Source organism: Streptomyces sp. NPDC052109, from assembly GCF_040680195.1.
Classification (GTDB): domain Bacteria; phylum Actinomycetota; class Actinomycetes; order Streptomycetales; family Streptomycetaceae; genus Streptomyces.
In genome coordinates this window covers 1-115,343 of record NZ_JBFAWF010000020.1, presented here as the reverse complement: position 1 = coordinate 115,343, position 115,343 = coordinate 1, and the positions used below count along the sequence as shown (strand labels likewise).

At 71.3% G+C, this 115,343-nt stretch carries 91 protein-coding genes, 1 tRNA gene and 1 rRNA gene (1 of these 93 running past the window's edge); 30 read left to right on the top strand and 63 right to left on the bottom strand.

The window, feature by feature from the left end; all coding sequences use genetic code 11:
- Nucleotides 1–388: the final stretch of a sensor histidine kinase gene (locus AB0L59_RS31845; RefSeq protein ID WP_365590105.1), read on the top strand. Its footprint begins 1,289 nt before the window's first position; the window shows 388 of its 1,677 coding nt (coding positions 1,290–1,677); the start codon falls outside the window, past its left edge; it ends in the stop codon at nt 386–388.
- A complete protein-coding gene (locus AB0L59_RS31840; RefSeq protein WP_365590104.1) occupies nt 385–1,065 on the top strand; it encodes a response regulator in 681 nt (226 codons plus the stop codon). The genes AB0L59_RS31845 and AB0L59_RS31840 overlap by 4 nt, the downstream gene beginning before the upstream one ends.
- Nucleotides 1,066–1,083: 18 nt before the next feature.
- On the opposite strand, the gene AB0L59_RS31835 is transcribed toward AB0L59_RS31840, so the two are convergent.
- From AB0L59_RS31835 to AB0L59_RS31825, 3 genes are all read right to left on the bottom strand, one after another.
- Entirely contained in the window at nt 1,084–2,142 is a 1,059-nt protein-coding gene (locus tag AB0L59_RS31835; RefSeq protein WP_365590103.1) for an ABC transporter substrate-binding protein, read from the bottom strand.
- An 88-nt stretch (nt 2,143–2,230) separates the two neighbouring features.
- Nucleotides 2,231–3,091 carry an ABC transporter permease gene (locus AB0L59_RS31830; RefSeq protein ID WP_365590102.1) on the bottom strand — a complete coding sequence of 287 codons (861 nt, stop codon included), beginning with the start codon at nt 3,089–3,091 and terminating at the stop codon, nt 2,231–2,233.
- Nucleotides 3,081–3,896, bottom strand: coding sequence for an ABC transporter ATP-binding protein (locus tag AB0L59_RS31825; RefSeq protein ID WP_365590101.1), 816 nt, complete (start codon nt 3,894–3,896; stop codon nt 3,081–3,083). Before AB0L59_RS31825 ends, AB0L59_RS31830 begins: the two co-directional genes overlap by 11 nt.
- Nucleotides 3,897–4,054: 158 nt before the next feature.
- On the opposite strand from AB0L59_RS31825, the gene AB0L59_RS31820 reads away from it, so the two are divergent.
- Nucleotides 4,055–4,747, top strand: a complete 693-nt coding sequence (locus tag AB0L59_RS31820; protein WP_365590100.1) for a response regulator — start codon at nt 4,055–4,057, stop codon at nt 4,745–4,747.
- A gap of 17 nt (nt 4,748–4,764) precedes the next feature.
- Here the strand turns inward: AB0L59_RS31820 and AB0L59_RS31815 are convergent, their stop codons facing one another.
- The 6 genes from AB0L59_RS31815 to AB0L59_RS31790 all read right to left on the bottom strand — a co-directional run bounded on the left by AB0L59_RS31815 (nt 4,765) and on the right by AB0L59_RS31790 (nt 11,966).
- Entirely contained in the window at nt 4,765–6,357 is a 1,593-nt protein-coding gene (locus AB0L59_RS31815) for a cation acetate symporter (protein WP_365590099.1), read from the bottom strand.
- Nucleotides 6,354–6,902 (bottom strand): DUF485 domain-containing protein, encoded by a 549-nt coding sequence (locus AB0L59_RS31810; protein WP_365590098.1) that lies wholly within the window; start codon nt 6,900–6,902, stop codon nt 6,354–6,356. Before AB0L59_RS31810 ends, AB0L59_RS31815 begins: the two co-directional genes overlap by 4 nt.
- 69 nt (nt 6,903–6,971) lie before the next feature.
- Complete coding sequence (locus AB0L59_RS31805) at nt 6,972–7,661, bottom strand: response regulator transcription factor (RefSeq protein WP_365590097.1); 690 nt, start codon at nt 7,659–7,661, stop codon at nt 6,972–6,974.
- Complete coding sequence (locus AB0L59_RS31800) at nt 7,658–8,809, bottom strand: histidine kinase (protein ID WP_365590096.1); 1,152 nt, start codon at nt 8,807–8,809, stop codon at nt 7,658–7,660. Before AB0L59_RS31800 ends, AB0L59_RS31805 begins: the two co-directional genes overlap by 4 nt.
- A complete protein-coding gene (locus AB0L59_RS31795; protein ID WP_365590095.1) occupies nt 8,806–9,327 on the bottom strand; it encodes a DUF1453 domain-containing protein in 522 nt (173 codons plus the stop codon). The genes AB0L59_RS31800 and AB0L59_RS31795 overlap by 4 nt, the downstream gene beginning before the upstream one ends.
- Before the next feature lie 515 nt (nt 9,328–9,842).
- Nucleotides 9,843–11,966, bottom strand: a complete 2,124-nt coding sequence (locus AB0L59_RS31790) for a DNA topoisomerase IV subunit B (protein WP_365590094.1) — start codon at nt 11,964–11,966, stop codon at nt 9,843–9,845.
- 440 nt (nt 11,967–12,406) lie between these two features.
- Here AB0L59_RS31790 and AB0L59_RS31785 point away from each other — a divergent pair, with 440 nt between their 5' ends.
- On the top strand, nt 12,407–12,637 hold the full coding sequence (locus tag AB0L59_RS31785) for a hypothetical protein (protein ID WP_365590093.1): 231 nt from the start codon (nt 12,407–12,409) through the stop codon (nt 12,635–12,637).
- A 110-nt stretch (nt 12,638–12,747) separates the two neighbouring features.
- Here AB0L59_RS31785 and AB0L59_RS31780 read toward each other — a convergent pair whose 3' ends face one another.
- The 7 genes from AB0L59_RS31780 to AB0L59_RS31750 all read right to left on the bottom strand — a co-directional run bounded on the left by AB0L59_RS31780 (nt 12,748) and on the right by AB0L59_RS31750 (nt 24,716).
- The gene (locus AB0L59_RS31780; protein WP_365590092.1) at nt 12,748–13,608 is read right to left on the bottom strand and encodes a serine protease; all 861 of its coding nucleotides are present in this window, start codon (nt 13,606–13,608) and stop codon (nt 12,748–12,750) included.
- Between the two features lie 121 nt (nt 13,609–13,729).
- Complete coding sequence (locus tag AB0L59_RS31775) at nt 13,730–15,274, bottom strand: RNA polymerase sigma factor (protein WP_365590091.1); 1,545 nt, start codon at nt 15,272–15,274, stop codon at nt 13,730–13,732.
- A 437-nt stretch (nt 15,275–15,711) separates the two neighbouring features.
- The gene (locus AB0L59_RS31770; protein ID WP_365590090.1) at nt 15,712–16,599 is read right to left on the bottom strand and encodes a FadR/GntR family transcriptional regulator; all 888 of its coding nucleotides are present in this window, start codon (nt 16,597–16,599) and stop codon (nt 15,712–15,714) included.
- A 160-nt stretch (nt 16,600–16,759) separates the two neighbouring features.
- Nucleotides 16,760–19,303 (bottom strand): ATP-binding cassette domain-containing protein, encoded by a 2,544-nt coding sequence (locus AB0L59_RS31765; protein ID WP_365590089.1) that lies wholly within the window; start codon nt 19,301–19,303, stop codon nt 16,760–16,762.
- Between the two features lie 165 nt (nt 19,304–19,468).
- On the bottom strand, nt 19,469–20,227 hold the full coding sequence (locus AB0L59_RS31760) for an NUDIX hydrolase (protein WP_365590088.1): 759 nt from the start codon (nt 20,225–20,227) through the stop codon (nt 19,469–19,471).
- Nucleotides 20,228–20,358: 131 nt separating this feature from the next.
- On the bottom strand, nt 20,359–22,533 hold the full coding sequence (locus AB0L59_RS31755; protein ID WP_365590087.1) for a glycogen debranching N-terminal domain-containing protein: 2,175 nt from the start codon (nt 22,531–22,533) through the stop codon (nt 20,359–20,361).
- A 449-nt stretch (nt 22,534–22,982) separates the two neighbouring features.
- Entirely contained in the window at nt 22,983–24,716 is a 1,734-nt protein-coding gene (locus AB0L59_RS31750; RefSeq protein WP_365590086.1) for a DUF4192 family protein, read from the bottom strand.
- A 142-nt stretch (nt 24,717–24,858) separates the two neighbouring features.
- Between AB0L59_RS31750 and AB0L59_RS31745 the strand changes: the two genes are divergently transcribed.
- Nucleotides 24,859–27,024, top strand: coding sequence for a RecQ family ATP-dependent DNA helicase (locus tag AB0L59_RS31745; RefSeq protein ID WP_365590085.1), 2,166 nt, complete (start codon nt 24,859–24,861; stop codon nt 27,022–27,024).
- A gap of 264 nt (nt 27,025–27,288) precedes the next feature.
- Nucleotides 27,289–27,909, top strand: coding sequence for a hypothetical protein (locus AB0L59_RS31740; RefSeq protein ID WP_365590084.1), 621 nt, complete (start codon nt 27,289–27,291; stop codon nt 27,907–27,909).
- A gap of 475 nt (nt 27,910–28,384) precedes the next feature.
- Here AB0L59_RS31740 and AB0L59_RS31735 read toward each other — a convergent pair whose 3' ends face one another.
- The 3 genes from AB0L59_RS31735 to AB0L59_RS31725 all read right to left on the bottom strand — a co-directional run bounded on the left by AB0L59_RS31735 (nt 28,385) and on the right by AB0L59_RS31725 (nt 30,492).
- The gene (locus AB0L59_RS31735; RefSeq protein WP_365590083.1) at nt 28,385–29,017 is read right to left on the bottom strand and encodes a hypothetical protein; all 633 of its coding nucleotides are present in this window, start codon (nt 29,015–29,017) and stop codon (nt 28,385–28,387) included.
- Between the two features lie 68 nt (nt 29,018–29,085).
- Entirely contained in the window at nt 29,086–29,787 is a 702-nt protein-coding gene (locus tag AB0L59_RS31730; RefSeq protein WP_365590082.1) for a ribonuclease HII, read from the bottom strand.
- A gap of 81 nt (nt 29,788–29,868) precedes the next feature.
- Nucleotides 29,869–30,492 (bottom strand): TetR/AcrR family transcriptional regulator, encoded by a 624-nt coding sequence (locus AB0L59_RS31725; protein WP_365590081.1) that lies wholly within the window; start codon nt 30,490–30,492, stop codon nt 29,869–29,871.
- 185 nt (nt 30,493–30,677) lie between these two features.
- On the opposite strand from AB0L59_RS31725, the gene AB0L59_RS31720 reads away from it, so the two are divergent.
- The gene (locus AB0L59_RS31720; protein ID WP_365590080.1) at nt 30,678–32,225 is read left to right on the top strand and encodes an MFS transporter; all 1,548 of its coding nucleotides are present in this window, start codon (nt 30,678–30,680) and stop codon (nt 32,223–32,225) included.
- Between the two features lie 375 nt (nt 32,226–32,600).
- Here the strand turns inward: AB0L59_RS31720 and AB0L59_RS31715 are convergent, their stop codons facing one another.
- The 3 genes from AB0L59_RS31715 to AB0L59_RS31705 all read right to left on the bottom strand — a co-directional run bounded on the left by AB0L59_RS31715 (nt 32,601) and on the right by AB0L59_RS31705 (nt 34,936).
- Nucleotides 32,601–33,506 (bottom strand): ADP-ribosylglycohydrolase family protein, encoded by a 906-nt coding sequence (locus AB0L59_RS31715; RefSeq protein WP_365590079.1) that lies wholly within the window; start codon nt 33,504–33,506, stop codon nt 32,601–32,603.
- A 13-nt stretch (nt 33,507–33,519) separates the two neighbouring features.
- Entirely contained in the window at nt 33,520–34,179 is a 660-nt protein-coding gene (locus AB0L59_RS31710) for a histidine phosphatase family protein (RefSeq protein ID WP_365590078.1), read from the bottom strand.
- A gap of 151 nt (nt 34,180–34,330) precedes the next feature.
- Nucleotides 34,331–34,936 (bottom strand): YdbC family protein, encoded by a 606-nt coding sequence (locus AB0L59_RS31705; RefSeq protein WP_365590077.1) that lies wholly within the window; start codon nt 34,934–34,936, stop codon nt 34,331–34,333.
- Between the two features lie 152 nt (nt 34,937–35,088).
- On the opposite strand from AB0L59_RS31705, the gene AB0L59_RS31700 reads away from it, so the two are divergent.
- The gene (locus AB0L59_RS31700) at nt 35,089–35,616 is read left to right on the top strand and encodes a TerD family protein (RefSeq protein WP_365590076.1); all 528 of its coding nucleotides are present in this window, start codon (nt 35,089–35,091) and stop codon (nt 35,614–35,616) included.
- Nucleotides 35,617–35,700: 84 nt separating this feature from the next.
- Here AB0L59_RS31700 and AB0L59_RS31695 read toward each other — a convergent pair whose 3' ends face one another.
- Together AB0L59_RS31695 and nrdR are read right to left on the bottom strand one after the other, a co-directional pair.
- Nucleotides 35,701–38,598, bottom strand: coding sequence for a vitamin B12-dependent ribonucleotide reductase (locus AB0L59_RS31695; RefSeq protein WP_365590075.1), 2,898 nt, complete (start codon nt 38,596–38,598; stop codon nt 35,701–35,703).
- A gap of 163 nt (nt 38,599–38,761) precedes the next feature.
- The gene (nrdR, locus tag AB0L59_RS31690) at nt 38,762–39,313 is read right to left on the bottom strand and encodes a transcriptional regulator NrdR (RefSeq protein WP_365590074.1); all 552 of its coding nucleotides are present in this window, start codon (nt 39,311–39,313) and stop codon (nt 38,762–38,764) included.
- A gap of 566 nt (nt 39,314–39,879) precedes the next feature.
- On the opposite strand from nrdR, the gene lexA reads away from it, so the two are divergent.
- Nucleotides 39,880–40,659: a transcriptional repressor LexA gene (lexA, locus tag AB0L59_RS31685; RefSeq protein ID WP_365590073.1), complete on the top strand. Its 780-nt coding sequence runs from the start codon at nt 39,880–39,882 to the stop codon at nt 40,657–40,659.
- A gap of 148 nt (nt 40,660–40,807) precedes the next feature.
- On the opposite strand, the gene AB0L59_RS31680 is transcribed toward lexA, so the two are convergent.
- The 4 genes from AB0L59_RS31680 to AB0L59_RS31665 form a co-directional block, all read right to left on the bottom strand.
- Nucleotides 40,808–42,799, bottom strand: a complete 1,992-nt coding sequence (locus tag AB0L59_RS31680; protein WP_365590072.1) for an ATP-dependent DNA helicase — start codon at nt 42,797–42,799, stop codon at nt 40,808–40,810.
- Nucleotides 42,800–43,049: 250 nt separating this feature from the next.
- Complete coding sequence (locus AB0L59_RS31675; protein WP_365590071.1) at nt 43,050–43,847, bottom strand: GNAT family N-acetyltransferase; 798 nt, start codon at nt 43,845–43,847, stop codon at nt 43,050–43,052.
- Between the two features lie 68 nt (nt 43,848–43,915).
- Nucleotides 43,916–45,868, bottom strand: a complete 1,953-nt coding sequence (locus tag AB0L59_RS31670) for an IucA/IucC family protein (RefSeq protein ID WP_365590070.1) — start codon at nt 45,866–45,868, stop codon at nt 43,916–43,918.
- A 284-nt stretch (nt 45,869–46,152) separates the two neighbouring features.
- The gene (locus AB0L59_RS31665; protein WP_365590069.1) at nt 46,153–47,589 is read right to left on the bottom strand and encodes a diaminobutyrate--2-oxoglutarate transaminase family protein; all 1,437 of its coding nucleotides are present in this window, start codon (nt 47,587–47,589) and stop codon (nt 46,153–46,155) included.
- Nucleotides 47,590–47,990: 401 nt separating this feature from the next.
- Between AB0L59_RS31665 and AB0L59_RS31660 the strand changes: the two genes are divergently transcribed.
- Nucleotides 47,991–49,214 (top strand): hypothetical protein, encoded by a 1,224-nt coding sequence (locus AB0L59_RS31660; protein WP_365590068.1) that lies wholly within the window; start codon nt 47,991–47,993, stop codon nt 49,212–49,214.
- Between the two features lie 63 nt (nt 49,215–49,277).
- On the opposite strand, the gene hflX is transcribed toward AB0L59_RS31660, so the two are convergent.
- The 6 genes from hflX to miaA all read right to left on the bottom strand — a co-directional run bounded on the left by hflX (nt 49,278) and on the right by miaA (nt 58,165).
- Entirely contained in the window at nt 49,278–50,768 is a 1,491-nt protein-coding gene (gene hflX / locus AB0L59_RS31655; RefSeq protein ID WP_365590067.1) for a GTPase HflX, read from the bottom strand.
- A 158-nt stretch (nt 50,769–50,926) separates the two neighbouring features.
- On the bottom strand, nt 50,927–52,537 hold the full coding sequence (locus AB0L59_RS31650) for a M1 family metallopeptidase (RefSeq protein ID WP_365590066.1): 1,611 nt from the start codon (nt 52,535–52,537) through the stop codon (nt 50,927–50,929).
- A gap of 261 nt (nt 52,538–52,798) precedes the next feature.
- Entirely contained in the window at nt 52,799–55,069 is a 2,271-nt protein-coding gene (locus AB0L59_RS31645) for an HD domain-containing protein (RefSeq protein WP_365590065.1), read from the bottom strand.
- A 285-nt stretch (nt 55,070–55,354) separates the two neighbouring features.
- On the bottom strand, nt 55,355–56,224 hold the full coding sequence (gene dapF / locus AB0L59_RS31640; protein ID WP_365590064.1) for a diaminopimelate epimerase: 870 nt from the start codon (nt 56,222–56,224) through the stop codon (nt 55,355–55,357).
- A 163-nt stretch (nt 56,225–56,387) separates the two neighbouring features.
- Nucleotides 56,388–56,885 (bottom strand): hypothetical protein, encoded by a 498-nt coding sequence (locus AB0L59_RS31635; RefSeq protein ID WP_365590148.1) that lies wholly within the window; start codon nt 56,883–56,885, stop codon nt 56,388–56,390.
- 341 nt (nt 56,886–57,226) lie between these two features.
- On the bottom strand, nt 57,227–58,165 hold the full coding sequence (gene miaA / locus AB0L59_RS31630) for a tRNA (adenosine(37)-N6)-dimethylallyltransferase MiaA (RefSeq protein WP_365590063.1): 939 nt from the start codon (nt 58,163–58,165) through the stop codon (nt 57,227–57,229).
- Between the two features lie 184 nt (nt 58,166–58,349).
- Between miaA and AB0L59_RS31625 the strand changes: the two genes are divergently transcribed.
- Together AB0L59_RS31625 and AB0L59_RS31620 are read left to right on the top strand one after the other, a co-directional pair.
- Entirely contained in the window at nt 58,350–58,643 is a 294-nt protein-coding gene (locus tag AB0L59_RS31625; RefSeq protein WP_365590062.1) for a hypothetical protein, read from the top strand.
- A 24-nt stretch (nt 58,644–58,667) separates the two neighbouring features.
- Nucleotides 58,668–58,952, top strand: a complete 285-nt coding sequence (locus tag AB0L59_RS31620; protein WP_365590061.1) for an antitoxin — start codon at nt 58,668–58,670, stop codon at nt 58,950–58,952.
- A 119-nt stretch (nt 58,953–59,071) separates the two neighbouring features.
- Here AB0L59_RS31620 and AB0L59_RS31615 read toward each other — a convergent pair whose 3' ends face one another.
- Nucleotides 59,072–59,785: a class III extradiol dioxygenase subunit B-like domain-containing protein gene (locus AB0L59_RS31615; RefSeq protein ID WP_365590060.1), complete on the bottom strand. Its 714-nt coding sequence runs from the start codon at nt 59,783–59,785 to the stop codon at nt 59,072–59,074.
- A 482-nt stretch (nt 59,786–60,267) separates the two neighbouring features.
- Nucleotides 60,268–61,797: a tRNA (N6-isopentenyl adenosine(37)-C2)-methylthiotransferase MiaB gene (gene miaB, locus AB0L59_RS31610; RefSeq protein WP_365590059.1), complete on the bottom strand. Its 1,530-nt coding sequence runs from the start codon at nt 61,795–61,797 to the stop codon at nt 60,268–60,270.
- Nucleotides 61,798–61,909: 112 nt separating this feature from the next.
- Between miaB and AB0L59_RS31605 the strand changes: the two genes are divergently transcribed.
- Nucleotides 61,910–62,335: an SRPBCC family protein gene (locus tag AB0L59_RS31605; RefSeq protein WP_365590058.1), complete on the top strand. Its 426-nt coding sequence runs from the start codon at nt 61,910–61,912 to the stop codon at nt 62,333–62,335.
- A 49-nt stretch (nt 62,336–62,384) separates the two neighbouring features.
- On the opposite strand, the gene AB0L59_RS31600 is transcribed toward AB0L59_RS31605, so the two are convergent.
- The 3 genes from AB0L59_RS31600 to AB0L59_RS31590 all read right to left on the bottom strand — a co-directional run bounded on the left by AB0L59_RS31600 (nt 62,385) and on the right by AB0L59_RS31590 (nt 65,214).
- A complete protein-coding gene (locus tag AB0L59_RS31600; protein WP_365590057.1) occupies nt 62,385–62,663 on the bottom strand; it encodes a hypothetical protein in 279 nt (92 codons plus the stop codon).
- A gap of 374 nt (nt 62,664–63,037) precedes the next feature.
- The gene (locus AB0L59_RS31595; protein ID WP_365590056.1) at nt 63,038–63,787 is read right to left on the bottom strand and encodes a PP2C family serine/threonine-protein phosphatase; all 750 of its coding nucleotides are present in this window, start codon (nt 63,785–63,787) and stop codon (nt 63,038–63,040) included.
- 95 nt (nt 63,788–63,882) lie between these two features.
- Nucleotides 63,883–65,214, bottom strand: a complete 1,332-nt coding sequence (locus tag AB0L59_RS31590) for a cytochrome P450 (protein WP_365590055.1) — start codon at nt 65,212–65,214, stop codon at nt 63,883–63,885.
- A 216-nt stretch (nt 65,215–65,430) separates the two neighbouring features.
- On the opposite strand from AB0L59_RS31590, the gene AB0L59_RS31585 reads away from it, so the two are divergent.
- From AB0L59_RS31585 to AB0L59_RS31575, 3 genes are all read left to right on the top strand, one after another.
- A complete protein-coding gene (locus tag AB0L59_RS31585) occupies nt 65,431–65,790 on the top strand; it encodes a DUF6204 family protein (RefSeq protein WP_365590054.1) in 360 nt (119 codons plus the stop codon).
- A gap of 113 nt (nt 65,791–65,903) precedes the next feature.
- Nucleotides 65,904–66,347, top strand: a complete 444-nt coding sequence (locus tag AB0L59_RS31580; protein ID WP_365590053.1) for a MarR family transcriptional regulator — start codon at nt 65,904–65,906, stop codon at nt 66,345–66,347.
- Between the two features lie 471 nt (nt 66,348–66,818).
- Complete coding sequence (locus AB0L59_RS31575; RefSeq protein ID WP_365590052.1) at nt 66,819–68,273, top strand: hypothetical protein; 1,455 nt, start codon at nt 66,819–66,821, stop codon at nt 68,271–68,273.
- On the opposite strand, the gene AB0L59_RS31570 is transcribed toward AB0L59_RS31575, so the two are convergent.
- A complete protein-coding gene (locus tag AB0L59_RS31570; RefSeq protein ID WP_365590051.1) occupies nt 68,270–68,674 on the bottom strand; it encodes a hypothetical protein in 405 nt (134 codons plus the stop codon). The two genes, AB0L59_RS31575 and AB0L59_RS31570, sit on opposite strands and share 4 nt — an antisense overlap.
- A 106-nt stretch (nt 68,675–68,780) precedes the next feature.
- Here AB0L59_RS31570 and AB0L59_RS31565 point away from each other — a divergent pair, with 106 nt between their 5' ends.
- On the top strand, nt 68,781–69,779 hold the full coding sequence (locus tag AB0L59_RS31565) for a TAXI family TRAP transporter solute-binding subunit (protein ID WP_365590050.1): 999 nt from the start codon (nt 68,781–68,783) through the stop codon (nt 69,777–69,779).
- A 527-nt stretch (nt 69,780–70,306) separates the two neighbouring features.
- On the opposite strand, the gene AB0L59_RS31560 is transcribed toward AB0L59_RS31565, so the two are convergent.
- Together AB0L59_RS31560 and AB0L59_RS31555 are read right to left on the bottom strand one after the other, a co-directional pair.
- Complete coding sequence (locus AB0L59_RS31560) at nt 70,307–71,710, bottom strand: HAMP domain-containing sensor histidine kinase (protein ID WP_365590049.1); 1,404 nt, start codon at nt 71,708–71,710, stop codon at nt 70,307–70,309.
- 9 nt (nt 71,711–71,719) lie between these two features.
- Nucleotides 71,720–72,406 carry a response regulator transcription factor gene (locus AB0L59_RS31555; RefSeq protein ID WP_365590048.1) on the bottom strand — a complete coding sequence of 229 codons (687 nt, stop codon included), beginning with the start codon at nt 72,404–72,406 and terminating at the stop codon, nt 71,720–71,722.
- A 289-nt stretch (nt 72,407–72,695) separates the two neighbouring features.
- Between AB0L59_RS31555 and AB0L59_RS31550 the strand changes: the two genes are divergently transcribed.
- The 8 genes from AB0L59_RS31550 to AB0L59_RS31515 all read left to right on the top strand — a co-directional run bounded on the left by AB0L59_RS31550 (nt 72,696) and on the right by AB0L59_RS31515 (nt 79,038).
- Nucleotides 72,696–73,472, top strand: coding sequence for an amino acid ABC transporter ATP-binding protein (locus AB0L59_RS31550; RefSeq protein WP_365590047.1), 777 nt, complete (start codon nt 72,696–72,698; stop codon nt 73,470–73,472).
- A 75-nt stretch (nt 73,473–73,547) separates the two neighbouring features.
- On the top strand, nt 73,548–74,384 hold the full coding sequence (locus AB0L59_RS31545; protein WP_365590046.1) for a glutamate ABC transporter substrate-binding protein: 837 nt from the start codon (nt 73,548–73,550) through the stop codon (nt 74,382–74,384).
- A 76-nt stretch (nt 74,385–74,460) separates the two neighbouring features.
- Nucleotides 74,461–75,126 (top strand): amino acid ABC transporter permease, encoded by a 666-nt coding sequence (locus AB0L59_RS31540; RefSeq protein ID WP_365590045.1) that lies wholly within the window; start codon nt 74,461–74,463, stop codon nt 75,124–75,126.
- Nucleotides 75,123–76,082, top strand: a complete 960-nt coding sequence (locus tag AB0L59_RS31535; protein WP_365590044.1) for an amino acid ABC transporter permease — start codon at nt 75,123–75,125, stop codon at nt 76,080–76,082. The genes AB0L59_RS31540 and AB0L59_RS31535 overlap by 4 nt, the downstream gene beginning before the upstream one ends.
- 176 nt (nt 76,083–76,258) lie before the next feature.
- The gene (locus tag AB0L59_RS31530; RefSeq protein ID WP_365590043.1) at nt 76,259–77,863 is read left to right on the top strand and encodes an FAD-dependent monooxygenase; all 1,605 of its coding nucleotides are present in this window, start codon (nt 76,259–76,261) and stop codon (nt 77,861–77,863) included.
- Nucleotides 77,864–77,940: 77 nt separating this feature from the next.
- Nucleotides 77,941–78,027, top strand: coding sequence for a putative leader peptide (locus tag AB0L59_RS31525; RefSeq protein WP_313960178.1), 87 nt, complete (start codon nt 77,941–77,943; stop codon nt 78,025–78,027).
- 67 nt (nt 78,028–78,094) lie between these two features.
- Nucleotides 78,095–78,628, top strand: coding sequence for a cysteine dioxygenase (locus AB0L59_RS31520; RefSeq protein WP_365590042.1), 534 nt, complete (start codon nt 78,095–78,097; stop codon nt 78,626–78,628).
- The gene (locus AB0L59_RS31515) at nt 78,625–79,038 is read left to right on the top strand and encodes a rhodanese-like domain-containing protein (RefSeq protein WP_365590041.1); all 414 of its coding nucleotides are present in this window, start codon (nt 78,625–78,627) and stop codon (nt 79,036–79,038) included. The genes AB0L59_RS31520 and AB0L59_RS31515 overlap by 4 nt, the downstream gene beginning before the upstream one ends.
- Before the next feature lie 93 nt (nt 79,039–79,131).
- Here the strand turns inward: AB0L59_RS31515 and AB0L59_RS31510 are convergent, their stop codons facing one another.
- The 5 genes from AB0L59_RS31510 to AB0L59_RS31490 all read right to left on the bottom strand — a co-directional run bounded on the left by AB0L59_RS31510 (nt 79,132) and on the right by AB0L59_RS31490 (nt 86,142).
- Nucleotides 79,132–81,660, bottom strand: a complete 2,529-nt coding sequence (locus AB0L59_RS31510) for an FtsX-like permease family protein (protein ID WP_365590040.1) — start codon at nt 81,658–81,660, stop codon at nt 79,132–79,134.
- Between the two features lie 198 nt (nt 81,661–81,858).
- Nucleotides 81,859–82,710 carry a recombination regulator RecX gene (gene recX / locus AB0L59_RS31505; RefSeq protein WP_365590039.1) on the bottom strand — a complete coding sequence of 284 codons (852 nt, stop codon included), beginning with the start codon at nt 82,708–82,710 and terminating at the stop codon, nt 81,859–81,861.
- Nucleotides 82,711–82,712: 2 nt separating this feature from the next.
- A complete protein-coding gene (gene recA / locus AB0L59_RS31500) occupies nt 82,713–83,840 on the bottom strand; it encodes a recombinase RecA (RefSeq protein ID WP_365590038.1) in 1,128 nt (375 codons plus the stop codon).
- Nucleotides 83,841–84,585: 745 nt separating this feature from the next.
- Entirely contained in the window at nt 84,586–85,833 is a 1,248-nt protein-coding gene (locus AB0L59_RS31495; RefSeq protein WP_365590037.1) for an AI-2E family transporter, read from the bottom strand.
- 114 nt (nt 85,834–85,947) lie between these two features.
- Nucleotides 85,948–86,142 (bottom strand): DUF3046 domain-containing protein, encoded by a 195-nt coding sequence (locus AB0L59_RS31490; protein ID WP_365590036.1) that lies wholly within the window; start codon nt 86,140–86,142, stop codon nt 85,948–85,950.
- Nucleotides 86,143–86,222: 80 nt separating this feature from the next.
- On the opposite strand from AB0L59_RS31490, the gene AB0L59_RS31485 reads away from it, so the two are divergent.
- On the top strand, nt 86,223–87,167 hold the full coding sequence (locus AB0L59_RS31485) for a hypothetical protein (protein ID WP_365590035.1): 945 nt from the start codon (nt 86,223–86,225) through the stop codon (nt 87,165–87,167).
- Between the two features lie 27 nt (nt 87,168–87,194).
- On the opposite strand, the gene AB0L59_RS31480 is transcribed toward AB0L59_RS31485, so the two are convergent.
- Genes AB0L59_RS31480 through AB0L59_RS31470 form a run of 3 tightly spaced genes read right to left on the bottom strand, consistent with a single transcriptional unit; the run spans nt 87,195 to nt 89,262 of the window.
- Nucleotides 87,195–87,503: an AzlD domain-containing protein gene (locus tag AB0L59_RS31480; RefSeq protein WP_365590034.1), complete on the bottom strand. Its 309-nt coding sequence runs from the start codon at nt 87,501–87,503 to the stop codon at nt 87,195–87,197.
- Nucleotides 87,500–88,312, bottom strand: a complete 813-nt coding sequence (locus AB0L59_RS31475) for an AzlC family ABC transporter permease (RefSeq protein WP_365590033.1) — start codon at nt 88,310–88,312, stop codon at nt 87,500–87,502. The genes AB0L59_RS31480 and AB0L59_RS31475 overlap by 4 nt, the downstream gene beginning before the upstream one ends.
- 23 nt (nt 88,313–88,335) lie before the next feature.
- Nucleotides 88,336–89,262, bottom strand: coding sequence for an AraC family transcriptional regulator (locus AB0L59_RS31470; protein ID WP_365590032.1), 927 nt, complete (start codon nt 89,260–89,262; stop codon nt 88,336–88,338).
- A 106-nt stretch (nt 89,263–89,368) separates the two neighbouring features.
- Between AB0L59_RS31470 and AB0L59_RS31465 the strand changes: the two genes are divergently transcribed.
- The 3 genes from AB0L59_RS31465 (at nt 89,369) to AB0L59_RS31455 (ending at nt 96,192) form a co-directional block, all read left to right on the top strand.
- Nucleotides 89,369–94,339 (top strand): ATP-dependent helicase, encoded by a 4,971-nt coding sequence (locus tag AB0L59_RS31465; protein ID WP_365590031.1) that lies wholly within the window; start codon nt 89,369–89,371, stop codon nt 94,337–94,339.
- A gap of 45 nt (nt 94,340–94,384) precedes the next feature.
- Nucleotides 94,385–95,230 carry a DNA-formamidopyrimidine glycosylase family protein gene (locus tag AB0L59_RS31460; RefSeq protein ID WP_365590030.1) on the top strand — a complete coding sequence of 282 codons (846 nt, stop codon included), beginning with the start codon at nt 94,385–94,387 and terminating at the stop codon, nt 95,228–95,230.
- Nucleotides 95,231–95,427: 197 nt separating this feature from the next.
- Nucleotides 95,428–96,192: an SDR family NAD(P)-dependent oxidoreductase gene (locus tag AB0L59_RS31455; protein ID WP_365590029.1), complete on the top strand. Its 765-nt coding sequence runs from the start codon at nt 95,428–95,430 to the stop codon at nt 96,190–96,192.
- On the opposite strand, the gene AB0L59_RS31450 is transcribed toward AB0L59_RS31455, so the two are convergent.
- The 10 genes from AB0L59_RS31450 to AB0L59_RS31405 form a co-directional block, all read right to left on the bottom strand.
- Complete coding sequence (locus AB0L59_RS31450) at nt 96,140–96,418, bottom strand: hypothetical protein (RefSeq protein ID WP_365590028.1); 279 nt, start codon at nt 96,416–96,418, stop codon at nt 96,140–96,142. The two genes, AB0L59_RS31455 and AB0L59_RS31450, sit on opposite strands and share 53 nt — an antisense overlap.
- 250 nt (nt 96,419–96,668) lie before the next feature.
- The gene (locus AB0L59_RS31445; protein ID WP_365590027.1) at nt 96,669–97,139 is read right to left on the bottom strand and encodes a DNA starvation/stationary phase protection protein; all 471 of its coding nucleotides are present in this window, start codon (nt 97,137–97,139) and stop codon (nt 96,669–96,671) included.
- A 182-nt stretch (nt 97,140–97,321) separates the two neighbouring features.
- Nucleotides 97,322–97,696 (bottom strand): helix-turn-helix transcriptional regulator, encoded by a 375-nt coding sequence (locus AB0L59_RS31440; protein ID WP_365590026.1) that lies wholly within the window; start codon nt 97,694–97,696, stop codon nt 97,322–97,324.
- A 109-nt stretch (nt 97,697–97,805) separates the two neighbouring features.
- Nucleotides 97,806–98,351: a CinA family protein gene (locus AB0L59_RS31435; RefSeq protein WP_365590025.1), complete on the bottom strand. Its 546-nt coding sequence runs from the start codon at nt 98,349–98,351 to the stop codon at nt 97,806–97,808.
- The gene (gene pgsA, locus AB0L59_RS31430) at nt 98,348–99,106 is read right to left on the bottom strand and encodes a CDP-diacylglycerol--glycerol-3-phosphate 3-phosphatidyltransferase (RefSeq protein WP_365590024.1); all 759 of its coding nucleotides are present in this window, start codon (nt 99,104–99,106) and stop codon (nt 98,348–98,350) included. Before pgsA ends, AB0L59_RS31435 begins: the two co-directional genes overlap by 4 nt.
- Complete coding sequence (gene rimO, locus AB0L59_RS31425) at nt 99,103–100,575, bottom strand: 30S ribosomal protein S12 methylthiotransferase RimO (RefSeq protein ID WP_365590023.1); 1,473 nt, start codon at nt 100,573–100,575, stop codon at nt 99,103–99,105. The genes pgsA and rimO overlap by 4 nt, the downstream gene beginning before the upstream one ends.
- A 94-nt stretch (nt 100,576–100,669) precedes the next feature.
- Nucleotides 100,670–101,515: a RodZ domain-containing protein gene (locus AB0L59_RS31420; protein ID WP_365590022.1), complete on the bottom strand. Its 846-nt coding sequence runs from the start codon at nt 101,513–101,515 to the stop codon at nt 100,670–100,672.
- 278 nt (nt 101,516–101,793) lie between these two features.
- Entirely contained in the window at nt 101,794–104,532 is a 2,739-nt protein-coding gene (locus AB0L59_RS31415; RefSeq protein WP_365590021.1) for a DNA translocase FtsK, read from the bottom strand.
- Nucleotides 104,533–104,656: 124 nt separating this feature from the next.
- Nucleotides 104,657–105,337, bottom strand: a complete 681-nt coding sequence (locus AB0L59_RS31410) for a response regulator (RefSeq protein ID WP_365590020.1) — start codon at nt 105,335–105,337, stop codon at nt 104,657–104,659.
- A 297-nt stretch (nt 105,338–105,634) separates the two neighbouring features.
- On the bottom strand, nt 105,635–111,094 hold the full coding sequence (locus AB0L59_RS31405) for a HAMP domain-containing protein (RefSeq protein ID WP_365590019.1): 5,460 nt from the start codon (nt 111,092–111,094) through the stop codon (nt 105,635–105,637).
- A 409-nt stretch (nt 111,095–111,503) separates the two neighbouring features.
- Here AB0L59_RS31405 and AB0L59_RS31400 point away from each other — a divergent pair, with 409 nt between their 5' ends.
- Nucleotides 111,504–114,263 carry a SpoIIE family protein phosphatase gene (locus AB0L59_RS31400; protein ID WP_365590018.1) on the top strand — a complete coding sequence of 920 codons (2,760 nt, stop codon included), beginning with the start codon at nt 111,504–111,506 and terminating at the stop codon, nt 114,261–114,263.
- Nucleotides 114,264–114,319: 56 nt separating this feature from the next.
- Here the strand turns inward: AB0L59_RS31400 and AB0L59_RS31395 are convergent.
- From AB0L59_RS31395 to rrf, 3 genes are all read right to left on the bottom strand, one after another.
- Nucleotides 114,320–114,392: transfer RNA gene (locus AB0L59_RS31395), tRNA-Thr, on the bottom strand.
- 84 nt (nt 114,393–114,476) lie between these two features.
- Entirely contained in the window at nt 114,477–115,139 is a 663-nt protein-coding gene (locus AB0L59_RS31390; protein ID WP_365590147.1) for a DegT/DnrJ/EryC1/StrS family aminotransferase, read from the bottom strand.
- A 116-nt stretch (nt 115,140–115,255) separates the two neighbouring features.
- Nucleotides 115,256–115,343, bottom strand: a 5S ribosomal RNA gene (gene rrf / locus AB0L59_RS31385); the annotation flags it as partial.

Sequence of the window (115,343 nt, the reverse complement as noted above, 5' to 3'; positions counted from 1 at the left end):
CGTGGGCAACCTGGTGGACAACGCCCTCGACGCGGTCGCCGGCACCCCGCACGCGCGCGTGGAGGCCGAGTTGCGCACCGAAGGCCGTACCGTCGTCCTCAGAGTGCGCGACACGGGCCCCGGAATCCCGGCCGACCAGCGGGAGCTGATCTTCACCGAGGGCTGGTCCACCAAGAAACCGCCCGCGCACGGGAAGCGGGGCATCGGGCTCTCTCTGGTGCGCCGGCTCGCCGAACGCCAGGGCGGGCGCGCGACCGTGGGCGCCGCGGACGGCGGCGGCGCGGAGTTCACCGTGGTCCTGCCGGAGGCGCTGACCGAACCGGAACTGGAACCCGCGGTGCCCGGTCAGGCCGCCGAGACCGCTGCCGTCGCCGAGGAGGCGCGATGATCGAGGTCCTGGTCGTGGACGACGACGCCCGCGTCGCCCGGGTGAACGCCGCGTACGTGGAGAAGATGCCGGGTTTCCGTGTGGCGGGCGAGGCGCACAGCGCGGCCGAGGCGCTACGGCAGGTGGAGACGCTGCCGCGGCTGGACCTGGTGCTCATGGACCACTATCTGCCCGACGACACCGGTCTCGCGGTCGTCCGGGAGATGCGCCGGCGCGGCCACCAGACCGACGTGATCATGGTGACGGCGGCGCGGGACGTGTCGACCGTCCAGGCCGCGATGCGGCAGGGTGCCCTGCAGTACCTGGTGAAGCCGTTCGCCTTCGCCGGTCTGCGCGCCAAGCTGCAGGCGTACGCCGCGCTCCGGCGCACCCTGGACGGCGGCGGCGAGGCCGAACAGGCGGAGGTGGACCGCATCTTCGGCGCCCTGTCCGCGCCGTCGGAGCCGGAGCTGCCCAAGGGACATTCCCCCACGACGGCCGACCTGGTGCGCCGGGCGCTGACGGACGCCGAAGGGCCGCTGTCCGCCCAGGAGATCGCCGAGCGGACGGGGGTGAGCCGGCAGACGGCCCAGCGGTACCTCAAGCTCCTGGAACGCACCGGACGGGCGCGGCTCACCCTCAAGTACGGCGACGCGGGCCGCCCGGAACACCGTTACGTGTGGGCGACCCGCGGCTGAGCGCGTTTCACGCGGCGGTCACCTGACCGCCTCGACGAACTCGGTCGTGTACGTCTTGCCCAGGTCGACCTTGGCGTTCTTGATGTTGGGGTTGAACGACTTGAGGACCTTCTCGACGGTCTCGGGGCCGCCCTGGGGCATCACGCCGTCGTCGGTGAACATCGGCAGGGTGCTCTTGATGGACTGCGCGTAGAGCGCCTTGTTGCCCTGCGAGTAGTCCGCGGGCATCTTGGCGGCGATCTCGTCGGCGCTGTGGGTGGACATCCACTTGAGCGTCTTGACGAATGCGTTGACCAACTTCTGGACGGTGTCCTTGTGTCCGTTGACCCAGTCCGTCTGCATGTACAGACTTGACGACGGGTACGGGCCGCCCAGCGCCTTCTGAGATCCCTCGGGGGTGCGCATGTCGAGGAGGACCTGGCCCGCCTTCTTGTCCAGGATCGTGGCGACGGTCGGATCCGTCGTCATACCCGCGTCGATGGAGCCCTGCTGCAGCGCGGAGATGAAGGTGGGTCCCGCGCCGACGGCGACCGGGGTGACATCGCTGACCTTCAGACCGTTCTTGACCGCCAGGTACTTGGTGAGGAAATCGGTCGAGGAACCGAGGCCGGTGATACCGAGCTTCCTGCCCTTGAAGTCCTTCGGTGAGGTGATGTCCTTCGCCTGCTTGGCCGAGACGACCTCCACCTCGCCGGGCGCGTGCGAGAACTGCACCACGGACTCCACCGACTTGCCCTTCGCCTGCAGGTCGAGAGTGTGGTCGTAGAAGCCGACGGCACCCTGGACCTGGCCGGAGACGAGCGCTGTCTCGGCCTGGACACCGGCGGGCTCGCTGAGGAGTTCCACGTCGAGGCCCTCGGAGTCGAAGTAGCCGAGCCGCTGGGTCAGCATGGCCGGCAGGTAGATGACCTTGTCCAGGCCACCGACCATGATCTTGACCTTCGTACCCTTGCCGTCGCCCTTGCCGCCGGCGCCGGCGGAGGTGCTGCTGGCCGCGTCGTTGGCGCAGGCAGTGAGCGAGGAGACGGCCAGCAGGCCGGAGACGGCGAGTGAGACGTATCTGGTGGTCTTGCGCATGACGATTCACGTCCTTGTGAGAGGGCGGTGCGGGGGAAGGTGCGGTCTTGGAGGGCTGGGCCTCGGGGCTGCGCTCGGTGGGCCGGGCTCAGCCGGAGTGCGCCGGCTTCCACCGGAAGATGCGGCGCTCGGCGAAGGTCAGCAGGCCCTCGGCGGCGAGGGCGACGACGGCGAGGATGACCATCGCGGCGTAGACGCCTGCGGCGTTGAAGGTGCCCTGAGACGCGGCGACGAGCAGTCCGATGCCCTTGGTCGCACCGATGTACTCGCCGACGATGGCGCCGATGAGGGCGAAGCCGAAGCTGACGTGGAGGCTGGTGAAGATCCAGGAGGTCGCCGACGGGATGACCACCTGAAGCGTCACCCTGCGATTGCTCGCGCCGAGGATCCGGGCGTTGGCGACGAGGTTGCCGTCGACTTCACGGGCGCCCTGGAAGGCGTTGAAGAACACCGGGAAGAACACCAGCACCACGGCCGACGCGACCTTGGAGGCGGGGCCCAGGCCGAACCAGATCAGGAAGATCGGGGCCAGGACGATCCTGGGGATGGAGTTGAGCACCTTGACGTACGGACCGAGGACGTCGGCGAGGAAGGCGATCCGCCCCAGAGCGATACCGAAGAGCACACCGGCGACGACCCCGATGATCCAGCCGAGCAGCGCCTCCTGCAGCGTGGCCCAGATCTGCTCGCCCAGCGAGCCCTGTGCCGTTCCGTGCATCACCCAGGTCCAGATCTGGTCCCAGATCTGCGACGGCATCGAGAAGTTGAACGGGTCGATGATCTTGGCGCGGGACAGTCCCTCCCACAGGCCGAGAACGGCCACCAGCAGCAGCACGCGCACGGCGGCGACGAGGGCCTTGCGGCGGCGGGCGGCCTGGGCACGGGTCTGCGCGCGGTCGGGAACCTTGGCGGTGTCGACCACCGGGGTGCTGAGGACCTCAGGCGACACGGGCGGCACCCCTCTCGCGGGTGATGCGGACCTCTTCGCCGAGGGACTGCCAGATCTCGCGGTAGATCTCGATGAACCGCGGCTCCAGGCGCACCGACTCCACCTTGCGCGGCCGGGGCAGGTCGATGTCGAAGACCTGCTTCACGGTCGCGGGTCCGGCGGTCATCACGACGACCTTGTCGGCGAGCGCGATGGACTCCTCCAGGTCGTGGGTGACGAACACGACGGAGGCGCCCGTGCCCTCCCACAGCTCCAGCAGCTCGTCCGACATCAGGGCCCGGGTCTGCACGTCCAGCGCCGAGAACGGCTCGTCCATCAGCAGGATCTCGGGATCGTTGACGAACGTGGCGGCAAGGGCGACACGCTTGCGCTGACCGCCGGACAGCTGGTGCGGGTATCGGTCCTCGAAGGCGGCGAGGCCGACGCGGGCCAGCCACTCATGTGCCTTCTCCTTGGCCTCGGCCTTCGGTACGCCCCGGAAGCGCGGGCCGGCCATGACGTTGGACAGCACCGTGCGCCAGGGGAAGGTGGCGTCCTGCTGGAAGACGAAGCCGACCTTGTCACCGACGCCGTCGACCGGCTCGCCGGCCACCAGCACCTCACCCTCGGTGGGCTCCTCCAGGCCGCTGACCAGAGTGAGCGTGGTGGACTTGCCGCAGCCTGTCGGGCCTACGACGGCCACGAACTCGCCGCGCCCGACGGTGAGGTCCAGACCGCGCACGGCTGTGTGCAGGCCCCCTGACGGGGTTCTGAAGGTCTTGCTCGCGCCCCGCAACTCGATGGCGGGGCTGGTGTGTGCGCTCATGGCCCGGGACGGTAGGTGTGGCTCCGGCCACAGCAGGAGTCTTGTGAGCACAAGCCGTTCTTTTGCTCGCAAGAGCCTGTTGTGCTCATTTTGCTCGCGCTACAACTGCGGAGCCGAAACACGGGCTTAACGCTCGTCGGCCTTGAAGGAGAGGCCTGATGATTGACGTCCTGGTCGTGGACGACGACTTCCGCGTCGCGGAGATAAACGCCAAGTACGTGGGAAAGGTTCCCGGCTTCCGGGTGGCCGCCCGCGCGCACAGTGCCGCCCAGGCCTTGGCCGTAGTCGAACGCGGCACGATCGACCTCGTCCTGCTCGACCACTACCTGCCGGACCAGACCGGTCTCGATCTCGTCCATCGCATGCGGGAGCAGGGCCACGGCACCGACGTCATCATGATCACCGCGGCCAGCGATGTGACGACCGTCCAGCAGGCGATGCGCCTGGGCGCCCTGCACTATCTGGTCAAACCCTTCACCTTCGCCGCCCTGCGCACCCGCCTGGACTCCTACGCCGCCCTGCGTCGCACGGTGGACCGGGTAGGGGGCCGGGGCGTGACGGGCCAGGAGCAGGTCGACCGGATCTTCGGAGCGCTGCGGACGGCCCCCGCACCGTCCGCGCCCGGCCTGCCGAGCGGCCACTCGGAGCCCACGACCGATCTGATCTGCGGCGTCCTGCACGGCGCCGACCAGCCGCTGTCGGCGCACGAGGTGGCCGCCCGGACCGGCCTGAGCCGCTCCACGGCCCAGCGTTATCTGCGCCACCTGGAACAGGTGGGCAGGCTCCGGCTCTCCCTGAAGTACGGCGACACCGGCCGGCCGGAACACCGGTACGCCTGGGTGGCGCCGTAGCGAACACCGCGGGTGCGCTACACGGCCCCGGCGCCGGTCAGCGCCCGTACCTCGGTCTCGGCGTACTTGGCCTCGTCCGCGACGTCGCCGGACGTGACCGTGCCGAGCCAGCCGGCGACGAAGCCGAGCGGGATGGAGACGATGCCCGGGTTCTGCAACGGGAAATACTGGAAGTCGACGTCCGGGAACAGCGAGGCCGGGCTGCCGGACACCACCGGGGAGAGCAGCACGAGTCCCAGCGCCGGGATCAGTCCGCCGTATACGGCCCACACCGCGCCGCGGGTGGTGAAGCCACGCCAGAACAGCGAGTACAGCAGCACCGGAAGGTTGGCCGACGCGGCGACGGCGAAGGCGAGGCCGACGAGGAAGGCGACGTTGAGGTCGCGGGCCAGCAGACCGAGCGCGATCGCCACGGCACCGATACCGACCGCCGCCCATCGCGCCACGGACACCTCGCTGCGCACCTTGCCGCGCGAGCGCCGCAGCGAGGCGTACAGGTCGTGCGCCACCGACGCGGAGGAGGCGAGCGTGATGCCGGCGACCACGGCGAGGATCGTGGCGAAGGCCACGGCGGCGACGACCGAGAACAGGACCGTGCCCCCGGTGGAGCCCGCGCCGCCGCCCAGGTCGAGGGCGAGCAGCGGCACCGCCGTGTTCCCGGCCGCGTTGGAACCTCGCACCGCGTCCGGGCCCACCACCGCCGCCGCCCCGAAGCCGAGGACGATCGTCATCAGATAGAAGCCGCCGATCAGCCCGATGGACCACACCACGGAACGGCGGGCGGCCCGGGCGGTGGGCACCGTGTAGAAGCGGGACAGGATGTGCGGCAGTCCCGCCGTGCCCAGCACCAGCGCGAGTCCCAGGCTGATGAAGTCGAGGCGGGCGGTCCATGTGCCGCCGTACTTCAGGCCCGGCGCCAGGAACGCCCTTCCGTGACCGCTGCGGTCCGCGGCCGTGACCAGCAGCCGGTCGATGTCTCCGTGAAAGCGCAGCAGGAGGAGCACGGTCAGGGCGATCGTGCCGCTCAGCAGCAGCACCGCCTTGACGATCTGGATCCAGGTCGTGGCCCGCATGCCTCCCAACGACACATAGATCACCATGAGCGCCCCGACCCCGATGACCGCCCAGGCCTGGTCCACTCCGCTCGTCCGCCCCAGCAGCAGCGCCACCAAGCTGCCCGCGCCGACCATTTGCGCCACCAGATACAGAACGGACACCGTGACCGAGGAGGTTCCCGCGGCGATCCGCACCGGCCGCTCGCTCATCCGGGCGGCCACCACGTCGGCCAGGGTGAACCGCCCGCAGTTGCGCACCAGTTCGGCCACCAGGAACAGCACGACCAGCCAGGCCACGAGGAAGCCCACGACATAGAGCATCCCGTCGTACCCGTACAACGCGATGAGCCCGGTGACCCCGAGGAAGGAGGCGGCCGACATGTAGTCACCCGCGATGGCAAAACCATTCTCCATGGGAGAGAACAGCCGTCCTCCGGCGTAGAACTCCTCCGCCGAACCGTGCCGGCGTCGGCTCACCCACGTGGTGATCCCGAGGGTGACGGCCACGAAACCGCTGAACAGCAGCAGCGCCAGCCTCTGATGGTCACCGGTCACGAGGCACCTCCCCGCGTCCCCCGGGCCAGTTCCTGGGTGTCCCAGCGCAGTTCCAGCGCCGCCCGGTCCCGGCGCAGCCGCGCATGCCGGGCGTAGGCCCAGGTGAGCAGGAACGTCGTGAGGAACTGTCCGAGCCCTGCCAGCATGGCCACGTTCACCGCTCCCGCCACGGGCCGGGCCATGAGTCCCGGCGCTGTCGTGGCGGTGACCACATAACCCACATACCAAGTGAGGAAGACGGCGACCCCGGGCACCACGAACCGCCGGTACCTGGAGCGCACCTCCTGGAAGGCCGCGCTGGCCTGCACCTCGACGTAGACGTCGCGGGCACGGGCCGCCGTTCCGCTTCGCTCTCCGCGAGCGGGCGGCACCGCCGCGGCCGGCGCACCGGTGCCGTCCAGCTCGCCCCAGCCGGAGGCCAGGGCGTCGTACCAAGGGTCCTCGTACGTCATGTCGCGGGACGGCGCGTCGTGGTCTTCCTGGTTCTGGGCCGAACGCTCGGAACCGTCCCCGGCTCCGCGGGCACGACCGTTGCTTGACTGCATGCCCAAGGATGGACAGATCGGGAAGATCCCTGACTCTTCTTCCCCCGGCTCTTCACCCCATCAGGTGATTCACTGTGTGGGCGGCCGCACCAGTCCCTTGCTGTAGGCGTAACGCACCGCCTGCGCCCGGTCCTTGCTGCCCGTCTTGGAGAAGAGATTGTTGATGTGTGTCTTCACGGTCGCGGTCGACACATGCAGCCTGCGGGCGATCTCCTGATTGCTGAGCCCCTCGGCGATCAGCAGCAGCACCTCGGTCTCCCGCGCGGTCAGTCCGTCGGGCGGCGCCTGGGCGGTCGCCGGCGGGCCGGGTTCGGGCTGCGAGAGCCGCTCCAGCAACCGTCGCTGAACGCTCGGTGACAGACCCGCTTCCCCCGACAGCACGCTCTGCACGGCACGCACGATCTCGTCCCCGCCCGCGTCCTTGGTCAGATAGCCCCGGGCGCCGGCGCGCAGCGCGGGGAACAGCGACTCGTCGTCCGCGTACGTGGTGAGGACCACGACCTGGGTCGCCGGGTACTGCGCCCGGATCCGCCGGGTGGCCTCCACTCCGTCACAGCGGGGCATCCTGAGGTCCATCAGGACGACGTCCGGGGCCAGTTCCCCGACCAGCTGCACTGCCTCCTCGCCGTCTCCCGCGGCACCCACGACCTCCACCCCGGGGAGCAGCCCGAGCAGCATCACGATGCCCTCCCGGACCACGGTCTGGTCGTCGGCCACCACCACCCGTGCGGGCTTCCTCGCCTCCTCCGTCTCCGTCATACAGGCACCTTCAACGTCACCACGAAACCCTCCTCGTCCGGCCCCGCGTCCAGCGAGCCGCCCAGCAGCTCGGCACGCTCGCGCATGCCCAGCAGACCGTACCCGCCTCCGGAGCCCGTGAGTTCGCCCGGCCGACCGCCCGAGTCCCGTACGTCCAGTGTCACTTCGTGCGCGCTGTAGCCGAGTCGCAGCTGCACCTTGGCGCCGTGGGCGTGCTTGCGGACGTTCGTCAGCGCCTCCTGGGCGACCCGGCGTACGGCCTGGGAAGCCTCTGCCGGCAGTGGTCTGCGCTCACCCGTCACGGTGATCTCGGCACCGTCGGCCTCGCTGACGAGTTCGCTCAGGAAGTCCTCCAACGGGGTCAGCTCACCCCTCAGAGCGGACAGGGCCTGCCGGGTCTCGGCGAGTCCGTCGCGCGCCATGCCCCGGGCGGCCACCACCCGCTCCAGGATGCGCTCGCGGTCCGCGCCGTTCTCGATCAGCAGCCGGGCCGCCTCCAGGTGCACCAGCTGTGCCGAGAGGCTGTGGGCCAGGACGTCGTGGATCTCCCGTGCGATGCGCGCTCGCTCGGCCAGCGCGGCGGACTCGGCCTCGGCCGCCCGGGCGGCGCGCTCCTGGGCGAGGAGCCGCTGCGCGCTGCCACGGGCCTCGGCGTCCAGCCGGAGTACATAGCCGGCGAGGGCCATGCCGGCCACGGTGGCGGCCGTGGTCAACCAGACGTCGTTGTTGAACGCGGAGTACGAGGCCAGCCCGACCGACGCCACAGGTACTGCCGCTCCGAGCGGGAGCCGCTCCAGGGCGCTGATTCCGCAGCCGCACCAGAGCACCAGGGCCGGCGCTCTGAAACCGGTCGCCTCGGCGGCGACGGCGATCCCCAGGAGGACGGCGATGAGCGCGAGGGAGGGCATCAGCCGGTGCTGGTAGGTGGTCCGGAAGAAGGCCCACGAGACGAGAGCGGCGAGGAGGACTCCCGACGCTGCCGCGAATCCGCTCCAGATGCCGACATGCCTCTGGCTGAAGGCGCTCCACAACAGCAGCGCGAGCACGAGCACCCGCACCGCCCAGGCGAGCATGCGCCGGGGCCGGGAGATTCCCGTACGGCCGAGCGCCTCCCGCGACGGCCAGCGTGTCCAGGCGTTCTCGGTCACGCGCGCTCCCTCCTGACCGACCGCATTCCGTCACCGTACGCCGGGGCGGGACGGTTCGCGGTGCCCAAGGACTGGGCCCGCCAGACCAGGATCCCGCCTCGGACCAGCAAGGTGCCGGCGAGGCCCAGCATCAGAGCGGAACTGTCCTGGTGCAGCCCGAGCGCGACGCCGCAGCCGTAAACACCGATGCGCAGGGCTATGCCCAAAGCCCATACGGCGCCGCTTGCCCTGGTGCTCTTGGTCCACACGACACCGTCCGGAGCCGTCCACAGGCGAGTCGTCCAGGCCCAGCCGGCACCCGTGGCCAGACCGATCAGCAGCTCCACCGCGAGCAGCACCGCGGATTCCGCCCGGTGGTGGACATCGAGGATGCCCGGCTCGCGCAACGCGACGACGGCGAGGATCACGGGGAGCAGCCACCAGCGCCGGTCCGTGTTGATCGCGCGGGCGCGGAACTGCCGCGCGATCACTATGGCGGCGACGGCCACGATCACCAGCGCGTTGACGAGCCCGGACATCAAAGCCTCCGTGAGCGAGAAGTGGTGCCGGCAGCGAGTGCTGCCGACATCTTCGAAGCTACGGAAAAGCGCAGGTCGAGGGATCGGAGCCGGGGTGGATCACGGGTGGAATCCCGGAGCGGTCCGTCTCCACCCACGGGTGTAGAGCCCTCGGAGGGAGACCCTGGCCGGGGTGGCGGACGCACTCGGTCGGAGCGGCTCCTTCGGCCCGACGAAACCGGCGTGCTTCACCGGGGCGCCGTCCGCATCGGGACGGCACCGCATTCCGACCACTGCACCCGGCACCCGGCACCCGGCACCCGGCGATGAAACGCATGCCGCGACCGCACCCGAGTCGGCATCTGCCGGCCCCGGCCCGGTCGAAGGGTGACCGATCGTCCGGCCGGCGAAGGATGGCCGAGGGCCACCTCCGCCGGTCAGCAGGCGATCATTCCTGTGCCCGTCCCGCCTCGCTCGGCCCGGCCTCGCCCGCCGTCCTCCGGCAATCCCCCGGCGGCCGAGACCCGGCGCAGCGGCTACGCGTCGATGCGCGACCGGTCCAGCGTCGCAGCCGAGCCGGAGATGAACTCCTTGCGAGGCGCCACGTCGTTGCCCATCAGCAAGTCGAAGACCTGCTCGGCGGCCTCGAGGTCGGACAGGTTGATCCTGCGCAGGGTGCGGTGGCGCGGGTCCATCGTGGTCTCCGCCAACTGGTCGGCGTCCATCTCGCCCAGACCCTTGTAGCGCTGGATGGAGTCCTTGTACCGGATGCCCTTGCTCTGGAACTCCATGAGCTTGTCGCGCAACTCGCGGTCCGAGTACGTGTAGACGTACTTGTCCTGGCCCTTCTTCGGCTGGACGATCTCGACGCGGTGCAGCGGTGGCACGGCGGCGAAGACCCGGCCGGCCTCGACCATCGGCCGCATGTAGCGCTGGAACAGCGTGAGCAGCAGGCAGCGGATGTGGGACCCGTCCACATCGGCGTCGGTCATCATGATGATCTTGCCGTAGCGGGCCTGGTCGATGTCGAACGTACGGCCCGAGCCCGCTCCTATGACCTGGATGATCGCACCGCACTCGGCGTTCTTGAGCATGTCGGTCACCGACGACCGCTGCACGTTGAGGATCTTGCCGCGGATCGGCAGCAGAGCCTGGAACTCGGAGTTCCGCGCGAGCTTGGCCGTACCGAGCGCGGAGTCTCCCTCGACGATGAACAGCTCGCTGCGGTCGACGTCGTCGCTGCGGCAGTCGGCGAGCTTCGCCGGCAGGGACGAGGACTCCAGAGCGGTCTTCCGGCGCTGGGCGTCCTTGTGCTGGCGGGCCGCGACGCGCGTGCGGGCGGCGGCCACGACCTTCTCCATGACGACCCGGGCCTGCGCCGCGGCATCCCGCTTCGTGCTGGTCAGGAACGCCTTCAGCTCCTTGGTGACCACGTTGTTCACGATGCGGCGGGCCGCCGAGGTGCCCAGCACCTCCTTGGTCTGGCCCTCGAACTGTGGCTCGGCCAGGCGCACGGTCACGACGGCGGTGAGGCCCTCGAGGGCGTCGTCCTTGACGATGTTGTCCTCGGCGACCCGCAGGAGCTTCTTGGCGCGCAGCACGTCGTTGAACACGCCCGTCACGGCCTGTTCGAAGCCCGAGACGTGGGTGCCGCCCTTGGGGGTGGCGATGATGTTCACGAAAGACCGGACGGTGGTGTCGTACCCGGTGCCCCAGCGCATCGCGACATCCACGCCCAGCTCACGGGTGACCTCGGTGGGGGTCATCTGCCCGTGCTCGTCCAGGACGGGGACCGTCTCCTTGAAGGTGCCCTTGCCGGAGAAACGGAGGACATCGCAGACCGGCTTGTCGCTCGCCAGGTACTCGCAGAACTCGCTGATGCCTCCGTCGAAGCGGAAGGACTCCTCGCCCTTGCTGCCGCCCTCGCCGAGGCCGAACTCGTCGCGGACCACGATGGTCAGCCCCGGCACCAGGAAGGCCGTCTGGCGGGCTCGCTGGTGGAGGGTCTCCAGGGAGAGCTTGGCGTCCTTGAGGAAGATCTGCCGATCGGCCCAGTAGCGCACGCGCGTGCCGGTGCGGGTCTTGGGGACCTTCTTGGTCTTGCGCAGGCCGCTCTTGGCCTCGAACTTCGCGTCGGCTCCGTCGGCCGCGAAGGCTCCGGGCACCCCACGCCGGAAGCTGATGGCGTGCGTGTGGCCGCCGCGGTCCACCTCGACGTCGAGACGGGCGGAGAGGGCGTTGACCACAGAGGCGCCGACGCCGTGCAGACCGCCGGAGGCGGCATACGAGCCGCCGCCGAACTTGCCGCCGGCGTGGAGCTTGGTCATGACGACCTCGACGCCGGACAGGCCGGTCCTGGGCTCCACGTCCACGGGGATGCCGCGGCCGTTGTCGCGCACCTCCACGGAGCCGTCGTCGTGGAGGATCACCTCGATGCGGTCGCAGACGCCCGCGAGGGCCTCGTCCACCGAGTTGTCGATGATCTCCCACAGGCAGTGCATCAGACCGCGGCTGTCGGTCGAGCCGATGTACATACCCGGGCGCTTGCGCACGGCCTCGAGGCCCTCGAGGACGAGCAGGTGCCGCGCGGTGTAGTTGGAACCGTCCCGGTCTGCTCCTGCCAGCAGCGCTGTGGACGGCACGGACGTATCGGCGGTCACGCGGTTCGCTCCTCGCTGAATTTCAGTTGGCCCCCTACTGGGTAAGGGGCGGCTTCGGTCGCCGCTCAGAGGGTACCGAGGCCTGGTAGAGCCGGTGTAACGCCACCCTCGTCGGGAACTCAGACTAGTCCAGGCTCGCATAGGTGTTCGATCGCTCGATGGAGTGAAGTACATATCACGTTCCCTTGGAGGCATGAACCATTTAGGCTCCGGGCACGTCCTCATGAACAACAGGCAACCCGGCCTGGAGGACCTAGACACAACACTGCGCGAAACCGTAAGCACCACAAGAGACGCACTACGGCACATTCGCCGCCAACCGGCAGCAGACAGCCGCCCCGGAAGATTTTTTTCGAGGAAATGCCACGAGCGGGAACGTTTTCGGGCTGGTTGGATGTTGACCCTGGTACGACAGCTCGTCGAGCTAGAGAAGAGGCGACGTGACTACTGTTCTGACCCCCGCGAGCCCGCTGACGGCCGCCGATCGCTGCGACCGCTGCGGCGCCCAGGCATACCTGCGCGTCGTCCTGCTGAGCGGCGGAGAACTGCTCTTCTGCGGCCACCACGGCCGCAAGTTCGAGCCGGAACTCAAGAAGATCGCCGCTGAGATACAGGACGAGACGGAGCGGCTGACGTCCGTTCCGAACACCGCTTCCGACGAAGAGCGCTGAATCTCGCACCCACGACGAGCCAGCCCGGCACAGGCCGGTGAACGGGCGGCCGCTCCCTCCCAAGGAGCGGCCGCCCGTCGTGCGTGCTCATCTTCGCCGTACGAGGCGCCTCAGGAGCGCCTGTGGGGTCTCTTCCGGCCCCCCGGGGCCGCCTCCAGGGCCCGTACGGCTTCGGAGACACGCGTGTACACGCCAGGGCTGCCCGGTCTGCCGCAGCCGCTCCCCCAGGACACGAGCCCGATCAGCCGCCCCGCTGCCACCAACGGGCCGCCGCTGTCCCCCTGGCACGCGTCAGGGCCGCCGGCGGTCTCGCCCGCACAGAGCATGCTGCGGGCCTGGTAGGTGCCGTCAGGGCCGCCCGGGTACGCGCGGGAGCAGGACTCGTCCGGAAGTACGCGCAGGCGTGCGGCATGCAGCCTGCGCGCATAGGCACCCCCACCGGTGACGTCTCCCCAGCCGGAGACCAGGGCCTGCGTGCCCGGCGTGTAGGCCGGGTCGCCCGGGCCCGCCATGTCGATGACCGCACTCCGTGGCAGCGACTGGGCGAGGGTGAGTACGGCGAAGTCGCCGGCGTTGGTCTCGCTGTCGTACCCGGGATTGATCCGGACGTCGCGTACGGCGATCTCCTGGCCCTCTCCCGACAGCAGGTCGGTGCGGCCGGCGATGACCCGGAAGTCGCGCAGACGGTTCGCCGGCGCCCCGAGGACGTCCTCGGCCAGGCAGTGGGCCGCGGTGAGCACCGCTGTCGGTGCGACCGCCACGCCGCCGCAGAACTGGCCCGCCCGCGTACCCCCGAACCGGTCACGGCTGGACAGCGCGACCGTCCATGGGGCCTGCGAGACCTCTATGGGAAAGCCCCCGACCACCACGCTGCCGGCGGCCGCCGGAGGCGCGCTCACCATGGGTATGACGGTCGTCGTGGCCGCCAGGGCAAGCGGCCGGATCAGTGCCCGGACAATGGAACAACGCATGCAAGGTCCTCACTCTCGGTGGTACCGGAACACCCAGAGTGATCCACTGCAGGTACGCGCGCAGCACGAAGGCCCGGCACCCCTGAGGGGGCACCGGGCCTTCGCGTCGTACGACCGCGATCTAGTCGAGGTAGTCGCGCAGCACCTGGGAACGCGACGGGTGGCGCAGCTTCGACATGGTCTTGGACTCGATCTGACGGATGCGCTCACGCGTCACGCCGTACACCTTGCCGATCTCGTCGAGGGTCTTCGGCTGACCGTCGGTGAGACCGAACCGCATGGAGACGACGCCGGCCTCGCGCTCGGACAGGGTGTCCAGAACGGAGTGCAGCTGCTCCTGCAGGAGCGTGAAGCTGACGGCGTCGGCGGGGACGACGGCCTCGGAGTCCTCGATGAGGTCACCGAACTCGCTGTCCCCGTCCTCACCCAGCGGGGTGTGAAGAGAGATGGGCTCGCGGCCGTACTTCTGGACCTCGATGACCTTCTCGGGGGTCATGTCGAGCTCCTTGGCCAGCTCCTCCGGGGTGGGCTCGCGGCCCAGGTCCTGGAGCATCTGACGCTGCACGCGCGCGAGCTTGTTGATGACCTCGACCATGTGCACCGGGATGCGGATGGTGCGGGCCTGGTCGGCCATGGCGCGGGTGATGGCCTGACGGATCCACCAGGTGGCGTACGTGGAGAACTTGTAGCCCTTGGTGTAGTCGAACTTCTCGACCGCGCGGATCAGACCGAGGTTGCCCTCCTGGATGAGGTCCAGGAAGAGCATGCCGCGGCCGGTGTAGCGCTTGGCCAGGGAGACCACCAGCCGGAGGTTGGCCTCCAGCAGGTGGTTCTTGGCGCGGCGGCCGTCCTCGGCGATGATCTCCAGCTCGCGCTTCAGCTTCGGCGCCAGCTTGTCGGCGTTGGCCAGCTTGTCCTCGGCGAACAGACCCGCCTCGATGCGCTTGGCCAGCTCGACCTCCTGCTCGGCGTTGAGCAGGGGGACCTTGCCGATCTGCTTCAGGTAGTCCTTGACCGGGTCGGCAGTGGCGCCGGCCGCGGCGACCTGCTGCGCGGGCGCGTCGTCCTCGTCCTCGTCGGACAGGACGAAGCCCGCGTTCTCGGCGACCTCGGGCTCCTCGGCGACCTTGGTGTCCTCGAGAACCTCGTCCTCGAGAAGCTCGACGTCGTCCTTCTTGGCCGTGGTCTTCTTGGCGGCCGTCTTCTTCGCGACGGCCTTCTTGGCGGGGGCCGCCTTCTTGGCGGTCGCCTTCTTGAGGGCGGCCTTCTTGGCGGGTGCGGCTTCCTCGGCGGAATCGGCTGCGGCCGGAGCGGTGGGCACCGCAGGGGCGGCCGTGGTGGCGGTGGCCTTCCTGGTCGTCACCGTCTTCGCCGCGACCGTCTTGGTGGCGGTGCGCTTGGCCGGACTCTTCGCTGCGACGCTCTTGCGGGTGCGCTTGGGCTCTGCGGCACTGACCATCAGCGTCACACCCTCTTCCTCAAGAATCTGGTTGAGGCTGCGCAGTACGTTCTTCCACTGAGTGGCCGGAATCTGGTCAGCTTCGAAGGCCCGACGCACATCGTCGCCGGCGATCTGCCCCTCAGCCTTTCCCCGCTCAATGAGCGCCATGACAGAGACGGACTCGGCGATCTCCGGCGGGAGCGTACGGGATGTGCTGGCCGACACGAACAACCTCTCGGAACGTTGGAAAACGGCTTCCGGCACCGTCCACTGCGGACAGGAGCCGACCACCGGCCTGGGGATGGGCCGACGGCGCGGGCGGGGGCCGGGAAGATGCACAGCGCCTGTGATGGCGTCCGTATTCCCTCCGCGGCTATCACCTCTTAGGTCATCGCGCTGTCTCCACGAGCGTTACGCCCAATCTGCGTGGCCCGAGTCACACCCCGTAAGCGGTCAAAAGCGATCAGATACGGACAGAGGAGATCGCCGTTGTTGCCATGTCCGGTCGTGCGCGTGACCCCGGCAGCACATCGCACCGCTGGACCCTGCCGGACCGCACAGGGTCCGGCAGGGTCCAGCGGCGGCCGGCAACGAGCCCGGCGCCGCCACGAGCACCACGAGGACGCCGCACACCGGCGACCGCACTGCCCTGACCCGGCGGGTCAGTGCTCGCGCGGGGCGGGTACCACGCGCTCGACCTCGGGGTGGACCGTGAGCAGTTGACGCATGGCCGTCTCGGCCGCCGTGCCGTCGCCGGTGCCGAGCGCGTCGACGATCCGCGCGTGTTGTGCGAGCGACGCCTCGTTGGGCCGGTCACAACCGGTGACCGGGCCGCCCGAGACCTGGAGGGCCGCCGAGACGATCCCGGACAGGTGCTCCAGCATGCGGTTGCCGGCGATCTGGATGAGGAGCCCGTGGAACTCGTTGTCGGCGCGCGAGTACGTCAGCGCGTCGCCCTGGGCCATGGCGTGGCTCATGATCTCGACCATGTCGCTGAGGCGCTGCTGCACCTCCTCACGTCCGTGGCCGGCGGCGAGGCGGGCGGCGAGCGGCTCGATGGTCCAGCGCAGCTCGCTCAGCTCGCGGCGCTGGTCGTCGCGCTGGGGCCCGAAGGCCCGCCACTCGATGATGTCGGGGTCGAGCAGGTTCCAGTCGCTGACGGGACGCACGCGCGTGCCGACGTTCGGGCGGGCGCTGACCAGGCCCTTGGCCTCGAGGACACGGAGGGACTCGCGGACGACGGTACGGGAGACCTCGAAGCGCTGGCCGATCTCCTCGGGCACCAGCGGGCGGTCCGCGCCCAGGTCTCCGGAGACGATCATCTGACCCAGCTGTTGGACGAGTTGGCCGTGCAGTCCGCGTCCGCGGCTGCCCGCGGCGCGCCGGCCGACGCGGCCCAGTTCGGGATCCGCGCCTTCCCAGGAGGGCGCTCCGACGCGGTCGGCGACCTGCGGCTCTGCGTAGGGATAGCGGTCGAGTTCGCCCGGGCCGACCAGACCGGAGTCGGTGGAGCGGGCGGCGGTCATCATGGTGTGCGCAAGGGTACTCACGGATCCTTTGTCGGCGCCGCCTCCAACTCCCTTGAGGTCTTTGGTGAAAAGCACACGAAAGGGTGATCGCTCACCCCGTCGCAATTGACGCCTTATCGGAAAGAAATGGGCTTTCCACGGGGAGTTGTGCACACGGCGGGATCGGAAGTGCGCTCACGCGTCACCGGAAGCGCGTGCGCCGCATCGAGGCCAGATACCCGCACAGCAGCGCGGAGAGCGACAACGCCATTGCGCAGCCCACGGGTTGGGCGAGCACACGCGCCATCCCGAGCAGGTAGCGCTCGCCCCCGAAGGGCCATTGCAGCAGCAAGACCTCCCGCATCCGCCCGGGGAACCCGGCGGACACGCGCAGGGCCGGTCCCTGCATCGCCTTGTGCACGAGGGGGACGACGACCACGGGAACGGCGAGGACGGCGGCCAGACCACCGGTGGTGGACCGGAACACACCGGCCGCCAGCACTCCGGCCCAGGCACAGCCGAGGATCAGACCGAACCAACTCACGCTCAGCGAAAGCCAGTCCGCGGGAACCTGTGTCAGCTCCCGTCCGTAGACGACGTAGAGCGCTTCGGCGTCGCAGCCCAGGGTGAGAAAGGCCAGCATCGCCGCGGTGACGCCGGAGACGACCAGTTTCGCGGTGAGCAGCCCCAGTCGGAGGGGCACGCCGCCGCGGTCCGCCGCGAGGGCGGGGTGGCGGAACTCGTCCCCGAAGGCCAGCGCGCCGAGCAGCCCGGCCGCCAGCGCCGCGGGCGGCAGCGGCAGCTCCCGCGGCCACGCGGCGAACAGCCGCGCCTGCGGGGTGTGCCCGATCCTGGCCAGCAGTACGGCGGTGAGCACGGACACCACAAGGACGGCACCACAGGTGAGGAAGCCGACGCCGATTCCGGCGGCGCGCCGGATCTCGTAGCGCAGGGGGCGCAGGGGGCTGGGGGCGGGGCGGACGGAGATGGGGGGCGGGAGGGGGGACGGGGCGTCCGGGGGACACGCGCGGGCGGGCTGGGCGGCGCGGGCGGCCTGCGCTGGACGGCCGCCGGGGTTCCTGGCGCCGGGGAGGTGGGTACGCAGGGCGGAGATGCCCGTTTCCGGGGTGCTCGTGCTGCCGGTCTGCGGTTTCTGGGCCGCCGGGACCACATCGCGCCCGGCGGTCGGTTCGACTGCGGCGGGCCGGGCGCCGTCGCTCTCCTCGAGCGCCTCGGCGGCAGCCGCGCCTGCGTCTTCGCGGGGCACGATCTGATCGCCGGACCCGGCCTCGTCGGACGCCGTCCCGCTGCTTCCCGAGGCGGCGCCGGCCGGCGCCGCGCCCTCGGCCGGTACACGAGGGCCGGCCTCCGTGTGGTGGGTCACCGGCCCGTCATCGGGCACCTCTCCGGGCGACGGCTGCTCACCGCTCAAGGGCCGCGCCCGCTCCCCCGCCGAGACACCGGACGCAACCCGCTGCGGCGCCGAGATGGCCGGTGCCGTACGCTCCAGGCGCTCCGCCGAGAAGCCGAACGGCGTGGCGCCCCGCTGCCTCCCCGGGGGATCCGACGCGGCGCCACCCGCCTCCGCCGACGAGAGGCCGGACGCCACTGCGGCCGGCTCCGGCGCGGACGAACCGAACGCCGCCGCACCGGACTCCTCCGTCGCCCGGCCGACCACGGAGCCACCCGGCACCGATGCCGCCACTCCGAACACCGAGGCGTCCGGCTCCGCCACCGCCGGGCCGCCCCCCGCCGTCTCCGGCTCCGCGGGCGCCGAGCCGGTCACGACGGCTCCCCGCTCCACCGGCTCGTTCGCCGCCGCGGCGCTCTCCTGCGCCGAGGAGGCACCACCGGATCCGACACCGGCTCCTGGCCCCATGTCGCCGATCTCGTCCGCGAGTTGGTGGATGAGAATGCCATGGCGGAAGGCCGTCTCACCGACGTCGGCGGTCGTGGAGCCATACACCGACAGACGATTGCCCTCCTCGCGCACGACCTCGACGGAGCGGCGCCCGGTACGGGCCTCCTTGGCGAGCAGGGTCGCGAGGCGGGCCGCGTGCGGGCTGCGTACGGCCACCCGCGGGCGCAGCCGGGTACGGGCGAACTCCTGGGCCTCCTGGTCGGCCACGAGCCGTCCACTGTCGAGCGTGACGACCCGGTCGGCCGTGCGTGCGGCCTCCTTGGGGTCGGCGGTGGTGAGGAGCACCGTGCCGCCCTGGCCGGCGTGGGCTCGCAGCATGCCGTGCAGCCACTGCGCCTCACGGGCGGAGAGACCGCCGGCGGGTTCGTCCAGGACGAGTGTGTGCGGGTCGGGCAGCAGGGCGCAGGCCAGGCCGAGTCTGCGGTCCGCTGCCCGCGAGAGCGTGCCGAGGCACTCCTCGCCGAGGCCGACCAGGCCGACGACTTCCAGGACTTCGTCGGCCCGTCGCGCGGGAACTCCCGAGGCCGCGCAGAGCATGCGCAGATGACCGCGGACCGAGCGGGCCGGATGCCCCGGAACGTCGCCGAGGAGCACGCCGACTTCTCGCGAGGGATGAGGGATCCGGTGCAACGGCCGCCCCGTGAAGTAGGTGATGCCACGCCCCCGTTGAAGCTCGAGCATGAGTCTGAGCACGGTCGTCTTGCCCGCGCCGGCGCCTCCGAGGAGCACGGTGACATGTCCCGCGCGCGCTTCGAAGGAGACGTCGTCGACGGCGGGCGGGTGCGCCTTGCGGGGGTTGCTGGTCAGTCCGAAGGCCTGGATCACTTGCAGCAAGATAGCGCGACATGTCCGGTTTTTCGTGTATCGCCCTGCTCACTACCACACGCGGCGCGCATCGACCCGGCTTGTGTCCGCCGTTCGGCGGAACGGGGCTCGGGGCACGCGGTCGGCCCGGCCGATCACATGCGCCGAGCCGACCGCATGTACGTCTCAGACCTCGGGGCGCAGCATCGGAGGGTTCAGCAACGTGGCGCCGCCGGCCCGGAAGAGCTGCGCCGGCCGGCCTCCCTGGCGCGTGGTGGTGCCTCCCGTGGGGACGAGGAATCCGGGGGTTCCGGTGACCTTGCGGTGGAAGTTGCGCGGGTCGAGGGCGACTCCCCACACCGCCTCGTACACCCGGCGCAGCTCACCGACGGTGAACTCGCTCGGGCAGAACGCGGTGGCCAGCGACGAGTACTCGATCTTGGACCGGGCCCGCTCGACCCCGTCGGCGAGGATCTGGGCGTGGTCGAAGGCGAGCGGTGCCGCGGGCTCGCCGTCGCGGCCGTAGCCGCCCTGCTGGAGCAGTTCCTCGACGGGCGCCCAGCGCGCGTTGCTCGCGTCGCCTCCCGCGCGGGGGGCGGGCAGGTCGGGCGCGAGCGCGAGGTGCGCGACGCTCACCACACGCATGCGCGGGTCCCGCTTGGGGTCCCCGTAGGTGGCGAGCTGTTCGAGGTGGGCTCCATTGTCCTGGGCCGGGGCCGAGGGGTCGTGTGCGCACAGTCCGGTCTCCTCGGCGAGCTCGCGCGCCGCCGCCTGGGAGAGGTCCTCGTCTGCCCGTACAAAACCGCCGGGCAACGCCCAGCGCCCTTGGAACGGCGGCTCGCCCCTGCGGACCGCCAGCGCGCACAGGGCATGGCGGCGCACGGTCAGCACGACCAGGTCCACGGTGACAGCGAAGGGCGGAAAGGCTGACGGGTCGTAGGGCATGCGGCGATCATAGTCGTCTGCCTGACGATAAACACTCCCTTCCTCGGCTGCATCGGTGGTGGTTCCGCTTCGTTCGGGTACGGGGGCGCACAACCGGCTCCTGTTCTTCGTTCCGGTGGCGTCGTACGAGGTCACACTCCCAGTTGCAGGCCGTCCGCCGCCTCCTCGACCATGGCGAGCCCCAGCCGGCTGATCCGCACGGAGAACGGGGCGCCGGCGACACGCAGCCCGGTCAGGCCGAGCTCGCCGAGCGGTGCGCTCCGCACGGGGCGCAGGGTGACCGTTCCGGCAGGGGTGTCGGGACGGATGCCCGCGAGCGAGGTGAGCATCATGACCACAGAAGCCGCTGCGGTGGCGGCAGGCCGGCAGGCCGCGGGGTGCGGGAGGGGTGCGCTCCCGCTGGAACGCTGCTCGCCGGCGAACATCTCCGGCAGCCGGTGGCCGAAGTACTCCCCCGCTTCCAGCACTCCCCTCAGCAGGCCGCCGGACTCCTTCTCATAGCCGGCGGCCGCCAGTCCGGCGACGGCCAGAGCGGTGTCGTGAACCCGGACGGCCCCGGTCCGGTGGCCGAACGGGTTGTGCCCCGCCTCCCTGGCACCGAGACCGCGCAGCCCCCAGCCCGCGTCCATGGCGGGAGTGCCGAGCAGCCGGGCGAGGTGGTCGGTCTGTACGGGGTCGAGCAGACCCGGGGCGAGCCGGCCCGAGCCGAGCAGGCCGGTGTCGAGGAGGTGCACGACGGGGGAGCCGAGATACGGCACCGGCCGGCCGTCCGGTGCCAGGGCCGCGGCCGGGCGCCCGCCGCCGCGGTCCTCGACCCAGAAATCGGCCCGGAAGGCAGCCTGCAGGGCCTGGGCCCACTGCCGTAAGCCGGCGCCTCCGGGCCGGTCGAAGGCGTCGAGGAGATCGGCGCCGAGCAGGGCCGCCCGGTACGCGTGGGCCTGCGTCTCGCAGCGGGCCGGGCCCCCGGGCTGGGGGTCGCGGAGGTAGGGGCCGTCCCCTGCGGCGGTCCGCAGCCAGCCGAGGCAGCGTTCCGCCGCGGGGAGCAGTTCCCTCGTCTCCTGTTCGGGAAGTCCCCAGCGGCGGGCCTCGGCGAGCAGGACGGGGAAGAGCAGCGTGGCCTCCGTGCCGGTGCAGCCGGGTGGCAGGTGCGGGCCTGCGTCCCGCCTGGGCCCGGGGATCATTCCGATCCGTGGGCTCGGGTCCCGGAGCTGGGTGCGCGCCAGGGTGCGCAGTGTTCCCGCGGCGAGCCGGGTGCCGAGCGGCAGGGCCATGCGGGCCGCGGCCAGGGCCTCGGCGGGGGCCATTCCGCAGCGCCAGGGCGCGCCCGCCGCGAGGTGGGTGTCGGAGGGGTGGGCGGGATCGCGCAGGAGCAGGGCCTGGAGGTCGGCGACCGCCACGTGCAGGAGCGGCGCCACCCGGGGGTCGTCGCCCGTCGCCCGTGCCGGAGCGAACGGGCCGCCCGTGGCATGTCCCGCCGGCCGCAGCGGGCCCGCGCCGTCGAGCCGCACTCTCAGTTCCACGGCTGTCGTACCGTTCGGCGGCAGTTCGAGTTCCCAGCGCAGCAGTCCCGCGGACGCGAGGGCGTCGGAGGGCGGCGGGTCGGCGATGACGGACGCCGCGGCACCGGCCGTGGCCCAGCGCAGGCCCGAGTCGTGGACGGTGGCGGGGGCTTCGGGGCCCGCTCTGCCGGAGGCGATGGCGCCGAGTTCGGCGAGGTCCGTGCCGAGGGCGACCTCGAGGGGCAGCCTCAAGGGCCGTGCGGCGGCGTTGCGGAGCGTGATCCGTTCTGTGCCGTCCGCGCGGCGAGTCCGCTCGACCACGACATCGGGATCGGGGCCCGCTGATGGGGAGGCGCGTAGTGTTCCGACGAAGCGGGCACTGTCGGCGCCGGTCATTCTGGCCTGCACCGGCACGGGGTCGCGGCCGGCCACGCGGACCTGGCACCGCGAGAGCAGGCGCCTGCCGCCACGGTAGAACCCGTCCAGTCCACGGCCGGCCAACTGCCCCTCCCCGGAGATGACAAGACCGGGAAGGGCGACGCAGATCAAGGCGGTGTGCGTGGGAGGCAGCTCGGGTCCGGGCCGGCCGCCCTGCGGCGTGCGCACCGGTGGAGCGGCGGGCCTGCGGCCCGTGGCCGGCGGTTTGTCCCGGCCCTTCGACGGGTTCGGGTGAAAGCCCCTGGGGGACGGCAGGGCACCGCTGGTCCCCGGTGCGATGGCAGCGGCACTGTCTGGCGACCGTTCGGGCCTGTCCCAGGGCGGACGTTCGTTGTCGACGGTGGAGGGCGGAGTCGGCTGCTGGTGCATGGGGTGGCTTCCTCTGCGCTCGCGGCGCCCCCGACGGACTGGGCGATCGGTGGGACGCCCCGAAGGACAAGGGTCGTACGGCGGCAGGGCCCGTCCGGGTGTTCCGCCACTCAGGTGAACGGAGGTGGGCTCGTCCGGGTCACGGCTCACCTCGGGGAAGCCGACCGAATGGCGGCCGGACCCGAGGGCGGTGGGGCCGGCTGCGAGCCGGTGCCACCAACGGCCGCGTGGCGGGCGCCCGCCTGTGCCACGAGCAGGTGGGCGTGCGCAGTGGTCCCTGCCGGTCAGGCGGCTGAGAAGAGTGCCGTCGCAGCGGCGGCGACAACGACTCGCACGGAACCGGTTCCTGCGCAGTCTCCAGGGGCGCACGCCACATCCCCTGGTTTCCGCCGAGGGGCCACATGCCTTCCCCGGCGGGACCTGCTCGACCAGGCGTCCACCCAGGGCGCTCACCCCTCCCCCTCGGGCTTGCGATGGTCGCTTCCAGCTGGGGCCGCGCTGGTCGTGGGGCCACCCGGCTCCGCAGCACGCGCCCGCCTGCCGCCGAAGCCACGGCTGCCCGGGCGCGAGGGCTCGGCTGCCGAGGGCTCCGAAGGCGAGCCGGCCGGCCTGCGCCGTCCGCCCGGGGCCCGCGCCGCGCGAGGGGTATCGCCTGCATCGGCGGCTCGTGATCGGCGCCGTCGGCGCGTGCTCTCCACACGTCCCGCTTCAGGGCCCTGGTCGTCGGTTCGCGTCTGCGCGCCGGGCCCGGGGCACTGGTCCTCCGCCCCCACGTGCTGCGCGCCCGGACTCGCGTTTTCGGCTGACGGTAGCTCGGACAGGGGCGCCTTCTTCTCGGCGTGCGGCTGTGCGCCGGCCTCCGGCCGCGTACGTCCCGTGCGATCCCTGGGCTCCGCACGGTCCCTGAGGGCTGTGCGATCCGTGAGGTCCTGGTCTTGGCGGTCCGTGAGGTTCCGGTCCTTAGGGGCCGTGAGGTCCCTGCGGTGCGCAGCTGCCTCCGCGGAGTCCCCCCGGTCGGCACGCAGGCATCGGCGGATCGCCTCCGGGTCGAGGCCTTCGTTGCAGGCCTGGTGGAGAAGTCGGGCGAACAGATAGTCGGGGTCCGCCCCCAGGGCCATGGCCAGCGCCTCGCGGGCCTCCACCTCGTCACCTGCCGACCAGGCCACCCAACCGGCCAGGGTCAGCGGGGCCGCGGCGTGCTCGCCGTAGGGTCCGACGCAGCGGCGGGCCAGGGCACGCCAGAGCCGGAGGGCGGGCCCCGCCTCGTCGCCCTCCATCCAGGCGGCCGCACGGTCGCGGGTGGTGCGGTCCTGGAGCCCGAGGATCAGCGCCGCCGCCTCGTCATGTGCGAGCAGGCCGTCGTCACGCACGTCCGCCGGTTGCGTTCCGGACACCGGTGCGGCTGCGGCGAAGCGGCGGATGATCCGCTCGGCGAGGTCCAGCGTTTCCTGCGCCACCTTCGCGCGGGACGCCTCGTCGAGAATGCGGGGCACCAGGGTCATCCCGGCCGCGTCCAGGGCGACCTCCTGTTCCAGGGTCGCGGCCGTCTCCCAGGGCTGCATCCGGGCGCGCAACTCCCTGAGGGTGCCGCGCACTTGGACGCCGGCGTAGGTGGCCGCCGCCGCCAGCACGGATGTGCCGGGAAGACCCATCGGCGCACCGTCCTCCGGACAGCAACCCTCGTACGGGCAGCAGTACGACCAGTAACGGCCGTCGGAGATGCACAGCGCCTCGATCACCGGCACGTCCAGGTCGCCGCACTGGGTGCGCAACAGGTGGACCAGCTGCTCGAGCCGCCGTTTGACGTCGCGACCGGTCTCTCCCGGGGCCGGTTCCTGGCACACGTAGGCAACCATCTGCTCGGGCCGGGCGCCCCGCCGCTCGCTGCCGGACACCAGTCCCCGGGCCAGTTGGCGTGCGGCCGCCTCCCAGTCCTCCCGGTGGGCGGGGATGCCGAGCCGGGCCCGGCCGCCGAACCTGCCCCGGCCTTCGCGGTCGTGCAGGGCCACCAGCACCATGCTGTCCTCCGGGCGGTAGCCGAGGAGGTAGGGAAGGGCGTCGGCCAGCTCGGCGGGCGTGCGTAGCGTGATCTGTGTGTCGTGCGCGGACGGGCCGGTGGACGGCTCCTGCCCCGCCATGTCGCTGTTTTCGAATGGTCCGGTGGTTTCGCTGTGATGCGTCATGCGCAGACGATCTCGCGGATCCCGAGGTTCCGCTTGAGCCTGTGGATAAGTCGAATCAGGGACACGACAAGGCCCTCGCGGCTGTCCACAGACACCGCCCGGGCCCGCCCGTCTGTCGGTCCCGTCCTGTTGTATGGAACGCATGGAGCACACGAGCAACGCGGATCTCCGGGCGCAGGCGGACGCCGTCCTCGCCCGGCTCGTCGGGGATGCCACGGGCGCGGCCCGGCTGCGCGAGGACCAGTGGAGGGCGATCGAGGCGCTGGTCGCAGAGCGGCGGCGGGCCCTGGTCGTCCAGCGGACGGGCTGGGGCAAGTCCGCGGTGTACTTCGTGGCGACGTCGTTGCTGCGGGCCGGAGGAAGCGGACCCACGGTGATCGTCTCGCCCCTGCTCGCGCTCATGCGCAATCAGGTGGAGGCCGCGGCCCGGGCCGGTATCCACGCCCGTACCATCAACTCCGCCAACACCGAGGAGTGGGAGGCCGTCCAAGCCGAGATCGCGGCCGGCGAGCTCGATGTCCTGCTCGTCAGCCCGGAGCGGCTGAACAACCCGGACTTCCGCGATCAGGTCCTGCCCAAGCTGTCAGCGGCGACCGGCCTGCTGGTCGTGGACGAGGCCCACTGCATCTCCGACTGGGGTCACGACTTCCGCCCCGACTACCGGCGGCTGCGGACCATGCTCGGCGATCTCCCGCCCGGTGTCCCCGTGCTGGCCACCACGGCAACGGCCAATGCCCGTGTGACCGCCGACGTCGCCGAGCAGCTGGGCACCGGGGGCACCACGGACGCCCTGGTGCTGCGGGGGCCGCTGGACCGGGAGAGCCTCAGCCTCGGTGTGCTGCGGCTACCGGATGCCGCGCACCGCATGGCCTGGCTCGCCGACCATCTCGACGACCTGCCGGGCTCCGGCATCGTCTACACGCTCACCGTCGCCGCCGCCGAGGAGGTCACCGCGTTCCTGCGACAGCGCGGGCACACCGTCGCCTCCTACACCGGCAAGACGGAGAACGCCGATCGCCAACAGGCCGAGGACGATCTGCTCGCCAACCGGGTCAAGGCGCTGGTCGCCACCTCCGCGCTCGGCATGGGCTTCGACAAGCCGGATCTCGGCTTCGTGGTCCACCTCGGCTCCCCCTCCTCCCCCATCGCCTATTACCAGCAGGTCGGCCGGGCCGGCCGCGGGGTCGAGCACGCCGAGGTCCTGCTGCTGCCGGGCAAGGAGGACGAGGCGATCTGGGAGTACTTCGCATCGCTCGCCTTCCCTTCCGAGGAGTTGGTCCGGCGCACGCTCGACGTTCTCGCCCGCGCGGACGGCCCCCTGTCGCTGCCCGCGCTGGAGCCCTTGGTCGAACTGCGCCGCTCCCGGCTGGAGACGATGCTGAAGGTCCTCGACGTGGACGGAGCGGTCCACCGCGTCAAGGGCGGCTGGATCGCCACCGGGCAGCCCTGGTCGTACGACACCGAGCGGTACGACTGGGTGGCCCGGCAGCGCGCGGCCGAGCAGGACGCGATGCGCGCCTATGCGTCCACCGCCGAGTGCCGGATGGAGTTCCTGCAGCGCCAGCTGGACGACGAGGGTGCCAAGCCCTGCGGACGCTGCGACAACTGCGCCGGTCCGCGCTTCACCGCCGACACGTCCACGGCGGCGGTGGACGCCGCGCGAAGCGACCTGGGCCGTGCGGGCGTCGAAGTGGAGCCCCGGCGCATGTGGCCGACCGGTCTGCCGGCCATCGGCATCGAGTTCAAGGGACGCATTCCGGCCGGTGAGCAGGCCTCGGCGGGACGGGCTCTGGGTCGTCTGTCGGATATCGGCTGGGGCAACCGACTGCGTCCGCTCCTCGCGCCCCAGGCGCCGGACACCGCGGTGCCGGACGACGTGGCCCGAGCCGTCGTGGGGGTCTTGGCCGACTGGGCGAAGGGGCCCGACGGATGGGCCTCCGGTGCATCCGGCGCCCAGGCCCGGCCGGTGGGCGTCGTCACCGTCGCCTCGCGGACCCGGCCCCTGCTCATCCATTCCCTGGGCTCCCGGATCGCCGAGATCGGCCGGCTGCCGCTGCTCGGCTCCGTGGAGTACGCCGAGGACGTGCCCCGGGTCCCGCGCAGCAACAGCGCGCAGCGGCTGAAGGCGCTCGACGGCGCGCTGACGGTGCCGCCCGCCCTCGCGTCGGTGCTCACGGCCGCGGGCGGCCCGGTGTTGCTCGTCGACGACTTCACGGAGACGGGCTGGACCCTCGCCGTCGCGGCGCGTCTGCTGAGAAAGTCCGGCGCGCGGGCGGTGTTGCCGCTGGTCCTGGCCGTGCAGGGCTGACCGCGCGCCCGGCCGCGGGAGCCGCATGGGACCGGCCCGACGCCCGGGGAGTCATCGGGCTAACCTTTGGGTAGGGATATAAGCCACACACCACTAGATAACAGTCGGTGGCCCCAATTGCTCGTTGCCGCATCCAAGTTCGGCAGGAAGAATTGAGGTCCGCTCCCCGCACGGCTCGTCCGTTCCGGTTGGGCTCTGCTGCGGCGCGCGGTCCCTCGAATCCGACCTCGCCCGCAGTGTGGGCGCGTAGCCGAAGGGAGGAACGTGACCTTCGGATTCGCCTCGTCCTCGGCGGCCTCGTTGTCGACCTCTGCGTCCGCCGTTTCCGCCAGTCGTCTGCTCGAGCCGGCCGAATGGGCCGCCGCCGGAATCCCTCTCCTGCGCAACCCACGCGAGGTCGTCAGCGGGCTGCACACCCGCCATCGACCGAAGCTCTCCACCGCGATCGTGGCAGTGCTCGATCCGGACGAGCGGCTGTGCGCCAGCGCGTCGTTCATACGCCGTCCGGCCCCGGCCGACGGCTGGATGTACCGCAACGCGCTCCTCGCGCAACTGCGCCGGGTCATTCCGCACGACCTGCGGCGCCGAACCCCGGTACGCACGGCGATCCTGATCTACTGCCGTGAGGGCGACGCGCGTTGGACCGAGGAGGACGGCGCCTGGATGTGGGGCCTGCGTGACGCCTGCACGCTGCACGGGCTGCGCTGCGGCGCGTACATCACGCTGACCCACGACGGCTGGCACGTGCTCGGAGAGGGCCGCAGCGGACGCCGTCCCAGTGCCGATTCCGCGCCGGAGCCCTTCGCGACGTCCGAGGCGCCGCCACCGGCACCGCGCACCGGCGGCCCGGTCTCCGAGGTCCTTCGCCGCGCGGCGGCTCGCTGAGGTCCTGCGCTGCGTGGCGGCTCGCTGAGAGCCGCGTCGGCACGTCGGACCTCACGACGCCGTCATCCACACCATCGACGGCCCACCCGAAGGGCGAGCCGATCGCCCACCGCTGGGCAGCAGGGACCCGCGCGAGGCCCGTGCTGTGCAAAGGAACGTGACGGCAGCGCAGACCACGCCGAGGGGCGGACGGCACCTGAGCCCCGGCCGGGCGGCGGTACGAGGTCCACTCCAAGCCCGGCCGCGCCGGCGTCGCTCAAGGACCGGCCTCGACAGGCAAAGCCGAGTCGGCCGGCATCCGGCTTCCGCCCGGCGGCCACGGGCCCCGCCCGGCGTCCTGGCTCAGTGCCCTTGGAACGCCGCCCCACCAGCGGCGGGACTGCAGATCATCCGGGCATGCCACAGGCCACGCCGTGCGGATACCGCCGGAGCGGGTCCTTCGTCATCCCCGGTGACCCGAGGCGACGGACGTGACTCAGACGCCGGCGCCCAGCACCGAGTTGATCTGCTGCGGGTCGCCGCAGACGATCAGCAGGGCACCGGCCCGGGCGTGGGCCAGCGGGAGGGCCGAGGCGGCAGCGGAGGCGGGGCCTCCGTTGACGGCCACGACAACCACGGGTCGGGACGCGGCGCGGGAGGCGATGGCCGCGTCGGTGTAGAAGACGTCGTCACCGGCGTCGTGCTGCGCCCAGTAGGAGGCTTCGCCGAAGGACAGCTCGTGTTCCGCCCACGGGTGCTGGGACCCGGTGGTGATCACGAGCACGTCGCCGGGGGCACGACCCGAGTCCAGTAGCAGGTCCACCGCCTCCTCGGCGGCGTCGAGCGCGCCCTCGGCCGAGGCGGGGATCAGCTGGATCTGCGGGGTTGCCGCCGTGGCGGCGGGAGCGGCCGGGCCCGATGGGACCGGCTTGGCCGGAGCCACGTCACGCGGGGCGCGCTGCACCGGAGGCGCGGGCCGCGGAGGGCCCGGACGACCGGGGCGGGACGGAGCCGCGGGGCGGGGGCCGGGTACGGGGCGGGGGGTCGGCGCGGTACGGCCGCTGGCCGGCGTGGCGCGGGGACCCTGGGCACTCTCGTGAATCTGAGGCTCCTCGGGAATGAGAGGCATGAGCTGATATTTATCAAACATTGGTGCGGCGCGGGTGACCGGGTGGCACATCAGTGCGAGCGGAACCGTCAGAAATCGAAGCCGAGCTGACCCTCGATCTCCGGAACGCCTCCGTCCACCCAGCTACGGACCTTCTTGAGGTGCCGCCACTGAGGCAACGCATCAAGATACGCCCATGACAAGCGGTGGTGCGGGGTGGGCCCCCACTCCTCCAGTGCGGCCTTGTGCACGGGCGACGGATACCCGGCGTTGTCCGCAAAACCGAAGTCTGCATGGTCGATACCCAGTTCGGCCATCATTTTGTCGCGCTGAACCTTGGCTATCACCGACGCCGCAGCGACGGCCACGCACGACCGATCGCCCTTGATCACCGTGCGCACCCTCCAGGGAGCGCCGAGATAGTCGTGCTTCCCGTCGAGGATCACGGCGTCGGGGCGGACCGGCAAAGCCTCCAGGGCGCGGGCCGCGGCGAGCCGCAGGGCAGCCGTCATCCCCAGGTCGTCGATCTCCTCGGGAGAAGCATGCCCCAGTGCGTAGGCCGTCACCCATGCCTGCAGGACCGGGGCAAGTTCCGTCCGCCGCTTGATCGTCAGCAGCTTGGAGTCGGTCAGTCCGTCGGGCGGGCGACGAAGACCGGTGATCGCGGCACAGACGGTGACTGGCCCGGCCCAGGCGCCGCGCCCCACCTCGTCGACACCGGCAATGACCTTGGCTCCGGTCGTGGCGCGGAGGGAGCGCTCGACGGTGTGAGTAGGCGGTTCGTACGGCATGGCGCCCTTAGCCTACGCCGCCGGGATCGTCGGCCGACACCCTGGTCGGCCGGCCGTCGCGCAGGTCGCGGACGTGCGGGATCAGTTTCCGCAGGGGCGCAGCAGCGGGAGCATCAACCGGTCGATCATCTCTTCGAGCTCCCGATCGCTCCATTCGCTCGCGCACACCTTCGAGCGGTACATCATCATGGCCGGGATGACGTCGAAGACATAACCGTTGGCCGCGTCCGAACGAACCTCTCCCCGCTCCATTCCTCGGGTGATGACATCACACAGGAGCCTGACGGTCGGCTCCACCACCCCGCCGACGATCACGTCCTGGAAGCGCTCAGCCTGGATCTGGTCGCACTCGTGAATCACTGAACGCAGCGCCAAACCCGGGGGTGAGAACATGATCTGCCGCACCTGCCGGCACAGGGCGAGGAGGTCCTCGCGCACACTGCCGAGATCCGGAGCCCTCTCCACCCGGGGCAGCCCGGCCACCAGCGCGTCCGCGACGAGGTCCTCCTTGGAGGGCCAGCGGCGATACACCGCGGCCTTGCCGGTCTGGGCGCCGGCCGCGACCCCTTCCATGGTCAGCCCTTTCCAGCCGACCTCACCGAGCTGTTCCAGCGCGGCCTCCAGGATCGCGCGCTCCAGCACCACGCCGCGCCGACGTGGGGAAGCCGCCCGAGCGGGAGCAGCCGTCCAGCGCGAGGTAACCATCTGTGTCTCTCCAACATGCAACGGAAGCGGGGATTCCGGGGCGGATGACGCCACGCCTCAGCAACAGGGGGACGCGAGGCGGGGCGCGGGATTAAGTGAACGCTTGCGTTCACTGTGGGGGACTCACTACCGTGAGGGTGACAGTGAACGCCAGCGTTCACTAACGCCTTTACGGGGGACCCATAGTGACGACCTCTCAGCTGCTTCAGGAACCAAAACCGGGCGTGGCCCGCCGGGACGGGCATCCCGGCATCGCACTCGCCGTCATCGCGGCCTGCCAACTCATGGTGGTACTGGACGCGACGATTGTGAACATCGCGCTCCCACACATTCAAGACGCACTCAAGTTCAGCACCACGGACCTGACTTGGGTGGTCAGCGCCTACACGCTCACCTTCGGCGGCCTGCTGCTGCTCGGCGCACGGGCCGGTGACGTCCTCGGCCGTCGCCGGGTGTTCATGACCGGCATCCTGCTGTTCACGTTCGCCTCGCTGCTGGGCGGTCTTGCCCAGGAACCCTGGCAGTTGCTGGCGGCACGAGCCGTGCAGGGCGTCGGCGGCGCGATCGCCTCGCCCACGTCGCTGGCACTGATCACCACGACGTTCCCCGAAGGCCCGGAACGCAACCGGGCCTTCGGTGTGTTCGCCGCCGTGTCCGCGGGCGGCGGCGCCATCGGTCTGCTGACGGGCGGCATGCTCACCGACTGGCTGGACTGGCGGTGGGTGCTGTTCGTCAACGTGCCCATAGGCGTGCTGATCGCGGCGCTCGCACCGCTGTACATCAGCGAGTCCGAGCGGCATCCGGGGCGCTTCGACATCACCGGCGCGCTCACGTCGACGGCGGGCATGGCCTCGCTGGTGTACGGGTTCATCCGCGCCTCGGAGAACGGCTGGCGGGACGGCCTCACCCTCGGCTCGTTCGGCGCGGCCGTGGTGCTGCTGCTCGCCTTCCTCCTCATCGAGACCCGGGCGAAGGAGCCGATCACGCCGCTCAGGATGTTCGCGGACCGCAACCGCTGGGGCACGTACGTGATCATGCTGGCACTGTCCGCGGCGATGTTCGGCATGTTCTTCTACATCGTGCTGTTCGTGCAGGACGTACTCGGCTACAGCGCCATCAAGGCCGGTGTCGCCTTCCTCCCCGTGACGGTCGCGATCGCGGTCGGTGCGGGCCTGTCGCAGTCCTTGCTGCCGAAGCTCGGTCCGAAGCCGTTCATGATGGTCGGCTCGGCGCTCGTGGTGGTCGGTCTGGTGTGGCAGACCTTCATCCGGCCGGACAGCTCCTACCTCGGCGGGGTGCTCGGGCCGATGCTGGTGTTCGGCTTCGGCATGGGCCTGAACTTTGTGACGGCCACGGTCACGGCGGTGTCCGGCGTGGCGCAGCACGAGGCGGGTGCGGCTTCCGGGCTCCTCAACGCCACGCAGCAGGTGGGCGGTTCGCTCGGACTGTCCATCCTGACGACCGTGTTCGGCTCGGCCGCCAAGGACGAGGCCAAGAGGCAGCTGCCGAAGTTCCTCGCCGACAGCTCGCCGCAACAGCAGGCCCACTTCGCCAAGACGCACCAGTTGCCCGCGCCCTGGGGGCACGAGGTGCTCGCCCACGGCATCTCCACCGCCTTCGTGCCGGCTGCCGCGATGGCCGCCGTCGCGTTCCTCACCGCCACCCTGGTGATCAGGGTGCGCAAGAGCGATCTCGATTCCCTCGCGGGCGTGGCAGGGCCGGGCATCGGCTGACCCGGGCCGAGCCGCGGGGAGCTGCGGCCGGCCGGACCGCCGCCGGTGGGTGGCATGCGCATGCGGCGGTCCGGCCGACCGCACCCCGGTCACGGGCCCACACAAGACCGGGGACACCAGCACCAGAACCAGCGCCGCGTATGCCATCTCCGCACCTCCCCCGGCAGTCGCTCCGCCGCTCTCCGGGTGTCCGCCGGTACTGCTGCCCGAAGCCGCGGCACACCGCGGATGTGAGAGGAACGGACGGCGGTCACGGAGAGTTCCCGGCGGGTACGGAGAGTCTCGAAGCGGCCGGATCCACGTCCGCGCGTCCTGGCGCGAGCCGCTGGACGGGATGAGGGGACGGAGGAGTCCGGGTACGGGTCGTCGGACCTGTCAGAGCCCCGTGGGCACCCAGTCCGGCAGCGCTTCGGCGCGCTCCGCCCACTCGGTGGGCGGAGCGCCCGCCTTGCCGGAGCCGAGCACACCGCCCACGATCGCGCAGGTCGTGTCCACGTCGCCGCCGACCCCGGCCGTGGTCCAGAAAGCCGCCTCGTAGTCCCCGAGGCTCCGTGCGGCGGACCACAGGGCGAACGGAACGGTGTCGTGGGCAGTCGTGCGGCGGCCACATCCCAGCACCGCCGCGACGGTGCCCGCGTCGCCGTAGTCGAGCATGTCCCTGGCGCGCCGGAGTCCCTGGCCGACGGCGCTCTTCGGCACCAGCGCGATCACGCCGTCGAGGAGCGCCTCGGGGGTGGGCGGCCCGCCCGGCGAGCCCGCCAGCGCCGCCGCGGCGGCCACGGCCATGGCGCCGACCACAGCCTCCCTGTGCTGGTGGGTGGGGTAGGCCGAGATCTCCGCCTGGTGGGTCGCCTGCTCCGGATCGTCCGCGTACCAGGCGCCCAGGGGCGCGATCCGCATCGCCGCTCCGTTGCCCCAGGACCCTCGTCCGTCGAACAGCCCGGCGGCCAGCCCGCGCCAGTCCTCGCCCTCTCGGACGAGTCTCAGCAGGCGGTTGACCGCGGGGCCGTAGCCCCGGTCGAAGTCGTGGTGCTCGGCGAAGGAACGGGCCAGCGCGTCCTGGTCGATGCGGTGGTGCTCGGCGAGGACGGCGACCACGGAGCAGGCCATCTCGGTGTCGTCCGTCCACTGCCACGGCCCCGCGGGCAGCTCGCGTCGCTTCAGCAGGGGGTAGTTCGCCGGAACGAAGAACTGGGAGCCCAGGGCGTCCCCCAAGGCCAGTCCGCGCAGGCTGGCCAGGGCGCGCTCCAGTCGCCCGGAGGAAGAACAGTCAGCGGTCATCGCTCTGCCAACTCTATCCGTTCGCCCAGTACGGCACCGGCTTGCGCCAGCGCTCGAAGGGCCGGTCGAGGGTGTACTTGCCGTCCTCTCCGAGGACGAGCATCCGCATCTCCGCGTTCCCCGGATTCGACAGCGACTCGAATTCCGCGACCGTCCAGTGGAACCAGCGCATGCAGAACAGCCGCATCGCGAGCCCGTGCGTCACCAGGAGGACGTTCGGCGGATGATCCGGTGCCTCGAAGCTGCGGAACAGGCTCTCCAGGAAGCCACCGACCCGGTCGTACACGTCGGCCCCGGACTCACCCTGCGGGAACCGGAAGAAGAAGTGGCCGTAGGCGTCGCGGTAGGTCTTCTGCAGGCGCACGTCCTCGCGGTCCTGCCAGTTGCCCCAGTCCTGTTCGCGCAGCCTGGGTTCCTCCCGGACACGTATCCGGTCGGGGTCGAGATGGAAGGCGCGGAGCGTCTCGTGTGTCCGGCGGTACGGAGAGACGTACACACTCACGCGTTCACGGCCGAAGATTTCCCGGAGCCCTTTTCCGGTCTCCTCGGCCTGCATCCAGCCGCGCTCGGTCAGCGCGAGAGCGTGGTCCGGCTCCCGCTCGTACACGGAGTCGTCGACGTTGCCCGTGGACTCGCCGTGCCGGACAAGGACGATGCGCCGTGGTCGTGCCATGCCAAAACCCTAGATGGAGCGGGGGAAAGTCGAGCACTCGTACGGGCCCCATACGGCGTAAGTCACATGAATCCCGCGTGCCGGGCCGGTGCCGGAGGCGCTGTGCGACGCCCCGGAGTGGTGAGTTTGAACTTCAAACTCGGATGTGGCCTCAGACCGTCCAGGACGGCTCGAGCTCCACGATGTCACCGGAGAGGGCCGCCACGTCGGCCTCGGTCCGTGCGCGCAGCGCCAGGCGTTCCACACGCTCGGTACGGTACTTGCCGTGCTCCGCCGCCGACCGCCACATCGACAGGATGAGGAACTCCTGCTCGGGCGCCTCGGCGAACATCCCGCGGATCATGCCCGGCGAACCGGCCATCGCCGGATTCCAGACCTTCTCCTGCATGAGAGTGAAGTGCTCGACGCGTTCCTCGTGGATCCGGCACAGCGCCACCCGGATCAGGTCGGCGTCGGTGAACCGCGGCTCGAAGCCGGTCTTCACATCGAAGCGGTACTCGAAGAGCTTGACCTGGGCGTCCTTGAACGTGCCGGACTGGGCGGAGGCCAGGCGGTCGTGCGAGCGGGCCATGAAGGAGTCGTAGAAGGCGCGGCTCTCCCAGAAGGTGAAGACGTGCGCCACCCCCGACCGCCGTCGGCTCCAGCCTCCGCCCTGCCCCCGAAATCCCGGCTCCCCCGGAAGCCCCGCCCATTTCCGCTGCCCCCGCTCGAACCCGCGGCGGTCCACCACGGTGCAGCGAATCCACTTGACCAGCACCGCGCCATCGTAAGGCCACCCGGCGTGGCGTAGGTCACGCTCCGGCTGAGATCACCCGAGCATGCGCCCCCGCGCGCATGGCACGATGGACAAGGAAGCCTGACTCCAGGGGAGTTGGGGCCGGGGCAGACACCGGTGGAAGGGGGAAGCTGTTGACCGGCTTCAGCAAGGGACTCCGCAAGGTCGAGGTCGGGCTCAAGTGGGATCCCAGCCCGACGGGGCGGCCGCCCACCGATCTCGACCTCGTTGCCGCGACGTTCGTCTCGGGCGACGCGTACGGGACGCCGGCCTATGTGGTGCACTTCGACAGCCGTTCACCGGACGGCACGATCTTCCTCAACCGGGACAGCACGGACGGCAGGGGCTTCGGCTGGGACGAGGTCATGACGCTGGAGCTGGAGCGGCTCGACGGCCGGTACGCGCGCGTGGTGGTCGGTGTCGTCATCCAACAGCGCTTCGGGCACAAGACGTTCGTCAATGTGCTGAATCCGGCCATGCGCGTCCGCGAGGGCTACACCGTGCTGGCCGAGGACGAGTTCGGGTCGGTGCTGGGGGCGACGGCGGCCACGATCGCCGAGTTCGTACGCGACGAGTCCGGGGAGTGGCTTTTCCGTCCCGGCGTCCACGGCTTCGAGGAGGATCCGGCCACCTTCACCCGGATCATGGGCAGGGCCCAGTAGAAGCCACGGACCCAGAAGACGCGACAGGTAAGGGGCGCCGGCCTGAGCCGGCGCCCCTTACCTCACTTCAGGAACCGCGCGTCGTCAGCTGCAGCCGCTGGTCGAGCCGCAGCCCTCGCAGATGTAGCAGGAACCGGCCCGCTGCATCTTCGTACCGCAGGAGAAGCACAGCGGGGCGTCGGCCTGGATGCCCAGCTGCATCTCCACCAGCTCAGCGCTGGTGTGGGCCTGCTTGGGGGCGGGCTTGGCCGCCTCGGACTCGGACTTCGGCGTGGCGACCGCCTTCAGCTCCTGGGCGCGCGGCGCGGACTGGGCCAGGCCCTCGACGTCGACCTCGTCGTCGGCCGGCTCGTAGGAACCGGTCTCCAGGTGCCGCTGACGCTCCTCGGCGGAGTGGATGCCGAGCGCGGAGCGGGTCTCGAAGGGCAGGAAGTCCAGCGCCAGGCGGCGGAAGATGTAGTCGACGATCGACTGCGCCATCCGCACGTCCGGGTCGTCCGTCATGCCGGCCGGCTCGAAGCGCATGTTGGTGAACTTCGAGACGTACGTCTCCAGCGGCACGCCGTACTGCAGACCGACGGAGACCGCGATGGAGAAGGCGTCCATCATGCCCGCGAGAGTCGAGCCCTGCTTGGACATCTTCAGGAAGACCTCGCCGAGACCGTCGTCCGGGTAGGAGTTGGCGGTCATGTAGCCCTCGGCACCGCCGACGGTGAAGGAGGTGGTGATGCCGGGACGGCCCTTGGGGAGGCGCTTGCGGACCGGGCGGTACTCGACGACCTTCTCGACCGTCTCACGGATGGTGGCCTCGGCCTTCTCCGTGACCTCGGCCTTCTCCTTCTCCTTGGTCTTGGCGGAGAGCGGCTGGCCGACCTTGCAGTTGTCGCGGTAGATCGCGAGAGCCTTGACGCCCAGCTTCCAGGCCTCGAAGTAGATCTCCTCGACCTCTTCGACGGTCGCCGTCTCCGGCATGTTGACCGTCTTGGAGATCGCGCCGGAGATCCACGGCTGGATCGCGGCCATCATGCGGACGTGGCCCATCGGGGAGATGGCGCGCTCGCCCATGGCGCAGTCGAACACCTCGTAGTGCTCCTGCTTCAGCCCGGGGGCGTCGATCACATTGCCGTGCTCGGCGATGTGGGCGACGATCGCCTCGATCTGCTCCTCCTGGTACCCCAGGCGGCGCAGGGCCTGCGGGACGGTGCCGTTGACGATCTGCATCGAGCCGCCGCCGACGAGCTTCTTGAACTTCACGAGCGCCAGGTCGGGCTCGACACCGGTGGTGTCGCAGGACATCGCGAGACCGATGGTGCCGGTCGGCGCGAGAACGGATGCCTGGGAGTTACGGAAACCGTTCTTCTCACCGAGACGGACGACGTCCTGCCAGGCCTCCGTGGCGGCGGCCCACACCGGGGTGTCCAGGTCGTCCATGCGGACGGCCCTGCCGTTGGCCTCGGAGTGCTGCGCCATGACGCGCTTGTGGGCGTCGGCGTTGCGGGCGTAGCCGTCGTAGGTGCCGACGACCGCGGCCAGTTCTGCGGAGCGGCGGTAGGCCGTGCCCGTCATCAGGGAGGTGATGGCACCGGCCAGGGCGCGGCCGCCGTCGGAGTCGTAGGCGTGGCCGGTGGCCATCAGCAGGGCGCCGAGGTTGGCGTAGCCGATGCCGAGCTGGCGGAACGCGCGCGTGTTCTCGCCGATCTTCTGGGTCGGGAAGTCCGCGAAGCAGATCGAGATGTCCATCGCGGTGATGACCAGCTCGACGACCTTCTGGAAGCGCTCGGTCTCGAAGGACTGGTTGCCCTTGCCGTCGTCCTTCAGGAACTTCATCAGGTTCAGCGAGGCCAGGTTGCAGGACGTGTTGTCCAGGTGCATGTACTCGCTGCACGGGTTCGACGCGGTGATCCGGCCGGACTCGGGGCAGGTGTGCCAGTTGTTGATGGTGTCGTCGTACTGGATGCCGGGGTCGGCGCAGGCCCAGGCAGCCTCGGCGATCTTGCGGAACAGCGCCTTCGCGTCGACCTCCTCGATGACCTCACCGGTCATCCGGGCGCGCAGGCCGAACCGGCCGCCGTCCTCGACCGCCTTCATGAACTCGTCGTTCACACGCACCGAGTTGTTGGCGTTCTGGTACTGGACGGAGGTGATGTCGTCGCCGCCCAGGTCCATGTCGAAGCCCGCGTCGCGCAGGACGCGGATCTTCTCCTCCTCCTTGACCTTGGTCTCGATGAAGTCCTCGATGTCGGGGTGGTCGACGTCGAGCACGACCATCTTGGCGGCGCGGCGGGTGGCACCACCGGACTTGATGGTGCCGGCGGAAGCGTCGGCGCCGCGCATGAAGGAGACCGGACCGGAGGCGTTGCCGCCGGAGGACAGCAGCTCCTTGGAGGAGCGGATGCGCGAGAGGTTCAGGCCGGCACCGGAGCCGCCCTTGAAGATCATGCCCTCTTCCTTGTACCAGTCGAGGATCGACTCCATGGAGTCGTCGACGGACAGGATGAAGCAGGCGGAGACCTGCTGGGGCTGCGCGGTGCCCACGTTGAACCAGACGGGGCTGTTGAAGCTGAAGATCTGGTGCAAGAGGGCGTAGGCCAGCTCGTGCTCGAAGATCTCGGCGTCGGCGGGCGAGGCGAAGTACTTGTGGTCCTCGCCGGCCTTCCGGTACGTCTTCACGATGCGGTCGATCAGCTGCTTGAGGCTGGTCTCGCGCTGCGGGGTGCCGACGGCACCGCGGAAGTACTTGCTGGTGACGATGTTGACCGCGTTCACCGACCAGAAGTCGGGGAACTCGACGCCACGCTGCTCGAAGTTGACCGAGCCGTCGCGCCAGTTGGTCATGACGACGTCCCGGCGCTCCCAGCTCACCTCGTCGTACGGGTGTACGCCGGGGGTGGTGTGGATGCGCTCGATGTGCAGTCCCTTGTTCCCCGCCTTGCCGCTCTTGGCTCGGGAACCTCGTGCCGGACCGCTCGCCGTCTCTGTCATGCCGCCTCCCTCTACGGGCAAAAACGCCCTGAAGTGCCCCGTTTGTTCCGTGGCACGGTGTTCTGTCTGGTGTTGCGGGCACCCTCAGCTGCCGCCCGCAACGGGTCTTCGGTCGCCGCCGTCCGGCCGGAACCCGGCTCTCCTCCGGTCTCCGGCCCGCCGGTCAGTCGGCGGCGTGAGCGGGCACGGGGACCTCGGTGGTCCCGCCGGGCCCGTGATCGTCTTCCTGGCTCCCCGTTCCCGCGTCTTCCTCGTCCGCGGCGGGGCCCCGCGTCGCCTGCCTCAGCTCCGCGATGGCGGCCTCGAAGTCCTCGAGCGAGTCGAACGCCCGGTAGACGGAGGCGAATCGCAGATAGGCGACGAGGTCGAGCTCCTGCAACGGGCCGAGTATGGCCAGCCCCACGTCGTGGGTGGTCAGCTCGGCGCTTCCGGTGGCCCGCACCGCCTCCTCGACCCGCTGGCCGAGCTGGGCGAGTGCGTCCTCGGTGACAGGCCGCCCCTGGCATGCCTTGCGCACGCCGTTGATGACCTTGGTACGACTGAAAGGCTCGGTGACTCCGGACCGCTTGACCACCATGAGCGAGCACGTCTCCACCGTCGTGAAACGACGGGAGCAGTCGGGGCACTGGCGGCGCCGGCGGATCGACGTGCCGTCGTCGGTCGTACGACTGTCGACCACGCGGCTGTCGGGGTGCCTGCAGAAGGGGCAGTGCATGATCTCCAACCCTCCTCACAGCAGACTCAATAACCTCGCCAGACTTATGGGCCCCGCGAAGCAGCCCTAAGCATAGGCGATCGCCGGGCCGGGTCAGACCCGGGGGACCACAACTTGTGGGCTGCTGTAGCCATCCAACCACTAGATGTGGGGATTGGCTCATACACCGAGGCAGAGTCGCGTGTCGCAGGGGAACGGCTGTGGAGCTCGGACGCGCATGCGGTCGCCCAGGGACACGCGGGCACAGAGCGGTGCCACTGTGGCGCTTACGGGGATACCGTGGGCGCCGCACGGAGGACGCGTGGGACTCCGGCGGAGAAGGGATCCGGGTCCCGGACGAGCGGGTTCCGGATGGCAGACTGAGGTGGCGGCCCACAAGGTCGGCAACCTCAGCGGTGAAGAGTACAACAATGGGCGCTTTTGTCGGCCAGGTGGCGCGTCAGCTATACACCTACCCACATGATCGCGTCGGGTGAATCGCACTTTTTCACTCGAACGTGTGTTTGGCGCAACCTTTCGAAAGCAACTACCGTTGTCCAGCAGGGAGACCATCGAGAGGGGCCGACGTGACCACCACCGCAGACAGCGCCACCATCACTGCCCAGGACCGCTCCCAGGGCCGAGTCGAGCCGGTACACGTGATGAACGAAAGCACGAATCCGGAGGGGCACAAGCGCTCCCTGCCGGGCCGACCTCCAGGAATCCGGGCGGACAGCTCCGGACTCACCGACCGCCAGCGCCGCGTGATCGAAGTCATCCGTGACTCGGTACAGCGGCGCGGCTATCCGCCATCGATGCGGGAGATCGGCCAGGCCGTCGGCCTCTCGAGCACGTCCTCCGTCGCGCATCAGCTGATGGCGCTCGAGCGCAAGGGCTTTCTGCGCCGCGACCCGCACCGTCCCCGCGCATACGAGGTGCGCGGCTCGGACCAGGCCGTGACCGTGCAGCCCACGGACACCGCCGGCAAGCCCGCCGCGTCGTACGTCCCGTTGGTCGGCCGTATCGCAGCCGGTGGCCCCATCCTCGCGGAGGAGTCCGTCGAGGACGTCTTCCCCCTCCCCCGCCAGCTCGTCGGTGACGGTGAACTCTTCGTCCTCAAGGTCGTCGGCGACTCCATGATCGAGGCCGCGATCTGCGACGGCGACTGGGTCACCGTGCGCCGCCAGCCGGTCGCCGAGAACGGCGACATCGTGGCGGCCATGCTCGACGGCGAGGCCACCGTCAAGCGCTTCAAGCGCGAGGACGGCCACGTCTGGCTTCTCCCGCACAACGCGGCCTACGAGCCCATCCCCGGCGACGACGCCACCATCCTGGGCAAGGTCGTCGCGGTGCTGCGGCGCGTGTGACGCCTGCGGCGGGTGGGCCGTACGGCTGCTCGCTCCCTGACCGGGCCCCGGAACCCCTGCGCCGGTTCCGGGGCCCTGCCGTGTGCGGGGCCGGTGCCCGCCGCTCTTCATATCCGGGGGCCCCACCGGCGCCGGTCGGGCCCTCCGATCACTTCGCCTCGGCCGGCTGCGCTTCCACGGTCTTCGCCGCCGCGTCGATCGCGGCGAGCGACTTGCGGACCTGGTTTCGGTCCGTGGTGTACCAGAAGTCCGGCAGTGACGCCTTGAGATAGCCGCCGTACCGTGCGGTGGCCAGCCGCTGGTCCAGTACGGCGACCACGCCCCGGTCCCCCGAGGCACGGACGAGCCGGCCGGCGCCCTGGGCCATGAGCAGGGCCGCGTGCGTGGCGGCCACCGCCATGAAGCCGTTGCCGCCGGCGTCCTCCACCGCCTTCTGCCGGGCGCTCATCAACGGATCGTCGGGACGGGGGAACGGGATCTTGTCCATGACGACCAGCTGACAGCTGGGGCCGGGGACGTCGACCCCCTGCCACAAAGACAGGGTGCCGAACAGGCAGGTCTTCGGGTCGGCCGCGAAGTTCTTGATCAGCTCGCCGAGCGTCTCCTCGCCCTGCAGCAGGATCGGGAACTCGGGGATCCGGGAGCGCAGCTCCTCCGCAGCGAGCTGCGCGGCCCGCATCGACGAGAACAGCCCGAGGGTGCGGCCGCCGGCCGCCTGGATCAGTTCGGTGAGCTCGTCGAGCATGTCGGAACGCTCACCGTCGCGCGCGGGGCGTGACAGATGCTTGGCGACGTACAGGATGCCCTGCCTGCGGTAGTCGAAGGGCGAGCCGACGTCGACACCCTTCCATTTCGGCAGCTCCTCGCCCTCCGCTCCCTCCGGGCCGAGGCCCAGGGAGGCGCCGACGCCGTTGAAGTCGCCGCCCAGCTTGAGGGTCGCGGAGGTCAGCACGACCGCGCGGTCGGCGAAGAGCTTCTCCCTGAGCAGCCCCGAGACCGACATGGGGGCGACCCTCAGGGAGGCGCCGAAGCGGTCGTGCCGCTCGTACCAGACGACGTCCCACTCCGAGCCGGTCAGGACCCGTTCCGCCACGTCGTGCACCGTCTCCACCGAGGCCAGCGCCTGCTTGCGCACCGCGTCCTCGTCCTGCACCGACTTGTCGCGCGTCGCCCCGATCGCGGAGACGACCGTGCGCGCGGCATCCCGCAGGGCCATCAGGGCGTAGCCGAGGTCCTCCGGGATCTCCTCCAGGCGGCCCGGCAGGGCCAGCTCCATCAGCCGTTCGAAGCCCTCGGCGGCGGTCTGGAGCTGGTCGGCGGCCTTTTCGTTGACGAGTTTGGCGGCGCGGCGCACAGCGCGATTGACCTGGCCTGGTGTGAGTTCGCCGGTCGCGACGCCGGTGACCCGGGAGACGAGCTCGTGGGCCTCGTCCACGATCAGCACCTCGTGCTGGGGCAGCACCGGCGCGCCCTCGATGGCGTCGATGGCGAGCAGGGCGTGGTTCGTGACCACGACCTCGGCGAGCTTGGCGCGCTCGCGGGCCATCTCCGCGAAGCACTCGGCGCCGTACGCGCACTTCGACGCGCCCAGGCATTCCCGTGAGGACACCGAGACCTGCGCCCAGGCGCGGTCCGACACGCCGGGCGTGAGATCGTCGCGGTCACCCGTCTCGGTCTCGTCCGACCAGTCCCGCAGCCGCAGGAGGTCCTGGCCCAGCTTGCTGGTGGGGGCGGCGGCCTCGAACTGGTCGAAGAGGCCGTCCTCCTCGTCCTGCGGCATGCCCTCGTGCAGGCGGTGCAGGCAGAGGTAGTTCGAGCGGCCCTTGAGCATCGCGAACTCCGGGCGGCGGCGCAGCAGCGGGTGCAGGGCGTCGACCGTCCGCGGCAGATCGCGCTCCACGAGCTGGCGCTGCAGCGCGAGGGTGGCTGTCGCGACGACCACCCGCTCCCCCTGCGCGAGCGCCGGCACGAGGTAGCCGAGCGACTTTCCGGTGCCTGTGCCGGCCTGGACCAGCAGATGGGATCCGTCGTCGATCGCCTCGGCGACCGCTTCGGCCATGGTCACCTGGCCGGGGCGCTCCGTGCCGCCCACAGCGGTGACGGCGGCATGCAGGAGTTCGGGGAGTGAGGGCTTCGTCATAGCCCGACCACCCTACGGCCCGGCACTGACAAACGGGCGATCAAGGCGGGGGCGGAGGGCGGGATCACGGCCGGGCTCCTGGGGTGGGGATGAGGGCAGCGGATGGCGGACGGGGTGACGCAGCCGGGCGCGAGAGCGGTGACGTGCGGTGTCCGCGCGCCGGCTCGCCGCGCTCGCGGATCTCCCGGAACGAGCGGGAACTCGGTCGACCGCCGGTTCGTACTTTCTGTGAGAACGCGATCGCATGGAGCTACAGGACATCGCGCAGGACCCGGTCCCGCATCATGAGCGCGGCCCGCTTGCCGGGCAGGTCGACCTCGTCCGCGAACCGGAAGCCGGCGCTCAGGAACGCCGCGACGGAGGGGGTGTTGCGAATGTCGGGTTCCGCCACGACCCGTGCGCACGCGGGGCGCCGGTCCAGAATCAGGTCGGCCACGGCTCGGAGCAGGGCGGATCCCAGCCCCCGCCCTCGATCCGCGGCCCCGCCGACGAGGAGATGGATCCCGGTGTCGTGGGGGCGGGCCGGGAAGTGCCGGGCCAGGGGATCAAGATCGGCCCGGTAGATCTCCCAGTAGCTCATAGGTGTGCCCTCCAGGACGCCGAGACACGGCACACTGCGACCGTCGCCGTCGAGTTGAGCGCGCAGGTGGTCCTCCGTCCGGTTCGGAGGCCCGTCCAGCTGCCAGAACTGCGCGACGGCGGGGTCGCTCATCCAGCGGTGGATGAGCGGAAGGTCCTCTTGGACGCGCACGGGAAGAAGCTGGAAGGAGCCGACGGGGGTGACCAGCGGACCCCAGGTGTGGAGTTGGTCCAGGAGGTAGGCCGTTCCCCCGCCGAAGAGTGCGCGGAAGTCGGCGGGCAGATGCAGGTCCAGCGTGTCCTCACACTCCCCGTCGTCGTCCTCGATGGCGAACCCGGTGAACGGGGCGCCGCGGGTCGCGCCGGCCGCTCGGGGGCCCGCGGGGTGACGGTGGACGGGGGTGCCTGTGCGGACGGGGGCGCCCGGACGGGCGGGGCTTGAGCCGGCGTTCGCGTCGGTGGGAGGCACGGTGCGCTCCTCTCAGGAGACGAGGTGGGTCATGTTCCTCGGGTGTGCGGGAGGACAGGGCGATTCGCTCAGGAATGAAGGGGGTTGGCGATGGTGACGTAGACCGACTGGGTGTCGACCGGGCCGACGAGCTCGTCGAGGCCGTGCAGCCGGGTCAGCAGGTTGGCCTTGCACCGCAGGACGGGTGAGTCGAGCAGGCGGCGGGGCAGGGTGGTGCGCAGTGGGGTGGGCCCTGTGGTGACGTCGGTGAGGAAGCGGCGGAAGGCCGCGAGGAGCAGACGCTCGTCGGCCAGACGCTGGGAACCGAACGCGCCGATGAGGCCGAACACGTTGTTGACGGCCAGGTAGTACGCGAAGCGTTCGTCGGTGACATCGTCGGAGACGAAGGTGTCGCTGCGTTCACCGATGCCGGGCAGCCGGGCATCCAGTTCGGCCCGCCGGGACTCGCGGAAGTAGTAGCCCTGGTTGTCGCGGTAGCGGCCGCCGACGGGCCAGCCGTCGTCGTCGAGCAGGAGCAGGGTGTTCTGCTGGTGGGCTTCCAGGGCGATGCCGACCTCGCTGTCCAGCCAGAGCACGGGCCGGACGACCTGCTCCAGGTAGCGGAGGAACCACTCCGCGGCAACGGCTCGGACGGGTCGGCCGGTGTGTGCGGCGAGCCGCGCCACGAGCCGGGCCAGCCGGGATCGCATGGGCCAGGCGGTCTGCTGGGCCGAGGAGTTGCCGCGGCATTCCGGGGCGGGCCGGGGCGAGACGAGTCCGGCGACGCAGCCGATGTCGTCGGTCGAGGCGAACGGATTGTGCCTGATCATCACGTCGAGTCCGGGCACGGGCAGGCCGTCCGCGTCGTCGGCGGCGAGCCAGGCCGGGTCGCGGACGATGTCGAAGCGGGGATGTACGGCCTGCCATTGCTTGAACAGGCCGGTGCGCAGCAACCGGTGCACCTCGACACCGCGATGGAGTTCCTTGCGCAGGTTCTCGCGGCGGGAGTTGGTGATGCGCAGCCCCAGCGACAGCTTCAGCATCGCCCGGGCACCGGACCGGTGGACGGTGCGTACGGAGGAGGTGGGATGCCAGGCGGGGCCGAGCGGGCCGAGGTCGCGCAGGAGGCCGGAGTCGAGCAGGGCGGCGACCGGTTCTCGGTACCGCAGCTCGCGGGCCTGCCATGGGTGCAGGGGAAGGGCGGCGTAGCCGTCGGGCAGAGGGAGGTCGGTCTCGGCGAGGCGCAGGGTGAGCTGGTCGGCGGGCAGGGGACGGCCGCGCTCGGTCCAGGCTGAATCGGTGGCGAGAAGGGAGGGGGCGACAGCCATCCAGTGCAGGGGAAAGGAGCCGCGCAGCTCTGGTGAGTACCGGCGGGTCTCGGCCTCGGTCAGGCCTTCCCGGCTCTTGGGCGTCGGGTGCAGGGGATGTCCGAGAAGGAGAGCCTGCTCGGCGGAGAGGAACAGATCGGGTCCGTCGGCGGGGTGCGCGCGGCGGTCGCGGATGAAGGCGGTGGTGCGGCGGAGGGAGTCGGCCACCCTGGCCGCGAGATCGCCGTCGTCACCGTGGTCGGCGTCGGGTTCATGGGCGCGGGAGGCGCCGTCCGTCTCACCGGACCTCTCCCGGACCAGCAGCGCTGCCAAGGTGACGGCGTCGACGGCGGGGGCGGCCTCGGGGGCGTCGGCCAGGCGTGGTGGACCGAAGCGGTGCAGACCCGTGGGCGACCAGTAACGGACCGGCACGAGCAGAGAGGTGCCGCTGGCGGGAAGCGGGATGCGGAGGGTGCCGCCGGCGGGTGCGGCGAGGTCGGTCTCGCGTACCCGGCACCGCAGCAGGTTCTCCACGGCGGCGGCCTGCGCCGCGGTGCGCGGGTCGGGGTGTTCCAGCAGGTCGGCGCCGGGCTCGGTCACTCGGGTGAGGTCCGCGATGCGCCTCTTCTGCTGGGGAACCGACTCGGCGAGCGGTACGGGAGAGGCCGGGGTGCCGGGGTCTCCCTGTTCGTCGGGAGCGCCGGAGCTGCCGTCGGGGGTGGGGGTGGCGTTCATGACGGCTCCTGGTGGCTGGCTGGGGCGGTGCGGGGACTCGTGCTGTCGCCGGGGATCGCCGCTCCCGCATGGTCGGCAATCGCTTCGCCGGCCACGGCGGTTGGTGGCTGCGTCACTGGGGCGGGTCGGCCGGGAGACGGGGCGTGAGAGAGAGGGCGCGAGTGTGTCATGGGAGGCCGATTCCGGCCCGAAGGTCCTTGAAAGGGGGCTCAGTTGAGATGTGGACGGCAACGGACTCGAAGGCCGGCGCCGGGTTCAGGGGTCGGGTGGTGTGGGCGTGGGGCTCAGCCCGCGCGCCGGCCGGGGCCGTGGTGTCGGCCGCGGTGCGGGCCGTGCTCCCCGTGGGTGCGGGCCACCGCTGCCACCGCGTCCGTCAGGCGGTCCAGCACGGCAGCCGCCTGCTCGTCGCTGATCGTGAGCGGGGGGAGCAGGCGCACCACGGCCGAGTGACGGCCGCCGAGTTCGACGATCAGACCTCGCTGGAGGCACTCCCGTTGAACGGCCGCGGCGAGTTCGGGCGCGGCCGGGTGGGGGGTGCGCGCGGGCTCCGGACCGGTGGGCGAGGCGTGCTGGTCGCCGGGGTCGGCTCCGGCGCCTTCCGGGTCCACCATTTCGACGCCGATCATCAGTCCGCGCCCCCGTACCTCCCCAACGCAGGCGAAGGCGTCGGTGAGTTCCCCGAGTTGGCGCAGCATGCGGGAGCCGAGGGCGGCGGCACGTTCGGCGAGGCCGTTCTCCCGGACGTAGGTGAGGGTCGCGGTGCCGGCGGCCATGGCGAGCTGGTTGCCGCGGAAGGTTCCCGCGTGGGCGCCCGGTTGCCAGACGTCGAGATCGTCACGGTAGACGATCACGGCGAGCGGGAGGCTGCCGCCGATGGCCTTGGACAGGACCATGACGTCGGGGGTGACACCGCTGTGGTCGACGGCCCAGAAGGCGCCCGTACGGCCGACCCCGGTCTGGACCTCGTCGGCGATCAGCAGGACCGAACGGTCCGCTGTGATCCGCCGCATGCGGCGCAGCCAGTCGTCCGGCCCGGGGAGCACCCCGCCCTCGCCCTGGACGGGTTCGAGGATCATCCCGGCGGGCAGCGGCACACCCGATTTGGGGTCGTCGAGGAGGGACTCGGTCCAGCGGGCGGCGAGTTCGGCGCCTCGCGGCCCGCCGATGCCGAAGGGACAGCGGTAGTCCTGTGGATAGGGCAGGCGGGCGACCTGGACGTCACGGGCACCGCCGGAGGCGGCCAGGGCGCCCGCGGTCATGCCGTGGTAGGCGCCGGTGAAGGCGAGGATGCCGGTGCGGCCGGTCGCGGCCCGGACCAGTTTGAGGGCGGCCTCGACGGCGTCGGTGCCTGCCGGTCCGCAGAACTGGACCCGGGCACGGTCGGCGAGCCCGGGCGGGAGGGTGCGGAACAGCTCGGTGATGAAGGCGTCCTTGACCGGGGTCGCCAGGTCGAGGACGGAGAGAGGAGCACCGGAGTCGAGGACCCGGCGGATGGCTTCCAGCACGACCGGATGGTTGTGGCCGAGGGCGAGGGTGCCGGCGCCGGAGAGACAGTCCAGATAACGGCGGCCATCGGCACCCTCGATGGTGAGCCCCCGCGCCCGCACCGGGACGATGGGCAGGGCCCGGGCGTAGGTGCGGGCGGAGGATTCACGCGCCGACTGGCGTCTGAGGATCCCCTCGTGCACGGCACGCGCTTCCCCGTGCCTGCCCTCAGCCATCGACTCCGTAACGGCCACGGCTCGCTGTCCTCCCCGCTGCTCAGAGGCGAGATGATCCGCGGGGAGCCGCGTACAGGCAGCTGACCCCCCACCGCTACAACCACGGACCGGTCGACGGGTTACGGGTTGACGCAAGATCGTTGCCAGAAGCGGAGGAACTCCGGTGTGAGGAGGGGGATGACGCCGAGTGGCCGTCACATCGGGCCGTTCGTGGATGGTTGGCCAGGTCAGACGGCTTGTAGCCGAACCGTTGCCGTTCCATCGGAAGTCCCCCACAGCGAGCGCATAGTGTGTGATGCCGTTCCGATACGGTCGTGAGACCGGCGTGAACTCCTCGCGAGTTCCCGGCCGGTGACAGGACCGAAGCGCCGAGTACCTTCACCGCAGGGGGATTCACCAGCATGCGATCCATACGGCCGTCGTTCACCGTTCGGCGAGGCAGGGGCCCTCGCCGTGGCTCCCCCGCAGTGGCGGCGGTCGCCCTCGCCTCGGCGCTGGCGCTGACCGCCACCGCCTGCAACGGCGACGACACCGCCGACGGCAAGCCGACCGCCTCCGCGACCGTGGCCGGCACCGGCGACGGAAAGCTCAGGATCCCGGACGACGTGAAGCAGAAGCTCAAGCAGCACGGGATCGACATCGACAAGTGGAAGAACGGCGCCTGGAGGAACTGGAACAAGAAGGACTGGCTGCGCCAGGCCGACGAGTTCATCAACCCGATCATCAAGGGCCTGTGGGACCCGGACCGGATGCGCCACGCCAACGACCCGAACAAGGGTGTCAACGACAACGACATCTCCGGTGACCAGGGCGTGACGGACCCGACCCCGCAGCCGGTGAAGGCGCAGGCCGTGGCGCCGCCGTACCACACCGACGCGGCCCCCTTCGGCAAGCTGTTCTTCGACTCCCCCGAGGGCCACATGGTGTGCTCCGGCACGGTCGTGGAGGACCCGGCGCACCCGGGCAAGTCCGACCTGGTCTGGACGGCTGGGCACTGTGTGCACGCCGGCAAGAACGGCGGCTGGTACCGCAACATGGCCTTCGTGCCGTCGTACAACAACTCCGGCAAGCCGGCGGCCCAGCTCCAGAACGCCAGCAGGTCCGAGATCGCCCCGTACGGGGTCTGGTGGGCCGACGCTGCGCAGACCTCGCAGCAGTGGATCGACCAGGGCGGTGAGACCGGCGGCAACGGTGCCTCGTACGACTACGCGGTGATCCATGTGACGCCGGAGCAGGGCGCCGGCGGCAAGTCGCTGGAGGAGACGGTCGGCGGGGCGATGCCGGTGAACTTCAACGCCCCCGCGGTGCCGAAGGTCAGCAGCATCACCGCGTCCGGCTACCCGGAGGCGGCTCCGTTCGACGGTCAGCTGCTCTACCAGTGCAAGGACAAGCCGGGCCGGCTGTCTCTCAACAACTCGGACCCGACGATGTACCGGATCGGCTGCACGATGACCGCGGGGTCCTCCGGTGGTGGCTGGGTGGAGACGGGCGCGGACGGCAAGCCGGCTCTGGTGTCCAACACGTCCATCGGTCCGGTGACGTCGGGGTGGCTCGCCGGTCCTCGGCTGGGGTCCGTGGCCAAGGGTGTGTACGAGTCGGTCAGCAAGAAGTTCGCCGGGCAGTAAGGGTCCGGAGCGTGTGAAGGCCCGCCCCCTCAAAGGGAGCGGGCCTTCACCATGTCTCGTCCGTCAGGCCGCGGAGACCGGCGTGTACGGCGCCAGGTCCGCCGCCAGCTCCTCGTGCACCCTGACCTTGAGCAGGGTGCCCTCCGCAGTGTGCTCCTCGGAGATCACCTCGCCCTCGGTGTGGGCGCGGGCGACGAGCTTGCCGTGCGTATACGGCACGAGGACCTCGATCTCGACCGACGGGCGCGGCAGGTCGTTGTCGATCAGGGCCAGCAGTTCCTGGATGCCTTGTCCCGTGCGGGCCGAAACGGCGATCGAGCGCTTCTCGACCCGGAGCAGCCGTTGGAGGACCAGCGGGTCGGCCGCGTCGGCCTTGTTGATCACGACGATCTCGGGCACGTCGGTGGCGCCGACGTCCCGGATCACCTCGCGCACGGCCGCGAGCTGCTCCTCCGGCACGGGGTGCGAGCCGTCCACCACGTGCAGGATGAGGTCGGAGTCGCCGACCTCCTCCATGGTGGAGCGGAACGCCTCGACCAGGTGGTGCGGCAGGTGCCGAACGAAGCCGACGGTGTCCGCCAGCGTGTAGAGCCGGCCGCTCGGGGTCTCCGCCCGGCGGACGGTCGGGTCCAGGGTCGCGAACAGGGCGTTCTCGACCAGGACGCCGGCCCCCGTGAGGCGGTTGAGCAGGGAGGACTTTCCGGCGTTGGTGTAGCCCGCGATGGCGACGGACGGCACCTTGTTGCGCCGGCGCTCCTGGCGCTTGATCTCGCGGCCGGTCTTCATGTCCGCGATCTCCCGGCGCATCTTGGCCATCTTCTCGCGGATCCGGCGCCGGTCCGTCTCGATCTTGGTCTCACCGGGGCCTCGCGTGGCGAGGCCGCCGCGACCGCCACCCATCTGGCGGGACAGCGACTGGCCCCAGCCTCGCAGCCTGGGCAGCATGTACTGCATCTGCGCGAGCGCGACCTGCGCCTTGCCCTCCCGGGACTTGGCGTGCTGGGCGAAGATGTCCAGGATCAGGGCCGTACGGTCGATGACCTTGACCTTGACGACGTCCTCCAGCTGGATCAGCTGGCCCGGGCTCAGCTCACCGTCGCAGATGACCGTGTCCGCGCCCGTCTCGAGGACGATGTCGCGCAGCTCGGCGGCCTTGCCGGAGCCGATGTAGGTGGCCGCGTCCGGCTTGTCACGGCGCTGGATGACGCCGTCGAGCACGAGCGCGCCCGCGGTCTCGGCGAGGGCGGCCAGCTCCGCGAGGGAGTTGTCCGCGTCCTGCGCGGTGCCGGTGGTCCACACCCCGACGAGCACGACCCGCTCCAGGCGGAGCTGGCGGTACTCGACCTCGGTGACGTCCTCCAGCTCGGTGGACAGGCCCACCACGCGGCGCAGGGCCGCACGCTCGGAGCGGTCGAACTGCTCGCCGTCCCGCTCGCCGTCGATCTCGTGGCTCCAGGCGACGTCCTCTTCCATCAGGGCATCGGCCCGAAGACCCTCGGGATAGGCGTGCGCGAGGCGCTTGGTGTCCTGGGAAGGGGAAGAAGAGGAGGTCATTGGATCCTTAACGTCGATGGGATGCCGTTGCGGCGTCGGTGCGGCGGTCCTGCTGGACCGGTCATGAAGTCAACGCACGAGTCCCCCGGGAGATTCCCGTACCCCGTTCCGCGCCGACCTGAAGATGGTCGCACGAGGCGACCCGTCTCGTCACCGTGTTATCGCGCGCCCCGCGACCCCGCTGTCCCGGCCTTGTGTGCGCCCTGGAGCCCCGCGAGCCCGGCCTTGTGCGCGCCCTTCGATCCCTCGGAAGCGCCCGCCTCGGCAGGTGACAGCTGCTTCCAGTCCGGGTGGCCGGGCATCGGCGGGGTCTTCTCGCCGTACAGCCAGGCCTTGAGGAAGCCGCTCAGGTCACGGCCTGCGATCGTCGAGGCCAGCTTGACGAAGTCGGCCGTGGTGGCGGTGGAGTCCCGGTGTTCGCGGACCCAGAGCCGCTCCAGCCGCTCGAAGGCCGGCCGGCCGATCTCCTGGCGCAGGGCGTAGAGGACGAGCGCGGCACCGTCGTAGACGTTCGGCCGGAAGATGCTGATCTTCTGGCCGGGGGCGGGCGCCTTGGGCCGGGCGGGCGGGCCGCCCGCCTCGCGCCAGCGGTCGGAGGAGCCGTAGGCGGCCTTCATCCGCTCCACCATGGGCTCGTGCGCGGTCTCCTCGGCGTACAGCTCCTCGTACCAGGTGGCGTGGCCCTCGTTCAGCCAGACGTCGGACCAGGTGCGGGGGCTGACGCTGTCGCCGAACCACTGGTGGGACAGCTCGTGCACCATGATCGACTCGACGTACCACTTGGGGTAGGCGGCATCGGTGAACAGGTTCTTCTCGAAGAGCGAGAGGGTCTGTGTCTCGAGTTCGAAGCCGGTGGACGCCTGTGCCATGAGCACGCCATAGGTCTCGAACGGGAACTTCCCGACCTTGCTCTCCATCCAGGCGATCTGGTCGGGCGTCTTGGCGAGCCAGGGTGCGAGGGCCTTGCGGGCGGCGGCGGGCACGACGTCACGCACCGGCAGCCCCTCGGGGCCCTCGCGGCGGACGACGGCCGAGCGGCCGATGGACACCTGGGCCAGTTCGGTGGCCATGGGGTGCTGGGTGCGGTAGGTCCAGGTGGTGGTGCGGCCCACCCGGTCCGCTCCGGCGGGCAGGCCGTTGGCGACGACCGTGTAGTCGTTCGGGGCCGTGACGTGGAAGGTGAACATCGCCTTGTCGGACGGGTGGTCGTTGCACGGGAAGACCAGGTGGGCGGCGTCGGCCTGGTTCGCCATGGCCAGGCCGTCGGAGGTGCGCACCCAGCCGCCGTCCTGGCCCCTGGAGGCGACGGGATCGCTGGTGTGCTTGACCGTGATCCGGGTCCAGTTGCCCTCGGAGAGGGGGTGGTCCGGGGTGACGACCAGGTCCTCGCCGGCGCTGGTGAAGCCCGCGGGATGCCCGTCGACCTCGACGGACTGCACGGTGCCGTGGGCGAAGTCGAGGTTGATCCGGTCCAGGTCGGCGGTGGTCCAGGCGTCGATGGTGGTGACGGCCTGGAGCGGCTTGTCGTTGCTGCCGGGATAGGTGAAGGACAGGTCGTACGACGCCACGTCGTAGCCCGGGTTGCCCAGGTAGGGAAAGAGCCGGTCGCCGACGCCGAGGGGCTCGGGCGGAGCCGCGGCGGCCAGGAGACAGACGGAGACGGCGGAGGCGAGCAGCGCCGCCTTCCGGTGCCGGGAGATCCGGGGCCTGGTGCCGGAGTGGGTCCTGGAGTTCGAGCGGGCGCGGGGGGTGACGAAGGTGAGCAGCATGCGTCACCGCTACCAGTGCGTTCCCGCGCCGTGAGGGCGACGCGCGCCCGTCCCACCCGAACGGGTTCCGTCCCGAGGGCCTTCTGCTCCACGTTCGGCGACCGTCTGATAGAGCCGACGGACCCCTGGACCGCCGGCCTCGCACCGGCCACGCCGTCAAAGGACCGGCGTTGCCTGGCCGCCCGGACTCGGCACCGCTCGACCACAGGGCGACGGCCCCCGGTCACGGATGGGCGACCTCCCGGTCACCCTCGATGACGCTCATGAGCCCGGCACCTGATGCTGGGCGCGGGACACGTCGTAGACGCCCGGGACGTCCCGCATGGCGCGCATCAGGGCCGGAAGGCGCGCCGCGTCGGGGAGTTGGAGGGTGTACGTGTGCCGGACCCGCTGCTGGCTCGGCGGTTCGACGGTGGCGGAGACGATGTCGACTCCTGCCGAGGAGATCGCCTCGGTGAGGTCGGCGAGCAGATGGGGGCGGCCGAACGATTCAGCGACCAGGGTGACCCGGCACTCGGTGGTGTCCCCCCAGCGCACGCCGATCTCCGCGCGCCCCCGGCCCGTCATGTGCGCCACCGCGGCGCACTCCACGCGGTGCACCGTCACCACTCCCCCGCGCACCGCGAAGCCGGTGATCTCGTCCGGCGGCACGGGCGTACAGCACCCGGCGAGCCGTACGGCGGCCCCCGGCCGGTCCGCGAGGACGTCGGCACGGCGGGAGCGGGATGCCCGGGCGACCTCGACGCCGGGAGTCGCTTCCGCCGGACGGGAGGCGGCGGCGCTCGGGGCGGGATCCGCCCGGCGCCCCGCGGCCTCGGGTTCCGCGCGTGTGCCGCTCATCCCGTCCGCGTCGGAGCCGCCGCCGGGGTGGGTCGCCAGCCAGCGCTGAATGGCGATGCGGGCGGCCGGGGTGTGGGCGTGCTCCAGCCATTCGCGGGAGGGCTCGGAAGCGGGGTCCTGGCCCATGAGGAGCTGGACGGTGTCGCCGTCCTGCAGGACGGTGCTCAAGGTGGCCAGACGGCCGTTGACGCGGGCGCCGATGCAGGCGTGGGCGTCCTCGCCGTACTGGGCGTAGGCGGCGTCCACGCAGGTGGCACCCTCGGGCAGGCCGAGGGCGCCGCCGTCGGGTCGGAAGACGGTGATCTCGCGGTCCTGGGCGAGGTCCTCGCGCAGGGTGGACCAGAAGGTGTCGGGATCGGGCGCGGCCCGCTGCCAGTCGAGGAGACGGGAGAGCCAGCCGGGGCGGGTGGGGTCGACGCGCTCGCCGTCGGCGGGGGCGTCGGATGCGGGGGCGTCGGAGGCGGGTGCGTAGGGGTTGCCGAGGGCGATGACGCCGGCCTCGGCGACCTTGTGCATCTGGTGGGTGCGGATGAGGACTTCGACGACCTGGGCGGCGATGGGGGTTCCCCCGGGCGAGTCGGTTCGCGTCTGGGGGCGGGCGACTGCGGTGTGCAGCGACTGGTACAGGTTGAACTTCGGTACGGCGATGAAGTCCTTGAACTCCGAGACGACCGGCGTCATGCAGGTGTGCAGTTCGCCGAGGACCCCGTAGCAGTCGGCGTCCTCGTTCACCAGCACGAGCAGGCGGCCGAAGTCGGTGCCGCGCAGCCGGCCGCGTTTGCGGGCCACTCGGTGGACGGAGACGAAGTGCCGGGGGCGGATGAGGACTTCGGCCGGGATGCCGGCCTCGCGCAGCACTCCGCGCATCTCGTCGGCGACCTCGGCGAGCGGGTCGTCGGGGCGGGCGGCGTTCTCGGCGATGAGCTCGCGGGTGCGCTCGTACTCCTCGGGGTGGAGGATGGCGAAGACCAGGTCCTCCATCTCGGTCTTCAGGGCCTGCACGCCGAGGCGTTCGGCGAGCGGGATGAGGACGTCACGGGTGACCCTGGCGATCCGCGCCTGTTTCTCCGGGCGCATGACGCCGAGCGTGCGCATGTTGTGCAGGCGGTCGGCGAGTTTGATCGACATCACACGCACGTCGCTGCCGGTGGCGACGAGCATCTTGCGGAAGGTCTCGGGCTCGGCGGCGGCCCCGTAGTCGACCTTCTCCAGTTTCGTCACCCCGTCGACGAGATAACGAACCTCCTCGCCGAACTGTTCCCGCACCTGGTCGAGTGTCACATCGGTGTCCTCGACGGTGTCGTGGAGCAGGGACGCCGTCAACGTCGTTGTCTCGGCGCCGAGTTCGGCGAGAATCAGGGTCACGGCGAGCGGATGCGTGATGTACGGCTCACCGCTCTTGCGCATCTGGCCGCGGTGCGAGGACTCCGCGAGGACGTAGGCGCGGCGCAGCGGGTCGAGGTTCGCGTCCGGGTGGTGGGCGCGGTGCGCCTCCACGACGTGGCTGATCGCGTCGGGCAACTTGCCGCGGACGGCGGGGCCGAGCAGCGCGGCCCGGCCGAGCCTGCGCAGGTCGATCCGGGGCCGGGACTTCCTGCGGTCCGCCCTGGGCACCGCGGGGGCGGTGGCCGCCGCGGACGCCGTGGGCGCTACCGGGCCAGGGGTCGCAGGGTTCGTGGCCTCCGCACTCATGGGCAACCTCCGGCTCGTGGACCGGCGGACGGGGCCCCAGGGCGTACGCGGCTCAGGGAAGGCGACGTTCCCCCGTCCGTGCCGGTGCTTGATGCTATCGAGCCCACCACGTACGACCGACCGCCTCTCGGCGAGCGTGAAACGGATCACCCATTCGAGCGACGCAAAAGAGGTTTAGGTTTTGCGCCACATGCCTCGAGGGGTGTCCTCGGCCGCGAGTGCCTTCCGTACCGGAAACCGCTGATCCGGGGGCTGACGGGGCGGCGCCCTCCTGGTGTCGCCGGGTCAGCCGAGCGCGTTTTCCAGCCATTCTGCGTCGATCTCGCCCTCGGCGACGATCACGGCCGGCCCGGTCATCTCGATCTGGCCGTCGGGCCGTTCGGTGATGACGAGCCGCCCGCCGGGCAGGTCGACGGTGTACGTGGCGGGGGTGCCGGTGACGGCCGGGTCGGCGCCGTCGCGCCGGGCGGCGGCCACGGCGACGGCGCACGCGCCGGTGCCGCACGAGCGGGTCTCGCCGGAGCCGCGCTCGTGCACGCGCATGGCGACGTGGCGGGGACCGCGGTCGACGACGAACTCGACGTTCACGCCGTCCGGGTAGGTGCCCGCCGGGCTGACGGGCGGCGGGGTGTACAGGTTGCCGGCGTGCGCGAGGTCCTCGACGAAGGCCACCGCGTGGGGGTTGCCCATGTTCACGTTGCGCGCGGGCCAGCCGTGCTCGCCGACGCTCACCGTGACGTCGCCCTCGGGCAGGCGGGCCCGGCCCATGCCGACGGTGACGTCACCGTCCTTCGCGATGTGGACGGTCTTCACGCCCGCGCGCGTGGCGATCGCGAGGTCTCCTTCGCCCACATGTCCGGCGTGCTGGAGGTAGCGCGCGAACACACGGGCTCCGTTGCCGCACATCTCGGCGATCGAGCCGTCGCCATTGCGGTAGTCCATGAACCACTCGGCCTCGGCCGCCATCGGCTTCGCCTCCGGGTGCGCGGCGGAGCGCACCACGTGCAGCACTCCGTCGCCGCCGATGCCGGCCCGGCGGTCGCACAGGGCGGCGACGGCGGCCGGGCTCAGGTCGAGGGCGTTCTCCGGGTCCGGGACGATCACGAAGTCGTTCTCGGTGCCGTGGCCCTTGAGGAAGGCGATCCTTGTGCTCATTCCTCGATCGTACGGGAGCGCTGCGCCGGGCTGGGGTGACGGGCGATGGGGCGCGTGGGTGTGGTGCGGGGCTTCGGGCAGTGCCGGCCGGCGGGGGTTGATCACGCCGACGCGGCGGTAGCCGCCGCAGGGAACAGAGCCCCGCCCCCCGAAGGGGTGCGCTTCAGCGCAGTCTTGCCACGCGCCACACCGCCAGGACCACGACCACGGCCACCAGCAGGACGTATCCGAGCACGACCCGCCAGTCCGGGCGGCGGCCGGAGCCTCGCGCCGGCAGGCCGGGCCAGGTGTAGCCCACCCGGCGGGCGGCCATCATGCCCCAGCCGGCGGCGCAGGAGCAGATCAGCAGGCCGAGCATGGCGATGACGGCGCCGCTGTCGCCGAAGTCGAAGGCGAGCGGGAAGGCGAACATCAGGGAGCCGACGGCGGACAGTCCCACGATGGGAGCGAGCTGCCACAGGCGGAGCCGGCGCTGCGGGCGCAGCTCGACCTCGACCTCCGGACCGCCCGGGTACATCTCCTCGGGCTCCGGCCCGTCGTCGGTCACGCCGTCCGGGGACTCGTCGGGGCCGTCGTCGGTCAGCCGGGCTTCGGCGAGGGGGTCCTCGACCGGCTGCGCCCGGACCCGCCGGCCGTGGGCGAGAGGCCCTTCGTCCGGCAGGCGCCCGCCGGGACGCGCGTGGGTGAGCCCGCCCTCGGCCGCCGGGCGGTCGCCGGCCAGGCGGTCGCCCCGCACATGGCCCGCACCCAGGCGATCGCCGTTCAGACGGCCTTCGGGCAGGCGGTCCTCGCCCGGGCAGTCCTCGGTCAGACGGTCCCCACCCGGGTCCGGTTCGTCACTGTCGGTGGTGACGTGCTCGGCACTTTGTGCGGTGTCGCGAGGGCCGGCCTCCATCGCCACGCGCCCTCCCAACTAGGCTCCACTTGGTCGATCGAAGCTCGATGATGGCACGGCGCCGAAGGCCGCGATGACCGGCGGCGCATCCCGATGCCATGACGTGATCAGGCTGTAACCGGTCGTTCGACCAACGCCAGGGCCTGGTGCGGAAGTTCCCCGCGATCCGCCAGGGCCCCACTCAACCAGTGCACCCGGGGATCGCGCCTGAACCACGAATCCTGACGGCGCGCGAAGCGCTTGGTCGCGCGTACGGTCTCGGCCCGCGCCTCCGCTTCCGTGCACTCCCCGACGAGCGCCGCGAGCACCTGCTGGTAGCCCAGCGCGCGCGAGGCCGTGCGCCCCTCGCGCAGCCCCTGCGCCTCCAGGGCGCGCACCTCGTCCACGAGGCCCGCCTCCCACATCCGGTCGACGCGGCGCGCGATCCGCTCGTCCAGCTCCGGACGGCCCACGTCGACCCCGATCTGGACGGTGTCGTAGACGGAGTCGTGACCCGGCAGGTTCGCGGTGAAGGGCCGGCCGGTGATCTCGATCACTTCCAGCGCCCGGACGATACGGCGGCCGTTGCTCGGCAGGATGGCGCGGGCGGCCTCGGGGTCGGCGGCGGCCAGCCGGGCGTGCAGCGCGCCCGCGCCGCGCAGTGTCAGCTCCTCCTCCAGACCGGCCCGGACCTCGGGGTCGGTGCCGGGGAACTCCAGGTTGTCGACGGCCCCGCGGACGTACAGGCCGGAGCCGCCGACCAGGATGGGCCAGCGGCCCTCGGCGAGCAGTGCGTCGATCCGGGCGCGGGCCAGTTTCTGGTACTCGGCGACGGAGGCGGTGACCGTCACGTCCCAGATGTCCAGCAGGTGGTGCGGGATGCCGCCGCGCTCTTCGGGCGTCAGCTTGGCGGTGCCGATGTCCATCCCCCGGTACAGCTGCATGGAGTCGGCGTTGACGACCTCCCCGCCGAGCTGCTGGGCCAGGAAGACGCCGAGATCGGACTTTCCGGCCGCGGTGGGTCCGACGACGGCGATGACGCGGGGGGTTGAGGGTGCGCTGCTCACCGCACCAGTTTCGCAAACCTCCTGGCGGTCGCCCGAACGAGTTACGTGACAGGTGGAGTCCCCGGTCGTTGCCCGTGGCGAGACGCTGCCCTCCGGCCCTCGGGAGGCGGTGACCCGGGCGGGCGCAACCGTACGCACCGGGTAACGCGGGAATTCGCCCGCACGAGTACCGTATGGAGTGAATATGGGCGTTTTTGCACGACTCCTCGGCAGGTCGAAGGCGACTCCGGAGGCGTCGGCCGCCGAGGCGCAGGCCGGCGCGGAGCCGGAAGGGGCCGAGGCGGAGGAAGTGGAGGCGGCGGAGGCGAAGGCGGCCGGTCCGGCGGAAGGGCAGGGTTCGGCCGGGGACGGGAGCGAGGACGTGGCGGCGCGGTCGGAGGCCGACCGGGACGACGCGTCCGACGGCTCCGGCATCCCCAAGCAGCAGTCCGCCGAGGAGGCCGCCGACAGCGAGGCCGGCGAGGGCGCCCACAGGTAACTGGCCCGCGAGGGAAGGTGGACCATGGGTCTGTTGGACAACATGAAGGCCAAGCTCGGCCCGGCCCGGGACAAGGTGTCGGACCTTGCGCGGCAGCACGGGGACCGGGTCCAGCACGGTCTCGACAAGGCCGCGAGGGCCGTGGACGACCGGACCAAGCACAAGTACAGCGACAGGATCCAGGCGAGCACCGGCAAGGCCAAGGAGGCCATGGACCGCCTCGCGCACAAGGAAGGTCCCGGACCGGCTGCGGCCGGCGGCGATCCGGCAGCCCCCACCCGGCCGGAGGGCCCGCCACCGGCTTCCTGAGTCCCGGAAGCGGCATGCGGATCGGCGGACGGTCGTGGAGCACATCGGCTCCCGGCCGTCCGCCGTTTACGCGCGCGCAGCCCCCGGCCCGCCGGGACCAGGCCGGACGGGCGGTGGCACTAGGACCAGGTCGCGACGAGGTACCCCACGCCGTACGGCGCGTCCTCGTACAGCAGCGTGCCGCTGAGGTTCGCGCCCTCGGCGGCGCCGGCCAGGACCTGCCAGGGGGCCCGGCCGGAGGCCTTCAGTTCGTGGGCCAGCTCGGCGTCCAGTGCCCCGATGGCCGCCACGTCCGCCGCGCCCAGCGCCCGGGCGACCTCCGCGTCGAAGGGTGCCGCCCGCTCGTCCAGGTAGCCCGGGGCCTTGACCGTGCGGCACGCGCTGGCGTCTCCCATCACCAGCAGCGCCACACGCCCCGCCCGGCCGCCGATCTCCCTGCCGACGGCGAGGCACCGCTCGGGCGCGAGGGGTTCCCCGACGCCGAGCCCCTCGATCGGGGCATCCGCCCAGCGGGTCCGCTCCAGCAGCCAGGCGCCCACGGCCAGGGACGGCGGCAGCTCACGCTCGGCGGCGGTGTCCGTGGCGGGGCCGAGACGTACGTCCACGTCGACCCCGAAACCGCGGAAGGAACCCGGGGTGCCCTGCGGGAACGTTCCGCGTCCGCTCTGCTCGGCGGGCCCGACGACCACCAGCAGGTCCGTGCGGGCGGCGGCGAGCACGCCGAGGGCGTCGGCGCAGGCCGCGCGCGCGGCGTCCATCTCGGGCGCGGCGCCCGCGGCGACCTCGGGTACGAGCAGCGGAGGGCAGGGACAGACTGCGGCGGCGACAAGCATGATCGGCAGGGTAACGCCGCACCACCGCGAACCGGCAGACCAGGGCGGCAGGCACGTACCGCGCCGCAACCACCACCGGCAAAACGGTCCCGGCCTGGACCGGGACCATCCGAAACCGCAGCCGCACGCGGACCCCGGCACCCGCAGGGCCTGCCGTACCGCCGCCGACGTGCAGAGCCGGTCCCGCCTGGCCTGTACAGAGCCGGTCCCGCCTGGCCTGCCGCAACCGCCAACGGTCAGCGGACCGGGGCACGACCCGGGCCGGCCGCCACCGCTGCTGACAAGCAGACCCGGCCCGCCCGGGCCGGCCGCAGCCGCGGAACATCGAGCACCCGCCGCGGGCCAGTGGCTACCGCGCGCGGCGCACAGACCCCGGCCCCGCCGCCGAACCCGCCGCCACCTCCGACGGACCGGCCAGAGCCCCGCCCGACGGACCGGTGGGAACTACGCCGACGGACCGGTGGGAACCCCACCCGGCCGATTCAGTCGCAGCCGCAGCCGCTGCCCGCGGCGACCGGCAACGGGGCCGGGACGCCGATCTTCGGCAGGCCCAGCATGACGCCTGCCGGCTTGGCGGCCTCCGCGGCGTTGCGCTTCTCCCAGGCGTCCCCCGCGCGCGTGCGGCGCACGTCGAGGACGGGGCCCTCGGCGAGGAGGTGGTGCGGGGCGGCGTAGGTCACCTCGACGGTGACCACGTCACCGGGGCGGACCTCCTGCTCCGGCTTGGTGAAGTGGACGAGCCGGTTGTCGGGGGCGCGGCCGGAGAGGCGGTGGGTGGCGCCGTCCTTGCGCCCCTCCCCCTCGGCGACCATCAGCTCGAGCGTGCGGCCGACCTGCTTCTTGTTCTCCTCCCAGGAGATCTCCTCCTGCAGGGCGACCAACCGCTCGTAACGCGCCTGGACGACCTCCTTGGGGATCTGGTTCTCCATGGTCGCGGCCGGGGTGCCCGGGCGCTTGGAGTACTGGAAGGTGAAGGCCTGCGCGAACCGGGCCTCGCGGACGACGTGCAGGGTCTGCTCGAAGTCCTCCTCGGTCTCGCCGGGGAAGCCCACGATGATGTCGGTGGTGATCGCGGCGTGCGGGATGGCGGCGCGGACCTTCTCGATGATCCCCAGGTAGCGCTCCTGGCGGTACGAGCGGCGCATCGCCTTCAGGACCGTGTCCGAGCCGGACTGCAGCGGCATGTGCAGCTGCGGCATCACGTTCGGGGTCTCGGCCATGGCCGCGATCACGTCGTCGGTGAAGTCGCGCGGGTGGGGAGAGGTGAAGCGGACGCGCTCCAGGCCCTCGATCTGTCCGCAGGCGCGCAGCAACTTGCTGAAGGCCTCCCGGTCGCCGATGTCGGAGCCGTAGGCGTTGACGTTCTGCCCGAGCAGCGTGATCTCGCTGACACCTTCCGCGACCAGCGCCTCGACCTCGGCGAGGATGTCGCCGGGGCGGCGGTCCTTCTCCTTGCCGCGCAGGGCCGGGACGATACAGAAGGTGCAGGTGTTGTTGCAGCCGACGGAGATGGACACCCAGGCCGCGTAGGCGCTCTCGCGCCGGGTCGGCAACGTGGACGGGAACGCCTCCAGCGACTCGGCGATCTCGACCTGCGCCTCCTCCTGCACGCGGGCGCGCTCCAGCAGCACCGGCAGCTTGCCGATGTTGTGCGTGCCGAAGACGACGTCCACCCAGGGCGCCTTCTTCACGATGGTGTCGCGGTCCTTCTGCGCGAGGCAGCCGCCGACCGCGATCTGCATGCCGGGCCGCGTGGCCTTTCTGGGCGCGAGCCGGCCGAGGTTGCCGTACAGCCGGTTGTCGGCGTTCTCCCGGACGGCGCAGGTGTTGAACACGACCACGTCCGCGTCCCCGTCGGACCCTTCGGGGGCGCGCACGTACCCGGCATCCTCGAGCAGCCCGGCCAACCGCTCGGAATCGTGGACGTTCATCTGGCACCCGTAGGTGCGGATCTCGTAACTCTTGGGGGCTCGAACGTCCACTGCGGGGCTCCGGTCGCTGCTGCTGGTCATGCGTCAAGGGTAGGCGCTGTCGGAAGAGCCCCGTCCCGGCTCGTCCCCCTCCCTCCGGGCGCACACTGTAAGCGGAAGGCCATGCGTCATGAGCTGCACGTGGAGGTGGGTCATGAGCACCCTCGAGCTGCATGTCGACGTCGGGGTTCCGATGGACACGGCCTGGGAGACGCTGCACAGGCTGGAGAACTATCCGCGCTTCTTGGACGGGGTGCGGGGTGCGCGTACGGATGCGGGGGGCCGGGCGCATCTGGAGGTCGAGGCGGGTGGCCGGGCCCGGGAGGTCCAGGCCGAGGTCACCGACCGCGGTGAGCACGTGATGGAGTGGCTCACCCGGGGCGCCCCCGAGCTGACGGGGTCCTTCTCGGTCCAGCCGATCGACCAGAACCACACCCGGATCCAGGCACGGCTGGAGTACGACCCCGACACGGTCCGGGGCGCCTTCGGCGGGCCGAAGGGGTTCGCCCAGACGAACGCGATCGAACGGCTCGTCCGCAGCGACCTGGAGCACTTCAAGGAGTACGTGGAACGCGGGTGAGCGGCGGGACCGCGGTGTCCGCGGCGACCTGGGGCGGCCGGTACGCCGGTCAGGTCTCCATCACGGCGTCGCAGTCCGGGCAGACCACTGACGCGTGCTCCGTGGGGTACCAGGGCGCTCCAGGTCGCTCGGAGGGCTTCCAGTCGGCCGTCTCCATGGCGAAGGTGTCCCTGCCGCAGAGGGTCCGCGGTCCCGTGGCGGTCCGCGACCCGGGGGCCGTCGGCGCCGCGTGCACCCTGCGGACCCGCCGTTCCGCGCCACTCGTGGATCCGGTGGACGAGCGTGTTGCCGCCGGCCGGTCGAGTTCGTAGACGACGATCTCGCTCATGTCTCCACGGTAGGCGCCTTCGCCGGGGTCGGTCGCGAGAGGTCTTCGCCGGGGCGCTGCGGGTGAGCGTCCTCACCGCGGACAGCCCCGGGCAGGCGTCCTCACCGCGCTGGTCCCACAGACGGCGCCGGGCGGCCGCCTGGTGCAGCCGATCGGACCGGGCGGGCACGAACAGGTGGTGTGCTTCGAGCGCACCGCACCGGGGCTTACGCGCCCGCGGGGGACGACCCCGGCCTCCTTCGTGCGGCTGCAGGGCGATACGGCTTCCCGCCGGACGAGGCGGAGTCGGGATGAGGCCCTCCTCGACCGCCTTCGGGTCCCCGCTCAGCGCTGCGCGGAGGCTCCCGTCGCCCTCACGGGTGCCTTCACTCCCCCTATGCCTCCGCGACGCGTACGACCGCCAGCGTGATGTTGTCCGGGCCGCCCGCCGCGATGGCCGCCTGCCACAGCTCGAAGGCCGCCCGGCCGTCGTCGTGCTCCCGCATCACCTCGTCGAGCACGTCCGTCGGTACGGGATCGGTCAGGCCGTCGGTGCAGATCAGGTAGCGGTCGCCGGGAGACAGGGGCTCGGCTGTCACGTGCGCGTGGACGGCGCGGTACACGGGACTGCCGCCCAGGCACTGGGTGACGATGGACGTGGTGCGCCGCCCGGGTTCGAGCGGGGGGCTGTCGTCGACGCTCACCTGGCGCAGCCCGTCGGGCGAAGCCGCGAGGACCCGGCTGTCGCCCACGTTGAACGCCAGCAGCGAGTCGGTCCGCACGACGATGCCGGCGACCGTCGTGCCCATGGTGGTGAGTTCGCTCCCCTCGTCGCCGCCGGCCGCCTCGTACACGGCGCGGTTGCATGCCTGCAAGGCGTCACGGATGGCGTCCTCGCTGGTCAGGGCGGGTCCGGTGGACGCGATCCGGCGGGCGACCAGGGCACTGGCCACGTCGCCCCCGGGATGCCCGCCGAGCCCGTCGGCGACGGCGACGACGAGGGGCGTCCCGAGCGGGAAGACCAGCGTCTGCGGGCTCTCCGTCACCGTGGCGCACAGCGTCCACGGCCCGGCCACGAGGCTGTCCTCGTTCCGTTCGCGGAGCAGCCCGGGATGGGTCAGCGCACTCACAGTCACGTACCGCATGGAACGCCACCGCCTTCCCGCACGGCCACGGCAGTCGGTCGGCTCGCTGCACGCGGCGACACTCCAGAGTAGGCGCACCCACCGGGCGGACCGCTTCAGGTGCGGGGCGCCGCCAAGGACGCGGGGGTGGGTCCGTCGGGGCGGACGGTGATGCCGTACTCGGCCCTGGTGGGGATGGTGTGGAACGACAGCGTGTGGACCGGTAGCAGGTGTTCGAGCAGGATGGTCGACTCGCGGAGCGCGAACTGTGTCCCGAGGCAGGCGCGGGGGCCCATGCCGAACGGGAGGTAGGCGCCCGGCCGGGTGGGCCTGCCGTCCGGGGCGCTGAAGCGCCGGGGGTCGAAGCGATCTGGCTCCGGCCACAGTTGGGGGTCGCGGTGCGTGAGGTACGGGCAGACCAGGAGGTCGGTGCCCGCCGCCACGGTGTAGCCGGCGAGGACGTCGTCCTCGGCGGCGTGGCGGGGCAGGATCCAGGCGGCCGGGTAGAGCCGCAGCGTCTCGTGGACCAGGGCCTGGACGGCCTGGCGGCGTGGCGCGGAGCCCTCGTCTCCGGCGGCGAGGGCCTCTTCGCGGGCGTCGGGATGCTGGTCGAGGAGCAGATAGAGCCAGGTGAGGGTGGTTGCCGTGGTCTCGTGCCCGGCCGCGAGCAGCGTGACCAGCTCGTCGCGGATGAGCCGGCCGGTGTATTCCGGGTGCTCGGCGGCGGCGTCGATCAGGACGTGCAGCAGGCCCGGACCGTCGGGGCCGGCCGCCCCGTCGCGGGCGGCCTCGACGGCGCGCCGGGCGACCGCGTCGATCCGGGCGAGATCGGCGGCGACGGCGTCTGGCGCGTCGGTGACATCAGCGGGCAGGGTCGGCAGGGCGGTCGCCACGACGGCGACGGCGTCCAGTTCGCGCTCGGTTCCGTCGTCGAGGGCGTGCCCGGTGAGGGAGCGCCAGATGGCGTCCAGGGCGAAGCGGCGCATCTCCCGGCCGACGTCGAGGGTCTGCCCGGTACGGGCGTACTCCTCCCAGCGCCCGGCGGTGGTCCGTGCGGCCGCGGTGATCCGCTGCTCGTAACGGCGTATCCCGGGGCCGGTGAACTGGGCCTGCAACAGGCGGCGTTGCCGCTTCCACGCGGTACCGGTGGCGGCGAGGACCCCGTCGCCGATCAGCAGACGGGCGCGGTGGGCGCGCTTGACGTACCGCTCCGGGTGCCGGGCGAGTACGTGCTGCACGGCGTCCGGGTCGGTGACGAGAACGGTCGGCACCGGTCCGAGGCGGAACGCGGCGACGCCGCCGAAGCGCTCGCGCACCTGGGCGAGCAGCTCGACCAGTTCGCCTCCCGCCGCTCGCCACCGACCGACGAGCGCGGGCTCGGCCTCGGGCACCGGACGCCCGCTTCCGGGGGCGTACGGCAGGGCGCCGGAACCGGCTTCGATGTCCATGCTCTCTCCTGGTCGACCGCCGGACTGGGGCGCGCCGGAGCGCACGCACCACGGACTGTACGGCAGCGGACACGTCTGGTGACACGGGAGGCCGGAAGTCCAGGAACGAGGGTGGAGGCTGGACATCTTCCGGTCACGGTACGGGAGTTGGCGACAGCGCGGCGACCCCCGGAAACCCGGTGGAAGCGACGGACATGCCGTGCCTAGGGTCGCGGTATGAGTACTCGCACCTTCCGGATCACCGTCCGTGGCGCCTTCGACGGCCTTACCGAGGCACAGCGGGCCGCGCTGCTGGCCGACGCCGCCGAGCACGACGTGCTGCGCGCCGCGTTCACCCCCGAGGGGAACCTGACCTACGACATCGCCGCCCGGCCGGCTTTCTGCTTCCGCTTCTCCGACACCGGGGAGGAAGAGGAGGACATCCTCGAGGCGACCGAGCGGGCGGAGGAGGCGGCGACGACCTGGCTGGCCGAGCGCGGCTACGGCTTCAAGAACCTCCGTTCCACCGCCGAGGACCTCTCCCGGGCGCCGATGGGCAAGCGGCAGCGGCGCGAGGCCCGTTCGAACAACGCATAAACTTGAGGACTCAAGGAGATGGCAACGAACAGGACAGGGCAAGGCTCGGCAGCGAGCGGGAGAGGGAAACGAGTGCCGGGACGGACGCCGGGACGAGGCGGTGAGCCGCGGCGATGAGTGACACCCTGGACGCGGCGCTGCGGCTGGTTCGAGCCCAGGCGGCGCTCGTACGGCGCTTCGACGCCCGGCTGAGCGGGCTGCACGGCGTCAGCCTCGCCGACTTCACGCTGCTGCTACGGCTGTGGCAGGCGCCCGGTGGCCGTATGCGCCGGGTCGACCTCGCCGAGGCGCTGGGCCTGACAGCCTCCGGGGTCACGCGGGGGCTCGCTCCGCTGGAACGGATCGGGCTGGTGACCCGCGAGGCGGATGCCCGGGACGCGCGCGTGGCCTACGCGTCGCTGACCGCGACGGGCCGGCAGCGGCTGAAGGAGATGCTCGCCACGGCCGAGGAGACGGCAGCCGAGCTCTTCGCCGCTCCCACCTGGGGCACCGAGGACATCGCACAGCTGTCGTCCCTGCTGAGCCGCCTCGGCGGCGCCGGCCTGGCCGGCCACTGAACCCCGCGGGGGCTTTGGGCACCCCGCCCCCACCGTGCCGGCCGTCGCCCATATCCGGGTGGCGGCCGGGCGCGTCCGGGCGGCGCACGATTGTGTTCGCGTGACGGTCGTTCGCGTACGGGCGGCGGTCGGTGGTGTTCGGGCGGCGGCCCATCGCGTCCGGGCGACGGCCGATCGTGTCCGGTTGACAGCCGATTCTCCCCGGGCGGCGCTCGATCGCGTCCGGGCGGCGCTCGATCACCGATCCGTACGCAGCTTCCCGGCTCGGCCGTTTTTCGGTCACTCGTGGCGCGAACTCACCGTGGTACAGGTCATGTTGGGATGTGGCCGGTTTGCAAGGGGACCGTGCCGGAGCGCACCCGAGGGCGTGGCATGCTCATGGCCCGTCATGAGTTACCGGCCGGTTCTACCGACAAGTAGCCGACTCGCCCGGTGCCTCTCCTCCACCCCCCACTTCCCACAGGACCGACCATGCGCAGACGCATGCGGCACAGACGTGCCGTGCTGCCCGCCTTCACCGTGACCACCCTCTTCCTCGCCGCGGCCTGCGCCGCGCCCGCATCGCATGCCGAACCCTCGGCCACCGCCGGGCACGGCCGGCAGGTCGAGGCCGCCGAACGGCCCGCCGACGGCCCGGACCGCCCACTCGCCGTCGCCGCCGCTCCCGCCACCACCGCGACCGCCACGGCGGGTCCGGCCGGTTCCGGACGGCGGGCGCACAGGACGGCGCTCGCCCTTAGCTCGTACGACAGCCACACCCGGCGTGCCGTACTCTCCGACGAGCCTGCTCGGCACGGAAGTTCGTCCGGCACCCCGACGGCCTCCCCCACCCCGTCGCCCAATCCCTCCGGCGCACCGCACGAGACCGCCGTCGGCGATGTGATCGCCAGCGCGCCCGCGCCCGGCGCGCCGCACGGGCTGCTCGCAAGGGTCACCAGGGTGATCGGCGAGACGGACGGCGGCACCGAGGTACAGACGGCACCGGCCACGCTCAACGCGCTCCTCGGCGACGAGACGGCGAAGGGCGACGTACCGGTCGACCCGTCGTCCTTCTCCGTCGACAAGCTGCTGCCCGATGTGAAGGTGTCCTGGGCAGCGGCCGGTGACGTGCACGCCGGCCCGAAGGGGGCGACGGTCCCGCTCGGCAGCCTCCGGCTCGACGTGAGCGCCGACCTGCCGTCGGCCCAGGGCGCCCCGGCCTCGGCCGACGCCTCGGTGAGCGGGTTCGTCCAGGTCGCCCCACGGGTCGACTTCGCCTACGGCGGCGCCGGCACCGACGCGCCGCCCGGGTCGGCCTACCTCGGCGTGTCGGGCGACTGGACGTCCGGCTGGGCGGTCAGGGGCCGGGCCGCCATGAGCACCGGCACCCCGCTGCGGATCCCGTTCGCCAAGCTGCACGCGAACCCCGTCCTCCAGGTCGGCCCCGTCCCCGTCGTCGTCAACCTCGATCTGACCACCTACGTCCAGATCAGCGGCGACGGGCGGGTCACCGTCGACGTCGAGCAGAACCTCAAGGGCGCCTTCACGGCGGGCGGCACCTTCGGCCCGGCCAAGGGCTGGACACCCGTCAGCTCCTCGGACATGACGAGCTCACCCGTACACGCTTCCGTCACCACCGCCGGGAACGTGAAGACGGCGCTCGGCGCCGAGGCCTCCGTCGGCCTCTACGGCACCGTCGGTGTCACCGCCGACCTGGCCCCCTATCTGCGCGGCGAGGCATCCGGCACGGTCACGGCCTCCTCGGCCGCCGACGAGGCGAAGGCCGAGGGCACCTGGGGTGTGTACGGCGGGATCGACCTGTCCGGGACCCTGCGACTCCAGCTGTCCCTCTTCGGCACCCCGGTGATCCAGCGGAGCATTCCACTGGGCACGCTGCACCGCGAGTGGAACCTGGCGAGCGGCACCCTCCGGGCACTCGGCGCCTAGGAGCCGTTCTGCGCCGCCGGTATCCAGCCTTGGCGGCGCAGAACGGACGACACGTCAGGCGCCCGGTAGTGCTCTCCCTTGAGGACCTTGCCGTCGGCCCGGCGGGCCACCTGCCCGTCCGGGCCGAGCTTGCTCATGTTGGCGCGGTGGATCTCGGCGATCACCGTGTCGAGGTCGATGCCGTGGACCAGCGCCGAGCCGTACGCCACGTAGACCACATCAGCCAGTTCGTGCGCGAGCTTGTCCAGTGGTCCGCCGACTGCCACCTCGGCGACCTCCGCGGCGAGCAGCTCTCCACGGTGTGCGGCCAGTTCGGGGTCCACCTCCGTCGGCGTACTGCGGACGTCGAGGCCGAAGGCACGGTGGAACTCACGGACGAGATCGGCGGGCGAAGTACTCATGCGACGACTCTAACGACCGCCACTGACACGGCCCGTGCGGCTCTTGTCGGCCTCGAAGTGACCTCGGCCCTGTTCAGCGCCGCGCCCGGCCTGGCAGGATCGCCGCATGTCCAAGGTGTTCCCCCGTATCAGCAGGCGCCGGGCGGCGCCGACCGCGGCCGCCGGTGCCGTGGTGCTCGGCCTGCTGTTGTGGTGGCTGTTGCCCCTGGGTGACAAGCCGCCGAGCGGGACCATCGTCTTCAGCACGGGCACGCCCAAAGGGGTGTACCAGGAGTACGGCGAGCGGCTGCGCGCCGAGTTCGCCAAGGACATGCCGAACCTGAAGGTGAAGCTGCTCAACAGCGCCGGTTCGCAGGAGAACGTGGAGCGGGTGGCGACCGGCAGGGCCGACTTCACCATCGCGGCGGCCGACGCGGTGGAGGCGTACGAGCTGGGACACGGCAGTGGCGCCGGCCGGCTGCGCGGGGTGGCCCGGCTGTACGACGACTACGTGCATCTCGTCGTGCCCAGCGACTCGGACATCCGGAACGTCGCGGACCTGCGGCACAAGCGGGTGGCGATCGGGCTGGCCGACTCCGGGGTGCGGCTGATAGCCGACCGGGTGCTCAGGGCCGCCGGCATCGACCCGCGCAAGGACATCACCCCGTTCGCCGACGGCATCGACACCGGCCCCGAGCGGCTGGAGCAGGGCAGGATCGACGCCTTCTTCTGGTCGGGTGGTCTGCCCACCAAGGGGCTCGTCGCGCTGGCCGAGAAGTCCGCCTTCAAGTTCGTGCCGATCGAGGGCGACCTCGTCGCCCGGCTGCACGGCGAGGGCGAGGAGGCCCGCTACTACCGGGCCACCAACATCCCCGAGTCGGCCTATCCGGCCGTACAGCAGGGCAACCAGGTCCCGACCATCGCCGTGTCCAACCTCCTGATGACCCGTACGGACATGGACCCCCGGCTGACCGAGTGGGTGACCCGCACGGTCATCAAGAGCCGCGACGGCATCGGCGCCCACGTCCACTCCGCCCAGCTGGTCGACCTGCGCACCGCCATCTACACCGACCCCCTCCCCCTCCAGGAGGGCGCGCGCCGCTATTACCGCTCGGTAAAGCCATAGCGCGGACCGCCACCGGAGCGCCCCCGAGCCCCGCCGGCCCGCGGCCGGGCCGAACCGAGCCACACCGAGCCGGAGGCCGGCGCGGGCCTTGCTCGGGCCGTAGAGAACCGAAAGCCAGGCCGAGTCGAGCGGGACCAGGCCCGAGCCGAACCGTGGCCGATTGCCGAGCCCCTCGTCCCGCGCGGGCATCCACCGAGCGGGGCCGGCCCGAGCCGAGTCCCGCCGAGCCGGAGGCCAGGCCGAGTCCCGCCGAACCGGACCGAACCGGACCGTGGCCGTGCCGGGCCGCCTTGTCCCGCGCGGGCTTCCATCGACCCGAGCCGAGCCGCGGCCGATGGCCGAGGCCGGCCAGCCCGGCCCCCTGACCCCCGAGCCCCTGCCCCTGCCCCTGCCCCTGCCCCTGCCCCTGCCCCTGCCCCTGCCGTCTGAAAGGCCGTCGGCCAGGCCTGGTTACGACGCCACCGGCATCCCCGTCCGTGGCGGCGTCGCCGAGCCGTATCCGGCGCCCGGGCCCGCCGCAGCCCCCGTCACGGCTCCGCGTGCCTGGGTACCGTCACCGTCACCCGCAGGCCCCGTGGCTCATGGTGGGCGTAGTCGATCGAGCCGCCGCCCGCCGTGAGCAGGGCGCGCACGATGGAGAGGCCGAGGCCCGATCCCTTGATGTTCTGGTGGCGGCCACTGCGCCAGAAGCGGTCGCCCACGCGCGCGAGTTCCTCCTCGGTGAGGCCGGGCCCGGTGTCGGTGACCACGACCGTGGAGGTGTCGCCGTCGGCGGCGACGGTCAGCTCCACCGTGCCGCCCTGGGGCGAGAACTTCACGGCGTTGTCGATCACCGCGTCCAGCGCGCTGGACAGGGTGATCGGGTCCGCCCAAGCGGTCGTGGGCGGGCAGTCCCCGGTCAGCCGGACACCCTTGGCGTCGGCGGCCGGAGACCAGGCGGCGATCCGCTCCTCGGCGAGCGCGCCGATGTCGGTGAGCCGCAGGTCCGCCTCGGCGTGCTCGGCCAGCGCCAGGTCGAGCAGGTCGTCCAGGACCTGCGCAAGGCGCTTGCCCTCGGTGCGGACCGAGGCGATCTCCTCGTTGCCCTCGGGGAGTTCGAGGGCGAGCAGTTCGATGCGCAGAAGCAGCGCCGAGAGCGGGTTGCGCAGCTGGTGCGAGGCGTCCGCGACGAAGGCGCGCTGCTGCTCCAGGACGTCCTCGACGTTGTCCGCCATCTCGTTGAACGACCGGGCCAGCCGTCTGAGTTCCGGCGGGCCGCCGGCGACCGCCACCCGCGACTTCAGCCGGCCGGTGGCGATGTCGTGCGTGGTGGCGTCCAGCACCCGGACCGGTCTCAGGACCCAGCCGGTCAGCCGTAGCGCCGCGCCGACAGCCAGCAGCATCGCCGCGCTCTCCCCGGCCCCTATGAGCAGCCAGCCGCGCAGGGTCCGGGAACGCATCTGCCCGGTGGGCGAGTCGGTGACCACGACCGCCACGACGTCACCGTCCCGGATCACCGGCGAGGCGACGACCAGCCGGCTGCGCTGCCAGGGCCACACCTGCTTGGGATCGTGGCTGCGCCGGCTGAGCAGCGCCTCGTCGAAGGCCTCGCGCACCTCCCCCGTCCGCGGTACGAACCAGTCGTCGGGCGCGTTGGCCATCGCCGAGCCGTTGCGGTAGAACACACCCGCGTTGATGCCGTAGACGCCGTAGTAGCTGGCGAGTTCGCTGCGCAGGGCCTCCAGGCGCTCGTCGGTGCTGGTGCGGCGAGATCCGCTGGGGCCGTCGGTGACGAACTGGGCGAGCGCCGCGAACCGTGCCGTGTCGTCGATGCGGTCGACGACGACCTTCTGCTGCTGGGCGGCGGCCACACTGATGGCGAGCGGGAGCCCGAGGGCCAGGAGGACGGCCGCCATCAGGACGATGAGCAGCGGCAGGAGCCGTGTGCGCACCCGTCCCCGCTAGGCGGCCGGGGCGACGAGCCGGTAGCCGACGCCGCGTACGGTCTCGATCAGCGCGGGCATGCGCAGTTTGGCGCGCAGGGAGGCGACGTGCACCTCCAGGGTGCGTCCGGTGCCTTCCCAACTGGTGCGCCAGACCTCGCTGATGATCTGTTCCCGCCGGAACACCACGCCGGGGCGCTGCGCGAGCAGGGCGAGCAGGTCGAACTCCTTGCGGGTCAGTTGGACGACCGAACCGTCCACGGTGACCTGCCGGGTGGGCAGTTCGATGAGCACGGACCCGAGATGCAGGGCACTCTCCACGCCGGTCGCCGGGTCCTCCTGGACGGTACGCCGGCTGACGGCGTGGATACGGGCGAGCAGTTCACCGGTGTCGTACGGCTTCACCACGTAGTCGTCGGCGCCCAGATTGAGCCCGTGGATGCGGGAGCGGACGTCGGAACGCGCGGTGACCATGATCACCGGGGTGCTGGTGCGCTTGCGTATCTTGCCGCAGACCTCGTAGCCGTCCTGGTCGGGCAGGCCCAGGTCGAGCAGGACCACGCCGAAACCGTTGCCCTCGGGGACGAGTGCCTGGAGGGCCTCCTCGCCGCTGCGCGCGTGGGTGACGTCGAAGCCGTGTCGCGCGAGTACGGCGGACAGGGCCGCTGCGACATGGTTGTCGTCCTCGACGAGCAGCAGTCTCATCCCGGCCCCCTCCGGTTCAGCGGTCGTACGGTCTGGGTTCTCGCGCGTCATGTAGGCCACGCGCGCGTGCACCATGGCAGTGACGCCGATGGAGAAGGACGGCGTCAAGAGGGTTCCGGTTGCCCGCCGGTTCCGTTATCCGGCCGATACGCGCACGGGCGGCAAGTGCTACGACACGTGTCCGATTGCTATCGGATCGTGATGCTCAGATCTCCCTCAGATGTGATGACGCAGGTCACAGCCGCTCACTACTGTCCTCCGAAACCGAGGAGGACGGAGCCCGAGAGCGATGACCAATGTATCGGTGACCAAGGAAGACGCGGTCACGTCCGACGAACTGGTCGTCCTGAAGAGCGTCAACAAGCACTTCGGCGCGTTGCACGTGCTCCAGGACATCGACCTGACGATCGCCCGCGGCGAGGTCGTCGTGGTCATCGGGCCCTCCGGGTCCGGAAAGTCGACCCTGTGCCGCACGATCAACCGCCTGGAGACGATCGACTCGGGCACGATCACGATCGACGGAAAGGCCCTGCCGCAGGAGGGCAAGGAGCTGGCGCGGCTGCGGGCGGACGTCGGGATGGTCTTCCAGTCCTTCAACCTCTTCGCGCACAAGACCGTGCTCGAGAACGTGATGCTGGGTCAGCTCAAGGTCCGCAAGGCGGACAAGAAGCAGGCCGAGGAGAAGGCCCGGTCCCTGCTCGACCGGGTCGGCGTGGGCACCCAGGCCGACAAGTACCCCGCCCAGCTGTCCGGCGGCCAGCAGCAGCGCGTGGCCATCGCGCGGGCGCTGGCGATGGGCCCGAAGGTCATGCTCTTCGACGAGCCGACCTCCGCCCTCGACCCCGAGATGATCAACGAGGTCCTCGAGGTCATGCAGCAGCTCGCCCGTGAGGGCATGACGATGGTCGTCGTCACCCACGAGATGGGATTCGCACGATCGGCTGCCAACCGTGTGGTCTTCATGGCCGACGGCCGGATCGTCGAACAGGCTGCGCCCGACCAGTTCTTCAGCAACCCGCGCAGCGACCGGGCCAAGGACTTCCTGTCCAAGATCCTGCACCACTGACGGGCCAGGGCCTGCCCCGCCCCTGGGTTGCCTTTTCCAACGGACCTCGTTCCTCCCATTCAAAGGAAGTTCAGCATGAAGCTCCGCAAGGCCACCGCCGCCTCGGCCGTCGTTCTCGCCCTCACTGTGGCGGCCACCGCGTGCGGTGGCGGCAAGAAGGACGACAACGGCTCCTCCGGTGGCGGCAAGAAGATCGCCATCGGCATCAAGTTCGACCAGCCGGGCCTGGGCCAGAAGACCCCGCAGGGATACGCGGGCTTCGACGTGGACGTGGCCACCTATGTCGCCAAGAAGCTCGGCTACAGCGCCGACCGGATCGAGTGGAAGGAGTCGAAGAGCGCCGACCGCGAGACCATGCTGCAGCGCGGTGACGTCGACTTCATCGCCGCCACCTACTCGATCACCCCGGAGCGTCAGCAGAAGGTCGACTTCGCCGGTCCGTACCTGCTGGCACATCAGGACGTGCTGATCCGCGCGGACGACAACAGCATCAAGTCCCCGGCGGACCTGAACAAGAAGAAGCTGTGCTCGGTGACGGGCTCGACCTCGGCGCAGAACGTGCACGACAAGCTGGCCCCCAAGGCGCAGCTCCAGCAGTACCCCACGTACTCGGCCTGCCTGACCGGTCTGCAGAGCAAGGCGATCGACGCCCTGACCACGGACGACTCGATCCTCGCCGGCTACGCCGCCCAGGCCCAGTTCAAGGGCAAGTTCAAGCTCGGCGGCTTCAAGATGACCAACGAGAACTACGGCATCGGCGTCAAGAAGGGCAGCGCCCTGAAGGACAAGATCAACAAGGCGCTCGAGGAGATGGTCTCCGACGGTTCCTGGGAAACGGCCGTGAAGAAGAACTTCGGTCCTGCCAACTACAAGAACGAGCCCGCCCCGAAGATCGGCGACATCAAGAGCTGAGGAAACGCCCGGTGGGTGCGCCGTCGCTGAGGGCGGCGCACCCGGGCATCCCTGACACGCGGAAGCGCGGGAGATCGTGTTCGACTTTCTTGACAAGTACGACGTGCTGGGCGCCTTCTGGACGACGGTGCAGCTCACGCTGCTGTCCGCCGTGGGCTCCCTGGTCTGGGGCACCCTGCTGGCAGCCATGCGGGTGGGCCCCGTACCGCTGATGCGCGGTTTCGGCACCACCTACGTGAACATCCTGCGGAACATCCCGCTCACGGTGATCATCCTCTTCGCCTCGCTCGGTCTCAACCAGACGCTGGGCATCGACCTGGGCTCGGACAAGGTCGACACGACCAACTTCCGGCTGGCCGTGCTCGGTCTGATCGTCTACACGTCGGCCTTCGTCTGCGAGGCGATCCGCTCCGGCATCAACACGGTGCCGGTCGGTCAGGCGGAGGCGGCCCGGGCCATCGGCCTGAGCTTCACCCAGGTGCTGTTCCTGGTCGTACTCCCGCAGGCCTTCCGCGCCGCCGTCGGCCCGCTGGCCAACGTGCTGATCGCATTGACGAAGAACACGACGGTGGCGGCCGCGATCGGCGTGGCGGAAGCGGCGCTCCTGATGAAGAAGATGGTGGAGAACGAGGCGCAACTGCTGGCGATCTCCGCGGTCATCGCCTTCGGGTTCTGCTGCCTGACGCTGCCGACCGGTCTGATTCTCGGCTGGGTGGGCAAGAAGGTGGCGGTGAAGCGATGAGCTCGGTCCTGTACGACGCCCAGGGCCCGCGGGCCAAGCGGCGGAACATCCTGTACACGGCGGTCTTCCTGGTCTGCCTCGCCGCCCTCGCATGGTGGGTGTACACGTCCCTCGACGAGAAGGGCCAGCTGGCCTGGGCGCTGTGGAAACCGTTCTTCAGCTCGGAGGCGTATTCGACGTACATCTGGCCGGGCCTGCAGAACACCTTGAAGGCGGCGGCCCTGGCCATGGTCATCGCGCTCCCGCTGGGTGCCTTCTTCGGCATCGCCCGGCTCGCGGACCATGCGTGGGTGCGGATACCGGCGACGGTCGTGGTCGAGTTCTTCCGCGCGATTCCGGTGCTCGTCCTGATGATCTTCGGCAACGAGCTGTACAGCCAGTACACCAACGTGAGTTCCGACGACCGCCCGCTGTACGCGGTCGTCACCGGTCTGGTGCTGTACAACGCGTCGGTGCTCGCCGAGATCGTCCGGGCGGGCATCCTCGCCCTGCCGAAGGGCCAGTCCGAGGCGGCCATGGCGATCGGTCTGCGCAAGGGCCAGGTGATGCGGCTCATCCTGCTGCCGCAGGCGGTCACCGCGATGCTCCCGGCGATCGTCAGCCAGTTGGTGGTCGTCGTGAAGGACACCGCGCTCGGCGGCGCCGTCCTCACGTTCCCCGAACTGCTCGCGTCGGCGAACACGATGAGCGGCTACTACGGCGCGAACACCATCGCCTCGTTCACGGTGGTGGCCGTGATCTTCGTGATCGTCAACTTCTCGCTGACCTCGTTCGCGAGTTGGCTGGAGGGCCGGCTGCGGCGGCGCAAGAAGTCGTCCGGCGCGGTGCTCGGTGTCCAGGACGTCGCGGGCATCGCGGGCTCGGCGGCGACCGGGGCCGGAGGCGCCGTCGGCGGCGTGGACCCCGGCGGCCCCTTCGTCGGCGGCGGCCACCACGGCGGCGTCCACGGGAACTGACGTTCATTCAGGTGACACGGGCGCCCCAGGGGCAGTGGCCTGATCGCCACTGCCCCTGGTGGCTTGACGCAAACTCTGCCAATGGGTTGCATACATTCTGTGATCGTGCACCCCGCTCCCCCTTCCTGTTCACTTGTCACCGTCAGGGCATCGTCACGGGCAGGGGGCGCGGCGTCATGGACCCGGTGATCATCGTCGGAGCGGGGCCCGTCGGGCTCACGCTCGCGCTGGCACTGGCCCGCCAGGAGGTGCCGTCCGTCGTCCTGGACGAGGGCCCCGGCAAGGACGAACCCCGACCGGCACGCACCGTCGTGCTGCGGGAGGACACGGCCGCCCTGCTGGAGCGGCTGACCGGGGTGGCGCTCGGCGACCACGGTGTGCGGTGGGCCGGATGGCGGTCCCTCAGGCGCAGGCAGGTGCTGAGCGAGATCACCTTCGACGAGGCGGACCCCGCCGCGCCGCTGCACATCGCCCAGCACGTCGTCACGGCCGCCCTGCGGGCGGCCGTCGCCGACGAGCCGCTGGTGCGGATCGCCGTGGACAGCCGCCTGGACTCGATCGAGCAGGAGCGTTCCGGCATCACGGCGCACACCCGTGGTCCGCACGGGACCTGGTGGCGTGGCAGTTATCTGGTCGGCTGCGACGGACCGCGCTCCACCGTGCGCAAACTCCAGGACATCCGCTTCCCGGGCCGTACCGCGGTGGAGCGGCACGCGGTCGCCGCGCTACGCGTGGAACTTCCGTGGGAGGGCCGCGCGTTGCTCCATCGGATGCCGCCGTGGCGGCAGTCCGGGCCCTCGGCCGGGGAGGTGACCGCCCGCCCCCTCCCGGACGGCGCGTGGCGCCTGGACTGGCTGCTGCCACCGGGCAAGGACCTGGTCACGCCCGAGATCCTGGTGTCCCGGATCCGCGAGACGCTCGCGGGCTGGACGGACGGCTCCACACCGCCGTACGAGCTGCTCGACACCGGTGTCCACACGGTGCACCACCGGCTCGCCCGCCGGTGGCGTGTCGGCCGGGTCTTCCTCGCCGGGGACGCGGCCCATCTGCTCGGCGCGCTCGGCACCCAGGGGCTGGACGAGGGCCTCAGGGACGCCGACAACCTCGCCTGGAAGCTGGCCCCGGCCTGGCATCACGGCCCGCACGAGGTGCTGCTGGACAGCTATCAGGCCGAGCGCCGCCTGGCGATCACCGCCCGGCTGCGCGCCGCCGACCAGGTGCTGCCGGTGCTGCGTGGCGCCGGCGGGCTGCGCCAGATGGTCCCGGGCACGGCACGGGGCCACGACGCGCTGCTCACGGACGGTCACCTGGGGCGCGGGCCGCTCGGAGCGCCGGTGACGTACGCCGACTCGCCGCTCGCACCCCGGCAGCTCGATGGGGAGATCCCGCTCGGCACCCCGCCCGGTGCACCGGTCGCCGACGTGCGGGTCACCGCGGAGGACGGTTCCTTCGTGCGGCTGCGCGACCGGCTCGGCCGCGGCGTCCTGCTCGTCGTCCTGATCGCGCCGGGTACGGGCGTGTGGGACCGCAAGCACTGGATGTCGGCCGGGGTCATGCCGCGGCTCGCGGCTTCCGTGACCGCGCTGCCGTACCGTGCCGAGCTGCTGGTCGCGGAGAGCTACCCGGGTGCGCCGGCGCACAGCGTGCTGCTCGTGCGCCCCGACGGCCACCTGGTCACCGCGCTGAGCGGGGTCCGCCCGGCCGACCTGTACGCGGCGGCGGAGGCGACGATGGGGGGCGCCGCGCAACAGGAGGCGCGGGCTGTCTCCGGCGCCCGCTGACCCGCTGGCCTGTCACCCTCTGTCCACATGGTGACGGTGAGTTGACCGGAGTATCCCGGCATGCTGTACTCCGCACCATGACCGACACCTGCGTGCGCCTGTGGCGGAGGGTCCATATGGACCTCGTCCGCTACGCGGGCTGTGTGTGTCGCCCGTCCTGCTGATTTCGCCCCCTCTCTTTCCGGGCGCCGCGGTGCGCCCGTTCCGCGAACATCTCCCAGGACGGTGCACGTGTCTGTCTCCCCCGCTCCCGTGTCCCCTGCCGTCGGCTCGGCGCCCACCCAGGCGGACCTCCTCGACTTCGTGCGGCGTACCGCCGCCGACACCGAGCTGATCGCCTCGCTACCGCTCGACCCGGACGGCCGCACCTGGCTGCGACTGGAGGGTCCGGGCGGCAGCGAGGCCTGGCTGATCGGCTGGCCGCCCGGCACCGGCACGGGCTGGCACGACCACGCCGACTCGATCGGCGCGTTCCTCACGGCCTCCGGCGTGCTCAGGGAGTACTCGCTCGCCGCCCGGCTGCCCACCGACGGCTGGAAGAACCTGGAACTCACCGAGGACGTGGACCGCGAACGCCGGCTGCCCGTCGGCGAGGGACGCTCCTTCGGCCGCCACCACGTCCACGAGGTCCTCAACGAGTCCCCCGAGGAGCACGCGATCTCCGTGCACGCCTACTACCCGCCCCTTCCACGCATCCGCCGCTACAGCCGCACCGGTCAGGTACTCCGCCTGGAGCAGGTCGAACGCCCGGAGGACTGGCAGTGAGCGGCGACCTCGGTCATGCACCGGTCGGCATCGACGAGTTGCTGGAGCGGGTGCGCGCGGGCTACCGGCGCATCGAGGCACGGGAGGCGCACGAGGCGGCACGGAGGGGTGAGGCGCTGCTGGTCGACATCCGCTACGCGGCCCTGCGCGAGCGGGACGGGCTGATCCCCGGCGCGCTCGTCGTCGAGCGCAATGAACTGGAGTGGCGCCTCGATCCCCAGGGCAGCCACCGCGTTCCCGAGGCCACCGGCCACGACCTGCGCGTCGTGGTGATCTGCAACGAGGGCTACGCCTCCAGCCTCGCCGTCGCCTCCCTCCACCGGCTCGGTCTGCACCGGGCGACGGACCTGGTGGGCGGCTTCCAGGCCTGGCGGGCGCAGGGACTCCCGGTGGAGCCGACGGGGCCTTGAGCCGGAGCGTCTCCGGGAGGCCCGGCGCCCGAAGCGGAGATGAGCCCCGTGGCGGCCACGCAGGCTCATCTCCGCCGCTCCTCCCCCGCTGTGTCACTCCTTCGCCGTGGCCACCGTCACCGCCCGGACCCGAAGTGCCGCCCGCCCGGGAACCGCACTGGCCACGAGCGCGAGGAGACCGGCGACCCCGACGACGGTGGCGTAGAGCAGGGGCGTGACCGAGGGCGCCGCACGGCCCGTCATGCCGACGCTGAACGCGGCGAGCACGACGAGCGCGATCCCGCTGCCGAGCGAGGTGGCGAGGCACAGAACGGACAGCGTCTCGGTGCGCAGCATGCGCAGGACCTGACGGCGGGTCGCACCGGCTAGCCGGAGCAGGGCGAAGTCCCGCACACGCTCCGCTACCGACATCGCCAGCGTGTTGACCACGGCGATGGCGGTGAAGGCCAGCACGAGCCCCATGGCGAGATAGTCGACCTCGGCGTTCGCCTGCTGCCGGTCGGCCTGCAGGCCGTCGGCGGCGGCCGGCGAAAGAATCCGGAGTCCCGGGAACTCACGGAGCGTAGTCGCGAGTTGTGTCTCTGTACGGGCCGTGCTGACGAGGACGGAGGAGGCGAGTGGGTTGTCGACATGGCGGGCGACGAGGTCGTGGGCGAAGGTGATGTCTCCGAACCCGAGACCCCTGGCATAGACGGCGGCGACGGTGAGCGTGGCGGGCGTCCCGTCGCCGAGGGTGAGCTTCAGTGTGCTGCCGGGCGTCAAGTGCTGCTGGTCCGCGGCCAGTTGACTGACAGCAACGGTGTGAGCGGCGAGCCGGTCGAGGGAGCCGGCCGTGACCTGCGGGTCCCAGGTGCGGGTCAGGCCCGCCGGGGTGACGCCCTGCGCGGGGTACTTGTCGAGTCCGACGCGGACGGTCGTACGGACCACCTCGGTGACGGTGTGGTGCTGTGCGCGCAGCCGCTGTGCGGCCTCGGCGGGGACGCCCGGTCCCTGCGCGGCGACGACCCAGTCGGCCCGGACGCCGTCCCGGACCTGGGCGCGGGCGGCATCGCCGAGGGTGGACTGGACGAACAGGACGGTGCAGGTCATGCCGACGAGCAGGGTGAGGGGGGTGACGACGGAGGCCATCCGGGCGGCGTTGCCGCGCAGGTTGGCGGTGGCGAGGCGACCGCCGTGACCGGTGAGTCGCAGCGGGCCGCCGAGCACCAGCGCGGCCGCCTTGACCAGCACGGGACCGAGCAGGGCGACGGAGGTGGACAGGACGACGACGGCGAGGAAGGTCACGGGCGTGGAGGCGGGCTCGGTGCGCAGGGAGGTGAGGACGACGACGAGGACGGCTCCACCGGCGAGAAGCAGCAGCCCGGCGCCGATCCGGCCCCAGGCGGGACGGGTCCGCTCGGTCCTGGCCTCGGCGAGGGCCTCGGTCGGGCGGATCCGGACGATCCTGCGTGAGGCGATCCGGGCCGCGGCCCAGGCGCCGAGCAGAGTGGCGGCCAGGGCGACGAACGGCGGGAAGACACTGACGGTGGGCTCGAGTGTGGCGGGTACGGCGCCCAGGGCCACGAACCTGGAGTGCAGCCAGTCACCCAGCGGCAGCCCGAGCAGCGCGCCCACCGTGCCTGCCGCCGCACCGACGATCAGCGCCTCCCGGCCGAGCAGTCTGCGGATCTCTCCGGGTGTGGCGGCGATGGCGCGGAGCAAGGCGAGTTCGCGGTGGCGCTGCTGCACGGTCAGCGCGAAGGTGCCGACGACCACGAGAACCGCTACCAGCAGCGAGGTCCCGCCCATGGCGCCACCCATGCTGACCAGCCGGGTGCGGGCGGCGGCCGCGTCCAGGAACTCGACGGGCCCGCGGGCCGCTCCGGTGCTGACCTGGGCGGTGGTGCCGGCAAGCGCCTGGGCCACGGCGGTCCGCACCTTCTCGAGGTCCGCCCCCGTGGTCGGCAGCACACCGAACGCGCTGACCTGCCCGGGATGCGCGGCGAGGCGGCGGGCCTCGGCGGTGGAGAAGAACAGGGAGGTCTGGTGGCGAACGGCGGTGGCCGGGGCGGCGATACCGGTGATGCGGTAACGGCGCGGGGCCTGCGTGGACTGCACGGTGAGCCGGTCACCTGGCCGCAGCCGGGCCCGTGCGGCGAGGGCGCTGTCGATGACCAGGTCACCGTCGGACGCGGGCGCGCGGCCGGTGGTCAGCCGGTACGGCGTCAACGCGGCGGATTCCCAGGCATGTCCGTAGGCGGTGCGACCGCCGGTGCCGGCCGGGGTCAACGGCTGGGCGAGGAAGGTGAGTTCGGGCACGACCCGGGCCACGGCCGGGACGTGTGCGAGTCTGGTGCGCAGCCGCTCGGCGATCCAGGCGCGCTCGGCGATGGGTTTCGCCTTGTGCTTGACCTTGGTCTTGCCCTTTTTGTGCTTGACGGTGGTCCGGTGGACGTACTGGTCGCCGGAGACCACGACGGGAGCGGCGGCGTAGCGCTCGGTGCGGATGGTGCCGCGCAGGCCGGTGTCGAGGAGGGTGCCACAGGCGGTGATCAGAGCGGCCGCGCACATCAGCGCGAGGAATGCGCCCAGAAAACCCACCTTCCGGGCACGGACCGTCTTCAGGGCGTATCGCAGCATCATCGGGTGGGCTCTCTTCTGTTGTACGCGTCGGCTGGGTCGTACGCGGCCGGCCACGGCTGGTGTGTGCCGTGCTCCGGAACGTGCGTACAGACTCGCCCGCGCGTGGCAGGGAGAGCACTGAGGTGGTCCGGCGTCTTCGGCTGAGGTTAACCCCCTTACGCCCATGGAGGGTCCGGAGATGTCCGGCCGCCCGAGGACTCAGAAGTCCCCTTCTCCTAGGAACTCGGCGTCCTCGCCCTCTTCCTCCAGGGCCTGACGGACAACCCGGAGAGCCATACCCTCGGGATAGCCCTTGCGGGCCAGCATGCCGGCGAGGCGGCGAAGCCGCTTGTCACGGTCGAGGCCGCGGGTGGCGCCCAGTTTGCGGGCGACGAGCTCGCGGGCCGTCGCCTCCTCCTGCTCGGAGTCGAGCTGGGAGACGGCCTCGTCGATCAGCAGCGAGTCGACCCCCTTGGTCCGCAACTCCTGGGCGAGCGCCCGGCGCGCGAGTCCTCGGCCATGGTGCCGGGACTCCACCCAGGCGTCCGCGAACGCGCTGTCGTCGATCAGCCCGACCTCCTCGAACCGCGACAGCACCTCCTCGGCCACCTCTTGCGGGATCTCCCGCTTGCGCAGCGCGTCGGCGAGTTGCTTGCGGGTGCGCGGGGTCCCGGTGAGCAGGCGCAGGCAGATCGCCCGTGCCCGCTCAGCCGGGTCCCCTGAAGACTCCCCCCGCTCGGCCCTCGACGAGGAAGGGGCGCCTTCGTCCTCACTGGGCGCGTCCCCGAAGCCGCGCCGCCGGCCGCGCCCCCGGCCGGCCCGCGGAACGACGTCGCCGCGGGCGCCACGGCCGGGTGAACCACCCACGGACAGCTCGTCCACCGGGCCGCCCGGGCGGACGCCACCGTCGGCCCGGGTCCCACGGTGCTCGTCGTAACCCTCGTAACCGTCGTCCGGATATCCGTCGTCACCACCCGGGGCGGAGCCCCAATGGCCCCCGGCGCCCCTCCCCCGTGGGGCACCGGGGGTGGTGGTGTATTCGTACTCGGCCCAGTCGGTTCGTCGTGTCACGGTCAGCTCTTGGCTGCGGCGGCCTTGGGCTTGGTGGCCTTGGCGGCCGACGGGGCGGGCACCGCCTTGGCGTCGTCGGCGGGCGCGGTGGTGACCGCCGCGTCCGAGCCCGGCTCGGCGGCGGGCTCCTCCGGCCGGACACCGACGCCCAGCTTCTCCTTGATCTTCTTCTCGATCTCGTTGGCCAGGTCGGGGTTGTCCTTGAGGAAGTTGCGCGCGTTCTCCTTGCCCTGGCCGAGCTGGTCGCCCTCGTACGTGTACCAGGCGCCGGCCTTGCGGACGAAGCCGTGCTCCACGCCCATGTCGATCAGACCGCCCTCGCGGCTGATGCCCTGGCCGTAGAGGATGTCGAACTCGGCCTGCTTGAAGGGCGGGGCGACCTTGTTCTTGACGACCTTGCAGCGGGTGCGGTTGCCGACCGCCTCCGTGCCGTCCTTCAAGGTCTCGATGCGGCGGATGTCGATACGCACCGAGGCGTAGAACTTCAGCGCGCGGCCACCGGTCGTGGTCTCCGGGGAGCCGAACATCACACCGATCTTCTCGCGGAGCTGGTTGATGAAGATCGCGGTGGTCTTGGACTGGTTCAGCGCGCTGGTGATCTTCCGCAGCGCCTGGCTCATCAGCCGGGCCTGGAGACCGACGTGGCTGTCGCCCATCTCGCCCTCGATCTCCGCACGCGGGACGAGCGCGGCGACGGAGTCGATGACGATGAGGTCGAGCGCGCCGGAGCGGACGAGCATGTCCACGATCTCCAGGGCCTGCTCGCCGTTGTCGGGCTGGGAAAGGATCAGGTTGTCGATGTCGACGCCGAGCTTGCGCGCGTACTCGGGGTCGAGGGCGTGCTCCGCGTCCACGAAGGCGACCTGGCCGCCGGCCTTCTGGGCGTTGGCCACGGCGTGCAGGGTCAGGGTCGTCTTACCGGAGGACTCCGGGCCGTAGATCTCGACGACACGGCCGCGGGGCAGGCCGCCGACGCCGAGGGCGACGTCGAGAGCGGTCGACCCGGTCGGGATGACCTCGATGGGCTCCTTCGACCGCTCGCCCATGCGCATGACCGCGCCCTTGCCGAATTGCCGTTCAATCTGTGCGAGCGCGGCGTCGAGCGCCTTCTCGCGGTCGGTTCCTGCCATGGGTTCCACCCGGTTTGCTTGAGTCGATCGCTTCACGTCAAAGACGCTAACGCCTGCCACTGACAATGCGCCCCGACGCAGGCCCAGCCTGTGGATAACCGACGGACTTAACCCCACAAAACCGGATGAAATCCACTACCCGAAGCCTCGCCTGAACCCCCATAAGAATGGATGTTCGATTTTTGTGTCAAGCGCACCCTGCGGCGTCCGGGGAGCCGACGCAGCCGCGGACCGACGCGCAGGTACGACGTGACCCGGATGACGGTGATCAGCGCCGGCCCGAAGGAGAGCCCGAGGGCGACGGGCTCGCGCACCAGGAGACGGGACCGTCCCACGGGCTGCCGCCGACCGCGAACCGCCGCCGACTGACGTGGTGGAGGTCGGCGGGATCACGGCCGCAAGGCCCCGCCGGCATGCCGCTCGCCGTCCGCTCCGGGTTCCGGATCCTGCCGGCGGCGCCGGCCTCCGGAGCGGCCGAGGGGCCCGCCCAGGCCCCCGCACGGCGTGAGCCCACATGCCGTACTCGTCCTGTGCGTGCCGGCCCGGCTGTTGTCGCACTCCTCCCCGGGACGAGAGGACGCACCGCCGGATCGTGGCCACGGCGGCCGGCTGTTACGCGGCGGCCCGCCGCCGGGGCGGGTTGCGGGCGGTGCTGATGCACCGATGACCAGGCCGAGCTCGCACCGGCCCACGACGCTGCTCTCCCGTCACCGGCCCGCGAGGCCCGTCGCCGCGGCGCACCGGCTCACGACGACTCCTCCGCCTCGGGCCGACCTGCGCGCGGCCGGCGTATGCGCGCCAGCATCCCGGTGGCGGCCGGCCCCCGGCTCCGGTGTCCGTGCACCCTCGGATCGTCCGTGACGGCGTAGCGCTTCACGTACGCCCCCAGGAACGCCTGAAGGGTGGCCACCGCCGGGATGGCGATCAGCGCGCCGACGGCGCCCAGCAGCGCGGTGCCCGCGATGACCGAGCCGAAGGCGACCGCCGGGTGGATGTCGACCGACTTGGCGGTCAGCTTGGGCTGGAGCATGTAGTTCTCGAACTGCTGGTAGATCACGACGAAGACCAGCACCCACACCGCGTACCAGGGGTTGACGGTGAACGCGATCAGCATCGGCAGCGCACCCGCGAGGTACGTGCCGATGGTCGGGATGAACTGCGAGACCAGGCCCACCCAGACACCGAGCACGGGCGCGTACGGCACACTCAGGGCCTGGAGCAGGATGTAGTGGGCGATGCCGGAGATGAGCGCCATCAGGCCGCGCGAATAGAGGTAGCCGCCGGTCTTGTCGACGGCGATCTCCCAGGCGCGCAGCACCTCGGCCTGGCGCGCGGGTGGCAGCACGGAACACAGGGCGCGGCGCAGGCGGGGGCCGTCGGCGGCGAAGTAGAACGAGAACAGTCCCACCGTCAGCATCTGGAACAGTCCGCCGAGCACCTGTGCGGAGACGTCGAGGACGCCCGCGGCGCTGTTCTGCGCGTACTTGCGCAGCCAGTCGGAGTGGAGCAGGCCCTCCTGGACGTCCACGCGGCGGAGCTCCGTGTGGAAGGTCTCATTGATCCAGTTGATGAGGGAGTCAAGGTAGTCCGGGAAGCCCTCGATCATCTTGATGATCTGGCCGGCCAGCATGGAGCCGAGCAAGGCGACGAACCCGGCGACGGCGATCGTCAGCCCGAGGAAGACCAGGAAGGTGGCGAGCCCCCGGCGCATCCCGCGGGCGGCCATCCGGCTCACCGCGGGCTCGATCGCGAGGGCCAGGAAGAACGCGATCAATATGTTGATCAACAGCCCGGTCAGCTGGTGGAAGGCCCAGCTGCCGAGCTGGAACGCGGCGATCAGCGCGAGCGCGAGCACCATGGCACGCGGCAGCCAGCGCGGCATGCGGCCGCCCGGAGCGACGGCGCCGGTGGCCGGTGGCCGCTCGGTCGATGTCGTGCCGGCCGGTGCCGCGTCCCGGGTCAGCGGCTCGTTGTCCTCGTCAGTGGGTGCCACGGGCCAAGTCTCGCCCACGCCACCGACAACCGGTGCCGACCTGCGGTCTTCGTGACCGATCGGTGCCGTACGGACACCCTCTTCGCGGACATGCAGGGCGTTTCCGGCAGCACTTCACCGCCGCTCGCCCGGCACGTTCATGACCGCGCAGACCACGCGCCACACGTCCTTCGCGTCCCAGCCGGCGTCCAGCGCCTCGTGCACCGTGCGCTCGCCGAGCTCCGACATGACGTGATCGCGTGCGAAGGTGTCGGCGTACCCCGGACCGAAGTGTTCCGCCATCCGCTGCCAGAAGACCGTCAACCGCATGACTCCAGTATCCCGCCCCTGGGGGTGGGCCCCGGCCGGGAGCACTTGCCGAGACCGCTTTCCGTCCTACGGTCTGACGCATGGCCGAAACCGGAGTTTCCCCACTCCCCTCCACGCCCCCGGCGCGCTTCCCGCTCTTCCGCGCCGAGCAGTTCGTGTGGCTCACCGCGCGCGTGCTGGAACAGCGCCTGTTCACGTATCACTTCCTGCACGGCACCCCGGACGCGGTGGAGGCGGCGCTGGACGCCTACCGCAACGAGGACGGCGGGTACGGGCACGCGCTGGAGCCCGATCTGCGTGGCCCCGTGAGCCAGCCCCTGCACATCGCGCACGCGCTGCGGGTACTGGACGCCATCGGGCGCTGCGGCGGGCAGCGGGTCGAGCGCGTGTGCCGCTATCTGACCTCGGTCTCCACCGCCGAGGGCGCCCTGCCGGCGATCCACCCCAGCCAGCGCGGATATCCGGTGGCACCGTTCGTGCCGGTCGTCGACGACCCGCCCAGCGAGCTGCTCGCCACAGGACCGGTGGTAGGGCTGCTGCACCGCAACGAGGTGTGGCACGCCTGGCTGTTCCGGGCCACCGACTTCTGCTGGCAGGCCGTGGAGACCCTGGACAAGTCCCACCCGTACGAGGTGGAGGCCGCCGTGGCCTTCCTGGACTCCGCTCCCGACCGCTCGCGCGCGGAGGCCGCCGCGGACCGGCTCGGCCGCATGGTGCGGGAGCAGCGGCTCGCGGCCCTGGACCCGGACCGGCTCGACGCGTATCCGGTGGCGTCCGGCTACGCCCCGGGCGAGCACCACTTCCCGCACGACTTCGCCAGAAGCCCGGACTCACTCGCCCGCGCGTGGTTCACCGACGACGAGATGGCACGCTCGCTGGACCACCTGGCCGCCGAGCAGCAGGAGGACGGCGGCTGGCCGATCCGGTGGCGCCAGTGGGCACCCGCCCCCGCGCTGGAAGGACGCCCTCTGGTGACGATCGAGGCACTGCGCACCCTGCGGGCGTACGGGCGTTTCGTGGGCTGAGCCGGCCTGGGGCGAGGCGGTCCCGCGTCACCCTCCGAGGGCCCGCACGCCCGCCGTCACCACCACGGCAGCCCCCACGACCAGCAGGAACGGCGCGCGCAGCACCAGCGCGACGGCGGCCGCACCCAGTCCCGCGACGCGCGCGTCCAGCACGAGCGCGTGCCCGTCGGCGAACGTCTGCTGAGCCGTGAGCGCGGCGAGGAGGGCGACCGGCAGCAGGGCGGCCAGCCGCCGTACGAACGGCCGCTCCATGGCACCCGCGGGCACCAGCAGGCCGGCCAGCTTGACGGCGTAGCAGCCGAGGGCGGTCAAGCCGATCGCGATCCACGTGTTCACCGGTCCTCCTCCGACTCCGGTTCCGCCGATCCGCCGGCCGCCTCGGGCCCCGGTGGTGCGCCCTGCTCCTCGGCGGCGCCGACCTCCTGTCCCCCATGCGCCCCGCGGCGGCCCTCGGCGACGAGGGCGACCGGTGCCGCCAGCGCCGCCACCAGGACCGGGACGCCGGCCGGCAGGACGGGCAGCAGGCCGAGGCCCAGCAGAACCGCGAGACCCGCGACCGCGCGCTCGGTGGTCGTCTTCAGCATCGGCGCGAGCAGGGCCAGGAACACCGCGGGCCCGGCCGCGTCCAGGCCCCACGCGCGCGTGTCGCCGATGGCCTTGGCACCGAGCGCGCCGAGCAGCGTGGTGAGGTTCCAGAGCGCGTACAGCGTGAGCCCGGTCACGGTGAAGCCGATCCGGCGGGCATGCCGGGTCGGCTGTGCCAGGGTGACCGCCGTGGTCTCGTCGATCACCCACTGGGCGGCGAACGGCCGTACCGCGCGTGGGAGGGCGAGCAGATCCGACAGCCGCAGCCCGTAGAAGGCGTTGCGTACGCCGAGGAAGAAGGCCCCGGCGGCGGCCGTGAACGGGTTGCCTCCGGCGGCGAGGGCTCCGACCAGGGCGAACTGGGAGGCGCCGGTGAAGACGAGGAGGCTGAGCGCGCAGGTCTGGAGCAGTCCGAGCCCGCTGCCGGCCGAGGTCACCCCGAAGGCGAATCCGGACAGGCCTACGGCGACACCGACACCGAGGGCGTCCCGCACGACCGCGCGGTCGGGCTTGTCCACGTCGTCGGCGGTGCTGTCCGCGAGTGCTGTCTGCTGTGCCACGCCCCGGACGGTACGGCCGTCCCTCAGCCCGGGTCTTGTACGTTCTTGCGCTCGCTCGCGTTCTCCGGGCCGCCCACATTCGTGCGCTCGCGCTGATACGCCCCGGGGGGCACACCGACGATGCGGGCGAAGTGCCGGTTGAGGTGGGGCTGGTCGGTGAAGCCGACGGCCACGGCCGCCTCGGCGGGCGGCGTTCCCGCGTCCAGCAGGACGCGCGCGCGGCGTACGCGGGCGTCGGTCAGCCAGGTGTGCGGCGGCATGCCGTAGGCGTCGCGGAACGCCCGCAGCAGCGCGAACGGGCTGGTGCCGAGGTCGGTGGCGAGCCGTTCCAGGGTCGGCGGCTCGGCCATCCGCTCGTCCAGCACGGCACGCGCGCGTGCCGCGACGCCGGCTCCGGCCGTGCGGACCGGCCGCTGCGGCAGCGGGCCGCCGTTCAGCCGCAGCAACCTGGTCACGGCGACCCTCAGCAGGGTGTCGGCGGCCAGCGCGTTGCCCTCGTCGGCGGCGCGGAGCACCTGGTGGACCAGGCGGACGGTGTAGGGGTCGTCGAGGACGGGGCTGGCGAAACCCGGCGTGCCCCGGATGCTGGTGGTCTCGGCCGCGATCGCGGCCACCACCTCGGGCGAGGGGTAGACCGCGCCGTAGCGCCAGCCCTCGGGGACACCGGCCCGGCCGGTGTGTGCGGTGTCCGGGTTGACCAGGGCGAGGGCCCCGGCGGGGACGTACACGTCGGAGCCGCGGTGGTGGAAGACTTCGACGCCGTCGGCTATGGCCGCGATCACGAAGTGCTCGTGGGTGTGCCGGACGAAGGTCTTGTGGACGTACCGGGCACGCAGCAGGTCCACGCCCGGCAGGTCGTCGTACCGCCAGTGCCGCGCACGCTCCACCGGGCGACGCCCAGCCGTCCGACCGCCCGCCCGCTCCTCGCCCCGCCGAGCTCCACCCGCCATACGCCCATTCTCCGCCCCGCCGTCAGCGACCGGCCCACGCCTCTCCGTCGCACCCGCGTTTGCCCAGGTCAGCACGATTGTCAGTGGCCGGGTGCAGGATGGACGCATGGTCAGCTCCCCACACCGAGCCCTCGACGGCTTCTCCCCCGCGACCCGCGGCTGGTTCACGGGGGCGTTCTCCGCGCCCACCGCGGCCCAGGCCGGCGCGTGGCAGGCCATCGGTGCGGGCTCGGACGTGCTGGTGGTGGCCCCGACCGGCTCGGGCAAGACGCTGGCCGCGTTCCTCGCCGCCCTGGACCAGCTGGCCTCGGCCCCGCCGCCGGCCGACCCGAGGAAGCGCTGCCGGGTTCTCTACGTGTCCCCGCTGAAGGCCCTCGCGGTCGACGTCGAGCGGAACCTCCGCAGTCCGCTGACCGGTATCCGCCAGCAGTCCGTGCGCCTGGGCCTGCCCGAGCCCGAGATCAGGGTCGGCATCCGCTCCGGCGACACCCCGGCGGCCGAGCGCCGCGCCCTGTCCACGCGCCCGCCGGACATCCTGATCACCACTCCCGAGTCGCTGTTCCTGATGCTGACCTCGGCCACGCGCGATGCGCTGACGGGCGTGGAGACGGTGATCCTGGACGAGGTGCACGCGGTCGCGGGCACCAAGCGCGGCGCCCATCTCGCGCTTTCCCTGGAGCGGCTGGACGAGCTGCTGCCCAGGCCGGCCCGCCGGATCGGCCTGTCGGCGACCGTCCGCCCGGTGGACGAGGTGGCCCGCTATCTCTCGCCGCGCCGCAAGGTGGAGATCGTGCAGCCGGAGTCCGGCAAGGAGTTCGACCTGTCCGTGGTCGTCCCGGTGGAGGACATGGGCGAGCTGAGCGGCGCGCCGGCGGCGGACGCGGGCGAGGGCGCCGAGCGGCCGTCGATCTGGCCGCATGTGGAGGAGCGGATCGCCGACCTGGTCCAGTCGCACCGCTCCACGATCGTGTTCGCCAACTCCCGGCGTCTGGCCGAGCGGCTGTGCAACCGGCTCAACGAGATCGCCTACGAGCGCGCGACCGGCGAGACGCTCGACGAGCATCACTCCCCGGCCCAGCTGATGGGCGGCTCGGGCGCCGCCCAGGGCGCTCCCCCGGTGATCGCCCGCGCGCACCACGGCTCGGTCTCCAAGGAGCAGCGGGCCCTGGTCGAGGAGGACCTGAAGGCCGGCCGGCTGCCTGCCGTGGTGGCCACGTCCAGCCTGGAGCTGGGCATCGACATGGGCGCGGTCGACCTGGTCGTGCAGGTCGAGTCCCCGCCCTCGGTCGCCTCCGGGCTGCAGCGCGTCGGTCGTGCGGGACACCAGGTGGGCGCGGTCTCCACCGGTGTCGTCTTCCCCAAGTACCGCGGTGACCTCGTCCAGGCGGCGGTGGTCACCGAGCGGATGCGCACGGGCTCGATCGAGTCCCTGAAGGTTCCCGCCAATCCGTTGGACGTGCTCGCGCAGCAGCTGGTCGCCATGACGTCGCTGGACACCTGGCAGTTCGACGACCTGCTCGCCGTGGTCCGCCGGGCGGCGCCCTTCGCGTCACTGCCCGAGTCGGCGTTCACGGCGGTCCTGGACATGCTCGCGGGCCGCTATCCGTCCGACGCGTTCGCGGAGCTGCGCCCGCGCGTGGTGTGGGATCGCGTGACCGGCGAGATCACCGGCCGTCCGGGGGCCCAGCGACTCGCCGTCACCTCCGGCGGCACGATCCCCGACCGCGGCCTGTTCGGGGTCTTCCTCGCCGGTTCCGACCCCAAGAAGGGCGGCGGCCGGGTCGGCGAGCTGGACGAGGAGATGGTCTACGAGTCCCGGGTGGGCGACGTCTTCACGCTGGGCACGAGTTCCTGGCGGATCGAGGACATCACCCGCGACCGGGTCCTGGTGTCCCCCGCGCCCGGTGTGCCGGGAAGGCTGCCCTTCTGGAAGGGCGACCAGCTGGGCCGCCCCCTCGAACTCGGCCGCGCGGTGGGCGCGTTCCTGCGGGAGGTCGGCTCGCTGCCCAAGGACGACGCCCGGCTGCGGCTGCTGGCGGCGGGCCTGGACGCCTGGGCGGCGGACAACGTGCTGTCGTACCTGGACGAGCAGCGCGAGGCCTGCGGCCATGTGCCGGACGACCGCACGATCGTCGTGGAGCGCTTCCGTGACGAGCTGGGCGACTGGCGGGTCGTCGTGCACTCCCCCTTCGGCGCCCAGGTGCACGCCCCCTGGGCCCTCGCGCTCGGCGCCCGTCTGTCCGAGCGATACGGCATGGACGCGCAGGTCATGCACGCCGACGACGGCATCGTGCTGCGTCTGCCCGACGCGGACCTGATGGGTCTGGACCTCCTCGACCAGGCACCGGCGAAGGCCGGCACGGAGTACGACAGCGAGCAGGCACCCGTCGGCGCGGCGGACGTCGCGTTCGACAAGGGGGAGGTCGACCAGATCGTCACCGACCAGGTCGGCGGCTCCGCCCTGTTCGCCTCCCGGTTCCGCGAGTGCGCCGCCCGCGCGCTGCTGCTGCCGCGCCGCAACCCGGGCAAGCGCACCCCGCTGTGGCAGCAGCGCCAGCGTGCGGCCCAACTGCTCCAGGTGGCGAGCGAGTTCGGCTCGTTCCCGATCGTGCTGGAGGCGGTCCGCGAGTGCCTCCAGGACGTCTTCGACCTTCCCGGGCTCGTCGAGCTGATGGGCGACATCGAGTCCCGCAAGGTACGCCTGGTCGAGGTCACCACCCCGGAGGCGTCCCCGTTCGCCCGCTCCCTGCTGTTCGGATACGTCGCCCAGTTCCTGTACGAGGGCGACTCTCCGCTGGCCGAGCGCCGCGCCGCCGCGCTCTCCCTGGACTCCCGGCTGCTGGCCGAGCTGCTGGGCCAGGCGGAGCTGCGCGAACTGCTGGACGCCGAGGTGCTGACCGAGCTGGAGCGCGAGCTGCAGTGGCTCACCGAGGACCGCCGGGTCAAGGACGTGGAGGGCACGGCCGACGTGCTCCGGTTGCTCGGCCCGCTCACCGACGCCGAGCTGGCCGTGCGCGGCGCCGACCCGCAGTGGGCCCGCGAGCTGGCCGCAGCCCGCCGGGCCATCAAGGTCCGGATCGCCGGAGCCGACCACTGGGCGGCGATCGAGGACGCGGGCCGGCTGCGCGACGCGCTCGGCACGGCCCTGCCGGTCGGCGTGCCCGAGGCGTTCACCGAGCCGGTGAAGGACCCGCTGGGTGATCTCCTCGCCCGGTACGCCCGCACGCACGGCCCGTTCACGTCGGCCACGGCCGCGGCCCGCTTCGGCCTGGGTGTGGCGGTCACCGAGGGCGCTCTGCAGCGGCTGGCCGCGAACGGCCGCGTCGTCCAAGGCGAGTTCCACCCGGCGGGCATAGGCCAGGAGTGGTGCGACGCGGCCGTGCTGCGCCGGCTGCGCCGCCGCTCCCTGGCCGCCCTGCGCCATGAGCTGGAGCCGGTGCCGCCCGCCGCGCTCGCTCAGTTCCTGCCGCAGTGGCAGCACATCGGCAAGGGGCACGGTCTGCGCGGCATCGACGGACTGGTGCGCGCCGTCGAGCAGTTGCAGGGCGCCTCCGTGCCCGCCTCCGCGCTGGAGAAACTCGTCCTGCCCTCCCGCGTGGCGAACTACACGCCCTCCATGCTCGACGAGCTGACCGCCGCCGGCGAAGTGGTGTGGGCCGGCGCGGGCGCCCTGCCGGGCAAGGACGGCTGGGTGTCCCTCTATCTGGCGGACGCGGTCCCCCTGCTCCTGCCGCCGCCCCACCCCCTGGAGCTGACCGCGCTCCACCAGTCGGTCCTGGACGCGCTCTCCGGCGGCTACGGCCTGTTCTTCCGCCAGATCGCCGACCAGGTCCGCGCCACCACGCATCCCGATGCCACCGAGCCCCAACTGGCCGACGCACTCTGGGACCTGGCCTGGTCGGGCCGGCTCACCAACGACACCCTCGCGCCGATGCGCTCCCTGCTGGGCTCGGGCCGTACGGCGGGCTCGACCGCCCACCGCGCCAAGCGGTCCGTCCCGCGAGGGCGCTACGGCTCGCTGACGGCCGCCGCGCGCACCGCCTCCCGCACGGGCCCGCCGACCGTCGCCGGCCGCTGGTCACTGCTCCCCGCGGCCGAACCGGACGTCACCGTGCGCGCCCACGCGCTGGCCCGCACCCTCCTTGACCGGCATGGCGTCGTCACCCGGGGTGCGGTCGCCGCCGAGGGGATCGAGGGCGGTTTCTCGGCGGTGTACCGGGTGCTGTCCGCGTTCGAGGAGAGCGGCCAGGCGCGGCGCGGCTATGTCGTCGAGGGCCTGGGCGCGGCCCAGTTCGCCATGGACGGGGCGGTGGACCGGTTGCGCGCGGTGTCCAACGCCCGCGAACGCGGCGAGAGCCTGAGCGCCCAGGGAATGGAGCGCGGCTTCGCGGAATCGGCCTTTCCGGACGGCTTCGACGGAAGCGACGGTGCGCCCCACGACCACGCGCTGCCCGGCGCCTTCGGTGGTGCCGACGGCGGATTCGCCCACCCCGGCCTCGACGGCGACTTCACCTGGCCCCCGGCGGACCCCCCGCCCGCCCCCGACGAGTACGTCTCGCCCCGCGACCTCGCAGACCCCTTCGCCTCCCCCGGTTACGGCGGTCCGCGAGGAGGCGGGGGCGGCGCCTACGGCTCGCCGGCGAACCGGGGGTACGGCACCGGTCGTACGAGCAGTTCCGCACCCGATCCCCGTGCGGTGGTCCTCGCCGCGGCGGACCCCGCCAATGCCTACGGAGGCGCCCTCTCCTGGCCCGAACCGCCCACCGGCGCCGGGCACAAACCGGGCCGCAAGGCGGGCTCGCTGGTCGTCCTGGTGGAGGGCGAGCTGACGCTCTACATGGAGCGCGGCGGCAAGACGCTGCTGGCCTGGCCGGCCGCCCCGGACACCGCGGCCCCGGACGACCCCCGGCTCCGTACGGCCGCCGAGGCCCTGGCCGCGGCGGCCCGCGCGGGCTCCCTCGGCACGGTCACGGTCGAGCGGATCAACGGCGCCCAGGCTTTGACGTCCCCGATAGGCACCCTCCTGGAAGGAGCGGGTTTCGTGGCCACGCCGCGCGGCCTGCGCCTGAGAGCATGACCGCCGCCGGACGCCCGCCTCACCCGACCGTGGCACTCTTGACGCATGCCCGAAGGTGACACGGTCTGGCAGGCCGCGCGGCGGCTGCACGAGGCCCTCGCGGGCAAGGCGCTGACTCGCAGCGACTTCCGGGTGCCCAAGTACGCCACGGTCGACCTCACCGGCCGAACGGTGCTCAGCACGATCCCGCGCGGCAAACACCTGCTGACCCGGTTCGAGGGCGGCCTGACCCTGCACACGCATCTGCGGATGGAGGGAACGTGGAAGGTGTACGGCACGGGCGAGCGCTGGCGGGGCGGGCCGGCACACCAGATCCGGGCGATCCTCGGCACCGCCGACCGCACGGCCGTGGGCTACCGCCTCCAGGTCCTTGAACTGCTGCGAACGAGCGACGAGGAGCGGGTCGTCGGACACCTGGGCCCCGATCTGCTCGGACCCGACTGGGACCCGGTGCGCGCCCTGGGCAACGTCCTCGCCGACCCGGCCCGCCCGCTCGGCGAGGCCCTGCTCGACCAGCGCAATCTCGCCGGCATCGGCAACATCTACAAGAGCGAACTGTGCTTCCTCCTCGGTGTCACCCCGTGGCTGCCGGTCGGCTCGCTCCCCACGGACCGCGCCGAACAACTGCCCGCGCTCGCCAAGAAGCTCCTGGAGGCGAACCGGGACCGGCCGGTCCGGCAGACCACGGGCCTGCACCGGCACGACCTGTTCGTCTACGGCCGCGCGCCCCGCCCCTGCCTGCGCTGCCGTACCTCGGTCCGCGTGGCCGACCAGGGAGACGGCTCCCAGGAACGCCCCACCTACTGGTGCCCCACCTGCCAGACGGGCCCCGCCCCCGCCCCGGGCTCACCCCAGCGCTGGCGAGACCGCTACCCCCGCCGCACCCCCTGACGACGCACCCGCGCCCCCGGACACCGGATCCGACGGCACCCGGGCCAGGGGCGGACGGGCGGGCCAGCCCACGAGCCGCCGACGCCCCAACCGCACGGGTTCCGGGCCCTCACCGCCACGGTCGGCCGGCGGACCGGTAACCCAGGGCCCCTTCCCACCAATTGACGGTTCGTCAGAAATGCTCGTACGGTCGCTTCATGTCCCTCACGGCGTACGACCTCACCGGGCGCACCGCGTTCGTCACCGGAGCCGCCGCCGGCATCGGCCGGGCCTCCGCCGTTCTGCTCGCCGAGGCGGGCGCTGCCGTGCACTGCGCGGACCGGGACGCGGACGGCCTGCACGGCACGGCGGAACTGATCGGGAAACGCGGGGGCACGGCCCGTACCCACGTCCTGGACGTCACCGACCGGGCCCGGCTCGCCGAGGCCGTCCGGTCCTGCGAGCGCCTGGACGTCATGGCCGCCATCGCCGGGATCATGCACAGCAGTCCCGTGCTCGAGACCCGCGACGAAGATCTCGACCGGGTGCTCGACGTCAACTTCAAGGGTGTGCTGTACGCCTGCCAGGAGGCGGCCCGGCGGATGCTGGCCCAGGACGCGCCGGGCAGCATCGTCACGATGGCGTCCGGCGCGGTCGACACCGGCGGCCCCGGGCTGCTCTGCTACGGCGTGGCGAAGGCGGCCGTGGTGCAGCTGACCAAGACGCTGGCCACCGAGGTCGGCCCGCACGGCATCCGGGTCAACGCGATCGCGCCGGGCTGGATCCGCACCCCGATGACCGAGCGCCACGACGGCGAGGCGCAGGCGCACACCGAGGGCATGATGGCGCGGATGGCCCCGCTGGGCCGGGTCGGCGAGCCGGACGACGTGGCACACGCGGTGCTGTATCTGGCGTCGGACGCGTCGGCGTTCACGACGGGTCAGATACTTCGCCCGAACGGGGGTGTGGCGATGCCCTGGTAACGCCCCCCACCCGCCAGGCGGCCACCCAGCGCCCCGCCCGTACCGCTCCGTCCGCCCGCCCCTTGGGCACACAGTGCACCGGCAGCAGACTCAGCCCCCATCCGCCGGCCACCACGGCGCCTTCCAGGACACCCGCGCCCTGCCCGAGGGCGAGCCGCAGCACAGCCCACCACCACGCGGCTGCGAACACCAGCCCGACCACCCAGCGCACTATCCGCCCCACCATGCCCGCCACCACCTCCTGCCGGACGCTAGATCGTCGCCTGCCCGGCACGGGAGGCGCACTTCGGGCTCACGGGTGCACGGGCACCGGCCCGGCGGACGCGAGCGGACGGGACCGGGGAACGATCAGCGGGACCTGTGGGGCCGGCACGCGGGCGGCAAGCGCAGCGCAAGGCAGGGCAGCGACCGGGCCGAGGGCACCGGCACCAGCACCGGCACCGGCACCGGCACCGGCACCGGCACCGGCCGAACCGCTACGCGTTCTCCGCCTGGAACATCCAGTGATGCTTCTCCAGGTCGGCCGTGATCCCGATGAAGATGTCCTGCGACACAGGATCCGGCTCTCCCGTCGCAACCACGCGCTCCCGCATCCGGGTGATCACCGCGCCGAGTGCGTCGACCATCGCCCCGACCGCGTCCCCGTCCTTGATCCAGCCCGCCGGGGTGGCGCCGATGCCACTGCCGGAGGCGACCGTGCCGGCGCGTCCGTCGGGCGGGACTCCGAGGGCGGAGGCCCGCTCGGCCACCGTGTCGGAGTGGGTGCGCGCGGATGCGACGACCTCGTCGAGCTGGAGGTGGATGGAGCGGAAGCGGGGCCCGACGACGTTCCAGTGGATCTGCTTGGCGACCAGGGAGAGGTCCACCAGGTCCACGAGGGCGCCCTGCAGCGCCTCGGCGACGGTCTTGAGATCCGCGTCGGCCAACGGGCTCTTCACGACGTACATCCGCTTCCTCCGATGCTTCGGCGCCGTCACGTCCCTCCCACCATGACCGCACCGTGCGAGCCCGGCAAACGGACACACACCGGGCCGTGAACGACAAGAACCCCGGCCGGCTCTCCCCAGGTCTCCCTGGAGAAGCCGTCCGGGGCCTCAGTCGTATCGGATTGTCAGGCCGCACACGTGTGTCACGCGGCGACCACGTCGACCGCCTCCGCGGGCGCCTTGATGGTCACCCGTTCCGGTGGCACGCCGGTCACCGACACCGAACCCAGCATCGGACGGACCGGCGTGGGCACAGGCTCGGTGGACCGGGCGGACTGGGCCAGTTCGGCGAGCGCCAGCTCGTCGCTCACCTCTCGCATGAGTTCCGACATCCGTACGTCCAGCGCGTCGCAGATGGCGGAGAGCAGTTCGGAGGAAGCCTCCTTCTGCCCCCGCTCCACCTCGGAGAGATAGCCGAGTGAGACTCGGGCGGACGAGGAGACTTCGCGCAGAGTACGGCCCTGGCGTTGGCGCTGCCGACGCAGCACGTCACCCAGCAGGCGACGGAGCAGAATCATCGGTGGCTCCCTCCTCGGACCGCGTAGCCGCATCCTTCTCGCCCCACCGTACCGCCTCGCGCCGCGGCCGTGCGGGGAGCGATGTCGTGTTCACTCAGGGCTGCAAACATCAAAACCCCCCGTTCCGTTCCGTATCCTGTGCCCGCTCATTCCCAGTGTGTTCGCCCGCAAGCCGCTCCAGGAGCACTGCGAGTACGCTCCGTACACTCTCCATACGAATTTCCGCACGGCTGCCGTTCAACCGCAGGGCCTCCACTTTTCCGCCACCGGCAGAACCAGGAAGGTCGCTCAGCGGCCCGTCGACGGCCACGAAGACCGTCCCCACGGGCTGGCCGTCCTGCGGATCGGGTCCCGCGACTCCGGTGGTCGCCAGGCCCCAGTCGGCGCCCAGAGCCTTCCGGACTCCGGCCGCCATCTGGCCCGCGACCTGCGGATCCACCGCTCCTCGCTGCGCCAGCAGGTCGCCGTCGACGCCCAGCAGCTCGTGCTTCAGCTCGGTGGCGTAGGCGGTGACCGAACCCCGGAACACCTTGGATGCTCCGGGGACGGAGGTGATCTCCGCCGCCACCAGACCACCGGTGAGCGACTCGGCGACGGCGAGGGTCTCGCCCCTCACCGTCAGTAGTCGCACCAGCTCGGTGGCCTGTGGGGTCACGCTTCCTTCTCCTCCAACGCGGCCGCGTGCTCGGCGATTCCCTGCCTGCGCAGCACAATGGCTTGTCTCACATAGTCGAGACCTGTGACGACGGTGAGGACGACCGCCACGGCCATCACCCAGAACCTCAGAGTGGCCAGCCACCCCGTCAGCGCCAGGACGTACATCCCGACCGCCACGCCCTGGGTGAGGGTCTTGAGCTTGCCCCCACGGCTGGCCGGGATCACGCCGTAGCGAATGACCAGAAAACGCAGCAGTGTGATGCCGAGTTCCCGGCCGAGGATCACGGCCGTCACCCACCACGGCAGATCACCCAGGGCCGAAAGACAGATCAGCGCCGCCCCCATGATCGCCTTGTCGGCGATGGGGTCGGCGATCTTCCCGAAGTCGGTGACCAGGTCGTAGGTGCGCGCCAGATGCCCGTCGAACAGGTCGGTGATCATGGCGACGGCGAAAGCCGCCCAGGCCAGTGAGCGCCAGGCCGGGTCGTAGCCGCCGTTCGCCAGCATCAGCGCCACGAAGCCGGGCACCAGGACCAGCCGGAGCATGGTCAGCAGATTGGCGACGTTCCAGACGCTGGCCTGGTTGACGGCCGCGGCCGCGATCTTCCCGCCGCGCGCGGGCCTGCCGTCGCTGTCGGGACCTGGGGCAGAACCGGAGACCTCGGACCGGGCGTCGTCGGCAGCGGCGGCGGGGCCCCGGGCGCCGTGCGCACCGGAGGAGCCGCCCGCGGCGGATGCCGGGACTCCGGTCATCTGCCCGCCTCCTCACTACACGCGAGCGAGCCGGTCAGCGGCTCGGCCACCAGGTCGACACCTTCCGTACCGACCACCTTCGCCTCGACCATACGTCCGACCCGCAGGCCTGCGCCGCTCGTGAGCAGAACCTGGCCGTCGGTCTCGGGCGCCTGGTGCGCGGCACGGCCGTACACGCCCTCTTCCTCGTCGACGGACTCGACCAGGACCCGCACCGTTTCGCCCACGCGCTCCTCGGCGCGCTGCGAGACGAGTTCCTCCGCCAGCCGGGAGACCCGCGCCAGCCGCTCGGCCACGACGTCGTCGTCGAGCTTGTCGTCGTACGTCGCCGCCTCCGTGCCCTCCTCGTCGGAGTAGCCGAAGACGCCGATGGCGTCCAGGCGGGCGCCGTTCAGGAAGCGCTCCAGCTCGGCCAGGTCCGCCTCGCTCTCGCCGGGGAAGCCGACGATGAAGTTGGAGCGCACTCCGGCCTCGGGTGCCTTGCTGCGGATCGTGTCCAGCAGCTCCAGGAAGCGGTCGGTGTCTCCGAAGCGGCGCATGGCGCGCAGCACGTCGGGCGCGGAGTGCTGGAAGGACAGGTCGAAGTACGGGACGACCTTGGGGGTCGAGGTCAGGACGTCGATGAGCCCCGGGCGCATCTCGGCCGGCTGCAGGTAGCTCACCCGCACCCGCTCGAGGCCGTCGACCTCGGCCAGCTCCGGCAGCAGGGACTCCAGCAGGCGGATGTCGCCCAGGTCCTTGCCGTAGGAGGTGTTGTTCTCGGAGACCAGCATGATCTCCTTCACACCCTGCTCGGCCAGCCAGCGCGTCTCGTTCAGCACGTCACTGGGGCGGCGGGAGATGAAGGAGCCGCGGAAGGACGGGATGGCGCAGAAGGAGCAGCGCCGGTCGCAGCCGGAGGCGAGCTTCACCGAGGCGACCGGGGAGCCGTCGAGGCGGCGGCGCAGCGGCGCGCGGGGGCCGGAGGCGGGCGCGACACCCTCGGGCAGGTCGGCCGGGCCGTGCCCGGGCAGGGCGACGGAGGCGGCCGACTCCTGCCGCTCGGCCGGGCTGATCGGGAGCAGCTTGCGGCGGTCGCGCGGGGTGTGGGAGGCATGGATGCCGCCGGAGAGGATGGTCTGCAGGCGGTCGGAGATGTCCGCGTAGTCGTCGAAGCCGAGCACGCCGTCGGCCTCGGGCAGCGCCTCGGCGAGCTCCTTGCCGTATCGCTCGGCCATGCAGCCCACCGCCACGACGGCCTGGGTTCTCCCGTGGTCCTTGAGGTCGTTGGCCTCGAGGAGGGCATCGACGGAGTCCTTCTTCGCGGCCTCGACGAAGCCACAGGTGTTGACCACGGCGACGTCGGCGTCCGCGGCGTCCTCGACGAGCTGCCAGCCGTCCGCCTCCAAACGGCCTGCGAGCTCCTCCGAGTCCACCTCGTTACGGGCGCAGCCGAGTGTGACGAGTGCGACGGTACGGCGTTCAGGCATGGGCTCAAGACTACTTTGTCTCACTGACAGCCCACGTCGACGGGGTTGGCCGATCTTGGCCAACCCCGTCACACCCGCTCTCTTCCCAGGCTGGTCAGCCCGCCACCGGGTCGCCCTTCGTGTAGGTGAGGCGCTCCACCTGGCCCTGCTGGAAGTTGTCGTCGATCTTCTTGCCGTTGACGTACAGCTGGATCGCGCCGGCGTCGCCGAGGATCAGGTTGATCTTGGAACTGTCCTGGAAGGTCTTGGAGTCGCCCTTCTTCAGCAGCCCGTCGAAGAGCATCTGGCCGTTGTGGTCCTTGGCCGAGATCCAGCTGCGTCCGTTGGCCGCGCTGACCTGGACGGTCACCTTGTCCTGGGGCGCAGCCGCGATGGCGCTGTCGGAGGGCGCGGGGCTGGGCGCGGCGGGCTTGCCCTTCGTCGGGCCGGGCGAGGCGGACTTGGTCACGGCGTGCGTGCTGCCACCGTCGGCGACCTGCGATTTCGCGTCGTTCCCGGAGTGACTGCTCTTGACCGCGGTGAAACCGACGAAGCCGATCACCACGACGATCGCGGCGACCATGGCAGCGGTCCAGTTCGGCCCGCGCCGCTCGGGCCGGATCCGCTCCGCCTCGAACAGGGGTGCTGCCGGAGTGGGGGCCGGACGGCCGCCGTGCTCGGCGTCGTACTGGGCGATGAGGGGGGCGGGATCGACGTGGACGGCCTTGGCCAGCATGCGGATGTGCCCACGGGCGTACACATCGCCGCCGCAAGGGGCGAAGTCGTCCGCCTCGATGGCATGGATGATGGCGATACGGACACGAGTGGCAGTGCTGACGTCGTCCACGGTGAGCCCGGCCGCGATCCGCGCCTGCTGCAGGGCGCGGCCCACGGAGGCACGGGGTTCCTGGGACTCGTCTGAGAACGGACGCTCGTCTTCAGGGGAGTTGCCGATGGACACGGGGGCGCCTTTCGAGCGTGTAGCCACCTGTGCTGGAAGCTCAGTCTAGGGGGGGTACGAAAGGGTGGGGCAACCGGGCGGTGGGACTTTGTACACCATAGGAATGGCCGGACATTCCTATGGTTCGACAGGCAGGTACCCCATGGTGGGACGCCCAACTGTCCTTTCGCTCAACTGGACGTACGAAGAAGGGAAACGGTTGCTCGCCGATCTCTAACGGGTGCATCACGGCATGCCGCCACCCGGTGTAAGCCACGTCCCCCGGACGGCGCGTCGTCCTACCCTTCAGACTCCCCGCGAATCACCGCGAGCACGCCGTCCAGGTCGTCAGGCTTCACGAGAACGTCACGCGCCTTGGAGCCCTCGCTCGGCCCCACGATGTTGCGGGACTCCATGAGGTCCATGAGCCGCCCGGCCTTGGCGAAGCCCACGCGCAGCTTGCGCTGGAGCATGGAGGTCGACCCGAACTGCGTGGAGACGACCAGTTCGGCCGCCTGGCACAGCAGGTCGAGGTCGTCGCCGATGTCCTCGTCGATCTCCTTCTTCTGCTTGGAGCCCACCGTGACGTCGTCCCGGAAGACCGGCGCCATCTGTTCCTTGCAGTGCTGGACGACGGCCGCGACCTCGGCCTCGGTGACGAACGCGCCCTGCATACGCGTCGGCTTGTTCGCGCCCATCGGCAGGAACAGGCCGTCGCCCTTGCCGATGAGCTTCTCGGCGCCGGGCTGGTCGAGGATGACCCGGGAGTCGGCGAGCGAGGACGTGGCGAAGGCCAGCCGGGAGGGCACGTTGGCCTTGATCAGACCGGTGACCACGTCGACCGACGGGCGCTGGGTGGCGAGCACCAGGTGGATGCCGGCGGCGCGCGCGAGCTGGGTGATGCGCACGATCGCGTCCTCGACGTCGCGCGGGGCCACCATCATCAGGTCGGCCAACTCGTCCACGATCACCAGCAGGTACGGGTACGGCTGGAGCTCGCGCTCGCTGCCCTCGGGCGGCTTGACCTTGCCGTCGCGGACGGCCTGGTTGAAGTCGTCGATGTGCCGGTAGCCGTAGGCGGCGAGGTCGTCGTAGCGCAGGTCCATCTCGCGTACGACCCACTGCAGTGCCTCGGCGGCCCGCTTGGGGTTGGTGATGATCGGTGTGATCAGGTGCGGGATTCCCTCGTACGCGGTCAGCTCGACGCGCTTGGGGTCGACCAGGATCATCCGGACGTCCTCGGGGGTCGCCCGCATCATGACCGAGGTGATCAAACAGTTGATGCAGGAGGACTTGCCGGAGCCGGTGGCACCGGCGACCAGCAGGTGCGGCATCTTCGCGAGCGAGTGCATGACGTACCCGCCCTCGACGTCCTTGCCGAAGGCGACCAGCATCGGATCGTCGTCCTCGGCGGACTCCGCGAGGCGCAGCACGTCGCCGAGGTTGACCATCTCCCGGTCGGTGTTCGGGATCTCGATGCCGACCGCGGACTTGCCGGGGATGGGGCTGATGATCCGCACGTCCGGGCTGGCGACCGCGTACGCGATGTTCTTGGTCAGCGCGGTGATCCGCTCGACCTTCACCGCGGGGCCGAGCTCGACCTCGTAGCGCGTGACTGTCGGGCCTCGGGTGAAGCCGGTGACGGCGGCGTCGACCTTGAACTCGGTGAAGACCTGGGTGAGCGAGGCGACGACGGCGTCGTTGGCCTCGCTGCGCGCCTTGCCGGGGCCGCCGCGGTGGAGGAGGTCCAGCGACGGCAGCGAGTAGGTGATGTCACCGGAGAGCTGGAGCTGCTCGGCGCGCGGGGGCAGATCGCGCGACTCCTGCGGGGCCTTCTTGGTGAGGTCGGGGACGATCCCGCCCTTCAGCTTCTCCTGCTTGGGCCGCGCGGCCGGGACCGACGACGGCGCGGGCGCTGGCGCGGGCGCGGGGGTCGGTACGGGGGTCGGTACGGGGGTCGTCTCCTCGCGGTCGCCGACGCTGACGCCCTGGGTGAGGTCGGCGACCAGCGGAGAGGGCGGCATGCCGTGCAGCACCGCACCGTCGAGCGCCGCTGCTGCGGCCGCGGCGACGTCCACCGCGTCCATCTGGCGGTGCAGATCCGGCTGGGGCACCGCCGAACGCCTGGGGCGGCCACGGCGCTGCGAGAGGGCCTCCTCCTCGGCGCTGTCGGGGTCGTACGCCTTGGGGGCGGACGAGCGCTTACGGGGGCGCGCGGGCAGCGCCTCGCGCCACTGCTCGTCGTAGCGCTCGTCGTCGTCGGTGAACACCTCCGCCTCGTGGTCGTGCAGCACGCCCAGGCGCACGCCGAGCGCCCGCAGGCGCTGCGGGATGGCGTTGACCGGCGTGGCCGTCACCACGAGCAGACCGAAGATCGTCAGCAGCACCAGCAGCGGCACGGCGAGGACCTCGGTCATGGCGTACGTCAGCGGGGTGGCCGCCGCCCAGCCGATCAGACCTCCGGCGTCCCTTATGGCCTGCATGCCGTCGCTGCGCGCGGGCGAGCCGCACGCGATGTGGACCTGCCCGAGCACACCGATGAGAAGCGCGGACAGGCCGATCACGATCCGGCCGTTGGCCTCCGGCTTCTCCGGGTGCCGGATGAACCGTACGGCGATCACCGCGAGCAGTATCGGCACCAGCAGGTCGAGCCGCCCGAAGGCGCCGGTGACGAGGATCTCCACGAGGTCGCCGACAGGGCCCTTGAGGTCGGCCCAGGTGCCGGCGGCGACGATCAGCGCGATGCCGAGCAGCAGCAGCGCGATTCCGTCCTTGCGGTGGGCCGGGTCGAGGTTCTTGGCGCCCTGCCCTATGCCGCGGAAGACGGCGCCGACGGCGTGCGCGAGGCCCAGCCACAGGGCGCGCACGAGCCGGTACACGCCCCCCGTGGGGCTGGGTACCGGCTTCGGCGCGGCCTTCTTCGCCGGGGCCTTCTTGGCGGGCGCCTTCTTGGCCGCCGCCTTCTTCGCCGGAGCCTTCGCGGGAGCAGCCGCCTTCTTCGCGGGCTGCTTCTTGGCTGCGGAGGGACGTGAGGCCATGGGTGTGAGGTTACCGGGGGAGACCACAGCGGACACGTGTGCCCACAGCTTCACCCGTTCGTGTCGCCCTTGCCGAGGACCGGAACTGACGCACCTTCATGGGCAACCGCCGCCTGCCCCTGCGTCAGTTCTGTGCCGACACCGACGAGCCGCCGGGGCCGGTGCCCGGCTCCAGGGCGTCGAGCGCGCGCCGCAACCCGGTGAGTTTGCGCTCCAGATGGGCCGCCGTGGCCACCGCGGCGGCGTCCGCCGAGTCGTCGTCCAGCTGCTTGGACAGGGCCTCGGCCTGCTCCTCGACGGCCGCGAGCCGGGCGGACAGCTCGGCGAGCAGCCCGGCGGACTCCTTGCCGCCGACCGCGCCCTTGCCGCCGCCTTCCAACTGCAGCCGCAGCAGCGCCGCCTGCTCCCGCAGCTGGCAGTTCTTCATGTACAGCTCGACGAACACCGAGACCTTCGCCCGCAGCACCCACGGGTCGAACGGCTTGGAGATGTAGTCGACCGCGCCCGCCGCGTAGCCCCGGAAGGTGTGGTGAGGGCCGTGGTTGATCGCGGTGAGGAAGATGATCGGGATGTCCCGGGTCCGCTCCCGCCGCTTGATGTGCGCGGCGGTCTCGAAGCCGTCCATACCCGGCATCTGGACGTCCAGCAGAATGACCGCGAAATCGTCCGTGAGCAGTGCCTTGAGTGCTTCCTCCCCGGACGATGCCCGCACCAGCGTCTGATCGAGCGCCGAGAGGATCGCCTCCAGCGCCAGCAGATTCTCCGGCCGGTCATCGACCAGGAGGATCTTGGCCTTCTGCACCATGGCCCGCCCTCCTCGCCCCGGCGGTACACCGGGCGCCGCCCCAGGGGACGACTCCCTTTCGCCGCCCGTCCTTGTGCCGGTCATCGTAGCCGCACCCCGCCTGTCGCCACACCCTGTCACCGCGATGTCACTGTGCACACAGCGGAAACGCGGCGGGGGTCGGGATGGTTCCCGGAATTCCGCATTCCATACGTCCGCAGCCACCTTAAGCCGTACGTTCGCAGTCACCTCAAGTGGGCAACCCCCGACCCATGCCAAGGGTTCCCCCGCTGTTCACATCCCGGTTCGCCGACCTCGTCACTTCCCACCCATCCACTGCTGCATCACGGCCAGCAGATGATCCGGGTCGACCGGCTTGGTCACGTAGTCGGAGGCACCGGACTCGATCGCCTTCTCCCGGTCGCCCTTCATCGCCTTCGCCGTCAGCGCGATGATCGGCAGCCCGGCGAACTGCGGCATCCGGCGGATCGCCGTGGTCGTCGCATACCCGTCCATCTCCGGCATCATGATGTCCATCAGTACGACCGCCACGTCGTCGTGCTGCTCCAGCACCTCGATGCCCTCACGGCCGTTCTCGGCGTACAGCACCGACAGGCCGTGCTGCTCCAGGACGCTGGTCAGGGCGAAGACGTTGCGGATGTCGTCGTCGACGATCAGCACCTTCTCACCGCCGAACTGCACCCCGCGCGCGGACTGCGGCCCGCTCTCCTGCTCGGGCAACGCCGTCCACTGCATGGGGCCCTGCTCGCCCTGCGGCAGGCCCCGGCGCCGGCGCCGGAAGAGCGCCGCGGGACCGTTCTGCGTCTCCCGGTACGACTTCACCTCGGCCGGGGTCTCGATCTCCACAGCCGACAGCTCCGAGGACTGCCTGGCCTCCGAGGCGAGCAGCTCGCCGGCCTCCAGCGGGGGCACGGACTGCTGGTAGCCCTGCGGCGGCAGTTCGCTGGGGTGCAGCGGCAGGTACAGCGTGAACGTCGAGCCGCGGCCCGGTTCGCTCTGCGCGTGGATCTCACCGCCGAGCAGCTGCGCGATCTCCCGGGAGATGGACAGGCCGAGTCCGGTGCCGCCGTACTTGCGGCTGGTCGTGCCGTCCGCCTGCTTGAACGCCTCGAAGATCACCCGCATCTTGCTGGCGGCGATGCCGATGCCGGTGTCCGTCACCGAGAACGCGATCAGCGGCGCCTCCGGATCGGCCAGCGAACCGGCCTCCAGCAGCTGCTCCCGGATACCCACCGGCACGTCCGCGCCGGCCGGCCTGATCACCAGTTCCACCGACCCGGAGTCGGTGAACTTCACCGCGTTCGACAGCAGGTTCCGCAGCACCTGCAGCAGCCGCTGCTCGTCGGTGTGCAGGGTCGCCGGCAGCTCCGGCGAGACCCGTACGGACAGATCCAGGCCCTTCTCCGCGGTCAGCGGCCGGAAGGTGGCCTCCACGTAGTCCACGAGCTGTACGAGCGCGATGCGCGTCGGCGAGACGTCCATCTTGCCCGCCTCGACCTTCGACAGGTCCAGGATGTCGTTGATCAGCTGGAGCAGGTCGGAACCGGCGCCGTGGATGGTCTCGGCGAACTCCACCTGCTTCGGCGACAGGTTGCCCTCGGCGTTGTCGGCGAGCAGCTTGGCCAGGATCAGCAGCGAGTTGAGCGGCGTACGCAGCTCGTGCGACATGTTGGCGAGGAACTCGCTCTTGTAGCGCATCGACACCGCGAGTTGCTCCGCGCGCTCCTCCAGGACCTGCCGGGCCTCCTCGATCTCGGTGTTCTTCACCTCGATGTCGCGGTTCTGCCGGGCCAGCAGCTCGGCCTTCTCCTCAAGTTCGGCGTTGGAGGCCTGCAGCGCCTTCTGCCGGTTCTCCAACTCCGCCGACCGCTCGCGGAGTTGCTCGGTCAGCTCCTGCGACTGCTTCAGCAGCAGCTCGGTCTTGGTGTTGACCGAGATGGTGTTGACGCTCGTCGCGATCATCTCGGCGATCTGGTTGAGGAAGTCCTTCTGGATCTGCGTGAACGGCGTGAAGGAGGCCAGCTCGATCACGCCGAGCACAGTGCCCTCGAACAGCACCGGCAGCACGATCACCTGCGCCGGCGGAGCCTCGCCGAGCCCCGAGGAGATCTTCAGGTAGCCGCTGGGCGCGTTCTCCACGAGGATCGCGCGCCTCTCCTCGGCGGCCGTGCCCACCAGCGCCTCACCGGGCCGGAACGACGTCGGCATCGAGCCCATCGAGTAGCCGTACGAGCCCAGCATCCGCAGCTCGTAGTTCTCCTCGCCGTCGCCCGCGTCCTTGCCCTCCATGAGCGGCATCGCCACGAAGAACGCGCCGTGCTGCGCGGACACCACCGGCGTCAGCTCGCTCATGATCAGCGAGGCCACGTCCTCCAGGTCCCGGCGGCCCTGCATGAGGCCCGAGATGCGGGCCAGGTTGCCCTTGAGCCAGTCCTGCTCCTTGTTGGCGATCGTGGTGTCGCGCAGGTTGGCGATCATCTTGTTGATGTAGTCCTGCAGCTCCTGGATCTCGCCGGACGCGTCGACGTCGATCTTCAGGTTCAGGTCGCCCCGGGTCACCGCGGTCGCCACGCGCGCGATGGCACGCACCTGCCGGGTCAGGTTCCCGGCCATCTCGTTCACCGACTCGGTGAGGTCCCGCCAGGTGCCGTCGACGTCACGCACGCGTGCCTGGCCGCCGAGCTGCCCTTCCGTGCCCACCTCGCGGGCCACGCGCGTGACCTCCTCGGCGAAGCTCGACAGCTGATCAACCATGGTGTTGATCGTCGTCTTCAGCTCAAGAATCTCGCCGCGAGCGTCAATGTCGATCTTCTTCGTGAGGTCGCCCTTGGCGATCGCCGTGGTGACCATGGCGATGTTGCGCACCTGGCCGGTCAGGTTGGACGCCATCTGGTTCACGGACTCGGTCAGGTCCTTCCAGGTACCGGCCACACCCGGCACGTGCGCCTGACCGCCCAGGATGCCGTCCGTGCCCACCTCACGGGCCACCTTGGTGACCTGGTCGGCGAACGAGCTCAGCGTCTTCACCATGATGTTGATGGTGTCGGCGAGCTGCGCCACCTCGCCGCGCGCCTCGATCGTCACCTGACGCGTCAGGTCGCCGTTGGCGACGGCCGAGGCGACCTGGGAGATGTTCCGCACCTGCATGGTCAGGTTGTTGGCCATCAGGTTGACGTTGTTGCTGAGGTCCTTCCAGATACCGGTGACGCCCGGCACGTGCGCCTGACCGCCCAGGATTCCCTCGGTGCCCACCTCACGGGCCACCCGGGTCACTTGCTCCGCGAAGCTGGACAGCTGATCAACCATCGTGTTGACCGTAGTGACGAGCTCAAGGATCTCGCCCTTCGCGTCAACAGTGATCTTCTTCGACAGGTCACCCTTGGCGACCGCCGTCGTGACCTCGGCGATGTTGCGCACCTGGATCGTCAGGTTGTTCGCCATGAAGTTCACGGACTGCGTGAGGTCCTTCCAGGTGCCGGAGACACCCTGCACCTCGGCCTGACCGCCGAGGATGCCCTCCGTGCCCACCTCACGGGCCACACGCGTGACCTCCTGGGCGAACGACGACAGCTGGTCCACCATCGTGTTCAGCGTGTTCTTCAGCTCCAGGATCTCCCCGCGCGCGTCCACGGTGATCTTCTGGGAGAGGTCACCGCGCGCGACCGCGGTGGCGACCTGGGCGATGTTGCGGACCTGGGCCGTCAGGTTGCCGGCCATGCCGTTCACGGAGTCGGTCAGGTCCCGCCACACACCGGCGACGCCGGGCACCTGCGCCTGACCACCCAGCCGGCCCTCCGTACCCACGTCCCGGGCGACCCGGGTCACCTGGTCGGCGAAGGCGGACAGCTGATCAACCATCGTGTTGATCGTGTTCTTCAGCTCGAGGATCTCGCCGCGCGCGTCGACGTCGATCTTCTGCGAGAGGTCACCGTTGGCCACCGCGGTCGTCACCTGGGCGATGTTGCGGACCTGGGAGGTCAGGTTGCCGGCCATGAAGTTGACGGAGTCCGTCAGCTCCTTCCACGTGCCCGACACGCCGTCCACCCGGGCCTGACCGCCCAGCCGGCCCTCCGTCCCCACGTCCCTGGCCATCCGCGTGACCTGGTCGGCGAAGCTCGACAGCTGGTCCACCATCGTGTTCACGGTGTTCTTCAGCTGGAGCATCTCGCCGGAGACGTCGACGGTGACCTTCTGGGAGAGGTCGCCGTTGGCCACCGCCGTCGTCACCTGGGCGATGTTGCGCACCTGCCCGGTGAGGTTGCGGAACGCGGTGTTGACGGAGTCGGTCAGGTCCTTCCAGGCGCCGGCCGCCCCCGGTACCTGCGCCTGGCCGCCCAGCTCGCCCTCGACACCGATCTCCCGCGCGACCCGCGTCACCTCGGCACCGAACGCCGACAGCTGGTCCACCATCCCGTTGACGGTGTTCTTCAGCTCCAGCATCTCGCCGGCCACGTCGACCGTGACCTTCTGCGAGAGGTCACCGCTGGCCACGGCGGTCGTCACGGTGGCGATGTCCCTCACCTGTGTGGTGAGATTCCGGAACACCGTGTTGACGGAGTCCGTCAGGTCCTTCCAGGTACCGGCGGCGCCCGGCACGTTCGCCTGCCCGCCGAGCCGCCCCTCGGCGCCGACCTCGTTCGCGACACGCGTGACCTCGTCCGCGAAGATCCGCAGCGTCTCGGTCATCTGGTTGATCGTCTCGGCGAGCTGCGCCACCTCGCCGCGCGCCGGAACCGTCACCTTCTGCGACAGGTCACCGTTGGCGACAGCGGTCGTGACCTGGGAGATCCCGCGCACCTGCGCGGTCAGGTTGCCCGCCATCGTGTTGACGGAGTCGGTCAGCTCCTTCCACACGCCGGCGACACCCGGCACCTGCGCCTGACCGCCCAGAATGCCCTCGGTGCCCACCTCACGGGCGACCCGGGTCACCTCGACGGAGAAGGACGACAGCTGCTCCACCATCGTGTTGACGGTGTTCTTCAGCTCCAGCATCTCGCCGGCCACATGCACGGTGACCTTGCGTGACAGGTCACCACGCGCTACCGCCGTCGTCACCAGCGCGATGTCGCGCACCTGCGCCGTCAGCCGGTTCGCCATGGTGTTGACGGACTCGGTCAGGTCCTTCCACGAACCCGACATGCCGCGCACCCGCGCCTGACCGCCGAGCTTGCCCTCCGTGCCGACCTCGCTGGCCACCCGCGTGACCTCGTCGGTGAACGTCGACAGCTGGTCGACCAGGTTGTTGACGGTACGGCCGACCTTCAGGAACTCGCCCCGCAGCGGATGCCCGGTGCCGTCGTCCGGTGCCTGCGTCCGCAGCTCCATGCGCGGCGAGAGATCACCCTCGGCGACCGCCGTGAGCACCCGGCCGACCTCCGAGACCGGCCAGACGAGATCGTCCACCAGCGCGTTCGAGGCGTCGATGGCGGAGGCCCAGGAGCCCTCACAGGCCCCCGTCTCCAGCCGTTCCGTGAGCTTTCCCTCACGGCCCACCATGCGCCGCACCCGGGACAGCTCACCGGTCAGGTGCAGGTTCCGGTCGGCCACCTCGTTGAAGACGGCCGCGATCTCCGACATCACCCCGTCGCCGGAGACGGTGAGCCGCTTGCGGAAGTTCCCGTCGCGCATCGAGACGAGGGCCGCCAGCAGCCGGTGCAGGGCGGCCGTGTCCACCTCGGTGGTGGTGCCGCGCCTGCCCAGGGACGGTCCGCCTTTCGCGCGCGCCTTCGTGCCACGCGTCGCCGCGCCAGACTCCACTGTGTCCCTCCCGGAGGGGTAGACCGCTACTGCTGTGCTCGGCCGCTTCGGCCCGGCGTGCCGGTCTTCGGCCTACCGGTTACTTCCGCGTACCCGTTACTGCTGCGTATTTCTGCCAGACGAGATCCGGCCACACCAGGGGCTGCTGCCCGTCGTACACGGAACACACGCAGCCCGACCCGACCTTCATCAGAAGCTTGCCCAGTGTTTCACCCTGCCCGAACCAGGCCATAACAGTTCGGCAGCTTCGCACATCGTCCGCACACCCTGGGGGGTAAACACCGGCGACCGGCATCCGCTCGGACGGCGAAGGTAAGTAACCTTGCATGCGGCTGTCCAGCCGCACCGGTCCGACCGGTCTGGGGGGTGGCACGAGAACGAGCGGGCATCGGAGGGGCGGCCGCAGACCATGACCACCGGAGTCATCCCCGGGGGACAGCCCCCGGAGCCACAGCCGACGGGCGAGCTGATGCCGCAGCAGCGGCGCACGCCGGCCGGCCATGCTGCCCTGCACGACGACAACCGGCCGAGGAGTTCTGTGATCACCGCGCGCGCGGCCGCCACCTTCGAGCCCGTCGGGCGATCGGTCGCGACCGCCCGGTCCTTCGTCCGCGACACCCTTCAGGGCTGGGGCTTCGCCGACATCGTCGACGACGCCGTCGTCCTCACCAGCGAACTGGTGACCAACGCCGTCGTCCACGCGGGCACGCATGCGGACGTCCTGTGCCTGCGCACCGAGGACGGTGTGCGCATCGAGGTCTCCGACCGCTACCCGGAGCGTGAGGTCCCGCTGCAGCAGGCCGCCACCACGATGGGCAGCCCCGACCGCGAGGGCGGCCGGGGCCTGCAGCTGTGCGCGGCCCTGGCGACCCGCTGGGGCGTCGAGTACACGCCCACCCACAAGAACGTCTGGTTCCAGCTCAACCTCCCGGAACGCCCGGTCGGCACCCGCACCGCCGGCCCGTCCCTCCCCGCCGAGCTGCTCCCGCTGGCCGACGGGCGGGTCCGCGTCGCGGTCCTCCAGGTCGACCGCAAGGGCGCCATCACCTCCTGGAACGAGGACGCCGAGGAACTCTTCGGCTACACGAGCGCCGAGGTCGTCGGCAGGCCCCTGACCGATCTGGCAGCCTGGCCGCACACCCCCGGCACCGGCACGGGTGTGGCCGAGGCCCTCCAGCTCTCCCGCTGGGAGGGCAGCTACGGCATCCGTGGCGCCGACGGCCGGGTCTCGTCGGTCTACGCCTCTCACCTCAGGGTCCGGGACACCGGGGGCGAACCCTCCACCGTCTGCCTCCTGGTACGTGACCACGAGCGCGCCGTCCTGCAGACGCCGCCGCGCGTCCCGGCGGGCGACCAGAACACGTCCTCCGACGGCCAGAGCACCGACCCCTTCGAGGTGTTCATCGGCTCCCCCGCCCCGGACGACCTCGACGGCCTGCTGCAGCGCACCGTGGAGCGGGCCCGCGACATGCTCGACGGCGACTCCGCCTTCCTGCTGCTGGCCACCGACGACGAGACCGAGCTGGAGGTCCGAGCCTCCACCGGACTGCCCTCCGCCCGTCAGCGGTTCGCGCGCGTGCCCGTGGAGGCCGGCCCCGGCCGCTACGGCTCCGCCCGCATGCCGGCCGTCCACGAGGACCTCACGTCCGTCCCCGGCGCCGTACCGCTGCTCGCCGGCACCGGTATGCGCTCCGTCGTCACGGTCCCGCTGAAGGTCGAGGGCCGCCTCACCGGCTCGCTCGGCGTCGCGGCCGAGTCGCCGGGCCGGTACTCGAACGAGGAGGCACTGCGCCTGCAGTTCGCCGCCGACCGCATCGCCCTGGCCGTCGAGTCGGCCCGCCTGGGCGAGCTGGAGCGGCTGCGCCGCGGCTCCCTGAGCTTCCTCGTCGAGGCTTCCGACCTGCTCGCCGGCACCCTGGACCGCGACCAGACGCTGGCCCTGATGGCCCAGATGACCGTCCCCACCCTGGCCACCTGGTGCGCCGTCTACACGATCGCCGACCAGGCCTCCGAGCCGTATCTCTCCTATGTCCTGCACGAGGACGAGGAACTCATCGACGGCATCAAGTCCCTGCTGTCGAAGGTCCCGTCACCCGACCCCGTACCGACCCCCGGCGCCCGCGTCTGGACGGTCCCCGGCGAGGTGGCGCACCAGGCGGCCCTGCGCACCTCCATGCGGAGCCTCGGCCTGTCCGGCGGCCCCACGCACCGGGTCAGCTCGGGCATCGGCCCCACCCTCGCCACGGCCTCCGCGGTCGGCGGCGAGACGGTGGTCCTGCCCCTCGTCGCCCGCAACCGCGTCATCGGCATGCTCACCCTGGGCAAGCCCACGGACGAACACTTCCGCCAGGAAATCCTGGAACTGGCCGAGGACCTGTCCCGCAGAGCCGCGCTCGCCCTGGACAACGCCCGCCTCTACTCCGAGCGCACGGCCATCAGCCAGTCCCTCCAGCGCAGCCTGCTCCCGCCCGGCCTGCCGCACATCGACGGCGTCGAGGTGGAGGTCATCTACCGCGCGGCCGGCGAGGGCAACGAGGTCGGCGGCGACTTCTACGACCTCTTCCCGATCGGCAACGGCGCCTACGGCTTCGCCATCGGCGACGTCTGCGGTACGGGCCCCAACGCGGCGGCGGTCACCGGCCTCGCCCGGCACGCCCTGCGGCTGCTGGCCCGCGAGGGTCTCTCCGGGCCGGCGGTGCTGCAGCGTCTGAACTCCGCGATCCTGGACGAGGGCGACCGCAGCCGCTTCCTGACCCTCCTCTACGGCGAGATGCGCCCACAGGAGGACGGCAGCGCCGAACTGAAGGTGGTCTGCGCCGGCCATCCGCTCCCGCTGCGCCTGCGCCAGGACGGCACCGTGACGGCGGCCGCCGAGCCGCAGCCGCTGCTGGGCGTCATCGAGGACCTGGAGCTGTACGAGGAGACCGTCACCCTCGACCCCGGTGACGTGCTGCTGTGCGTCACGGACGGCGTCACCGAACGCCGCGAGGGCGCGCGCATGCTGGGCGACGACGGCCTCGCCGACGTCCTCACCACGTGCACGGGGCTGACGGCCGGCGCGGTCGCCGCGCGCATCATGCGCGCGGTGGAACGCTTCGCGTCGGACGCACCATCGGACGACATGGCGATCCTGGCGATGCGCGTCCCGGGAATCCACAAGGAGGCCTGAGCCGGCGTCAGACACGAAGAAGGCCCCACCCGGAAGGGTGAGGCCTTTTTTGCCGGAGCCCCCAAACGGAATCGAACCGTTGACCTTCTCCTTACCATGGAGACGCTCTGCCGACTGAGCTATAGGGGCCTGTCGTTTTCGAGGTTTTCCTCGCGGCGACAGAGAAACTGTACCCCGAGCAGGGCCGAGTTCCCAAATTCGTTCGGACCCCGCTCAGTAGGCGGGCTGCAGCAGTCCCCCGAGCGCATTGCAGGCGGACACGATCCGCTGCATCTCCCGCTTGGTGAGCGAGGCCTCCACGGGCAGTGTCAGCGTCTCGTCGGCGGCCAGCTCGGTGTCGGGCAGGGACACGCACCGCCGGAACTCCGGCAGCCGGTGCACGGGCGTCTTCACCGGCACCCGGCACTCGACTCCCCTGGCCCGCAAGGCCATCGCGAAGGCATCGCGGTCCGGACGGCCGTTCCCCGGCACCCGCACCACGTACTGCTGATACGTGTGCCCGTCACCGCCGTCGGGCGTCCGTACGCCCTTGAGCTTGGCGTCCAGGTACGCGGCCCGCTCCCTGCGCTGCGCTATCTCGTCGTACGGCGCCTCGGACTCACCCTGCTCCAGCACCAGCAGCTCATGCCGCTGCCCGAGCGCGTGCAACCGCCCGACGTCCGCCCGACGTCCGAAGCGGTGTACGACAACGACCGCGGCCGTACGCGGAGTTACCGCTGCCTCGACAGCACCGGGGTCGAGGCAGTAGGTCACCGGGTCTATGTCGGCGAACACCGGGACCGCACCGGCCAGGGTCACGGCCTCGGCGACTTCGACGTTCCCGAAGGCCGGTACGACGACCTCGTCACCCACTCCGACGCCGGCGGCCCTGAGCATTGCAGCAGTTCCCATGTGCTGGATGCTCGACGCGCAGGGTGAACGACACGTTAAGTAAAAGGCAAAAAGGTCGGACCCCGAACCGAAGTTCAGGATCCGACCTTTTTGGAAGAATTGTTCGGCGGCGTCCTACTCTCCCACAGGGTCCCCCCTGCAGTACCATCGGCGCTGTGAGGCTTAGCTTCCGGGTTCGGAATGTAACCG

Coding starts and splice junctions, on each gene's coding strand:
- AB0L59_RS31840 (WP_365590104.1), top strand. CDS start 385: ATGATCGAGGTCCTGGTCGTGGACGACGACGCCCGCGTCGCCCGGGTG.
- AB0L59_RS31835 (WP_365590103.1), bottom strand. CDS start 2,142: ATGCGCAAGACCACCAGATACGTCTCACTCGCCGTCTCCGGCCTGCTG.
- AB0L59_RS31825 (WP_365590101.1), bottom strand. CDS start 3,896: ATGAGCGCACACACCAGCCCCGCCATCGAGTTGCGGGGCGCGAGCAAG.
- AB0L59_RS31820 (WP_365590100.1), top strand. CDS start 4,055: ATGATTGACGTCCTGGTCGTGGACGACGACTTCCGCGTCGCGGAGATA.
- AB0L59_RS31810 (WP_365590098.1), bottom strand. CDS start 6,902: ATGCAGTCAAGCAACGGTCGTGCCCGCGGAGCCGGGGACGGTTCCGAG.
- AB0L59_RS31805 (WP_365590097.1), bottom strand. CDS start 7,661: ATGACGGAGACGGAGGAGGCGAGGAAGCCCGCACGGGTGGTGGTGGCC.
- AB0L59_RS31795 (WP_365590095.1), bottom strand. CDS start 9,327: ATGTCCGGGCTCGTCAACGCGCTGGTGATCGTGGCCGTCGCCGCCATA.
- AB0L59_RS31780 (WP_365590092.1), bottom strand. CDS start 13,608: ATGCGTTGTTCCATTGTCCGGGCACTGATCCGGCCGCTTGCCCTGGCG.
- AB0L59_RS31760 (WP_365590088.1), bottom strand. CDS start 20,227: ATGCCCTACGACCCGTCAGCCTTTCCGCCCTTCGCTGTCACCGTGGAC.
- AB0L59_RS31755 (WP_365590087.1), bottom strand. CDS start 22,533: ATGCACCAGCAGCCGACTCCGCCCTCCACCGTCGACAACGAACGTCCG.
- AB0L59_RS31750 (WP_365590086.1), bottom strand. CDS start 24,716: ATGACGCATCACAGCGAAACCACCGGACCATTCGAAAACAGCGACATG.
- AB0L59_RS31745 (WP_365590085.1), top strand. CDS start 24,859: ATGGAGCACACGAGCAACGCGGATCTCCGGGCGCAGGCGGACGCCGTC.
- AB0L59_RS31735 (WP_365590083.1), bottom strand. CDS start 29,017: ATGCCTCTCATTCCCGAGGAGCCTCAGATTCACGAGAGTGCCCAGGGT.
- AB0L59_RS31730 (WP_365590082.1), bottom strand. CDS start 29,787: ATGCCGTACGAACCGCCTACTCACACCGTCGAGCGCTCCCTCCGCGCC.
- AB0L59_RS31725 (WP_365590081.1), bottom strand. CDS start 30,492: ATGGTTACCTCGCGCTGGACGGCTGCTCCCGCTCGGGCGGCTTCCCCA.
- AB0L59_RS31715 (WP_365590079.1), bottom strand. CDS start 33,506: ATGACCGCTGACTGTTCTTCCTCCGGGCGACTGGAGCGCGCCCTGGCC.
- AB0L59_RS31710 (WP_365590078.1), bottom strand. CDS start 34,179: ATGGCACGACCACGGCGCATCGTCCTTGTCCGGCACGGCGAGTCCACG.
- AB0L59_RS31695 (WP_365590075.1), bottom strand. CDS start 38,598: ATGACAGAGACGGCGAGCGGTCCGGCACGAGGTTCCCGAGCCAAGAGC.
- nrdR (WP_365590074.1), bottom strand. CDS start 39,313: ATGCACTGCCCCTTCTGCAGGCACCCCGACAGCCGCGTGGTCGACAGT.
- AB0L59_RS31680 (WP_365590072.1), bottom strand. CDS start 42,799: ATGACGAAGCCCTCACTCCCCGAACTCCTGCATGCCGCCGTCACCGCT.
- AB0L59_RS31670 (WP_365590070.1), bottom strand. CDS start 45,868: ATGAACGCCACCCCCACCCCCGACGGCAGCTCCGGCGCTCCCGACGAA.
- AB0L59_RS31665 (WP_365590069.1), bottom strand. CDS start 47,589: ATGGCTGAGGGCAGGCACGGGGAAGCGCGTGCCGTGCACGAGGGGATC.
- AB0L59_RS31660 (WP_365590068.1), top strand. CDS start 47,991: ATGCGATCCATACGGCCGTCGTTCACCGTTCGGCGAGGCAGGGGCCCT.
- hflX (WP_365590067.1), bottom strand. CDS start 50,768: ATGACCTCCTCTTCTTCCCCTTCCCAGGACACCAAGCGCCTCGCGCAC.
- AB0L59_RS31650 (WP_365590066.1), bottom strand. CDS start 52,537: ATGCTGCTCACCTTCGTCACCCCCCGCGCCCGCTCGAACTCCAGGACC.
- AB0L59_RS31645 (WP_365590065.1), bottom strand. CDS start 55,069: ATGAGTGCGGAGGCCACGAACCCTGCGACCCCTGGCCCGGTAGCGCCC.
- dapF (WP_365590064.1), bottom strand. CDS start 56,224: ATGAGCACAAGGATCGCCTTCCTCAAGGGCCACGGCACCGAGAACGAC.
- AB0L59_RS31625 (WP_365590062.1), top strand. CDS start 58,350: ATGGGCGTTTTTGCACGACTCCTCGGCAGGTCGAAGGCGACTCCGGAG.
- AB0L59_RS31620 (WP_365590061.1), top strand. CDS start 58,668: ATGGGTCTGTTGGACAACATGAAGGCCAAGCTCGGCCCGGCCCGGGAC.
- AB0L59_RS31615 (WP_365590060.1), bottom strand. CDS start 59,785: ATGCTTGTCGCCGCCGCAGTCTGTCCCTGCCCTCCGCTGCTCGTACCC.
- miaB (WP_365590059.1), bottom strand. CDS start 61,797: ATGACCAGCAGCAGCGACCGGAGCCCCGCAGTGGACGTTCGAGCCCCC.
- AB0L59_RS31605 (WP_365590058.1), top strand. CDS start 61,910: ATGAGCACCCTCGAGCTGCATGTCGACGTCGGGGTTCCGATGGACACG.
- AB0L59_RS31600 (WP_365590057.1), bottom strand. CDS start 62,663: ATGAGCGAGATCGTCGTCTACGAACTCGACCGGCCGGCGGCAACACGC.
- AB0L59_RS31595 (WP_365590056.1), bottom strand. CDS start 63,787: ATGCGGTACGTGACTGTGAGTGCGCTGACCCATCCCGGGCTGCTCCGC.
- AB0L59_RS31590 (WP_365590055.1), bottom strand. CDS start 65,214: ATGGACATCGAAGCCGGTTCCGGCGCCCTGCCGTACGCCCCCGGAAGC.
- AB0L59_RS31585 (WP_365590054.1), top strand. CDS start 65,431: ATGAGTACTCGCACCTTCCGGATCACCGTCCGTGGCGCCTTCGACGGC.
- AB0L59_RS31580 (WP_365590053.1), top strand. CDS start 65,904: ATGAGTGACACCCTGGACGCGGCGCTGCGGCTGGTTCGAGCCCAGGCG.
- AB0L59_RS31575 (WP_365590052.1), top strand. CDS start 66,819: ATGCGCAGACGCATGCGGCACAGACGTGCCGTGCTGCCCGCCTTCACC.
- AB0L59_RS31570 (WP_365590051.1), bottom strand. CDS start 68,674: ATGAGTACTTCGCCCGCCGATCTCGTCCGTGAGTTCCACCGTGCCTTC.
- AB0L59_RS31565 (WP_365590050.1), top strand. CDS start 68,781: ATGTCCAAGGTGTTCCCCCGTATCAGCAGGCGCCGGGCGGCGCCGACC.
- AB0L59_RS31555 (WP_365590048.1), bottom strand. CDS start 72,406: ATGAGACTGCTGCTCGTCGAGGACGACAACCATGTCGCAGCGGCCCTG.
- AB0L59_RS31550 (WP_365590047.1), top strand. CDS start 72,696: ATGACCAATGTATCGGTGACCAAGGAAGACGCGGTCACGTCCGACGAA.
- AB0L59_RS31545 (WP_365590046.1), top strand. CDS start 73,548: ATGAAGCTCCGCAAGGCCACCGCCGCCTCGGCCGTCGTTCTCGCCCTC.
- AB0L59_RS31535 (WP_365590044.1), top strand. CDS start 75,123: ATGAGCTCGGTCCTGTACGACGCCCAGGGCCCGCGGGCCAAGCGGCGG.
- AB0L59_RS31530 (WP_365590043.1), top strand. CDS start 76,259: ATGGACCCGGTGATCATCGTCGGAGCGGGGCCCGTCGGGCTCACGCTC.
- AB0L59_RS31525 (WP_313960178.1), top strand. CDS start 77,941: ATGACCGACACCTGCGTGCGCCTGTGGCGGAGGGTCCATATGGACCTC.
- AB0L59_RS31510 (WP_365590040.1), bottom strand. CDS start 81,660: ATGATGCTGCGATACGCCCTGAAGACGGTCCGTGCCCGGAAGGTGGGT.
- recA (WP_365590038.1), bottom strand. CDS start 83,840: ATGGCAGGAACCGACCGCGAGAAGGCGCTCGACGCCGCGCTCGCACAG.
- AB0L59_RS31490 (WP_365590036.1), bottom strand. CDS start 86,142: ATGCGGTTGACGGTCTTCTGGCAGCGGATGGCGGAACACTTCGGTCCG.
- AB0L59_RS31485 (WP_365590035.1), top strand. CDS start 86,223: ATGGCCGAAACCGGAGTTTCCCCACTCCCCTCCACGCCCCCGGCGCGC.
- AB0L59_RS31470 (WP_365590032.1), bottom strand. CDS start 89,262: ATGGCGGGTGGAGCTCGGCGGGGCGAGGAGCGGGCGGGCGGTCGGACG.
- AB0L59_RS31465 (WP_365590031.1), top strand. CDS start 89,369: ATGGTCAGCTCCCCACACCGAGCCCTCGACGGCTTCTCCCCCGCGACC.
- AB0L59_RS31460 (WP_365590030.1), top strand. CDS start 94,385: ATGCCCGAAGGTGACACGGTCTGGCAGGCCGCGCGGCGGCTGCACGAG.
- AB0L59_RS31455 (WP_365590029.1), top strand. CDS start 95,428: ATGTCCCTCACGGCGTACGACCTCACCGGGCGCACCGCGTTCGTCACC.
- AB0L59_RS31450 (WP_365590028.1), bottom strand. CDS start 96,418: ATGGTGGGGCGGATAGTGCGCTGGGTGGTCGGGCTGGTGTTCGCAGCC.
- AB0L59_RS31445 (WP_365590027.1), bottom strand. CDS start 97,139: ATGTACGTCGTGAAGAGCCCGTTGGCCGACGCGGATCTCAAGACCGTC.
- AB0L59_RS31440 (WP_365590026.1), bottom strand. CDS start 97,696: ATGATTCTGCTCCGTCGCCTGCTGGGTGACGTGCTGCGTCGGCAGCGC.
- pgsA (WP_365590024.1), bottom strand. CDS start 99,106: ATGACCGGAGTCCCGGCATCCGCCGCGGGCGGCTCCTCCGGTGCGCAC.
- rimO (WP_365590023.1), bottom strand. CDS start 100,575: ATGCCTGAACGCCGTACCGTCGCACTCGTCACACTCGGCTGCGCCCGT.
- AB0L59_RS31415 (WP_365590021.1), bottom strand. CDS start 104,532: ATGGCCTCACGTCCCTCCGCAGCCAAGAAGCAGCCCGCGAAGAAGGCG.
- AB0L59_RS31410 (WP_365590020.1), bottom strand. CDS start 105,337: ATGGTGCAGAAGGCCAAGATCCTCCTGGTCGATGACCGGCCGGAGAAT.
- AB0L59_RS31400 (WP_365590018.1), top strand. CDS start 111,504: ATGACCACCGGAGTCATCCCCGGGGGACAGCCCCCGGAGCCACAGCCG.
- AB0L59_RS31390 (WP_365590147.1), bottom strand. CDS start 115,139: ATGCTCAGGGCCGCCGGCGTCGGAGTGGGTGACGAGGTCGTCGTACCG.